This is a genomic window from Yoonia sp. D2-7, assembly GCF_055809435.1.
The window spans coordinates 1,612,344-1,721,790 of record NZ_CM147912.1; the positions used below are offsets into that span (position 1 = coordinate 1,612,344).

The 109,447-nt window shown below is 56.0% G+C and carries 121 protein-coding genes and 2 tRNA genes (1 of these 123 running past the window's edge); 62 read left to right on the forward strand and 61 right to left on the reverse strand.

Annotated features, from left to right (window positions below; translation table 11 throughout):
* Both glnA and AC0L7R_RS07755 read right to left on the reverse strand, forming a co-directional pair.
* Positions 1–246 carry the 5' end (the start) of a type I glutamate--ammonia ligase gene (glnA, locus tag AC0L7R_RS07750; protein WP_348394438.1) on the reverse strand. It extends 1,161 nt beyond the left edge of the window, so the window shows 246 of its 1,407 coding nt (coding positions 1–246); the start codon lies at positions 244–246; its stop codon lies off the left edge, out of view.
* Between the two features lie 72 nt (positions 247–318).
* The gene (locus AC0L7R_RS07755; protein WP_247128138.1) at positions 319–657 is read right to left on the reverse strand and encodes a P-II family nitrogen regulator; all 339 of its coding nucleotides are present in this window, start codon (positions 655–657) and stop codon (positions 319–321) included.
* Positions 658–830: 173 nt separating this feature from the next.
* Here AC0L7R_RS07755 and AC0L7R_RS07760 point away from each other — a divergent pair, with 173 nt between their 5' ends.
* The gene (locus tag AC0L7R_RS07760) at positions 831–2,540 is read left to right on the forward strand and encodes an NAD(P)H-hydrate dehydratase (protein ID WP_473660071.1); all 1,710 of its coding nucleotides are present in this window, start codon (positions 831–833) and stop codon (positions 2,538–2,540) included.
* A 72-nt stretch (positions 2,541–2,612) separates the two neighbouring features.
* On the opposite strand, the gene AC0L7R_RS07765 is transcribed toward AC0L7R_RS07760, so the two are convergent.
* Entirely contained in the window at positions 2,613–3,077 is a 465-nt protein-coding gene (locus AC0L7R_RS07765) for a Hint domain-containing protein (protein ID WP_247128136.1), read from the reverse strand.
* A gap of 180 nt (positions 3,078–3,257) precedes the next feature.
* Here AC0L7R_RS07765 and AC0L7R_RS07770 point away from each other — a divergent pair.
* From AC0L7R_RS07770 to AC0L7R_RS07780, 3 genes are all read left to right on the forward strand, one after another.
* Positions 3,258–3,342 (forward strand) — tRNA-Leu (locus AC0L7R_RS07770).
* Between the two features lie 25 nt (positions 3,343–3,367).
* Positions 3,368–4,699, forward strand: coding sequence for a trigger factor (gene tig / locus AC0L7R_RS07775; protein WP_348108945.1), 1,332 nt, complete (start codon positions 3,368–3,370; stop codon positions 4,697–4,699).
* Positions 4,700–4,863: 164 nt separating this feature from the next.
* The gene (locus tag AC0L7R_RS07780) at positions 4,864–5,340 is read left to right on the forward strand and encodes a hypothetical protein (protein WP_473660073.1); all 477 of its coding nucleotides are present in this window, start codon (positions 4,864–4,866) and stop codon (positions 5,338–5,340) included.
* A gap of 61 nt (positions 5,341–5,401) precedes the next feature.
* Here AC0L7R_RS07780 and AC0L7R_RS07785 read toward each other — a convergent pair whose 3' ends face one another.
* The 4 genes from AC0L7R_RS07785 to rpsF all read right to left on the reverse strand — a co-directional run bounded on the left by AC0L7R_RS07785 (position 5,402) and on the right by rpsF (position 8,801).
* Positions 5,402–7,360 (reverse strand): bifunctional 2',3'-cyclic-nucleotide 2'-phosphodiesterase/3'-nucleotidase, encoded by a 1,959-nt coding sequence (locus AC0L7R_RS07785; protein ID WP_473660075.1) that lies wholly within the window; start codon positions 7,358–7,360, stop codon positions 5,402–5,404.
* A 211-nt stretch (positions 7,361–7,571) separates the two neighbouring features.
* Complete coding sequence (gene rplI, locus AC0L7R_RS07790) at positions 7,572–8,180, reverse strand: 50S ribosomal protein L9 (RefSeq protein ID WP_473660077.1); 609 nt, start codon at positions 8,178–8,180, stop codon at positions 7,572–7,574.
* A gap of 12 nt (positions 8,181–8,192) precedes the next feature.
* Positions 8,193–8,420, reverse strand: a complete 228-nt coding sequence (gene rpsR / locus AC0L7R_RS07795) for a 30S ribosomal protein S18 (protein ID WP_055293050.1) — start codon at positions 8,418–8,420, stop codon at positions 8,193–8,195.
* A gap of 24 nt (positions 8,421–8,444) precedes the next feature.
* Positions 8,445–8,801 (reverse strand): 30S ribosomal protein S6, encoded by a 357-nt coding sequence (rpsF, locus tag AC0L7R_RS07800; RefSeq protein ID WP_247128997.1) that lies wholly within the window; start codon positions 8,799–8,801, stop codon positions 8,445–8,447.
* Between the two features lie 288 nt (positions 8,802–9,089).
* Between rpsF and AC0L7R_RS07805 the strand changes: the two genes are divergently transcribed.
* Positions 9,090–9,716, forward strand: a complete 627-nt coding sequence (locus AC0L7R_RS07805; RefSeq protein ID WP_348108949.1) for a hypothetical protein — start codon at positions 9,090–9,092, stop codon at positions 9,714–9,716.
* A 183-nt stretch (positions 9,717–9,899) separates the two neighbouring features.
* A complete protein-coding gene (locus AC0L7R_RS07810; protein ID WP_473660079.1) occupies positions 9,900–10,490 on the forward strand; it encodes a YceI family protein in 591 nt (196 codons plus the stop codon).
* A 74-nt stretch (positions 10,491–10,564) separates the two neighbouring features.
* On the opposite strand, the gene AC0L7R_RS07815 is transcribed toward AC0L7R_RS07810, so the two are convergent.
* The gene (locus AC0L7R_RS07815) at positions 10,565–11,752 is read right to left on the reverse strand and encodes a cytochrome b/b6 domain-containing protein (RefSeq protein ID WP_473660081.1); all 1,188 of its coding nucleotides are present in this window, start codon (positions 11,750–11,752) and stop codon (positions 10,565–10,567) included.
* Positions 11,753–11,944: 192 nt separating this feature from the next.
* On the opposite strand from AC0L7R_RS07815, the gene fabD reads away from it, so the two are divergent.
* The 3 genes from fabD to AC0L7R_RS07830 all read left to right on the forward strand — a co-directional run bounded on the left by fabD (position 11,945) and on the right by AC0L7R_RS07830 (position 14,016).
* Entirely contained in the window at positions 11,945–12,880 is a 936-nt protein-coding gene (gene fabD, locus AC0L7R_RS07820) for an ACP S-malonyltransferase (RefSeq protein WP_473660083.1), read from the forward strand.
* 23 nt (positions 12,881–12,903) lie between these two features.
* Complete coding sequence (fabG, locus tag AC0L7R_RS07825) at positions 12,904–13,638, forward strand: 3-oxoacyl-[acyl-carrier-protein] reductase (protein WP_473660085.1); 735 nt, start codon at positions 12,904–12,906, stop codon at positions 13,636–13,638.
* 144 nt (positions 13,639–13,782) lie between these two features.
* Positions 13,783–14,016 carry an acyl carrier protein gene (locus tag AC0L7R_RS07830; protein WP_183528003.1) on the forward strand — a complete coding sequence of 78 codons (234 nt, stop codon included), beginning with the start codon at positions 13,783–13,785 and terminating at the stop codon, positions 14,014–14,016.
* Positions 14,017–14,049: 33 nt separating this feature from the next.
* Here AC0L7R_RS07830 and AC0L7R_RS07835 read toward each other — a convergent pair whose 3' ends face one another.
* Positions 14,050–14,967: a hypothetical protein gene (locus AC0L7R_RS07835; RefSeq protein WP_473660087.1), complete on the reverse strand. Its 918-nt coding sequence runs from the start codon at positions 14,965–14,967 to the stop codon at positions 14,050–14,052.
* 151 nt (positions 14,968–15,118) lie between these two features.
* Here AC0L7R_RS07835 and fabF point away from each other — a divergent pair, with 151 nt between their 5' ends.
* From fabF to cysE, 21 genes are all read left to right on the forward strand, one after another.
* Positions 15,119–16,378, forward strand: coding sequence for a beta-ketoacyl-ACP synthase II (gene fabF, locus AC0L7R_RS07840; RefSeq protein WP_473660089.1), 1,260 nt, complete (start codon positions 15,119–15,121; stop codon positions 16,376–16,378).
* Positions 16,379–17,533: an endolytic transglycosylase MltG gene (gene mltG, locus AC0L7R_RS07845; RefSeq protein ID WP_473660091.1), complete on the forward strand. Its 1,155-nt coding sequence runs from the start codon at positions 16,379–16,381 to the stop codon at positions 17,531–17,533.
* A 259-nt stretch (positions 17,534–17,792) separates the two neighbouring features.
* Positions 17,793–18,152, forward strand: a complete 360-nt coding sequence (locus tag AC0L7R_RS07850) for a hypothetical protein (RefSeq protein ID WP_247128988.1) — start codon at positions 17,793–17,795, stop codon at positions 18,150–18,152.
* Complete coding sequence (locus tag AC0L7R_RS07855; protein WP_473660093.1) at positions 18,106–19,413, forward strand: terminase large subunit domain-containing protein; 1,308 nt, start codon at positions 18,106–18,108, stop codon at positions 19,411–19,413. Before AC0L7R_RS07850 ends, AC0L7R_RS07855 begins: the two co-directional genes overlap by 47 nt.
* Positions 19,414–19,528: 115 nt before the next feature.
* On the forward strand, positions 19,529–20,725 hold the full coding sequence (locus AC0L7R_RS07860; RefSeq protein ID WP_473660095.1) for a phage portal protein: 1,197 nt from the start codon (positions 19,529–19,531) through the stop codon (positions 20,723–20,725).
* Positions 20,715–20,924 carry a hypothetical protein gene (locus AC0L7R_RS07865; RefSeq protein WP_247128985.1) on the forward strand — a complete coding sequence of 70 codons (210 nt, stop codon included), beginning with the start codon at positions 20,715–20,717 and terminating at the stop codon, positions 20,922–20,924. The genes AC0L7R_RS07860 and AC0L7R_RS07865 overlap by 11 nt, the downstream gene beginning before the upstream one ends.
* A gap of 12 nt (positions 20,925–20,936) precedes the next feature.
* Complete coding sequence (locus AC0L7R_RS07870; RefSeq protein WP_473660097.1) at positions 20,937–21,479, forward strand: HK97 family phage prohead protease; 543 nt, start codon at positions 20,937–20,939, stop codon at positions 21,477–21,479.
* A 46-nt stretch (positions 21,480–21,525) separates the two neighbouring features.
* The gene (locus tag AC0L7R_RS07875; RefSeq protein ID WP_473660099.1) at positions 21,526–22,719 is read left to right on the forward strand and encodes a phage major capsid protein; all 1,194 of its coding nucleotides are present in this window, start codon (positions 21,526–21,528) and stop codon (positions 22,717–22,719) included.
* 162 nt (positions 22,720–22,881) lie between these two features.
* Entirely contained in the window at positions 22,882–23,475 is a 594-nt protein-coding gene (locus AC0L7R_RS07880) for a head-tail connector protein (protein WP_473660101.1), read from the forward strand.
* Positions 23,472–23,810 (forward strand): phage head completion protein, encoded by a 339-nt coding sequence (locus AC0L7R_RS07885; protein ID WP_473660103.1) that lies wholly within the window; start codon positions 23,472–23,474, stop codon positions 23,808–23,810. Before AC0L7R_RS07880 ends, AC0L7R_RS07885 begins: the two co-directional genes overlap by 4 nt.
* Positions 23,807–24,232 (forward strand): tail completion protein gp17, encoded by a 426-nt coding sequence (locus tag AC0L7R_RS07890; protein ID WP_473660105.1) that lies wholly within the window; start codon positions 23,807–23,809, stop codon positions 24,230–24,232. The genes AC0L7R_RS07885 and AC0L7R_RS07890 overlap by 4 nt, the downstream gene beginning before the upstream one ends.
* Positions 24,233–24,252: 20 nt before the next feature.
* The gene (locus tag AC0L7R_RS07895; protein ID WP_473660107.1) at positions 24,253–24,669 is read left to right on the forward strand and encodes a phage major tail protein, TP901-1 family; all 417 of its coding nucleotides are present in this window, start codon (positions 24,253–24,255) and stop codon (positions 24,667–24,669) included.
* Positions 24,669–24,983, forward strand: a complete 315-nt coding sequence (locus AC0L7R_RS07900) for a GTA-gp10 family protein (protein WP_473660109.1) — start codon at positions 24,669–24,671, stop codon at positions 24,981–24,983. The genes AC0L7R_RS07895 and AC0L7R_RS07900 overlap by 1 nt, the downstream gene beginning before the upstream one ends.
* Entirely contained in the window at positions 24,980–25,180 is a 201-nt protein-coding gene (locus AC0L7R_RS07905) for a rcc01693 family protein (RefSeq protein WP_473660111.1), read from the forward strand. The genes AC0L7R_RS07900 and AC0L7R_RS07905 overlap by 4 nt, the downstream gene beginning before the upstream one ends.
* Positions 25,173–25,796: a phage tail tape measure protein gene (locus AC0L7R_RS07910; RefSeq protein ID WP_473660113.1), complete on the forward strand. Its 624-nt coding sequence runs from the start codon at positions 25,173–25,175 to the stop codon at positions 25,794–25,796. The genes AC0L7R_RS07905 and AC0L7R_RS07910 overlap by 8 nt, the downstream gene beginning before the upstream one ends.
* Positions 25,797–25,807: 11 nt before the next feature.
* Entirely contained in the window at positions 25,808–26,440 is a 633-nt protein-coding gene (locus AC0L7R_RS07915) for a DUF2460 domain-containing protein (protein ID WP_348108967.1), read from the forward strand.
* Positions 26,437–27,321, forward strand: a complete 885-nt coding sequence (locus AC0L7R_RS07920) for a baseplate hub domain-containing protein (protein WP_473660115.1) — start codon at positions 26,437–26,439, stop codon at positions 27,319–27,321. The genes AC0L7R_RS07915 and AC0L7R_RS07920 overlap by 4 nt, the downstream gene beginning before the upstream one ends.
* A complete protein-coding gene (locus AC0L7R_RS07925; RefSeq protein WP_473660117.1) occupies positions 27,318–27,746 on the forward strand; it encodes an NlpC/P60 family protein in 429 nt (142 codons plus the stop codon). The genes AC0L7R_RS07920 and AC0L7R_RS07925 overlap by 4 nt, the downstream gene beginning before the upstream one ends.
* A 5-nt stretch (positions 27,747–27,751) precedes the next feature.
* Positions 27,752–31,639 carry a baseplate multidomain protein megatron gene (locus AC0L7R_RS07930; protein ID WP_473660119.1) on the forward strand — a complete coding sequence of 1,296 codons (3,888 nt, stop codon included), beginning with the start codon at positions 27,752–27,754 and terminating at the stop codon, positions 31,637–31,639.
* Positions 31,640–31,939, forward strand: coding sequence for a DUF7742 family protein (locus tag AC0L7R_RS07935; RefSeq protein WP_473660121.1), 300 nt, complete (start codon positions 31,640–31,642; stop codon positions 31,937–31,939). It abuts the gene before it with no gap.
* An 81-nt stretch (positions 31,940–32,020) separates the two neighbouring features.
* On the forward strand, positions 32,021–32,830 hold the full coding sequence (gene cysE, locus AC0L7R_RS07940; RefSeq protein WP_247128971.1) for a serine O-acetyltransferase: 810 nt from the start codon (positions 32,021–32,023) through the stop codon (positions 32,828–32,830).
* 155 nt (positions 32,831–32,985) lie between these two features.
* On the opposite strand, the gene AC0L7R_RS07945 is transcribed toward cysE, so the two are convergent.
* The 4 genes from AC0L7R_RS07945 to pdhA are packed head-to-tail and all read right to left on the reverse strand — an operon-like array spanning position 32,986 to position 37,000.
* Positions 32,986–34,302, reverse strand: coding sequence for a pyruvate dehydrogenase complex dihydrolipoamide acetyltransferase (locus AC0L7R_RS07945; protein ID WP_473660123.1), 1,317 nt, complete (start codon positions 34,300–34,302; stop codon positions 32,986–32,988).
* 12 nt (positions 34,303–34,314) lie between these two features.
* The gene (locus AC0L7R_RS07950; protein ID WP_473660125.1) at positions 34,315–34,629 is read right to left on the reverse strand and encodes a hypothetical protein; all 315 of its coding nucleotides are present in this window, start codon (positions 34,627–34,629) and stop codon (positions 34,315–34,317) included.
* Complete coding sequence (locus AC0L7R_RS07955) at positions 34,626–35,999, reverse strand: pyruvate dehydrogenase complex E1 component subunit beta (RefSeq protein ID WP_473660127.1); 1,374 nt, start codon at positions 35,997–35,999, stop codon at positions 34,626–34,628. The genes AC0L7R_RS07950 and AC0L7R_RS07955 overlap by 4 nt, the downstream gene beginning before the upstream one ends.
* Positions 35,999–37,000, reverse strand: coding sequence for a pyruvate dehydrogenase (acetyl-transferring) E1 component subunit alpha (gene pdhA, locus AC0L7R_RS07960; RefSeq protein ID WP_247128967.1), 1,002 nt, complete (start codon positions 36,998–37,000; stop codon positions 35,999–36,001). Before pdhA ends, AC0L7R_RS07955 begins: the two co-directional genes overlap by 1 nt.
* A gap of 315 nt (positions 37,001–37,315) precedes the next feature.
* Here pdhA and AC0L7R_RS07965 point away from each other — a divergent pair, with 315 nt between their 5' ends.
* Both AC0L7R_RS07965 and AC0L7R_RS07970 read left to right on the forward strand, forming a co-directional pair.
* Positions 37,316–37,681 carry a hypothetical protein gene (locus AC0L7R_RS07965; RefSeq protein ID WP_473660129.1) on the forward strand — a complete coding sequence of 122 codons (366 nt, stop codon included), beginning with the start codon at positions 37,316–37,318 and terminating at the stop codon, positions 37,679–37,681.
* Positions 37,682–37,683: 2 nt separating this feature from the next.
* Entirely contained in the window at positions 37,684–38,073 is a 390-nt protein-coding gene (locus AC0L7R_RS07970) for a hypothetical protein (RefSeq protein ID WP_348108977.1), read from the forward strand.
* Positions 38,074–38,129: 56 nt separating this feature from the next.
* Here AC0L7R_RS07970 and yghU read toward each other — a convergent pair whose 3' ends face one another.
* From yghU to AC0L7R_RS07990, 4 genes are all read right to left on the reverse strand, one after another.
* Positions 38,130–38,993: a glutathione-dependent disulfide-bond oxidoreductase gene (yghU, locus tag AC0L7R_RS07975; RefSeq protein ID WP_473660131.1), complete on the reverse strand. Its 864-nt coding sequence runs from the start codon at positions 38,991–38,993 to the stop codon at positions 38,130–38,132.
* Positions 38,994–39,118: 125 nt separating this feature from the next.
* Complete coding sequence (locus tag AC0L7R_RS07980) at positions 39,119–39,685, reverse strand: YdeI/OmpD-associated family protein (protein ID WP_473660133.1); 567 nt, start codon at positions 39,683–39,685, stop codon at positions 39,119–39,121.
* Positions 39,686–39,687: 2 nt separating this feature from the next.
* Positions 39,688–40,320 carry a response regulator transcription factor gene (locus AC0L7R_RS07985; protein ID WP_247128963.1) on the reverse strand — a complete coding sequence of 211 codons (633 nt, stop codon included), beginning with the start codon at positions 40,318–40,320 and terminating at the stop codon, positions 39,688–39,690.
* A complete protein-coding gene (locus tag AC0L7R_RS07990; protein ID WP_473660135.1) occupies positions 40,317–41,762 on the reverse strand; it encodes a cache domain-containing protein in 1,446 nt (481 codons plus the stop codon). Before AC0L7R_RS07990 ends, AC0L7R_RS07985 begins: the two co-directional genes overlap by 4 nt.
* Before the next feature lie 250 nt (positions 41,763–42,012).
* Between AC0L7R_RS07990 and AC0L7R_RS07995 the strand changes: the two genes are divergently transcribed.
* The 4 genes from AC0L7R_RS07995 (at position 42,013) to AC0L7R_RS08010 (ending at position 48,679) form a co-directional block, all read left to right on the forward strand.
* Positions 42,013–43,095, forward strand: coding sequence for a TRAP transporter substrate-binding protein (locus AC0L7R_RS07995; RefSeq protein ID WP_473660137.1), 1,083 nt, complete (start codon positions 42,013–42,015; stop codon positions 43,093–43,095).
* A gap of 119 nt (positions 43,096–43,214) precedes the next feature.
* Positions 43,215–44,186: a TRAP transporter small permease subunit gene (locus tag AC0L7R_RS08000; RefSeq protein ID WP_473660139.1), complete on the forward strand. Its 972-nt coding sequence runs from the start codon at positions 43,215–43,217 to the stop codon at positions 44,184–44,186.
* A gap of 12 nt (positions 44,187–44,198) precedes the next feature.
* Positions 44,199–46,553: a TRAP transporter large permease subunit gene (locus AC0L7R_RS08005; RefSeq protein ID WP_473660141.1), complete on the forward strand. Its 2,355-nt coding sequence runs from the start codon at positions 44,199–44,201 to the stop codon at positions 46,551–46,553.
* Between the two features lie 89 nt (positions 46,554–46,642).
* Complete coding sequence (locus AC0L7R_RS08010) at positions 46,643–48,679, forward strand: EAL domain-containing protein (protein ID WP_473660143.1); 2,037 nt, start codon at positions 46,643–46,645, stop codon at positions 48,677–48,679.
* Here AC0L7R_RS08010 and AC0L7R_RS08015 read toward each other — a convergent pair.
* The 4 genes from AC0L7R_RS08015 to AC0L7R_RS08030 form a co-directional block, all read right to left on the reverse strand.
* Positions 48,676–49,494 carry an arginyltransferase gene (locus tag AC0L7R_RS08015; RefSeq protein ID WP_473660145.1) on the reverse strand — a complete coding sequence of 273 codons (819 nt, stop codon included), beginning with the start codon at positions 49,492–49,494 and terminating at the stop codon, positions 48,676–48,678. The two genes, AC0L7R_RS08010 and AC0L7R_RS08015, sit on opposite strands and share 4 nt — an antisense overlap.
* Positions 49,495–49,676: 182 nt before the next feature.
* The gene (locus AC0L7R_RS08020; protein ID WP_348107166.1) at positions 49,677–50,093 is read right to left on the reverse strand and encodes a DUF2852 domain-containing protein; all 417 of its coding nucleotides are present in this window, start codon (positions 50,091–50,093) and stop codon (positions 49,677–49,679) included.
* Positions 50,094–50,142: 49 nt separating this feature from the next.
* Positions 50,143–50,580 (reverse strand): DUF2852 domain-containing protein, encoded by a 438-nt coding sequence (locus tag AC0L7R_RS08025; RefSeq protein WP_473660147.1) that lies wholly within the window; start codon positions 50,578–50,580, stop codon positions 50,143–50,145.
* Positions 50,581–50,701: 121 nt separating this feature from the next.
* Positions 50,702–51,172 carry a YbaK/EbsC family protein gene (locus tag AC0L7R_RS08030; protein ID WP_473660149.1) on the reverse strand — a complete coding sequence of 157 codons (471 nt, stop codon included), beginning with the start codon at positions 51,170–51,172 and terminating at the stop codon, positions 50,702–50,704.
* A gap of 68 nt (positions 51,173–51,240) precedes the next feature.
* On the opposite strand from AC0L7R_RS08030, the gene AC0L7R_RS08035 reads away from it, so the two are divergent.
* Together AC0L7R_RS08035 and AC0L7R_RS08040 are read left to right on the forward strand one after the other, a co-directional pair.
* Positions 51,241–54,012 (forward strand): [protein-PII] uridylyltransferase family protein, encoded by a 2,772-nt coding sequence (locus AC0L7R_RS08035; RefSeq protein ID WP_473660151.1) that lies wholly within the window; start codon positions 51,241–51,243, stop codon positions 54,010–54,012.
* Entirely contained in the window at positions 54,013–54,282 is a 270-nt protein-coding gene (locus AC0L7R_RS08040) for a hypothetical protein (protein WP_247128952.1), read from the forward strand.
* On the opposite strand, the gene eda is transcribed toward AC0L7R_RS08040, so the two are convergent.
* Both eda and edd read right to left on the reverse strand, forming a co-directional pair.
* Complete coding sequence (eda, locus tag AC0L7R_RS08045; protein ID WP_247128951.1) at positions 54,271–54,912, reverse strand: bifunctional 4-hydroxy-2-oxoglutarate aldolase/2-dehydro-3-deoxy-phosphogluconate aldolase; 642 nt, start codon at positions 54,910–54,912, stop codon at positions 54,271–54,273. The two genes, AC0L7R_RS08040 and eda, sit on opposite strands and share 12 nt — an antisense overlap.
* Positions 54,913–55,029: 117 nt before the next feature.
* Positions 55,030–56,835: a phosphogluconate dehydratase gene (gene edd / locus AC0L7R_RS08050; RefSeq protein ID WP_473660153.1), complete on the reverse strand. Its 1,806-nt coding sequence runs from the start codon at positions 56,833–56,835 to the stop codon at positions 55,030–55,032.
* A gap of 124 nt (positions 56,836–56,959) precedes the next feature.
* On the opposite strand from edd, the gene AC0L7R_RS08055 reads away from it, so the two are divergent.
* Together AC0L7R_RS08055 and AC0L7R_RS08060 are read left to right on the forward strand one after the other, a co-directional pair.
* Entirely contained in the window at positions 56,960–58,156 is a 1,197-nt protein-coding gene (locus AC0L7R_RS08055) for an RSP_2647 family RNA methyltransferase (RefSeq protein ID WP_473660156.1), read from the forward strand.
* Positions 58,153–58,695 carry an RSP_2648 family PIN domain-containing protein gene (locus AC0L7R_RS08060; protein ID WP_473660158.1) on the forward strand — a complete coding sequence of 181 codons (543 nt, stop codon included), beginning with the start codon at positions 58,153–58,155 and terminating at the stop codon, positions 58,693–58,695. Before AC0L7R_RS08055 ends, AC0L7R_RS08060 begins: the two co-directional genes overlap by 4 nt.
* Here the strand turns inward: AC0L7R_RS08060 and AC0L7R_RS08065 are convergent.
* The 10 genes from AC0L7R_RS08065 to AC0L7R_RS08110 all read right to left on the reverse strand — a co-directional run bounded on the left by AC0L7R_RS08065 (position 58,692) and on the right by AC0L7R_RS08110 (position 67,298).
* Positions 58,692–59,378 carry a M48 family metalloprotease gene (locus AC0L7R_RS08065; RefSeq protein ID WP_473660160.1) on the reverse strand — a complete coding sequence of 229 codons (687 nt, stop codon included), beginning with the start codon at positions 59,376–59,378 and terminating at the stop codon, positions 58,692–58,694. The two genes, AC0L7R_RS08060 and AC0L7R_RS08065, sit on opposite strands and share 4 nt — an antisense overlap.
* A gap of 78 nt (positions 59,379–59,456) precedes the next feature.
* Positions 59,457–60,641, reverse strand: a complete 1,185-nt coding sequence (locus AC0L7R_RS08070; protein ID WP_473660162.1) for a vWA domain-containing protein — start codon at positions 60,639–60,641, stop codon at positions 59,457–59,459.
* 3 nt (positions 60,642–60,644) lie between these two features.
* Positions 60,645–60,815 carry a hypothetical protein gene (locus AC0L7R_RS08075; protein WP_247128945.1) on the reverse strand — a complete coding sequence of 57 codons (171 nt, stop codon included), beginning with the start codon at positions 60,813–60,815 and terminating at the stop codon, positions 60,645–60,647.
* Positions 60,816–60,830: 15 nt separating this feature from the next.
* Positions 60,831–62,180 (reverse strand): DUF2927 domain-containing protein, encoded by a 1,350-nt coding sequence (locus AC0L7R_RS08080; RefSeq protein ID WP_473660164.1) that lies wholly within the window; start codon positions 62,178–62,180, stop codon positions 60,831–60,833.
* A complete protein-coding gene (locus AC0L7R_RS08085; protein ID WP_473660375.1) occupies positions 62,177–62,626 on the reverse strand; it encodes a GNAT family N-acetyltransferase in 450 nt (149 codons plus the stop codon). Before AC0L7R_RS08085 ends, AC0L7R_RS08080 begins: the two co-directional genes overlap by 4 nt.
* Positions 62,627–63,095: 469 nt before the next feature.
* Positions 63,096–63,794 (reverse strand): hypothetical protein, encoded by a 699-nt coding sequence (locus AC0L7R_RS08090; protein WP_473660166.1) that lies wholly within the window; start codon positions 63,792–63,794, stop codon positions 63,096–63,098.
* 245 nt (positions 63,795–64,039) lie between these two features.
* Positions 64,040–64,339, reverse strand: coding sequence for an FtsB family cell division protein (locus tag AC0L7R_RS08095; protein ID WP_247128941.1), 300 nt, complete (start codon positions 64,337–64,339; stop codon positions 64,040–64,042).
* 105 nt (positions 64,340–64,444) lie between these two features.
* Positions 64,445–65,047, reverse strand: coding sequence for a hypothetical protein (locus AC0L7R_RS08100; protein ID WP_473660169.1), 603 nt, complete (start codon positions 65,045–65,047; stop codon positions 64,445–64,447).
* 57 nt (positions 65,048–65,104) lie between these two features.
* Positions 65,105–65,998, reverse strand: a complete 894-nt coding sequence (locus tag AC0L7R_RS08105) for a fructose bisphosphate aldolase (protein WP_473660377.1) — start codon at positions 65,996–65,998, stop codon at positions 65,105–65,107.
* Between the two features lie 121 nt (positions 65,999–66,119).
* Complete coding sequence (locus AC0L7R_RS08110; protein ID WP_473660171.1) at positions 66,120–67,298, reverse strand: phosphoglycerate kinase; 1,179 nt, start codon at positions 67,296–67,298, stop codon at positions 66,120–66,122.
* Between the two features lie 128 nt (positions 67,299–67,426).
* On the opposite strand from AC0L7R_RS08110, the gene AC0L7R_RS08115 reads away from it, so the two are divergent.
* The 3 genes from AC0L7R_RS08115 to AC0L7R_RS08125 all read left to right on the forward strand — a co-directional run bounded on the left by AC0L7R_RS08115 (position 67,427) and on the right by AC0L7R_RS08125 (position 69,411).
* Positions 67,427–67,933 (forward strand): peptidylprolyl isomerase, encoded by a 507-nt coding sequence (locus tag AC0L7R_RS08115; protein WP_247128938.1) that lies wholly within the window; start codon positions 67,427–67,429, stop codon positions 67,931–67,933.
* Positions 67,926–68,471, forward strand: coding sequence for a peptidylprolyl isomerase (locus AC0L7R_RS08120; protein WP_473660173.1), 546 nt, complete (start codon positions 67,926–67,928; stop codon positions 68,469–68,471). The genes AC0L7R_RS08115 and AC0L7R_RS08120 overlap by 8 nt, the downstream gene beginning before the upstream one ends.
* A 166-nt stretch (positions 68,472–68,637) precedes the next feature.
* Positions 68,638–69,411, forward strand: coding sequence for a hypothetical protein (locus tag AC0L7R_RS08125; protein WP_473660175.1), 774 nt, complete (start codon positions 68,638–68,640; stop codon positions 69,409–69,411).
* Here AC0L7R_RS08125 and AC0L7R_RS08130 read toward each other — a convergent pair.
* The 3 genes from AC0L7R_RS08130 to AC0L7R_RS08140 are packed head-to-tail and all read right to left on the reverse strand — an operon-like array spanning position 69,408 to position 72,168.
* A complete protein-coding gene (locus tag AC0L7R_RS08130) occupies positions 69,408–70,784 on the reverse strand; it encodes a protein adenylyltransferase SelO family protein (RefSeq protein WP_473660177.1) in 1,377 nt (458 codons plus the stop codon). The genes AC0L7R_RS08125 and AC0L7R_RS08130 overlap by 4 nt on opposite strands.
* Positions 70,781–71,233: a GNAT family N-acetyltransferase gene (locus AC0L7R_RS08135; RefSeq protein WP_473660179.1), complete on the reverse strand. Its 453-nt coding sequence runs from the start codon at positions 71,231–71,233 to the stop codon at positions 70,781–70,783. Before AC0L7R_RS08135 ends, AC0L7R_RS08130 begins: the two co-directional genes overlap by 4 nt.
* Positions 71,230–72,168 carry a nucleoside hydrolase gene (locus tag AC0L7R_RS08140; protein ID WP_473660180.1) on the reverse strand — a complete coding sequence of 313 codons (939 nt, stop codon included), beginning with the start codon at positions 72,166–72,168 and terminating at the stop codon, positions 71,230–71,232. The genes AC0L7R_RS08135 and AC0L7R_RS08140 overlap by 4 nt, the downstream gene beginning before the upstream one ends.
* 307 nt (positions 72,169–72,475) lie before the next feature.
* On the opposite strand from AC0L7R_RS08140, the gene AC0L7R_RS08145 reads away from it, so the two are divergent.
* Entirely contained in the window at positions 72,476–72,727 is a 252-nt protein-coding gene (locus AC0L7R_RS08145) for an EF-hand domain-containing protein (protein WP_473660182.1), read from the forward strand.
* A gap of 43 nt (positions 72,728–72,770) precedes the next feature.
* Here AC0L7R_RS08145 and ilvN read toward each other — a convergent pair whose 3' ends face one another.
* From ilvN to AC0L7R_RS08160, 3 genes are all read right to left on the reverse strand, one after another.
* On the reverse strand, positions 72,771–73,343 hold the full coding sequence (gene ilvN / locus AC0L7R_RS08150) for an acetolactate synthase small subunit (RefSeq protein WP_348107183.1): 573 nt from the start codon (positions 73,341–73,343) through the stop codon (positions 72,771–72,773).
* A 78-nt stretch (positions 73,344–73,421) separates the two neighbouring features.
* Positions 73,422–75,173 carry an acetolactate synthase 3 large subunit gene (locus tag AC0L7R_RS08155; RefSeq protein ID WP_247128930.1) on the reverse strand — a complete coding sequence of 584 codons (1,752 nt, stop codon included), beginning with the start codon at positions 75,171–75,173 and terminating at the stop codon, positions 73,422–73,424.
* 405 nt (positions 75,174–75,578) lie between these two features.
* Positions 75,579–76,643 (reverse strand): HupA family protein, encoded by a 1,065-nt coding sequence (locus tag AC0L7R_RS08160; RefSeq protein ID WP_473660185.1) that lies wholly within the window; start codon positions 76,641–76,643, stop codon positions 75,579–75,581.
* A 340-nt stretch (positions 76,644–76,983) separates the two neighbouring features.
* Here AC0L7R_RS08160 and AC0L7R_RS08165 point away from each other — a divergent pair, with 340 nt between their 5' ends.
* Positions 76,984–77,613 (forward strand): CatA-like O-acetyltransferase, encoded by a 630-nt coding sequence (locus AC0L7R_RS08165; protein ID WP_473660187.1) that lies wholly within the window; start codon positions 76,984–76,986, stop codon positions 77,611–77,613.
* Positions 77,614–77,713: 100 nt separating this feature from the next.
* Positions 77,714–78,166: a ribose 5-phosphate isomerase B gene (gene rpiB, locus AC0L7R_RS08170; RefSeq protein WP_473660188.1), complete on the forward strand. Its 453-nt coding sequence runs from the start codon at positions 77,714–77,716 to the stop codon at positions 78,164–78,166.
* 104 nt (positions 78,167–78,270) lie between these two features.
* On the opposite strand, the gene AC0L7R_RS08175 is transcribed toward rpiB, so the two are convergent.
* The 7 genes from AC0L7R_RS08175 to AC0L7R_RS08205 all read right to left on the reverse strand — a co-directional run bounded on the left by AC0L7R_RS08175 (position 78,271) and on the right by AC0L7R_RS08205 (position 82,556).
* Entirely contained in the window at positions 78,271–78,867 is a 597-nt protein-coding gene (locus tag AC0L7R_RS08175; RefSeq protein ID WP_473660190.1) for a VTT domain-containing protein, read from the reverse strand.
* Positions 78,864–79,214 carry a hypothetical protein gene (locus AC0L7R_RS08180; RefSeq protein WP_473660192.1) on the reverse strand — a complete coding sequence of 117 codons (351 nt, stop codon included), beginning with the start codon at positions 79,212–79,214 and terminating at the stop codon, positions 78,864–78,866. The genes AC0L7R_RS08175 and AC0L7R_RS08180 overlap by 4 nt, the downstream gene beginning before the upstream one ends.
* 53 nt (positions 79,215–79,267) lie before the next feature.
* Positions 79,268–79,876: a ferric reductase-like transmembrane domain-containing protein gene (locus AC0L7R_RS08185; protein WP_473660194.1), complete on the reverse strand. Its 609-nt coding sequence runs from the start codon at positions 79,874–79,876 to the stop codon at positions 79,268–79,270.
* Positions 79,877–79,932: 56 nt separating this feature from the next.
* Positions 79,933–80,778, reverse strand: coding sequence for an NAD(P)H-binding protein (locus tag AC0L7R_RS08190; protein WP_473660196.1), 846 nt, complete (start codon positions 80,776–80,778; stop codon positions 79,933–79,935).
* 61 nt (positions 80,779–80,839) lie between these two features.
* Complete coding sequence (locus tag AC0L7R_RS08195) at positions 80,840–81,331, reverse strand: nuclear transport factor 2 family protein (protein ID WP_348107191.1); 492 nt, start codon at positions 81,329–81,331, stop codon at positions 80,840–80,842.
* Between the two features lie 50 nt (positions 81,332–81,381).
* Positions 81,382–82,224, reverse strand: coding sequence for a nuclear transport factor 2 family protein (locus AC0L7R_RS08200; protein WP_473660198.1), 843 nt, complete (start codon positions 82,222–82,224; stop codon positions 81,382–81,384).
* A gap of 56 nt (positions 82,225–82,280) precedes the next feature.
* Positions 82,281–82,556, reverse strand: coding sequence for a DUF2218 domain-containing protein (locus AC0L7R_RS08205; RefSeq protein ID WP_473660200.1), 276 nt, complete (start codon positions 82,554–82,556; stop codon positions 82,281–82,283).
* A 96-nt stretch (positions 82,557–82,652) separates the two neighbouring features.
* Here AC0L7R_RS08205 and AC0L7R_RS08210 point away from each other — a divergent pair, with 96 nt between their 5' ends.
* Positions 82,653–83,549: a LysR substrate-binding domain-containing protein gene (locus AC0L7R_RS08210; RefSeq protein WP_473660202.1), complete on the forward strand. Its 897-nt coding sequence runs from the start codon at positions 82,653–82,655 to the stop codon at positions 83,547–83,549.
* Positions 83,550–83,592: 43 nt separating this feature from the next.
* Here AC0L7R_RS08210 and AC0L7R_RS08215 read toward each other — a convergent pair whose 3' ends face one another.
* Positions 83,593–84,432, reverse strand: coding sequence for an AAA family ATPase (locus tag AC0L7R_RS08215; protein WP_348107195.1), 840 nt, complete (start codon positions 84,430–84,432; stop codon positions 83,593–83,595).
* A 186-nt stretch (positions 84,433–84,618) separates the two neighbouring features.
* Here AC0L7R_RS08215 and dksA point away from each other — a divergent pair, with 186 nt between their 5' ends.
* The 3 genes from dksA (at position 84,619) to AC0L7R_RS08230 (ending at position 86,827) form a co-directional block, all read left to right on the forward strand.
* Positions 84,619–85,041, forward strand: coding sequence for an RNA polymerase-binding protein DksA (gene dksA, locus AC0L7R_RS08220; protein WP_348107215.1), 423 nt, complete (start codon positions 84,619–84,621; stop codon positions 85,039–85,041).
* Positions 85,042–85,051: 10 nt separating this feature from the next.
* The gene (locus tag AC0L7R_RS08225) at positions 85,052–86,227 is read left to right on the forward strand and encodes an FAD-dependent monooxygenase (protein ID WP_473660204.1); all 1,176 of its coding nucleotides are present in this window, start codon (positions 85,052–85,054) and stop codon (positions 86,225–86,227) included.
* A 69-nt stretch (positions 86,228–86,296) separates the two neighbouring features.
* Positions 86,297–86,827 carry a hypothetical protein gene (locus AC0L7R_RS08230; protein WP_473660206.1) on the forward strand — a complete coding sequence of 177 codons (531 nt, stop codon included), beginning with the start codon at positions 86,297–86,299 and terminating at the stop codon, positions 86,825–86,827.
* Positions 86,828–86,833: 6 nt separating this feature from the next.
* On the opposite strand, the gene xth is transcribed toward AC0L7R_RS08230, so the two are convergent.
* The 4 genes from xth to AC0L7R_RS08250 all read right to left on the reverse strand — a co-directional run bounded on the left by xth (position 86,834) and on the right by AC0L7R_RS08250 (position 89,514).
* Positions 86,834–87,616, reverse strand: a complete 783-nt coding sequence (gene xth, locus AC0L7R_RS08235; protein ID WP_473660208.1) for an exodeoxyribonuclease III — start codon at positions 87,614–87,616, stop codon at positions 86,834–86,836.
* 76 nt (positions 87,617–87,692) lie between these two features.
* On the reverse strand, positions 87,693–88,607 hold the full coding sequence (locus AC0L7R_RS08240) for a hypothetical protein (RefSeq protein WP_473660209.1): 915 nt from the start codon (positions 88,605–88,607) through the stop codon (positions 87,693–87,695).
* An 87-nt stretch (positions 88,608–88,694) separates the two neighbouring features.
* Positions 88,695–89,030: a hotdog domain-containing protein gene (locus tag AC0L7R_RS08245; RefSeq protein ID WP_473660379.1), complete on the reverse strand. Its 336-nt coding sequence runs from the start codon at positions 89,028–89,030 to the stop codon at positions 88,695–88,697.
* A 157-nt stretch (positions 89,031–89,187) separates the two neighbouring features.
* Positions 89,188–89,514 (reverse strand): HesB/IscA family protein, encoded by a 327-nt coding sequence (locus AC0L7R_RS08250; RefSeq protein WP_348107200.1) that lies wholly within the window; start codon positions 89,512–89,514, stop codon positions 89,188–89,190.
* A gap of 112 nt (positions 89,515–89,626) precedes the next feature.
* Between AC0L7R_RS08250 and AC0L7R_RS08255 the strand changes: the two genes are divergently transcribed.
* The 10 genes from AC0L7R_RS08255 to AC0L7R_RS08300 all read left to right on the forward strand — a co-directional run bounded on the left by AC0L7R_RS08255 (position 89,627) and on the right by AC0L7R_RS08300 (position 101,455).
* Positions 89,627–90,787, forward strand: coding sequence for a deoxyguanosinetriphosphate triphosphohydrolase (locus AC0L7R_RS08255; RefSeq protein WP_473660211.1), 1,161 nt, complete (start codon positions 89,627–89,629; stop codon positions 90,785–90,787).
* A gap of 161 nt (positions 90,788–90,948) precedes the next feature.
* Entirely contained in the window at positions 90,949–91,560 is a 612-nt protein-coding gene (locus AC0L7R_RS08260) for a hypothetical protein (protein WP_473660213.1), read from the forward strand.
* Positions 91,561–91,628: 68 nt separating this feature from the next.
* The gene (locus AC0L7R_RS08265) at positions 91,629–93,467 is read left to right on the forward strand and encodes a cation:proton antiporter domain-containing protein (RefSeq protein ID WP_473660214.1); all 1,839 of its coding nucleotides are present in this window, start codon (positions 91,629–91,631) and stop codon (positions 93,465–93,467) included.
* A 64-nt stretch (positions 93,468–93,531) separates the two neighbouring features.
* Positions 93,532–95,226: a hypothetical protein gene (locus AC0L7R_RS08270; protein WP_473660216.1), complete on the forward strand. Its 1,695-nt coding sequence runs from the start codon at positions 93,532–93,534 to the stop codon at positions 95,224–95,226.
* Positions 95,227–95,327: 101 nt separating this feature from the next.
* On the forward strand, positions 95,328–97,064 hold the full coding sequence (gene argS / locus AC0L7R_RS08275; protein WP_473660218.1) for an arginine--tRNA ligase: 1,737 nt from the start codon (positions 95,328–95,330) through the stop codon (positions 97,062–97,064).
* A gap of 88 nt (positions 97,065–97,152) precedes the next feature.
* The gene (locus tag AC0L7R_RS08280) at positions 97,153–98,166 is read left to right on the forward strand and encodes an SPOR domain-containing protein (RefSeq protein WP_473660220.1); all 1,014 of its coding nucleotides are present in this window, start codon (positions 97,153–97,155) and stop codon (positions 98,164–98,166) included.
* On the forward strand, positions 98,166–99,152 hold the full coding sequence (locus tag AC0L7R_RS08285) for a glycoside hydrolase family 3 N-terminal domain-containing protein (RefSeq protein WP_473660222.1): 987 nt from the start codon (positions 98,166–98,168) through the stop codon (positions 99,150–99,152). The genes AC0L7R_RS08280 and AC0L7R_RS08285 overlap by 1 nt, the downstream gene beginning before the upstream one ends.
* Before the next feature lie 8 nt (positions 99,153–99,160).
* Entirely contained in the window at positions 99,161–99,955 is a 795-nt protein-coding gene (locus tag AC0L7R_RS08290; protein ID WP_348107208.1) for a segregation and condensation protein A, read from the forward strand.
* Between the two features lie 7 nt (positions 99,956–99,962).
* Positions 99,963–100,583: an SMC-Scp complex subunit ScpB gene (gene scpB, locus AC0L7R_RS08295; RefSeq protein ID WP_473660381.1), complete on the forward strand. Its 621-nt coding sequence runs from the start codon at positions 99,963–99,965 to the stop codon at positions 100,581–100,583.
* A 194-nt stretch (positions 100,584–100,777) separates the two neighbouring features.
* Positions 100,778–101,455 carry a hypothetical protein gene (locus AC0L7R_RS08300; protein WP_473660224.1) on the forward strand — a complete coding sequence of 226 codons (678 nt, stop codon included), beginning with the start codon at positions 100,778–100,780 and terminating at the stop codon, positions 101,453–101,455.
* Here the strand turns inward: AC0L7R_RS08300 and AC0L7R_RS08305 are convergent.
* The 8 genes from AC0L7R_RS08305 to AC0L7R_RS08340 form a co-directional block, all read right to left on the reverse strand.
* A complete protein-coding gene (locus AC0L7R_RS08305; protein WP_473660226.1) occupies positions 101,436–102,551 on the reverse strand; it encodes a 2'-deoxycytidine 5'-triphosphate deaminase in 1,116 nt (371 codons plus the stop codon). The two genes, AC0L7R_RS08300 and AC0L7R_RS08305, sit on opposite strands and share 20 nt — an antisense overlap.
* A gap of 70 nt (positions 102,552–102,621) precedes the next feature.
* Positions 102,622–102,698 (reverse strand) — tRNA-Pro (locus AC0L7R_RS08310).
* A gap of 67 nt (positions 102,699–102,765) precedes the next feature.
* Positions 102,766–103,554 carry a MerR family transcriptional regulator gene (locus AC0L7R_RS08315; protein WP_473660228.1) on the reverse strand — a complete coding sequence of 263 codons (789 nt, stop codon included), beginning with the start codon at positions 103,552–103,554 and terminating at the stop codon, positions 102,766–102,768.
* 35 nt (positions 103,555–103,589) lie between these two features.
* Entirely contained in the window at positions 103,590–103,892 is a 303-nt protein-coding gene (gene ihfA, locus AC0L7R_RS08320; protein ID WP_473660230.1) for an integration host factor subunit alpha, read from the reverse strand.
* 92 nt (positions 103,893–103,984) lie between these two features.
* Complete coding sequence (locus tag AC0L7R_RS08325; protein ID WP_247128895.1) at positions 103,985–104,956, reverse strand: beta-ketoacyl-ACP synthase III; 972 nt, start codon at positions 104,954–104,956, stop codon at positions 103,985–103,987.
* Positions 104,957–104,990: 34 nt separating this feature from the next.
* Positions 104,991–106,094, reverse strand: coding sequence for a phosphate acyltransferase PlsX (gene plsX / locus AC0L7R_RS08330; RefSeq protein WP_473660232.1), 1,104 nt, complete (start codon positions 106,092–106,094; stop codon positions 104,991–104,993).
* A 26-nt stretch (positions 106,095–106,120) separates the two neighbouring features.
* Positions 106,121–106,327 (reverse strand): 50S ribosomal protein L32, encoded by a 207-nt coding sequence (gene rpmF / locus AC0L7R_RS08335; protein WP_247128893.1) that lies wholly within the window; start codon positions 106,325–106,327, stop codon positions 106,121–106,123.
* Positions 106,328–106,644: 317 nt separating this feature from the next.
* Entirely contained in the window at positions 106,645–107,286 is a 642-nt protein-coding gene (locus AC0L7R_RS08340; RefSeq protein ID WP_247128892.1) for an NAD(P)H-dependent oxidoreductase, read from the reverse strand.
* 125 nt (positions 107,287–107,411) lie between these two features.
* Between AC0L7R_RS08340 and AC0L7R_RS08345 the strand changes: the two genes are divergently transcribed.
* On the forward strand, positions 107,412–107,777 hold the full coding sequence (locus AC0L7R_RS08345) for a winged helix-turn-helix transcriptional regulator (protein WP_473660235.1): 366 nt from the start codon (positions 107,412–107,414) through the stop codon (positions 107,775–107,777).
* 59 nt (positions 107,778–107,836) lie between these two features.
* Here the strand turns inward: AC0L7R_RS08345 and AC0L7R_RS08350 are convergent, their stop codons facing one another.
* Complete coding sequence (locus AC0L7R_RS08350) at positions 107,837–108,385, reverse strand: YceD family protein (protein WP_473660237.1); 549 nt, start codon at positions 108,383–108,385, stop codon at positions 107,837–107,839.
* A gap of 82 nt (positions 108,386–108,467) precedes the next feature.
* Here AC0L7R_RS08350 and AC0L7R_RS08355 point away from each other — a divergent pair, with 82 nt between their 5' ends.
* On the forward strand, positions 108,468–108,959 hold the full coding sequence (locus AC0L7R_RS08355) for an outer membrane protein assembly factor BamE domain-containing protein (protein WP_473660239.1): 492 nt from the start codon (positions 108,468–108,470) through the stop codon (positions 108,957–108,959).
* Between the two features lie 41 nt (positions 108,960–109,000).
* On the opposite strand, the gene msrB is transcribed toward AC0L7R_RS08355, so the two are convergent.
* Positions 109,001–109,396, reverse strand: coding sequence for a peptide-methionine (R)-S-oxide reductase MsrB (gene msrB, locus AC0L7R_RS08360; protein WP_473660241.1), 396 nt, complete (start codon positions 109,394–109,396; stop codon positions 109,001–109,003).
* Between the last annotated feature and the right edge of the window lie 51 nt (positions 109,397–109,447).

Consider the following 109,447-nt stretch of genomic DNA (forward strand, 5'->3'; position numbering starts at 1 on the left):
AGCGTAGAAAGGGTCAAGGTAGACGCTTTCAGCTTGTGGCATCAGTTTCATGTCGGACTGATCGATGGATTTCCAACCCGCGATGGAAGACCCGTCAAACATGAAGCCTTCTTCGAGGAAGTCTTCGTCAACCAGATCAGAGACCACAGTCACGTGCTGCAGTTTGCCGCGCGGGTCTGTGAAGCGCACGTCGACGTATTCAACGCCTTCGTCCTTGATCATTTTGAGAACAGCTTTGTTGTCCATCGATATGTCCTTTTGTTTCGTGTCGTGTGTTAGGTGTGTGTTGGTCGGTAGGGCGGCTCAGTGTGCCGCGCCTTAGAGTGCGTCGTCGCCGGATTCGCCAGTACGGATACGGATCGCTTGCTCAACAGGGGAGACAAAGATCTTACCGTCGCCGATTTTGTCTGTTTTCGCAGCACCGATGATAGCCTCAACAGCCGCATCGACTTGATCATCAGCCAAAACGATCTCGATTTTCACTTTCGGGAGGAAATCAACAACGTATTCCGCGCCACGGTACAATTCGGTGTGGCCTTTCTGACGGCCGAAACCTTTGACTTCGACGACGCTGAGACCTTGGACGCCTACGTCTTGCAAAGCTTCTTTCACTTCGTCGAGTTTGAATGGCTTAATAATGGCTTCGATCTTTTTCATAGGCCCGCGACTCCCCTTGATATATTCAGTGATGCTCAGATCATTTCTGTTGCGGAGGAACAATTGACGCGCCAAGTTTGCGTCATATCCACCCTCCAAAAAACTAGGTGTGCCTAATTTTTAATCACATAGACGCCATAATGTGCGGTTTGTAAACATAAGGTGCCAGATAAATGACCGAACTCTTAACTGCAGCCCAAATGCGCGCCATTGAACAAGCTGCGATCGACAGTGGTGAGGTCACAGGGCTGGAGCTGATGGAACGGGCCGGGCAGGGTGTTGTCGATGCGGTTTTTGCTGAATGGCCACAGCTTGCGCCTGCGGCGGGCACAGCGTGGGGGCCAGCCCCGTCGCCATTGTCACTCGGACCAATGGCGCAACAAAGGCGACCCCCGAGATATTTAGGACCAAAAGAAGAGGTAAAGCGACGTGCCGTAGTGCTATGTGGCCCAGGGAATAACGGCGGCGATGGGTTTGTTGTGGCTCGGTTATTGCATGGGCTTGGCTGGGAAGTGCAGGTATTTTTGTATGGCGATGCCGGAAATTTATCACCGGATGCGCGGGTGAATTATGAGCTGTGGTGTGTTCTGGGGGAGGTCTTGCCGCTGGATGATCAATTCACGGGTTTTCGGGAAGGTGAGCCTGACATTTATATCGATGCTTTGTTTGGGACCGGGCTCTCAAGGCCCATTGCTGGCTTGGGCAAAATATTGCGTCATCTGTGCGATTGTTCCGATGCTGGCGCTGCTCTTTCTCTGGACGAACGGCGTCCGTTTTATCCGCCTGTCGTCGCGGTTGATGTCCCGTCAGGGTTTTGTGCAGATAGCGGGCGAAGCATTGTTGCTGCGGATTTCGATCTTTGTGGTGGCGCGCGAGCTTGCTGCGTTGCAGCTGATCTTACGGTTACTTTTCACAAGCCGAAGGTGGGGCATTTTCTAGAATATTGTGCACAGCATAGCAGGAAAATAAGTGTTGTTGATCTTGGCCTCGATGATCGAACGTCCCTGTCATTAGATGATATCGTAAGCACCGATAATCGTACGTGGTCTGTGGGGAAATACATTGGTCACAAATTCTTACACGGTCACGCCCTGGTCCTCTCAGGGTCGATGGGCAGGGGCGGTGCTGCCCGTCTTGCTGCACGCGGTGCGATACGGATTGGTGCGGGTGTGGTCACGGTTGGCTGTCCACCGTCTGCATTGCTTGAACATGCCACACAATTGACCGCTGTGATGGTCCGAAAGGTGCCTGACGTCGCTGCGTTGACGGACATTTTGACCGATGATCGTTTGAACGCGATCTGTGTGGGCCCGGGCTTAGGTCTTGGCCCGCGTGAGGCAGATTTGGTTGCGGCGATACTGTCTGGAACGCGGACCGCGCGTAAGGCGGTCTTGGATGCGGACGCACTGACATTGATAAGTCGTGATCCCGATCTCATGGCTGCTTTGACCGAAAACTGTGTGATCACGCCGCATGCCGGTGAATTTGCGCGGCTGTTTCCTGATATCGCAGAACGGCTCGCCGCTCCGGTGACGACGGGGCCAGTATATTCAAAGGTGGACGCGACACGAGAGGCGGCAAAGCGCGCAGGCTGTGTCGTTCTGTTCAAAGGGCCGGACACGGTAATTGCGCATCCTGATGGACGCTGCAGCATCAATGCGGCGCTTTATGATCGGAACGCTCCGTGGTTGGCAACAGCGGGAGCTGGCGATGTGCTCGCAGGGTTTATCACGGGATTACTTGCCCGCGGGCTTGATCCAATGCAGGCGGCAGAATCAGGTGCTTGGTTGCATGTAGAATGTGCACTGTCGTTCGGACCGGGGTTGATTGCCGAGGATTTACCCGAAGAATTGCCGAAAGTTTTCCGCGAATTGGGCGTTTAGACACGAAAAAAGACGCGTTGGGGGACGCGCCTTTCTCTCGAGTAACCTGTTCGATGTCTTGTGGTCGTGGGGTTATGCGCCCGCGATCATCTCAACGCCGTCAGCGTAGATGATGTGTTCGCGGTCGAATTCGATGTGGTACACGGTCATTTCGCGTGCACCGGCTGCGGCCAGAAATTCACCGTCAACCAGACGCTCGGCGGCGACGCTTGCAGATGACGTCCCGAACAGGGCTTCTGCACGCCAGTCGCGGATATGAAGCTTGGCACCGGCCGTTACCATCATGTCGCGGTCAGGTCGCGTATGGCCCAAAGACCCTGCTTTGATGCGGATCGGCTGCATTTGGGCTTTCTTCATTGTGATGTTCTTCACAACGCTCATGCCGCTGTCACGGGTGATGACACGATCGCCGACTGAAAGATGCTCAACCGGCATTTCGCCGTCCAAAGTCATGATAGAAGTGCCTGCGCAAATACCGGTGTGAACGGCTGTTTTTGCGTCTTGGCGTTCTGTCTCAACTGTCATTTCAGTATGCATTATCGTGTCCCCGAGTTCGTTCGCTTTGTTGAAATCAGGTTTGTTGGCCAAATGTGGCGACATTGCGTTAAGTCAGGGTTCATTTTTAGATGATTTTTCTGCTCGCATCCCCCTGCGACCTTTGCTAGACAGCGCCCAACCTAGCGGGGCAGGCCCGAAAACCTGCCCCGTTTGATCATTGCGGGTGTGGCGGAATTGGTAGACGCACCAGATTTAGGTTCTGGCGCCGCGAGGCGTGGGGGTTCGAGTCCCTTCACCCGCACCAAAGTTTTGAAGATGAAGGACATTCCATGCAGGTCACAGAGACCCTGAACGAAGGACTGAAGCGCGGTTACGCGATCACGGTCACTGCCGCTGAACTTGACGCTAAAGTCGAAGAAAAGCTGAAAGAAGCCCAGCCTGAAGTTGAAATGAAGGGTTTCCGTAAAGGGAAAGTCCCTATGCCGATGCTGCGCAAGCAGTTTGGTCAGCGCGTTATGGGCGAAGCGATGCAAGAAGCCATCGACGGCGCAATGAACGAGCACATGGAAAAATCCGGTGACCGTCCTGCTGCACAGCCAGAAATGGTTATGGCCGACAAAGACTGGAAAGAAGGCGACGACGTCAACGTCAACGTTTCCTACGAAAAACTGCCGGACGTGCCTGAGACTGATTTCTCCAAGATCAAACTCGAGCGTATGGTTGTGAAAGCCGACGACGAATCTGTGAAAGAAGCATTGGATAACCTCGCGTCCAACGCGCAAAACTTCGAAGATCGCAAAAAAGGCTCTAAAGCCAAAGACGGCGACCAAGTTGTATTCGACTTCTTGGGTAAAGTAGACGGCGAAGCCTTTGAAGGTGGCGCTGCTGAAGATTACCCACTGGTTCTTGGGTCCAACTCTTTCATCCCGGGCTTCGAAGAAGGTCTGGTTGGCGTGAAAGCTGGCGAAGAGAAAGACGTCGAAGTGTCTTTCCCTGAAGATTACCAAGCCGCACACCTTGCTGGTAAAGCTGCTGTGTTCGAATGCAAAATCAAAGCAGTCAAAGAACCAAAAGCTGCTGAGATCAACGACGAGATGGCAAAGCAGTTCGGCGCAGAAGACCTTGATGGTCTGAAAGCGCAGATCACAGAGCGTCTTGAAGCTGAATACGCTGGTGCATCCCGCGCGGTTACAAAGCGTGCATTGCTCGACCAGTTGGACGGCGTTGTTGACTTTGAACTGCCAGAATCACTTGTAACGGCTGAAGCGAACCAAATCGCGCACCAGCTGTGGCACGAAGAAAACCCAGACGTTCAGGGCCACGATCACCCTGAAATCGAAGCAACTGACGAGCACAAAGCGCTTGCAGGTCGTCGCGTGAAGCTGGGTCTGCTGTTAGCTGAAATCGGTCAAAAAGCACAGGTTCAGGTATCTGATTCTGAAATGACACAAGCGATCATGAACCAGGCGCGTCAGTACCCGGGTCAGGAAAAGCAGTTCTTCGAATTCGTTCAGCAGAACGCACAGTTCCGTCAGCAGCTTCAGGCACCAATGTTTGAAGACAAAGTTGTTGATCACATCTTTGAAGCAGCGACAGTCACTGAAAAAGAAGTCAGCAAAGACGATTTGCAGGCTGCGGTTGAGAAGCTCGAAGAAGAGTAAATCCCAGCTTGAAATCAATTGGAAAAGGCGTCCCAGTCGGGGCGCCTTTTTTCGTTTCAGGCCCGTAAGGTATGGAAACCATGACTGTTTTCCGAAACGTAGGTGGTTCTCAGCTTCACTTTTGTCGTCTATCGTTTGATCATTGCTTTCGAGGAGACGAATTTATGAAGACAGTTATTCTGGCGGCGGTTGCTGCCCTTGGTTTTGGTTCAAGCGCGGTCGCGTGCCCCAACTTCAACATACAGGCCGCAGAGGCTTATTCCGCCTCTGGCGCGCAGTTGCGGTCGCCGAAGACATTCAGCGTTGTGGCTGGTGGCGAAAACTACGTTTGGAATTGTTCGAACGTGCGTCCGGGGACGGATCAAGGGGCAGGGTACTTCACATCCCAGCCAGATTTTTCGTTCACCCTGTCTGGTATGTCCGGTCTGCGTTTGGTGGTCAGCGCCGTCAGCGAATGCGATTCTGCTCTGCTGATCAACACGTCATCCGCCAACTGGTACTATGACGACGACGACAACGGCAATCTTGACCCGAAGATCGTCCTCACGCGTCCCGTTGATGGTCGCATCGACATTTGGATGGGCACCTACGACGGCGAGTATTGCAATGCCAACCTGCGTCTGGAAACTTTCGCGCGCTAAGCAAAGCTAGGGAATCTTAAGAAGGGCCGCAGATTCCCTGCGGCCCTTCGTCGTTTCTAGGTCAAAGCGTGATGCGGAACAGCGCGAATCCTGTGTCGCTTGTGCCAGCTTCTTCAATCGACACACCCGGAACGTCGGCCGCATAAGCCGCACCCGCAGGGCCCGTTTCAAACAGAACCGTCGTGTCGTCCATGCTTGCAAACGACCAGTTTGCGTCGGCGGCAGGGCTGACCGTGCCTTTGTCCACGATGTAACGCACGATGACGTCGCGGTTGGTGTCTGGACCTTCAAAGATCACCGTGCTGCCATCGGCACCAGGGAAGCTGCCGCCACCAGAAGCGCGGTAGTTGTTTGTCGCGATGATGAACTCCTGTGCCGGATCAACAGGTTGGCCTTCAAACGTCAGGTTCACGATGCGGTTCGCATCTGCGTTCACAACAGCCCCGTCACGGTCAAACTTAGATGGTTGGGACAGGTCGATTTGGTATTCGACGCCGTCCATCACATCAAAGTTGTAACTCGGGAAGTCCGGGTTCAGCAACGTCGCATCGGATGCGCCAGCTTCAACCTGATTGAACATACCCGCAGAGCGTTCCAGCCAATCTTTAACCTGCGCGCCCGTCACCTTCACCGCGCGTACGGTGTTCGGATAGAGGTACAGATCGGCCACGTTCTTGATCGCGACGTCGCCCACCGGCACGTCGGTGTAGTATTCTGGACCGCCACGGCCACCGGCTTTGAATGGTGCTGCCGCAGATAGGATAGGCAGGCCTTCGTAATCGGTGCCGACCATCTGGTCTTTGATGTACCAAAGCTGTGCGTTGGACACGATTTGCACGGACGGATCATCTGCCACCAAGGCAAAGTAGCTGTGCAATGCCGCGTCAGTTTTACCAACGGCGCGTCGCACATAGGCGAGCGTGTCGTCGTGGTCCTGCTGCACGGAAGCCAGCACAGTTTCGTCGCTTTCAACCAAGGCTGTCACGCTGCGATCTTCGTTGCGTTGTGAAATCGGACGGGCCTCGGATGTGTGCGACAGAATACGCCAGCCGTTGCCGTCGCGTTCCAGCAGCAGATCAACCAGACCCATGTGGCTGCCCCAGAACCCACCCATAACGCCGGGTTTGCCTGAAATCGTGCCTTTTTCAACGTCGAGACCATCAAGATCTGCGTATTTGGATGATGGGAAGACGAGGTGGCTGTGACCGGTCAGAATTGCGTCGATGCCATCAACAGCGGCCAAAGGAATCGCTGCGTTTTCCATGCCGTCTTCTGCGTTCGCAGACCCGATACCTGAATGGCAAAGCGCCACGATGATATCGCAACCTTCTTCGCGCATTTGCGGCACATAGGCTTTGGCTGTCGCCACGATGTCGCGGGTCTGCACGTTGCCTTCAAGATGCTTGCGGTCCCAGTTCATGATCTGTGGTGGAACAAAGCCGATCATGCCGATCTTGATCGGGTGGCTTTCGCCGTTCCCGTCGGTGATCATCTTGTCCATGATCACGTATGGCTTGATCAACGTGGTATCTTCGCGTGGGGTCGCGCCCATTTCTTTGACGACGTTCGCGCTGACGACGGGGAAGTCGGCACCGGCGAGCGCTTTCATCAAAAAGCTGATGCCATAGTTGAATTCGTGGTTGCCCAACGTGGACGCATCAAAGCCCAGCGTGTTCATCGCAGTGATGACGGGATGCATGTCGCCGTCTTTCATGCCGCGTTCATAGGCGATGTAGTCGCCCATCGGGTTACCCTGCAGGAAATCACCGTTGTCGATCAGCAGTGAATTCGTAGATTCGGCCCGGACTTCACCGATGATGGATGCGGTGCGCGCAAGACCAACCGTATCGACCGGCTTGTCTGCATAATAGTCATACGGAAAGACGTGGACGTGCAAATCTGTGGTTTCCATCAAGCGCAAATGGGCCTGATTGCTAGCTGCACTGGCAGAGAATGGATGCATGGCGATAAGACCAGCAGTCCCAGCCAAAAAGCCGCGACGATTCATTGTAAGTGTCATGGTTTCCCCTTTTTTTCCCACTAAAGAGGATGAACGTAACAGAAATTCCACGACAGGGTGAAAAATCTGCACCCAAATCTGATGACGTGACGGTAGGTTCAGGAAATGCCTTGTTTTTAAGAGGTGCAGTGCCGGTTTCGGTCACAATCACACCGCAACAAAAAAGGCCGCAGCTTGCGCTACGGCCTTTTCAAATTCATCGCAGTGCGACTTAGTCTTCGTCGGAACGCGGGGCAGGTGCCTCGTCGCCGTCGTCGTCCATTTGCGCGCCACCGATATCGTCGAACAGTTCGTTGATCTCGAACTCAGCTGCTGCTTCTTCTTCAGCTGCCAGTTCTTGGATCGACTTACCAGCCGCTTGCAGTTCTGCTTCTTCAGCGGAACGTGCAACGTTCAGCGTGACTTCAGCAGCAACTTCTGGGTGCAGGTTCACGGTTGCAGTGTGCAGACCAAGATCCTTGATGCCAGCGGCCAGAACAACCTGACGCTTGTCGATAGTGAAACCTTCAGCATCCGCAGCTTCGGAAATGTCACGTGGTGTAACAGAACCGTAAAGCGACCCTGCGTCAGACGCAGACCGGATGATGATGAAGGACTGACCATCAAGCTTTTCAGCCAATGATTCTGCTTCTTTTTTGGTTTCCAAGTTGCGTGCTTCGAGTTGTGCTTTTTCAGCTTCGAAACGTGCCATGTTGGCAGCATTCACGCGCAGTGCTTTGCCTTGTGGCAGCAGGTAGTTACGTGCGTAACCTTGCTTCACAGACACAACTTCGCCCATTTGGCCAAGCTTTGCGACGCGCTCAAGTAGGATAACATCCATTGTGTAGTCTCCTTACTTTACAGCGTATGGCAGCAGGGCAAGGAAACGCGCGCGTTTGATCGCACGAGCGAGCGCACGCTGGTTCTTGGCACCAACAGCTGTGATACGGGCTGGAACAATTTTACCGCGCTCAGAGATGTAGCGCTGCAAAAGGCGAGTGTCTTTATAGTCGATCTTAGGCGCGTTTTCGCCCTCAAACGGATCAGACTTACGACGACGGAAAAATGGTTTAGTAGCCATGATTAATGTCCTTTCCTGATCCGATTAGCGACGTTCACGTGGACCGCGGTCCCGCTCGTCACGTTTTTGCATTTGAACTGAAGGACCTTCAGCGTGCTGATCGACCTTGATGGTCAAAACGCGCATCACGTCTTCGTGCAGGCGCATCAGACGCTCCATTTCTTGTACAGCAGGTGCAGGTGCATCTGTGCGCAAGAAGGCGTAGTGGCCTTTACGGTTCTTGTTGATTTTGTACGCCATTGTTTTGACGCCCCAGTATTCGTTCTCCAACAGTTTACCACCGTTATCGGACAGAACAGTACCGAAGTGTTCAATCAGGCTTTCTGCTTGCGTGGCGGACAAATCCTGACGCGCAATCATAACATGCTCATATAGCGGCATGCGATCTCCATTCATGTTCAGCGCATTTCATAGAGAGGGGCATCTCAGGTCCACCGCACCCCAATCACGAGAGACTGCGCAGTTCATATACGTTGCAGCGGACGGTGCCTTATACAGCCGACGTATCGCATTGCAAGTAACGATGAGACCCATTTCAGCGATAAAAACCACGGGATTTGGACGCGTTAACGATTTTTTTACCCTTTTTCGTGTTTTGCCTCGGTGTTGCCCTGATCTTGCCCTGATCTGATCGTCACTTGGACCGGCAAGCTAGGGGAGAACGCAACAATGTCAGATGCAACAATAAGCACATCCAAGATGCACGCACCAACGCCGTGTGATTTGCCACGCGACGGATTTTGCACAGAAGAAACCCATTGGGGTTACATCGTTCGTTCGACGAACGACACGGGCCACAGCATGATCTTCACCCAGTCGCTTAGCTTGATTGCTGGTGCTGCCCTTTTGGCTGCGGCCCTTGGTATGTGGATCATTCCGGGCATGTTGTTCAGCGTGGACGCATTGATGATGCGCCTGTTCGCAACGATTGTGTTTGTAGCCGCATCCGCACTGCTGCTGTGGTACGCAAGCCGTGGTACAATCTCTGAAATTCAAATCGACAACGCACGCGGTGAAATCCGCGAAGTCATCCGTAATCACACGGGCCGTATGTCCTTGCTGGCTTGCTACAGCTTCGATTCCATTGGCAAAGTTGTGCTGGAACCAAGCGCCAAGAACGGCCCAGCCAGCCTTGTGCTGCTCTATCGCAATTCATCCGAAAGTGTTGAAGTCGCGACTGGCCGCGAAGGGGCGTTGTCGACCCTTCATGACCGCATCAGCCGAGACGTGATCGTAGGTGCCAACGCGATCGCAAAACGCAAAGCCGACATCGACGCTTTCAAAGATGCCGCTTAATTCCCCCTAAGTCGCTCAAATAACTGACATTCAGGCGCGATTCTTCCAACGGAAGGGTCGCGTTTTTTCTTTTATCCACACGTCATGTTCAAAAATGCAGAATTGAGTGGGCAGGGAAGCTTTGCAATTTACAGGTCATCAAATGCACCACGACCGGCATTGACCACACCTAGGAGCTACCCGATGAAAAATATTGTACTCGCCGCCGTATTGGCCGCCCCATTCGCAACTGCTGCTGCTGCTGCCCCAGAAGCTTACGCTTTGAACGAAAGCCACAGCCAGATCGTTTTCTCTTATAACCACGCTGGTTTCTCGACAACTTACGGCATGTTCTCCGGTTTCGGCGGCGAGATCATGTTTGACGCTGAAGACCCAGCCGCATCTACCGTTTCCGTCACATTCCCTGCCGAATCCATGATCACAGGCTGGGACGCGCGGTCAGGTCACTTCCTGCAGTCCGGTGACTTCTTCAAGCTTGGCGAATTCCCTGACGTGACATTCGAATCCACATCCATCGAAGTGACAGGCGACGCGACAGCGAACATCACAGGCGATCTGACGCTGAACGGCGTGACACAATCTGTCGTTCTTGAAACTGTTCTGAATGCGCAGACGGAAGAATATCCATTCCCACCGTACCAAGGCAGCAAGGCCATTGGTCTGGACGCGACAGTGACGCTGAACCGCTCGGATTATAACTTGGGCATGTTTGCACCATTCATTCCGAACGAAATCCCGCTGGCAATTTCTATCGAAGCGGTTGCTGCACAGTAATCTGCCACTTGGTTAAAAATAGAAAGGGCCGCGCAGTGATGCGCGGCCCTTTTGTGTGTCTGAGGGATGGCGCGTTAGTTGCGCGTGGCTGTCAGTGCGATGGCGACATCAACATCAAATCCCAAAGACGCGGCATCCGATTGGCTTTCGCCCACGTTGAAGACCTGCCGGTCTAACGTCAGCCCGCCTGTCATCGTAGCTGTCTCAACGTCAATCACCAGATCAAACGGCATTTGCACAGGAACTGTCGTGCCTTTGATCGTGACGCTACCGTCTGCGATATAGCTGTCGCCGTTAGGTTTGATATCAGCAGTGAAGGTCGCAGTGGGATGCGCCTCAACGTCGAAGTAATCTGGTTTCATCGCATCCGCCGTGACAGAGCCAAGCGTCAAAGACCCAATTGAGATCACCGTCGTGACATTGCCCATGACGTCCGCGGGCGCAGGGTCAAAGCTAATATCAGACGTCCAGTCAGCGAAATTGCCAGTCACGGCGCTGCCAAACTGCGATATTGTGATGGCGATCTCGCCTTCTTGCACAGCCCATTCGGATGCGACCGCTTCCAGCGCGGCAGATTCAACCGCTGGTCCGTCGTGCTTTTCAAGAAAGCCCAGCCCGTATGCGGCAAATCCTGCAGCGACAAACGCAATCACCGCGATCAACGGCGGTGCCGCTTTGGTTACATGTGGCGCGACTGTGGGTGCATCGCCTTTACCAAACCACATCCGACGTAGCGTGGCGTCTTTATCGACAACCTGATGTTTCAAAGCGCCCGCAATGTGCAGCAAGATGGATGCCACCATCAATTTACCAAACATCCAGTGCAGGCCCGCAAAGGTGTGGGACAGTGCTTCGGACTTTGGGACGAAGAACAGCGATTGACCGAATGGCCACCAGATCGGGGCAAAACCTGTTGTCGCGGCATGTTCGATCCAACCGGTCAGCGGAACAGCAACAAGAGAAATGTAGAGCACCCAATGGATGACTTCGGCCAGAAGCGTTTCGGCTTTGCGTTCCGGATGAAGCGGTCCGGGCTTGTCTTGGGTGACGGCCCATAAAATGCGGAGTAGGGCGACGAAAAAGACCGCGACCCCGAGCGTCTTGTGAAGTGAAAACACAAATGCCTTGGTGGCCAATTGATCGCTCGTTTCAAAAGGCAAGCCGTTTGCAATGACGCCAAGCGGGATGATCGCAAGGATCAAAAGTGCGGTTAGCCAGTGAAAAGACTTCGTGACGGTATGGTAGGTGGTGGGATGTGACATGGTTAAATCCTTGGTCGATACGCGCCCAATTTACGACGAACAGGGTGTCTGCGGCAGGCCGATAATCGCACAACGCCTGTGCACGCCTTGTGCACGGGTTGTGCACGCGTATCACAGGGCGGCTTTCCTTGTGTGCAGGGCGTCGTCAGGCTATTGCAAGGGAAAGAGTTTAACAAAGTGGGGACGCGCAAGATGCGGGCATTTGTATTTCCGGGACAAGGGGCGCAAGCCATTGGGATGGGTAAGGCTTTGGCCGATGCTTATCCAGCGGCGGCACAGGTTTTCGCCGAGGTGGATGACGCCTTGGGTGAAAAGCTGTCAGACCTGATCTGGACCGGCGATATTGCGGATTTGACCCTGACCAAGAATGCACAACCTGCATTGATGGCGACGTCGCTTGCAGCGATGAAAGCGCTGGAAACAGAAGGGGTTACGATCTCTGCGGCAGATTTCGTGGCAGGTCATTCGCTGGGCGAATATTCTGCTTTGGCCGCAGCCGGTGCGCTATCGATTTCCGACACTGCGAAACTGTTGCGCCTGCGCGGTGCCGCGATGCAAGAAGCCGTGCCTGTGGGTGTTGGCGCGATGGCCGCTTTGCTGGGTTTGGATTTCGCGACGGCACAGGCCGTGGCGGAAGAAGCGGCACAGGGCGAAGTCTGTCAGGCCGCAAATGACAATGATCCGAGCCAAGTCGTTGTTTCTGGACATAAAGCTGCCGTCGAACGCGCCGTTGAAATCGCAAAAGAGAAGGGCGCAAAACGCGCAATGCTCTTGCCAGTTTCCGCGCCATTCCACTGCGCATTGATGGGGCCAGCCGCCGATAAAATGGCCGCAGCTTTGGCAGACACAACGATCAACGCACCAGCGGTGCCGGTCGTGGCGAACGTCGTTGCAGAAGCGGTGACTGACCCTGATCAAATCCGCAAATTGCTTGTGGATCAGGTCACAGGATCCGTGCGCTGGCGCGAAAGCGTGTTGTGGATGGGCGATCAAGGTGTTGATCAGGCTTGGGAAATCGGGTCGGGCAAGGCCCTGTCCGGTATGATCCGCCGCATCAACAAAGAGATCGCGTCGCGCAATGTCGGCACGCCAGAAGACGTCGCAGCCGCTGCTGCCTCACTTTCATAAAATAGATTAAGAAGGGATCGAAGATGTTTGATCTGACTGGGAAAAATGTACTTTTGACAGGCGCGTCTGGCGGCATTGGCGGGGCGATTGCCCACGCGCTGCACGATGCTGGGGCGACCGTGGCGTTGTCAGGCACACGGGTTGAGCCGCTTGAAGCCTTGGCTGCTGAGCTGGAACGCGCGCATGTGCTGCCATGTAACCTGAGCGATGCGGACGCGGTAAATGCACTGCCGAAACAAGCAGTTGAGGCGATGGGGTCTGTCGATATTCTGGTGAATAACGCTGGCATCACACGCGACAACATCTTTATGCGGATGTCCGAAGAAGAATGGTCATCTGTCCTAGAGGTCAACCTGACTTCCACGATGCGTCTGTGTAAAGGCGCGATCCGCGGCATGATGAAATCCCGCTGGGGTAGAATCATCAACATCTCTAGCGTCGTTGGCGCGACCGGAAATCCGGGGCAGGCGAACTACGCCGCGTCCAAGGCCGGCATGGTTGGCATGTCCAAATCCATCGCTTACGAAGTCGCCAGCCGTGGCATCACCGTCAATTGTATCGCGCCAGGATTCATCACCACGCCGATGACTGAAAAGCTGACTGACGACCAAAAATCAGGTATTTTGAACAATGTACCAGCGGGTCGCATGGGCGATCCGGCGGAAATCGGCGCAGCTGTGCTGTATTTGGCCAGTAATGAGGCCGGTTATATGACGGGCACGACCTTGCATGTGAACGGTGGCATGGCCATGTTGTGATCCACGCCCCATCGTCCGGTGGGGTGTTGAAAATGTTTGCCTCGCAGAAATTCTCTGTTATAGGCCACGCAGATCAAGAAAGGACGTTGGGTAACTAACGTCCAAAACCGGGTCACAGACCCAACAGAACGTGAGGATTAGTCCATGAGCGACGTCGCAGACCGCGTACGCAAGATTGTTGTAGAGCATCTTGGTGTAGAAGAAGACAAAGTAGTTGAAGGTGCATCCTTCATCGACGATCTGGGCGCAGACAGCCTCGACACTGTTGAGCTGGTTATGGCTTTTGAAGAAGAATTCGGCATCGAAATTCCTGACGATGCTGCCGAGACTATCCAGTCATTCGGCGACGCTGTTAAGTTTATCTCTGCAGCACAGTAATTCGTCTTAAGTGACGTAAAGAGCGGCCCTGCTTCACGCAGAGGCCGCTTTTTCTTTTTTAAGGATGATGCGCCCGAGGCCGTCAGTTTCGCTGACGTCGGCAAGGTCGCGCACCAACGGGATCGGCAAGGGCGCGTCGAAACGAACGCCGCAATATAGTTTGTTTGACCAAGCGATCGCCCCCATCCGCCAAGCGCCTGCAAGGAAAATGCCTGCGTCTTGATCAATCGCGACGGTGGACGTGTGCCAATACCGGACTTTTGCACCATGGCAGTTAAGATCAAGCACTTCGGCTTCGTAGACGTTTTTATCTATGACCAGATGACTGTCGATCTGCGTGGCGAACCGTTTTGATCGGCGTTTTTTTAGACGCGCGCGCATGCGCATCCATGCAATGACTTGTCTGCCGGCAAAGACGATACCCACAATCATCAGGATCGACAGAAAGGCAGTTTGTACGGGTTTTTCGACAAGAGGTTCTTTGACGGTGATTTCTTTGCGGTCGACTGTTTTCCCGTCGATTTCGCGGCCTTCCGCATCACCGGGCAATTGTCCGTTGATCAGGCCACAAGGCATGTGACTAAGCGCGATGGTCGCTTCCCTGAGCACAGCCGACCACCGGTCTGTCCGGAATGACAGGGCAAACTGGCCGATTGATTTTTCTGAGATGCCTTCGACAGATCTTTGCGCCATGCTGACCAGTGCAATTAGGCGATTTGTGTCAGTCCGGTCGGTGTGATCCGCGAGCGCAAGCGTTGCGACACGAGTGCTGAGCGCCGCAAGGTCATTAATCAGAATGATTTGATTGTATGGCGCGCTTTCACTAACCGGATCCGTGCGAAGGTGCCCAATGGTGGTTTTGATCCGTGCGATGCGATTTACAGCACTGCAATCGACCGCCGCGTGTAACACGCATGGTGCTACCGACATGATCAGTATGAGTGCTAACAAGTGACGCACGTTTTCTACCTATACGCTTTTCAGGACCTTCATTGGCATAGATCGGTTAACGCCCCGTGAAATTGCCTGCTCCCCTTGCTCCTTTGGGCGGCTGTGGGGTAAGAGAGGCTTGAAAAACCACGCGAAGAGGTGAGGGCAGTTCATGCGTCGTGTTGTTGTGACTGGATTGGGGCTCGTCACCCCGTTGGCCGATGGCGTTGAAGCTACTTGGTCTCGGCTATTGGATGGTCAATCGGGCGCTGGTCCGATTACTGGTTTTGATGCGAGTGCATTGGCCACGACCTATGCATGTGAAGTGCCGTTGGGCGATGGGTCAGATGGCACATTCAATGCTGATACCTATATGGCGCCGAAGGATGCCCGTAAGGTTGATGAATTCATCCTGTTCGGGATTGCAGCAGCTCAACAAGCTGTCGAGGATTCAGGATGGGTGCCTGCTGACGATCAAGATCGCAACCGCACAGGTGTGCTGATCGGGTCCGGCATCGGTGGGTTGAAATCCATTTCTGATACCGCTGTGATGATCAAGGAAAAGGGACCGCGTCGCGTGTCACCTTTCTTTATTCCCGGTGCGCTGATCAACCTGATTTCTGGCCAAGTTTCTATCAAGTATGGCTTTAAAGGCCCGAACCATTCGGTTGTGACGGCCTGTTCAACTGGTGCCCACGCGATTGGCGATGCGGCCCGTTTGATCAAATACGGCAATGCTGACGTGATGGTTGCGGGTGGTGCTGAAGCTGCCATTTGCGAAGTTGGTATTGCTGGCTTCAACGCGTGTAAGGCGTTATCCACAAAACGCGCTGATGACCCGAAAGCCGCGTCCCGTCCTTACGATGCTGATCGTGATGGATTTGTGATGGGCGAAGGCGCTGGTGCTGTTGTTCTGGAAGAATACGAGCATGCTGTTGCACGTGGTGCCACGATCTATGCCGAAGTGCTGGGGTATGGTCTATCTGGTGACGCGTACCACATCACGGCCCCATCCGAGAGCGGAGAAGGCGGTGAACGGTCCATGCGTATGGCGCTGGAAGATGCTGGCCTGACGCCAGTTGATCTGGATTACATCAACGCGCATGGCACGTCGACAATGGCCGATACCATTGAGTTGGGCGCTGTTGAGCGGCTGTTGGAAGATCACGCATCCAAAGTGACCATGTCGTCGACAAAGTCAGCGACAGGTCACCTGTTGGGGGCTGCTGGCGCAATTGAAGCGATTTTCTCGATCCTTGCGATCCGTGATCAGGTCGCGCCGCCGACGATCAATTTGGATAACCCAGCCGTTGAAACTCCTGTTGATTTGGCACCAAACGCAAAACGCGAGCGCAAGATCGATATCGCTCTGTCCAACAGTTTTGGTTTCGGTGGCACAAACGCCAGCGTGATCTTTGGGAAGGTTTCCTAAATGTGGCGACACATTGCGTCTAACGCACTGACTTTGTTCATTGTTCTGTTGTTTCTTATTGGTGGTGCGATTGTTTGGGGATCGGGGCAGTATTCTGCCCCCGGTCCGCTGAGCCAAGCGATCTGCCTGCGCGTTGAAAGCGGGTCCAATATGCGTATCGTCAGCAATACGCTGGACGAACAGGGCGCTGTTTCGTCTCCGACCATCTTCCGCATCGGTGCGGATTATTCCGAGAAGGCGAGCCAGTTGAAGGCAGGATCGTTCTTGGTCGAAGCGGGTGCGTCGATGGAGCAGATCATTGATCAGATCACCCGTGGCGGTCAAAGCACCTGCGGTACAGAAGTTGTGTACCGTGTTGGTGTGACCCGCACGACCATTCAGGTCCGCGAGCTTGATCCGTCAACGAACCGCTACGCTGAAATTGTCCGTTTCAATCCAGCGGAAGACGAAACGCCTGTGGCTTATACCGAAGTGAAAGAAGAGGCCGATACACGCTATCGTGCCTTGATCGCGGAAGGTGTGACAAGCTGGCAGGTTGTTGATGCGCTGAACGGTCTTGATTTGCTCGGCGAAGATTACGCTGATTTGCCTACTGAAGGGTCACTGGCACCTGACAGCTATGAATTCAGCCCTGGTGATCCGGTCGCGTCCATCATCGACCGCATGACCGAAAGCCAGACCCGTATTCTTGCGGAAGCGTGGGCCAACCGTGCTGACGACTTGCCGCTGAACAGCCCCGAAGAGGCGCTGATCTTGGCCAGTATCGTGGAAAAAGAAACGGGTGTCGCGGAAGAACGCCGTCAGGTTGCCAGCGTCTTTACCAACCGCCTGAACCGCGGCATGCGCCTGCAAACTGACCCGACCGTGATCTACGGGATTACCGAAGGGCAGGGCGTATTGGGCCGTGGTTTGCGCCAAAGCGAATTGCGTCGTGAAACGCCATGGAACACCTACGTGATCCCTGCTTTGCCACCCACGCCAATTGCCAATCCGGGCCGTGCCAGCATCGAAGCGGCGCTGAATCCTGACACAACCGAGTTCATCTTTTTTGTTGCTGACGGCACCGGTGGCCACGCTTTTGCGACCAATTTGGATGACCACAATAGTAACGTTGCGCGGTGGCGTGAAATCGAGGCTGAGCGAGCAGCGAACTGACGCAACAACCCTAGGTTGAAATTTGATTTCTTGTCACGAGGGCCAAACGTTTAAAGGCGTTTGGCCCTTTTGCATGGGCGAAAGGATTTGTTAATTTGCCCGCTCGCTGCCCATGGCCGCAACATTGACCTGACGTGTCCGATTTCGCTACTTTGGATGCAGGCTAGTAGACCATCCCCAGAGTTTTCTCTCACAGTTTGGACGTTGTGTGTGGGGTGGTTTCTCGACTGTACGGAAGTCTCCGACAGGCATTAGCAGCATGAAAAAACAAGACAACCCAGACCCCGATAGGGAAGAGGCAGCGCGACTACGCATTTCTCAGATCGCTGATCTATTTTCGGAAATGCGCATTTTGTTGGCGAGGTGGTTAGACGAAGCCGGTCCGGCAGCGGACGCGTCGACCAAGCAAATGATGACCAAAATCAACGAACTCCAATCGACGCATCTGATGGTGCTGCGCGCAGAAGAGGTATTCCATGAAAAGTACGGATCACCAGACGCCGACACCGGCATCGATTACGACGACGCAAGGGATACCATCGGGCGCGAACTGGATCGCTTGCGGGCCTCAATTGGTCCAAAGGACGTTTCTGGAAAGCCTGACGCCGGATCAGATTGAAGCGCTTCCCTATCTGTTTGATTTCTGGGCCATGCCACATCAGCGCCCACCGGCTGGTGATTGGCGGACGTGGGTGATTATGGGCGGTCGCGGTGCGGGAAAGACCCGTGCCGGTGCTGAATGGGTCCGCGGTATTGCCGAAGGTCCGACACCTACGGCCACTGGCCGCGCCCGACGCATTGCCATTGTTGGCGAGACCGTGGATCAGACCCGTGAGGTTATGATCTTTGGTGAGAGTGGTATCCTCGCTGTATCTCCGCCAGATCGCAGGCCGAAGTGGATTGCCGGTCGCAAGATGCTGGAATGGCCCAATGGTGCCACCGCGCATGTGTTTTCCGCCCATGACCCTGATGCTTTGCGCGGTCCGCAGTTTGATGCGCTGTGGGCGGATGAGGTTGCGAAGTGGAAGAACGGCGAAGACGCGTGGGACATGCTTCAGTTTTCTTTACGGTTAGGGCATTGCCCGCAGGCCTGTGTCACGACGACCCCCCGCAATGTGCCTGTGTTGAAGGGGATATTGGAACGCCCCAGTACGGTGGTCACACATGCCCCTACCGAAGCGAATGCCGCGAACTTGGCTGAAGGATTTCTGGAAGAGGTCCAGTCCCGCTATGCAGGCACGCGTTTGGGTCGCCAAGAGCTGGAGGGCGTGCTGCTGGCCGATGCTGAGGGCGCGATGTGGACGACTGCGATGATGGCCGACGCGGTGGCGGATGATTTGCCTGAGATGGACCGGATTGTCGTCGCGGTTGACCCGCCTGTCACGCACAAGGGGAATTCGGACGCCTGCGGGATCATTGTGGCCGGTGCTGTGACGCAGGGGCCGGTGCATACATGGAAGGCCTACGTGCTGGCTGATCTGACGGTGCATACTGAATCCCCAACCGAATGGGCCAAGATGGCAATTGCCGCTGTGGATCGTTTCGACGCCCAACGGTTGGTGGCCGAGGTCAATCAAGGCGGGGACATGGTCAAGACGATCATTCAGGGCATTGACCCGTTGGTGCCGTATCACGCGGTCAGGGCGCATAAAGGCAAAGCTGCCCGCGCTGAGCCCGTCGCCGCTTTGTACGAACAGGGACGTGTGTCGCATGTGCGGGGGCTCGGCGCGTTAGAGGACCAGATGTGTTTGATGACTCATCAGGGCTTTGTCGGATCCGGATCGCCCGACCGTGTAGATGCGCTTGTCTGGGCTTTGCGTGATCTGGTGATTGATCCTGCATATGGCTGGCGCGCCCCGCGTGTCCGTACGTTGGGTTAGGGTGTTGCGCAGCCCAGCGAACGGGCCGTTTGATCCTTCTCAAGAACTGTACCGCATATTGTTTTCATAGCAGCGAACGACGGTTCAGTCCGACGCACACTTCAAGGAGACGCGAATGTTTGAACTTCTCAACCGGGCATCGGGCAGCAAAGAGGCTGCAGCGCAAGCGGCCCCAGCCGCGAAGGCGTCAGCTACCGGACCTGTCGTTGCGATGCAATCATCGGGCCGTGTGGCTTGGTCTCCGCGTGATACGGTATCGCTGACGCGCAATGGGTTTAACGCAAACCCGATCGGGTTTCGGGCGGTTAAGATTATTTCGGAAGCTGCGGCTGCATTGCCATTGGTCGTCCAAGACCGCCTGCGTCGTTATGATGTGCATCCGGTGCAGGAATTGCTGGGCCGTCCGAATATGTCGCAAGGCCGCGCCGAATTGTTTGAAGCATTGTTTGCCCAGATTTTGCTGACGGGCAACGGGTATCTTGAGGCCGTCGCGGATGAAGGGCTGCCTGCCGAGATGCATGTGCTGCGTTCCGACCGGATGAGCCTGATCCCTGGAAAGAACGGCTGGCCTGTCGCGTATGAGTATAACCTTGGCGGTCGGAAGGTTCGTTTTCCGGTGACCGAAGGTTTGTCCACGGTTTGTCATATCAAAAGCTTCCATCCGCAAGACGACCATTACGGGTTTTCCGCCATGCAGGCCGCGGCCAATGCTGTGGATGTGCATAATGCCGCGTCGCGGTGGTCGAAGGCATTGCTTGATAACGCCGCCCGTCCTTCAGGAGCGATCATCTACAAGGGTGCCGAAGGGCAGGCGCAGCTGACCAATGATCAATACACCCGTTTGGTTGATGAGATGGAAAGTCAGCATCAAGGTGCTCGCAATGCCGGTCGACCGATGTTGCTGGAAGGGGGGCTTGATTGGAAACCCATGGGGTTTTCTCCGTCCGATATGGAATTCCAAAAGACGAAAGAGGCCGCCGCCCGCGAGATATCAATTGCATATGGTGTGCCGCCGATGTTGCTGGGTATTCCTGGCGATGCCACCTATGCCAATTATCAGGAAGCGAACCGTGCATTTTACCGCCTGACGGTGCTGCCGTTGGCCACTCGTGTTACTAGTGCGATTGCCGATTGGTTGTCGGACTTCACAGGCGAACGGATTGATGTGCGGCCCGATCTTGATCAAATACCCGCCTTGTCTGCCGAACGTGATGCGCAATGGCGCCGTGTTGCTGATGCATCCTTCCTAAGTTCTTCTGAGAAGCGCAGTTTGCTTGGTCTTCCAGCGCTGGAGGTCAGCGATGACGGGTAAGATAGTTGATCTCGACGGGCGGTCCAAGAAAGCACCGCACCCGCCACCTGTTTCTGATTTCTGGTTTGCTCAGTTGGACGTCCGCCTTGGTCGGATCGAGTTCATGGTTGCCAGATTAGAGTGGCAAATTCTGCTGATTGCTTGCGGTGCCTTTGGGCTGCTGGTTCTTGAAATTGTTCAAGCCATTCGTGGCTTCTGAAAAGGACGAAACATGCATTTAGAACACAAATACTGTCAGCTTGGGCCTGAAGTGAAGGTCAAAGATGGCACCGAAATTTCTGGATACGCGTCGCTGTTTGGTTTGACGGATCAGGGAGGCGATGTCGTCGATTGCGGTGCCTATCAGCAATCGCTGGGGTTTTCGAAATCCAAAGGCCGCACCATCAAGATGCTTTGGCAGCATGATCCGACCCAGCCGATTGGTGTGTGGGATGAAGTGCGAGAGGATGCAAAGGGCCTGTGGGTCAAAGGCCGATTATTGCCGGATGTCGCCAAGGCCCGCGAAGCTGCAGCATTGCTTGGAGCTGGTGCGATTGACGGTCTGTCAATTGGATACCGCACAGTGAAATCAACCAAGGATGACACAGGCAAACGTCATCTGTCCCAACTTGAACTGTGGGAAGTGTCGCTTGTGACGTTTCCCATGCTTCCCGATGCCCGGGTGGGCGCAAAAGGGGATGATCCCGATGCGCCGGACCTGCGCGAACTGGCGGCTGTCCTAACCGATGCCCGCCTGACTATCGCCCGTGTCTAGGGCCGTTAGCGCAAGCTGCAACTGATCAACACGTAAGGAGTGGAAGATGACCACAACCGGGAACGCGTCCCGGGCCGGGAAAGGCATGTCTGATGACATGTCTCCGGCCCAAGAGTTGCGGGCTGCCTTGGGCGGCTTCGTGGCTGAATTCAAAGATTTCTCCAACGGCGTCAGCGCCAAACTTCAAAAACAGGAAGACCGCATGAACAAGCTTGATCGAAAGACCTTGATGGCTGCACGCCCGTCGTTGGCCGTATCCGCTGAAATGGATGCACCGCATCAAAAGGCATTCGCTGCCTATTTGCGATCTGGCGATGATGACGGGTTGCGTGGCCTCGACGTCGAAGGCAAGTCGCTGAACACGGCTGTTGCTGCTGACGGCGGATATCTGGTGGATCCGCAGACGTCTGACACGATCAAAGGCACGTTAAGTGCGACGGCGTCCATCCGTGCGATTGCACAGGTGGTGACGGTGGATGCGACATCGTTTGACGTCTTGGTCGACCATACAGATATGGGTGCTGGTTGGGCCACCGAGACGGGCGGGCTGACAGAAACAGATAGTCCGCAAATCGACCGGATCACGATCCCGCTGCACGAACTGTCAGCGCTGCCCAAAGCGTCACAACGTCTGCTGGACGATACAGCGTTCGACATCGAAGGTTGGCTTGCTGGCCGTATCGCGGACAAGTTTGCCCGGTCTGAGGCCAACGCGTTTATTGCTGGCGATGGCGTCGATAAGCCGAAGGGTCTGCTGACCTATCCAACCGTCGACAATGATGTTTGGGCTTGGGGCAACCTTGGCTATGTGCCGACTGGTTCCGTTGGTGGGATTGATAACGCTGATCCGATTGTGGATCTCGTCTATGCCGTCGGCGCCCAGTACCGTGCGAACGGCACCTTCGTGATGAACTCAAAAACAGCTGGCACGATCCGCAAGCTGAAAGACAATGATGGCCGATTCTTGTGGTCAGATGGTCTGGCTGCGGGCGAACCTGCGCGTTTGATGGGGTATCCAGTCCTGATCGCCGAAGACATGCCGGACATTTCCGGTGATGCATTTGCCATCGCGTTTGGTGACTTCGCGACAGGTTACACTGTCGCGGAACGCCCTGATCTGCGTGTGCTGCGTGATCCGTTCTCTGCCAAGCCACACGTGCTGTTCTACGCCACGAAGCGCGTCGGCGGTTCCGTGTCGGACTTTGCCGCGATCAAGCTGCTGAAGTTCGCGACCAGCTAAGGCTGATGTCGTGAAACGGGGCGGTCTGTCACGGCCCGTCCCACCCCGGATGCACGTCCGATCTATGCAGCGTCGTCTAGCTGCTCCCTTCCGTCCGAGCGGCGTTGTGGGTGTGCATCCGGTCAACCAAAGCCGAAACCGCAGGATTAGTCGGAGTTTCCCATGATGTTAGTCGAACAGACCACTGTGCCCGCCGAGGCCCTTCCGGTCGCCCAATTCAAAGACCACATGCGGCTGGGGTCCGGTTTTGCCGATGATGATTTACAGGACGGATTATTGGAAACCCATCTAAGGGCCGCCATTGCTGCGATTGAAGCGCGCACCGGGAAAATCCTGATATCGCGTGAATTTGCATGGACCATTTCGCAATGGCGCGATGTGTACCGCGAACCGCTGCCGATTGCGCCAGTTGCTGCCATTACAGAATTTGTCCTGATTGATCGTTACGGTGTCGAAACGACGGCCCCTGCATCGGGTTGGTCGCTTGCACCGGACACCCATCGTCCGCGTTTGATCGGTGTTGATGGTCCTTTGGCCGTTGTGCCGCAAGACGGGTCTGTCCGTATCGGGATGCTGGCTGGCTTTGGCGCGGAATGGTCAGACCTGCCTGAAGATCTGGCACAGGCCACATTTCTGTTGGCGGCCCATTTCTACGAATTCCGGCATGCGGGACAGGGGGGTGATATCCCCCTTGGCGTTGCTGCCTTGATTGCCCCGCACCGCAATGTTCGCTTGTTTATGGGAGGTCGGTCATGAGCTTACCACGTTTGACGCTCCAGATGATCCTCGAAGACCCCGTCCGCACGGATGATGGCGCGGGTGGTTATGTGACGACATGGCAGCCACTGGGTATGCTGTTTGCGGACGTCAAATCCGGCACCGGGCGTCAAAGCGGTGATTTGGTGGCGACGCTGTCGAAGAACACGGTGCGTGTGATTGTGCGCGCCGCTGTGGTCGGCGCACCGTCGCGTCCTAAAGCGGGCCAGCGGTTCCGCGAAGGCCAATCGACCTTTCGCATTGATGCGGTCGCGCCGTTTGATCGTGGTGCCCATTATCTGACGTGCTTTGCCGTCGAGGAGGCCGTCGTATGACCTATGCTGTCAGCGCGGCCTTGCAGACCGCGATATTCGAGACCTTGGCCACGGACCCTGCAGTGACAGCGCTTGTGGGCGACGCGGTTTACGACACGGTGCCTGCAGGGGCGCGGCCAGAGCTGTATTTGGCATTGGGACCAGAGCAGGTTCGCGATCAGTCCGATATGACCGGCGCAGGCGCTTTGCATGAATTTGTGATCCGCGTTGTGTCTGAAAAGTCCGGCTTTGCCCGTGCCAAACAGGTGGCGGCTGCCGTGTGTGACGCATTGCACAATGCCGATTTGACGCTGACCCGCGGCGCATTGGTCTATCTGCAATTCGCGAAAGCCCGCGCAACTCGTGCTCGCACGGGTGATGCCCGCCAAATTGATCTGACGTTCCGCGCTCGTGTTTGTGACGGCGCACCCGTAACTCCCTGATAAATATAGGAGGACACCCTATGGTGGCCCAAAATGGTAAAGACCTATTGGTCAAAATCGACATGACCGGTGACGGATCGTTTCAGACGGTGGCAGGGCTGCGGGCGACCCGTATCAGCTTTAACGCCGAAAGCGTGGATGTGACATCGCTGGAAAGCACCGGTGGCTGGCGTGAATTGCTCGCGGGGGCAGGCGTGAAGACCTGCGCGATCTCTGGCTCTGGCGTTTTCAAGGACGCCGATAGCGACGAACGCGCGCGCCAGATTTTCTTTGACGGTGAAACGCCGGATTTTCAGGTGATCATTCCGGATTTCGGCACTGTCGAAGGACCGTTCCAGATCACGTCCGTGGAATATTCCGGTGCTTACAATGGCGAGGCGACATATGAACTGGCAATGGCGTCCGCTGGCGCGATCACCTTCACGGCGTTGACCTGATGGCGAACCCTTGGGCTGGCGAGGTCACGATCACGGTGGATGGTATTCCGCATATCTGCAAGCTGACCCTTGGGGCTTTGGCGGAACTTGAGGACACGCTGGGCGAGGACACTTTGGTGGCTTTGGTCCAGCGGTTTGAAAACGGCGCTTTTGCCAGCCGTGATGTGATGGCGTTGATTGTGGCTGGTCTGCGCGGAGGCGGGTGGACAGGCTCCCGCGCGGATTTGCTGACAACCGAGATTGGCGATGGACCTGTGGGGGCGGCGAAGGTGGCTGCCCAATTGCTGGCCCGCGCTTTTGGCGGTGGATCATGAAGTTTGATTGGCCAGCGCTGTTGCGTGCGGGGGTGCGCGGTCTTGGGTTGCGGCCTGATCAGTTCTGGCGGCTCACCCCTGCCGAATTTCGCCTGATGCTGGGGATTGATGCAGGATCGGGGCCGATGGGACGGGCAGCACTTGATGCATTGTCCCAAGCTTATCCGGATACAAAAAGGACATCTGAGGATGGATGATTTTGATGACGATACGTTTGGTGGTGCTGCAGAAGATGCCGCCCGTCTGACGGCTGAAATCCGTGAAATGCGTGTCGCCTTTGCCGAGACGTTCAAGGAAGCAACGAACCTTGATAGCGGCCTATCGAATGGGTTGCGCAAAGCGTTCGACGGGTTGGCCTTTGACGGGCTGAAACTCAGCGATGCGCTGAACATGGTTGCCCGCAATATGATTGATACGGCCTATGCGGCTGCGATCAAACCTGTCGCCAATGGTTTTGGCAGCGCGATTGCCGACGGGATCAGCGGGATAGTCGCAAATGTGATGCCCTTCAAGGATGGCGCACCGTTTTCGCAAGGCCGCGTGATGCCCTTTGCCTTGGGTGGTGTCGTCAGTGGCGCGACCACGTTCCCGATGCGCGGTGGTACGGGCCTGATGGGCGAAGCGGGGCCAGAGGCGATTATGCCCTTGGCGCGCGGTGCCGATGGCCGCCTTGGTGTGCGTACTCAGGGGGGCGGGGGTGTGAACATCAACATGAATATCTCGACCCCTGATGTGGCGGGTTTTGCACGCTCGCAAGGTCAGATCGCCGCCCGCGTTGCCCGTGCGATCGGGCAAGGCAACCGAAACCGATAGGAGCAGCCACCATGTCATTTCACGAAACCCGTTTTCCTGCGTCGCTGTCGTTTGGCGCGATTGGTGGGCCAGAGCGGCGCACAGAGATTGTCACGCTCGCCAATGGCTTTGAAGAACGTAACACCCCGTGGGCCCATTCGCGTAGGCGCTATGACGCGGGGCTAGGCCTGCGGTCATTGGATGATGTGGCCTTGTTGGTTGCGTTCTTTGAGGCGCGACAGGGCCAGCTATACGGGTTTCGCTGGAAAGACTGGGCTGACTATAAGTCCTGTTCTGCAAATACCGATCCTACCCCGTTTGATCAGCGCATTGGTGAGGGCGACGAGGCCACAACCGCTTGGCAATTGGTGAAGGATTATCCGTCCGGTGACGCCTGTTATCAACGGCCAGTGACGAAACCTGTTGTCGGGTCGGTGCGTGTGGCTGTGGGCGGGGATGCGTTGCAGGACACGATTGATTTCACTGTGGATAGCACAACGGGTCTGATCCATTTCGCTGAAGCGCCGCCGATGGGCGCTTCGATACAGGCGGGCTTTGAATTCGACGTACCAGCGCGGTTCGACACGGATCGCATCCAGACGTCTGTTGCCAGCTTCCGTGCCGGCGATGTGCCGAATGTGCCTGTGGTCGAGGTGCGGGTATGACTGTTCAGGCGCTTCACGATCATCTGGCGACGGGTCTGACCCACGTTTGCCAGTGCTGGGCTATCAAGCGGCGCGACGGTGTGGTGCTGGGTTTTACCGATCATGACCGTGTCTTGGCCTTTGACGGGATCACCTTTGTCGCGGAAAGCGGGATGACGGCGCGTGCGCTCAGCAATACGACAGGGCTGTCCGTTGATAATACCGAAGCAGTGGGTGTGCTGACCGCTGACGCGGTGACCGAAACTGATATCGCCGCTGGGCGCTATGATCAGGCAGAAGTCACAGTGTGGCTTGTCTGTTGGGATGATGTCATTGCCCGTAAGGTGAAGTTTCGCGGCACAATGGGTGAAATTACCCGCAACGGTGGCCAGTTTCAGGTGGATCTACGCGGCTTGGCAGAGGCGCTGAACCAACCGCAGGGACGGTCCTATCTGAAAACCTGTTCAGCGGTGCTTGGGGATCGGTCTTGTGGGATTACTAACAAGACCGATGCCGCCTATGTGGCAGAGGTGACCGTGAACCGCGCCACCGATGGCCAGAACTTTGATCTGGCCACGCTGGTGCCGTTTAACGCGGAGTGGTTCAAGGACGGGTTTCTTGAGGTGCTGACGGGTGCGGCTAAGGGGCTGTCTGCCACGATCAAGGCCGATCAATTATACGGGACGCGGCGCGAGATATTGTTGTGGCAGCCGCTCGGGTTGCCGATTGCCGTCGGGGATGAGCTGCGGCTCGTTGCGGGCTGCGACAAGCACGCCAAGACCTGTCGCGAGAAATTCGCGAACCTCGCCAATTTCCAAGGTTTTCCGCATATTCCGGGGGATGACTGGCTGATGGCTGTCCCGCGCTCGGGTGACGCGAATGACGGTGGGAGCCTGCAGTGAACGATATCGTTGCAGAGGCGCGATCTTGGATCGGCACGCCCTATGTGCATCAAGCGGCTGTAAAAGGGATCGCAACCGATTGTCTTGGGATGATCCGAGGCTTGTGGCGCACGCGGTATGGCGAAGACCCGCAAGGCGTGCCTGCCTATTCCGCCGATTGGGGAGAACCGCAACGCGATGAACGCCTGTGGCAATCCGCGATTGATCATTTCGACGACGTCAGCGACCAGCCGATGCAAGCGGGGCAGGTGATCCTGTTCCGGATGCGTGACGGTTGGGTTGCGAAACATTTGGGTGTGGTGGCAGAGGTGGGCGCAAATCCAACCTTTATCCACGCCTACGCCGGACACGGGGTGACTGAAAGCCCGCTGTCCGCCCCGTGGCAACGTCGGATCGTTGCCCGTTTTGCTTTCATGGAAGGATAGCCACTATGGCCACGCTTGTTTTATCTGCTGTTGGTATGTCTCTTGGGGCAGGTGTGGGCGGGGCCGTGCTAGGTGTGTCTGCCGCGGCCATTGGTCAGGCTGCAGGGGCAACACTTGGCCGGATGATCGACCAACGTGTTCTTGGGGCTGGCAGTGCGGCGGTTGAAACAGGCCGCGTCGATCGGTTCCGGATTACGGGGGCTGGTGAGGGGAACACTGTAGGCCAAGTATATGGCCGTATGCGTGTACCGGGGCAGGTGATCTGGGCCACGCAATTTCAAGAAACTACTGAGACGACAGGTGGCAAAGGCGCAGGGACCCAGCCCAAGGTGACCGAATACAGCTATACGGTCAGTCTTGCCGTTGCCCTGTGTGAAGGCACGATCACCCGTGTTGGCCGTGTGTGGGCGGACGGGGTGGTCATGAGCCATGCCAAGCTGAATATGACCGTTTACGACGGGTCCGCGTTTCAATCACCTGATCCGAAGATTGTCGCTGTTGAGGGTGCGGACAACGCGCCAGCTTATCGCGGTGTTGCCTATGTGGTGTTCGAAGACCTGCCGCTTGCCCAATTTGGCAACCGCGTCCCGCAGTTCACCTTCGAGGTCATGCGCCCATCCGAGATCACAGAACCTGCCGCTACAGCCGATATCGCCCGCCAAGTGCGCGGTGTCGCTTTGATACCGGGAACTGGGGAATATGCGCTAGCGACGCAGCCTGTGCGCCTCTCACCGGATTTCAGTGACCAGATCGCGATCAATGTGAACTCTCCACTAGGGGGCACAGATTTTTATGTGGCGTCAGAGGCGCTGCGCGAAGAACTTCCGAATTGCCATTCTGCGCTGTTGGTCGTGTCGTGGTTTGGCAATGACTTGCGCTGTGGGGAGTGCGACGTTGCCCCTAAGGTCGAACAGATCGAGGTCGACGGGGATGAAATGCCGTGGTTTGTCTGCGGGCAACCACGTGCCACAGCAGGGGTGGTTCCGCAGAATGGGGATAGGCCCGTGTATGGAGGCACGCCATGTGATGCGTCTGTGGTTGAGGCGATCAAGGGGCTAAAGGCGCGTTTGCAGGCACCTGTCTTCTATCCGTTCATCCTGATGGAACAACAAGACGGCAATATGCTGTCCAATCCGTGGACCGGGCGCGCCGGGCAACCGCCTTTGCCGTGGCGGGGACGGATTACGACGTCTCTTGCGCCGACTGTGGATGGGACACCTGACCAGACCGTGGCAGCAGAGGCCGAAGTTGCGGCATTTTTGGGGACAGCACAGCCGAGCGATTTCAGCTTGGATGGAGAGACCGTCGTCTACACAGGCCCTAATGAATGGCGCTATCGCCGTTTCATTCTGCATTACGCGTATCTGTGTAAAGCGGCGGGTGGGGTGTCCGCCTTTTGTATTGGGTCCGAAATGCGGGGGCTTACGCAAATACGAGGGGCAGGTGGATCATTCCCTGCCGTAAATGCGCTGATCCAATTGGCGGCAGAGGTCCGTGCAATCCTAGGGGCAGAGACGAAGATCAGCTATGCGTCAGATTGGTCCGAATACCACGGGTATCAGCCTACGGGGACGGGGGATAAAATATTCCACCTTGATCCGCTCTGGGCAGATCCGAACATCGATTTCATCGGAATTGATAACTACATGCCACTGTCTGATTGGCGGGATGGAGTAGACCACGTCGATGCGGATGCGGGATCAATCTATAACCTTGATTACCTGTCTACGAATTTGACGGCGGGTGAAGGCTACGATTGGTATTACAAGAGCGAAACGGCTCGCGACGCGCAACGGCGCACGCCGATTACGGACGGGCTTGCGGATGAGCCATGGGTGTATCGCTATAAGGATCTGCCGAATTGGTGGGGGAACGCCCACCATGACCGGATAGACGGGGTCCGGTCTGCGATGCCAACAGCGTGGGAGCCTGCAAGCAAGCCAATCTGGTTCACCGAACTGGGGTGTGCTGCAATTGATAAGGGGACGAACCAACCCAACAAGTTCCTCGACCCCAAGTCGTCTGAATCCTTCATGCCGCATTATTCAAACGGCAGGCGCGATGACTTTATGCAGATGCAATATCTGCGGGCGATCTACGGGCATTACGCAAACCCTGCGAACAACCCGACGTCCACACTTTATGGTGGCCCGATGGTGGACATGTACCGTGCGCACGTCTGGGCATGGGACGCGCGGCCTTACCCGTACTTTCCCGGCAATCAGGACCTTTGGTCGGATGGTGATAACTACACACGGGGCCATTGGCTCAACGGGCGGAGTTCGAGCCGGACATTGGCGTCGGTCGTCGCAGACATATGTGAAAGGTCAGGGGTCACGGCCTATGACGTCTCGAAGCTTTACGGTCTCGTACGGGGCTATCACATCGCGGATGCGGGATCAGCGCGCGCAGCCTTGCAACCGTTAATGACCACCTACGGGTTTGAAGCCGCAGAGCGGGATGGCATGCTTGTGTTCACCAATCGCACGGGGCAGCCGACACAGGAGATGGCGCAAGACACATTGGCCTTCGATCCAGACAGGCCAACCGCGATCAGCCAAGTCCGGGGACCACTGTCCGAAATCGCAGCGCGTGTGCAATTTGAATACCTCGATTCCGAAGCCGACTACGAAGGCACAGTAACCGAAACCTCTGACCCAGAGCAGAAGACATTGGGATTGTCGCGCACGTCCGTGCCGTTGGCCCTGACACAGGCAGAAGCGCAAGGCACCGTCGGGCGCTGGCTGGCGGAGACCCGTGTCGGGCAAGACGGGGTTAGCTTTGCATTGCCACCATCGCAGCAGGCGCTGGGCGCAGGCGATGTGGTTGATCTACGCGTCGACGGGGACGCGGGGACGTTCCGTATCGACCGCGTCGAAGAAGCAGGTTTGCGATTGGTCGAAGCGACGCGCGTCGATCCCGAAGTCTACCTGCCGCAAAACATCCCCGAAATTTCTCCGAAACTGAAACCCTACGCAGGCCCGGTGCCGGTCCAGCTGCAATTTTTGGATATTCCGCTGATTACAGGCGACGAAATCCCCCATGCGCCGCACATGGTGGCAACAGGGCGACCTTGGCCGGGGCAAGTCGCCGTCTACCGGTCTGGCATTGACAGTGACTATACGCTCGACAGCATTATCCGGCGCGAAGGCAGTATCGGACAACTGACGACGCCACTGTTGCGGGGGCCTGTCGGAACATGGGATCGTCAAAGCGGTGTAAATGTGAAGCTGATGCACGGGACGCTCAGCGGCGCTGAAGTGGGGGCGGTGCTGTCCGGCGCGGGCGCTATCGCAGTAGGCGATGGCACGGCAGACAATTGGGAAATCCTCCAGTTCACCAAGGCCGACCCAATTGGTGGGCAGGAATACGCGCTGTCAGGATTTCTGCGGGGGCAGGCGGGGTCCAGCGGGCTTATGCCTGACATCTGGCCGGTCGGATCAAAGGTCGTGGTGCTGAACCAGGCCGTGACACAACCCAATCTGGCGGCCACAACGCGCGGTACAGATCGCCATTTCCGGTTTGGTCCTGCATCGGAACCCTTGGGGGATGAAACCTACCGCTACACCACGCAAAGCTTTGCGGGCAACGGGTTGCGGCCTTACCCCGTAGCGCATCTTAGGGCGACGGCGCTGGGCGAGAACTGGGTCCTCAACTGGATCAGACAGACACGCATTGACGGGGATGATTGGTCTGGCGTGGATGTGCCGTTGGGCGAAGATCGGGAAAGCTACCTTTTGCAATTCTATGAAGGCGGCGGTTTGGCTGGGACCACAATTGTGAATTCCTCCACATGGTCGGGCACATTGGCCGCTGGCACCAAAGTAGCTGTCGCGCAGATTTCGGATCGCTACGGTCCGGGGCCAGCGCAGACGATCACGGTCGCAAGCTAGATGCGTCCTGTCCATTTGTCAGATCTGCACACGGCGGCATTGATCCTGCGGGATCATCCGCCGGATCAACGTGTCGCGCTGATGATTCAAGCGCTACAGGCAGCAGATACAGCGGACCGCTACCGAAAAAAACTGCGGCGGGGACATCCTGACTTTGGGACCGGCACGCTGTCGAGCGCAATCAGGGGATTTCAGGTGGACAGGGCACAGGCCCCCTGCGAGACGGCTTATTTGGAAGCACTACAGGTGGTGGTGGCCGCACTGCTCGCCAAACGTCAAAACCATCCGAAAACAGCGTAAATTCCGATCACGGGGTTTTTTCTTGTCGCGCCGAACCTAACTAGATTAGAACGACATGACACAGCGCAAGGATGCGATACCATGGCCCAAAATAACGCAGCCCTGAGTACGGTTGACCCCGTGTGGCATCGCATCCGCGAAGAAGCTGAAGCCGCGATTATGTCCGAACCCTTGATGGGTGGCTTGGTGCATGCTGGCATCCTGCACCACGGCAGCTTCGAACAAGCACTGGCCTACCGGATTTCCATGAAGCTCGCATCGCGCGAAATGTCAGAACAAATCCTGCGGGAAATCTTGGACGAAGCATATGCGGCGGACACCAATCTGACGGCATCTGCGCGGGCTGACCTCGTGGCGATCTTTGATCGTGATCCGGCGTGCCACCGTTTGATGCAACCCTTGTTGTTCTTCAAAGGTTTCCAAGCGGTGCAGGCTTACCGTCTTGGGCATTGGCTGTGGAACACCGGCCGTAAAGACCTGTCATATTACGTGCAGATGCGTGTGTCCGAATTGTTCGGGGTGGACATCCACCCGGCAGCGCGGATCGGTAAAGGTATCATGATCGACCACGCGCATTCGATTGTCGTTGGTGAAACAGCCGTTGTTGGCGATAACGTGTCGATGCTGCATTCGGTGACACTTGGCGGGACCGGAAAAGAAGACGACGATCGTCATCCGAAAATCGCGGACGGTGTGCTGATCGGGGCAGGGGCCAAGGTGCTGGGAAACATTACCGTTGGCCATTGCAGCCGGATTGCGGCAGGCTCTGTCGTGCTGGAACCTGTGCCGCCGATGAAAACCGTGGCGGGTGTGCCCGCACGGATCGTGGGCGAAAGCGGCTGTTCACAACCGTCGCTGACAATGGACCACCTGTTCGACGCGATCAGCTAGATCGCACGGCAACGATGGTACGCATTAATAGCTTCTTTGACGTCGTCTAAATCCCCGCCGGAGGCTCCCGTCCTTTCCACGCGCGCTCAAGCTAGTCAAAACGCAAAACGCCGGACCAAATGGCCCGACGTTTTCTGTATCGGAATGACGTCGCTTTAGGCGAGCATTGTCATCGGGTTCTCAAGATTGTCCTTGATGGCATTCAGCAGGTTTGCACCCAACGCGCCATCAATCACACGGTGATCCACGCTCAGCGTTGTGGACATCACGGTGCCCACAGTCAGTTCACCGTCAGCGCCGACAATTGGCTTCTTCGTGCCTGCACCGACGGCCAGAATGGCTGCGTGCGGCGGGTTGATGATTGCATCAAAGTTGTCGATGCCGAACATGCCGAGGTTGGAAATCGCGAATGATCCACCGCTATATTCGTGCGGGGCCAGCTTGCGGTCGCGCGCACGGGTGGCGAAGTCCTTCATTTCAGCGGACAAAGCCGACAGGGACTTCATTTCGGCGTCCTTCAGGACCGGTGTGAACAGCCCGCCTTCAATCGCGACAGCAACCGCAACGTCAGATTTTTCGAACTGCAGTGTGCGATCACCAGCCCAAACGGCGTTGGCTTCAGGAACTTGCTGCAACGCCAAAGCACAGGCCTTGATGATGAAATCGTTCACGGACAGCTTCACGCCGCGTGGTTCTAGCTGTTTGTTCAACTGGCTGCGGAACTTGAGCAAGGCGTCCAAGTTGATATCGCGACGCAGGTAGAAGTGCGGCACGGATTGCTTTGCCTCTGTCAGGCGGGCAGCAATCGTTTTGCGCATCCCGTCGAGCGAAATTTCCTCGTAAGGGCGATCTGCATAGGTCTTGAGAACGGCATCGGTGCTTGGACCTGTGGCAACGGAAGCAGCAGCAGGGGCCGCTTTCGCTGGCGCGCTTGCCGCAGCTGCAGCAGGTTTGGTACCCGGTTGCGCGTTTTCCACGTCTGCCTTCACAATACGGCCACGCGGGCCGGAACCTGCGATGTCGGCCAGATCCAGACCTTTGTCAGCGGCGATGCGGCGGGCAAGCGGCGTCGCAAAAACACGTTCCCCATCTTTCACAGGTGCGGCTGGCGCAGGCGTGGCGGCATTATCGGAGCCCCCTGCGGGGGCCGCCTCTGCAGCCGCGGCAGCAGTTGGCGCTGCCGGTTCCGCTTTGGCCGCAGGTGCTGACCCAATGTCATCCGCGCTTTCGCCATCTTCGAGCAGAACGGCGATCACTTCGTTGACCTTCACGCCTTCGGACCCTTCAGCGATCACGATCTTACCGATCACACCTTCGTCGACGGCTTCGAATTCCATCGTGGCTTTGTCTGTTTCAATTTCGGCCATCACGTCGCCAGACGACACAGTGTCACCTTCTTTGACGAGCCATTTGGCAAGCGTCCCTTCTTCCATCGTAGGCGACAGGGCGGGCATCAGGATTTCAATAGGCATGGAATGGCTCCGTTATTGACCGGGCGCAGGAACGCTGGGTTCAAGAATTTCAGAGACGTAGGATTCAACCAACACCTCTTCGACTGCGACGTAGGATTGTCTTAGGTTTTGTTCGATATGCAGGTAGGCGACTTCGCGGGTCATCAGTGCCATCGCGATCCCAAGATCTTCGGGATCGGAAAGGCAGCCAATGATGATCTCAACCGTGTGGGAATGATCACCGCGTTCAATCAGTAGACCGTTGGGCGGGCAATCTGCGGGCATCTGGGCGCTGGCAGCCGATGCCACCAGTCCCAAGCCCGCGATCATGCCCGCCAAACGCATCACCGGTACGTTACCTTTTTGCACGCATCCACCACTTCGTCTGTGGTCAAAAGCGCATGCTTTTCAAGGTTCGCCGCATATGGCATCGGCACGTCTTTACCTGTGCATGTGATCACTGGCGCATCGAGGTAATCAAACGCTTCTTGCATGATCACACCAGAAATGTAGCCGCCGACGCTGCCTTGCGGCCAGCCTTCTTCAACAGTCACACAACGGTTTGTCTTGCGCACAGACGCGAGGATCGTTTCGGTATCCATTGGACGCAATGTCCGCAGGTTGATCACCTCTGCATTGATGCCTTCGGCCGCCAATTTCTCAGCCGCCTCAAGCGCGTAGGTCATGCCAATCCCGAAGGATACGATTGTGACGTCGTCGCCAGCGCGCTCAATTTTCGCTTTGCCGAACGGGATAGTGAAGTCATCCATGACAGGCACGTCAAACGACTTGCCGTACATGATTTCGTTCTCGAGGAAGATCACTGGGTTGTTGTCGCGGATCGCTGTTTTCAGCAGACCCTTGGCATCAGCCGCGGAGTAAGGCATCGCCACTTTGAGACCTGGCACCTGCATATACCACGCAGCGTAACACTGGGAATGCTGGGCACCCACACGCGCCGCTGCACCATTGGCCCCACGGAACACCATCGGTGCGCCCATCTGACCGCCTGACATATACAATGTCTTGGCCGCAGAGTTGATCAAGTGGTCAATCGCTTGCATAGCGAAGTTAAATGTCATGAATTCCACAATCGGGCGCAAACCACCGAAGGATGCACCCGTGGCGATACCGGCAAAACCATGCTCGGTGATCGGTGTATCAATCACGCGTTTCGCGCCGAATTCGTCCAACAGGCCTTGGGAGATTTTATAAGCGCCTTGGTATTCGGCAACTTCTTCACCCATCAGGAACACGTCTTCGTCGTTCCGCATTTCTTCGGCCATCGCATCGCGCAAGGCTTCGCGGACGGTGGTCTTCTTCATTTCGGTGCCTTCGGGCCAATCAGGCGACTGGTCGGGGGCAGGGGCGGCAGGTGCTGCCGCCTCGGCTGGGGCTTTGGCGGTCTCTTCCGTTGCGGGTGCGGCGGCTGCTTGCGGCGCTGCGGGTGCTGCACCAGCTTCTGGTACGTCTTCGCCTTCTTCCACGAGGATTGCGATGACGTCGTTCACCTTCACAGCTTCGGTGCCTTCGGCCACAACGATCTTGCCAACGATACCTTCGTCAACAGCTTCGAATTCCATCGTCGCCTTATCGGTTTCGATTTCGGCCATAATGTCACCGCTTGATACGGTGTCGCCTTCTTTCACCAGCCACTTGGCCAATGTACCTTCTTCCATCGTCGGAGACAGGGCGGGCATGAGAATTTCGATAGCCATTATGCTGTCTCCTCGTTGTAGATATCTGTCCAAAGCTCTTCGAGCGCGGGCTCCGGGCTTTCTTTAGAGAATTCAGCAGCTTCGTTCACGACAGCTTTGATTTCTTTGTCGATGGCCTTCAAGTCATCCTCGGAGGCGTGTTTGCCTTTCAGCAGCGCGTCACGGACCTGTTCGATCGGGTCACGTTCGTCCCGCATTTTTTGGACTTCTTCGCGGGTACGGTATTTCGCAGGGTCGGACATGGAATGGCCGCGGTAGCGGTATGTCTTGACCTCTAGGATGTACGGACCTTTTCCAGCGCGGCAGTGGGCGACAGCGCGTTCGCCAGCTTCTTTGACCTTGATGACGTCCATGCCGTCAACTTCTTCGCCTTCGATGCCGTAAGCCGCACCGCGTTCCCACAAGGACGGGGATTTAGTCGAGCGTTGAACAGATGTACCCATCGCATATTGGTTGTTTTCAATGACGAACACGACGGGAAGTTCCCACAGTTCAGCCATGTTGTAGGTCTCATAAACCTGACCTTGGTTCGCAGCACCATCACCGAAGTAGGTAAAGGTCACATTGTCATTGCCTTTGTATTTGTCAGAGAACGCTAGGCCGGCACCGAGCGGCACCTGTGCTGCAACAATCCCGTGGCCGCCGTAGAAATGCTTCTCTTTCGAGAACATGTGCATCGACCCGCCTTTACCCTTTGAAAAACCACCTTCGCGGCCCGTCAATTCGGCCATGATGCCTTTGGGGTCCATGCCGCAGGCCAGCATGTGGCCATGGTCACGGTAAGATGTGATGCGCTTGTCGCCTTCTTTCGCTGCGGCCTCTAGGCCCACAACAACGGCTTCCTGACCGATATAAAGGTGACAAAAGCCACCAATCAGACCCATGCCATAAAGCTGGCCCGCCTTTTCCTCAAACCGCCGGATCAGCAGCATTTCCCGGTAATGTCCCAGCAATTCTTCAGCTGAGACGTTCGACTTCGCGGCGGCCTTCTTTGGCGGCATGGGCGGTCCTCCATCCAATTCGTAAATTAGTTTAGTGTTAAACTATCCCCTAAAGCAAAACACATGACGTTACGAGATGCAAACGACATATGAGGTATTCGGTGGGGGAATACGTGTGTTCAAGTTTTGGAATAGGTGAGATGGGTACTGCGTCGCTGGTCAATGGTACCTTATCGGGGTGGGGGCAGTGCTGACGCGCACTGATGAAAAGACCTGTACGTGCAGGTTAGCCTCACAATTAGGTATTGTTCTAGCCATACTCCGGCCCAAGTCGCTGCATATTTGTTGGCCGATATTTAGTTGAAGGCTTACCCAATGATATACATCGCCCGTCTTTTCTTTCTCGTAGGTTCGACCCTGATGGCGGGAGGTGTCGCAGCATTTGTCTTCATGCTCCTGTTTGAGCGTGACCTGCCCGAAATGTACCAGGGTTACTGGTTCGAAATCGTCGCAGTCATCTTTACTGCCTTCGTGATCACCGCAACGGGGCAATTGTTAGGTAATGACATTTGCGGCTCAAACCGGAAGTTCGTAGATCGTGCGGTGGAAAGTGAACTCCGGCACTTCCATCGCTCCGATGTTGTTGAACGCTACTGGATCCTTCGAGGCTACCAGTGGGTGTTTGTGAACATCCGTGCGGCTTTGACCATCTTTACGGCGATGCTTGGGAAAGGCGACTGATCATGCAACCCAAGCAGACAGCCACTCAGGCTGATATCCTCGCGCAATTGGCCGAGCAGCGACGCCTGCTCCAGATCAGCGAATGGGAATATGAGACCAAAAAGCAGCAGCTTACCGACCCGCAAGTGCCCGTGCGTCCTAGCTTAAAGCGCGACTTCATCGCGGCACTTGTTTTTTTAGGCGTTGTTTTCGTAGGCGTGGCGGGATTTATTGTCGCCTTCCCAAAGGAAGCCAACATGACGGCGACCTTCGTGAAGGGCGTTTTCCTATCGAAACCCAAATCGGTCTTCGAGCAATATCAGGGGCTTGAAGACACAACCGACTCCGTGGTGGATGGATGGTTCAATCCAGATCAGACCACCGTAGGGCCAGCTCCTAAAACTACTGAATAACGATTTCATCCGCGCGGAACGTGCCAAGAACCCGTAAGTGCTTGGCACCGATTCTTTTACTCAGCGTCTACTGGTTTGATTTTATCCCATGTTTGGGTGTCGAAATCGCTGGCGTCATGGCGTTCACGCAGTTGTTGGTCTTCGTCGCCCCATGCTTTGTTCACCATCTTCCCGCGTACCACCGCCGGACGTGCTGCGATGTCGTCCACCCAGCGGTTTACGTTTTTGTAGGATGCAACGTCGAGGAATTCGGCGGCTTCGTAGACCAGATTTTGCACAAGCGCGCCGTACCATGGGAAGGTTGCCATATCGGCGATGGAATAGTCGTTTCCGCCCAGATATTTGGCCTCGGCCAAACGCCGGTCCAAGACGTCTAGCTGGCGCTTGGTTTCCATTGCAAAGCGGTTGATTGGGTATTCGAACTTTTCGGGCGCATAGGCATAGAAATGGCCAAAGCCGCCGCCGAGATAGGGCGCGGAACCTTGTAGCCAGAACAGCCAGTTCAGGGTCTCAACCCGTGCCTTTGGATCGGCCGGCAGGAACGCCCCGAATTTTTCCGCCAGATACAGCAGGATCGCGCCGGATTCGAAGATACGCACGCCGTTGGTTTCATCGAACAGGGCAGGGATCTTGGAGTTCGGGTTCACCTCAACAAAGCCGGACGAGAATTGGTCGCCTTCTTGGATGTTGATCAACCACGCATCGTATTCGGCGTCTGTGTGACCTGCCGCCAGCAGTTCTTCGAACATGATCGTGACTTTGACGCCGTTGGGCGTTGCTAGCGAATAAAGCTGATGCGGGTGTTTGCCGATTTGGCGGTCTTTGTCGTGGGTCGCACCTGCGATGGGGCGGTTGATATTGGCGAACTTGCCGCCGCTCTCGGCGTCCCATGTCCAGACTTTGGGGGGCGTATATATCATGTTGTGTCCTTTGAGCGCGTTGTTCAAGTTGTGTTCAGTGACATAGGGGTGGCCGAGCGGATGTAAAACCACCACCTTAAAAATAGCAGGGGCACATCACAGTTTAGCGATCTCGTGGCGGGTGTTTATGTCTTGCGCATGCTCGGGATTTTCTTCCCCGCCTGGCAAGATTTAATCAGAATACCGAGCCGTCTTAGTCGTGTATCTTCGCGTTTGGCGCTCATGACCCACCAGATGGAATCCCGTCGGTAGGATGGTGCGAGCGCATTGAGGAAATCCCATGCTGCCTGGTTGGCTTTGATTTGTGCCTCAAAATCCGGCGATAGCGGGACGTTACGGTCCGCAGATGTGTAGCCTTTGGTGTCTCTACGGTTGTTGTAGACGTGCAGCCCCGCTGGTTTCATCAGCCCAAGCGGGATGAATTCCTGCACCTTTTTGACGTTCACGGCACTCCATACGCTATTGATTTTGCGAGGCGTAAATCGAATTTTGTAGCTTTGATCGTCGATGGATTTGCGCACCCCGTCGATCCAGCCGTAGCATAGTGCGACGTCTACGGATTCAGACCATGTGATGCTGGGCCGATTAGTTCTTTTGCGGTAGTAACCAACGGAAAGTTCTGTTGCTGCGGGATTTTCTGCGAACCAAGCCGCAAAGTCGTTCTTGGATGTAAAGAAGACAGGGTCGTCCACACTTAACGTCCTGTGCCTTGGAGTACGCCGTGTTCCATTGCGTAGCGGGTCAGCCCAGCTGTACTGGAAATCCCGAGTTTGCGTTTGATGTTGTTGCGGTGTGTTTCGACCGTGCGCACAGAGATATTCAGCGTCGCGGCCACGTCTTTGTTGGACTTGCCTTGCGCCAGTTCCAGCAGGATCGTTTGTTCGCGCCCTGTCAGTGGTTCGCGCCCGTCTGCGATACGCGGCGATAGCGATGTTTTCGCCCCCGTACACAGGTATTGCTGCCCCGCCATCACAGTTTCAATTGCCGTCTTGATCTCGTCGGTCGGCACGTCTTTCAGGACATACCCTTTGGCGCCGTGTGAAAGGGCAGTGTTGATGTATTCGGGGCTGTTGTGCATCGACAGGATCAAGATGCGCGTGTCTGGGCATTTCTCTAGGATCATTTCGGTGGCGTTCAGCCCGCTGACGTCCGGCATGTTGAGGTCCATCAAGATCACGTCAGGCGCAAGATCACCGACCTGTTCAACCGCCTCGCGCCCGTTGTTCAGTGCACCGACGACCGTGATGTCGTCATAGCTTTCAAGGATCGCTTGGATGCCTTCGGTGACCATGGGGTGATCGTCTACAATCAGAACACGGACGTTCATGCGGATTTCCTTTGGTTGTCGTCGTCATTGCTGCCTGCCTCTGGGCGGAGCATATGTGTCAGAGGGACTTGGGCTTCAATCATTGTGCCCTGTGTCGAAGAGCGGATGCGCAATGTCCCTCCGATCTGTTCTAGACGTTCTTGCATGTTGCGCAGGCCAAGACCACCGCTGGTGCGGGCTTGGGATTTCTGGGCTGGCATGCCTTTTCCGTCGTCGGTGATGATTAGGTGGGCACCGCTGCGTTTCCCCTTGAGCGATATCGTCACGTTTTGCGCGGCGGCGTGGCGTTCGATGTTGGTCAGCGCCTCTTGGGCGATCCGGTACAGCGCGATGCGGGCTTCTTGATCGAGCCGGTTGCGGAAGACCACAGTTTCCACGCTACAGGTCACGTCGGTCCGTTGGGCAAAATCATCCGCCAGCGATTGCAGGGCAGGGCCGAGACCGAGATCATCCAAGACACCGGGGCGCAGGTCGCGACTAATGCGGCGGACTTCTTGGATCGCACCACCCAACCCGTCGATGCCTTTATCAAGACTGTCACCCACACGATCATCGTTGATCTGGAAACGTCGCTTGGTCAACTCTAGCGCATATCGGACCCCAACGAGCATCTGACTGATCCCGTCATGGAGTTCACGCGCCACGCGTCCGCGTTCTTCTTCTTGGGTGTCGATGATCCGTTGGGTCAGCGCCTTGAGTTTCACGTCGGCCAAACGCCGCTCACGGATATTGATCACCAATCCGCTCAGAAACACGCCAAGCAGGGCCACAATGACAATCGCCACGATGTAAACGGAAGTCTGCGCGATTCGCGATTCAACTTCGGCGCGTGCGGATGCAACCGTCTGTTGCACGTCATCGATAAAGATGCCGGTACCAACGACCCATCGCCAGTCTTGCAAGCCGTTCACATAGACGATCATCCGACCTGTTTCGCCCGTCGACGGCTTTGGCCAATCGAAGCTGTGATAGCCCCCGCCAGTTCGCGCAATCCGGATCAATTCGTCTGTAATCGGAATGCCGCTGGCGTCTTCAAGGCCGGTCCAGTTGCGGTTGATCAGATAGGTCTGACGCGGGGCGACGAGATTATTACCGTCGTAATCGAACACGAAGAAGTAGCCGTCTTGACCATAAAGAATGGCTGAAAGTAATTGAGAAACCTCAAGTTTTGCCGCTTCGTCATCTGGGGCTGCCCGTCCGTATGTATTCACAAACGCGGTGCGTGCGATGGAGAGATAGTTCTTCAGTTCTTCGCGTTTGGTGGCGATCAGCTGCGCCTCAAGCGCCGCAATTTCGCGTTCGGCCAAATCGCGCGATTGGTTGGTCACGACAATCGAAATCACGGACACCGCAAGGATCAACGGGACCGTTGCCAGCAAAAAAAGCTTTTGCCCGTAACTGAAACTGAGTGCGCCGCGCAGGCGGTGAAAGATGTCTTTCATGGGGGGCGGGGATAGTCCCGAATCCCCGACGAATCAAATCCGAATCGCAGGGCGTTTTGCTGGACCATTGGCTGTTAGCGCCCAAACTTTGTTCAGAAAAATCGCAATTTCTGCAAATTCGACCGCAAACTACGCAGAACTACGTATTTTACCTTCCGGACGACTAGGCTAGCTTTTGCCTACGAAATGATCCGCAGTGCGCCACTGGGAGGTGCGCGTTCTGTGAGGAATACCAATGGGAGGAAACCAAATGGATCGTCGTTCTTTTCTTAAAAATTCCGCGCTTGGCGGGACAGCTGCAGCAGCAACTACGCTGGCAGCACCTGCTTACGCGCAGGGCAAGCGTACACTGACGCTTGTCACAACATGGGGCCGTGGCCTTGCTGGTGTGCATGACGCAGCTCAGCGTGCCGCTGACACAATCACTGCAATGACAGATGGTGACCTGACCATCGACCTGAAAGCGGCTGGCGAACTCGTCGGTGCGTTCGAAGTGTTTGACGCTGTGACATCTGGTCAGGCTGACATGTACCACGGTGCTGACTACTACTTCGTCAACCAGCACCCTGGTTACGCGTATTTCACATCCGTGCCTTTCGGCATGACGCCACAGGAAATCTCTAACTGGTATTACCAAGGTGAAGGCCGCGCATTCCACGACGAGCTGGGTTCCATCTTTGGTCTGAAATCCTTCCTCGCAGGTAACACTGGTCCACAGGCTGGTGGCTGGTTCTCGAAAGAGATCAACGGTCCAGAAGATTTCCAAGGTCTCAAGTTCCGTATGCCGGGTCTTGGTGGTCAAGCGCTGGGTAAAATGGGCGCATCCGTTCAGAACCTTCCAGGTGCTGAAGTTTACCAAGCTCTCGCATCTGGCGCCATCGACGGCACAGAGTGGATCGGCCCATGGGCAGATGAAAAAGCTGGTTTCCAAGAGATCACAAAGTTCTACTACACAGCTGGTATGCACGAGCCGGGCGCTGCCCTGTCACTCGCGACAAACCTCGACGTGTTTGAGAGCCTTTCACCTGCACACCAGAAGGTCATCGAGATCGCATCTGGCGAAGCACACCAGTGGAACCTTGCCCAGTTCATGGACAACAACGGTGCAGCACTGCAGCGCCTGCAAGCTGGCGGCGTAAAAGTTCTGGAATTCCCTGACTCTGTTTGGGATGCAATGGGCGACGCAGCACGCGAAACGCTTGACCAGTACGCTGGTGATGACCTGTATGACCGCCTGCGCGCGTCTTACAACGCATCCATGGCTGCGTCTTCTGGTTGGATCCAGAAGTCCGAAGGTGCGTACCGCGCCCAGCGTGACCGTGTAATGGGGTAATTCCCCAGGGAATTTTAGCCAATAAGGTTCGGCCCGACGTCATATTGGCGTCGGGCCACCATTGAAAATTTAGCGTGGTGCGGGCCCGGGGAGGGACCCCACGCATTTTGGGGGACATCATGGAAGACGATATCGCCTGCACGGGATTTTTCCGTGCATCTGCAGAAGACACGATCAGTTGTCTTGATAAGTTTGAGATGGGCGGCCCCATCCAATACTTCTTCGGCAACCTTCTCGAAGCACCGTTCAACTTGGTCTACGCCTTTGCCCATCCGGGTCAGTGGCTGGATTGGTCGAACAAAGAATCCGTGATGCGGTTCATTTACTACGGTGCCTCGGCTGAGCTGTTCTTTGTGTTGTTCGCCATCTTCTTGGCGATCACAATCGTCGGTTTCTTCCGCAATCAGTTCATGTGGGCTTGCGTGCGCGTGTTGGAAGGTTTTGCCAACGGCGTGGGTCGGTTCTTTGCGTGGGCGGGCCTGTTGATGGTTCTCCAGCAGATCATGATCATTTTTATGCAGCGTATTTTTGCGGTGTCCGAAATATCGCTCGGGTTCGGGTCAGCCTTTACCAAAGACGTCAGCTGGTGGTCAGAAGAACTGAAGCTTTACAACGCTATGATCGTTTGTTTGTGCGCCACATACACATTCGTCCAAGGCGGCCACGTGCGTGTTGACCTTGTATATTCCGCGATTTCGTACCGTGCCAAGCGCACGATCGATATGATCGGGGCCATGCTGTTCATGGTGCCTGCCGCATTGCTGACATGGCTTTACGGCTGGTTCTTCCTGTGGCGTCACCTTGTGGTGCCGAACCCATCCGCGTCTGATAGTCTTGAACGTTTGCTGGGTAAATCCCGTGCACTACGCTGGAATATTGAGACCATCGGGTTTTCACCAAACGGGTTCAACGCCTACTTCCTGTTCAAAATTCTGCTCGTGGTCTTCACCTTGATGGTGATCTTGCAAGCCATCGCGTTCTTCTACCGTTCATACCTTGAGCGCAAAGAAGGCGAGGATAGCGAAGGCAAATACCTCGACAAAGACAAGCTGGGTGACGCGCAAGCTGAACTCGTCGCTGAAATTCATTAAGGACCAAAGACCATGCTTTTTGGATTAGACGGCGTAGAAGTCGGTATTATCATTGTTTTCCTGACGCTCTTTGCGGGCATCCTGTCAGGGTTTCCCGTGGCCTTTGCGATTGGTGGCTCTGCGGTCATTTCATTCGCTGTGATTGCAGCACTCGATAGCTCGGGTCTTTTGATCCATGAGGCCATCGACACTGGATCGGACGCCTATGCGGCCTTGATCGCAGAAGGGGTCAGACCTGACGCCATATCGGTGTTCCGAAACCCCGATTTGCCGATTTATGAAACGGCGTTGTTCCCGCAAGGCTGGGAAATGGCGTTGGATCGGAACGTTGGCTTCTTGGTGAACCGGATGAACGAACGTGTTCTGGCAGGTCAGTCGATCGAGACGCTGTTGGCTGTGCTAATGTTCGTCATGATGGGCATCGTTTTGGAACGGTCCCGTATTGCGGATGAATTGCTGACAACAATGGCGAAGGTCTTTGGCCCGCTGCCGGGTGGTTTGGCTGTGTCCATTGTGATCGTGGGGGCGTTCCTTGCGGCGTCCACAGGGATCGTTGGTGCGACTGTTGTGACCATGGGTCTGCTGGCGCTGCCGACAATGTTGAAGAACGGCTATTCGCCGGAACTGTCTACTGGTGTGATTGCCGCATCCGGTACGCTGGGTCAGATTATTCCGCCATCCATCGTGATCGTTCTTCTCGGGACGCTCGCGGGCGACCTGTATTCCGCTGCACAAGAAGACCGCGCCCAATTGGCTGGCTGTTCAGACGCGCTGACGTTTCTTGGTGAGCCCGCGGTTGTGTCTGTGGGGACGTTGTTCCAGGCCGCTTTGTTGCCGGGTATCTTGTTGGCATTCCTTTACGCCGCATATGCATTTGGTTTCGCATTGCTGAACCCATCGAAGGCCCCACCCGTGGAAATGGGCGAAGCGTCTAGCGGTGAAGTCATCACACGTAACGAAGCGCTGTTGTGGTTCCTTGGTGCACCTATCGCATTGATCGCGGTGTTCATCGCCTTCGGTGCATTCGACATCCGCGGGTCCCAGACAGTTATCGTCGATAGCTACACAGATGCGGGCCAAACGGCGTCCTTGCGGACCAATGTTGGTGAAGAATGCGCAGCCTCTATGCAGGAATTGCACGGTGCGGAAGCTTGGGCTGCGGCCCTGGCCGAACAAGCCGCGATTGATGATGCGGGCGGCGTTGCCGAAGCACGTGAATTGTCGCCAGAAGAACGTGCGGCAGCTGTGGACGCGAAAGTAGCGGCAGCGGCACCGATCGGTACCGGTATCGGTCTGATCGCATTGCTGGCAGGTCTGACGCTGGTACTGGCACGCGGTGTTGCACCGTCTGCAAACGCGGCACCGCTGATCGCGGGTGCGGCTGGCGTGCTGGCCTTGTTGTTGGTCGATATCCTGTTGATCGGGCCATTGACGACACCGGGAACGACCGTTGTCCTGATCGCATTGCCAATGATCGCGGTGTTCTACGGCATGAAACATGCATCTGCACGTTTGTTTGCCAATGAGATCGTCAAAGTGGTCTTCCCACCGTTGGTGCTGATCATCGCCGTGCTTGGGTCAATCCTTGGCGGGATTACAAACCCGACACCGGCGGCGGCACTTGGGGCAGGCGGGGCCATTCTGTTGGCCACCTTCCGCAAGCTGCAAGAGCAGGGCAAGTCCGGCAACATGGTGCTTTATACCACTGCTGCAATCATGATCATGCTGCTGGTCGGCACGAACTTTGATATGCGCCTCGGCCAAGAAGTCGTGTTGTTCGAAAACTACGTGGCCTACTTGGTTGCTTTCGCAGCCTTCCTGTTCTCGATGTTCGGTCTGATCTGGTCATGTGGCGTGTTGTTCACGGGCGGGGTTCTGTCCCCAGTGGTCCGCGAAACAGCGAAGGTCACGTCGATGGTCTTTACCATTCTGATCGGGTCGCAGTTGTTGAACCTTGTGCTGATTTCGTTTGGTGGTGAGCACTACATTCAGCAGTTCCTGCGGTCATTCGACAGTGAATGGCAGGTCTTCATCATCGTGATGCTGGTGCTGTTTGTGCTGGGCTTCGTGCTTGATTTCCTTGAAATCATCTACATCGTGATCCCGATTGTTGGTCCTGTTATTTACGGCGGTACATTCGATCCGAAGTGGGTCACGATCATGATTGCGGTGAACCTGCAGACATCGTTCCTGACGCCACCGTTCGGTTTTGCCTTGTTCTACTTGCGGGGTGTTGCCCCAAAGGAAATCACGACGGGTCAAATCTATCGCGGTGTGATGCCATTCATCGGAATCCAAGTTGCGGGTCTCGCGTTGCTTGCGGCCTTCCCGGCGGTGGTGACAATTGTTCCAAATTTGCTGAACTAACGGATGCGGTTTAGGTCCGCGTCAACGAAACCTTAGGAAGCCCCGGTTATGCAGAGCGCAGAACCGGGGCTTTCTTTATGAACCACGCGATGTCCGATCTTGTCCACGCCCACCACGGTGGCTTTGTCATCGTGGCGGCGTTCGTATGTACGATTGGTGCGGCTTTGACGGTCGTGCTTCTGATGCGGTCCAAGGCGTTGCGTAGAAGGCGACGTCAACTGCATCTGGGTCTTGCCGCAATGATTGCAGGGACCACTGTTTGGGCGACCCATTTTATCGGGATGCTGGGGTATAGCCCTGCGGAAACGACCGCCTATGAACCCGTTCTCACGGGGCTATCACTGCTCATTGCTATCGGCGGCTGTACTGCGGCTGTCGCACTTGCCGGAATGCCGCAGATGCGATGGCGAAGCGTTGTGGGCGGCACGTTGTTCGGCCTGACCGTGACCGCAATGCATTACATTGGGATGGCAGCACTACAAGTCCCGGGGCGGTTTGAATGGGATGCAGACCTCGTCATTCTGTCTATCATTTTCGGCAGCGTATTTGGCATGATCATGGTGCACCGCGTGATGCATCCTGTGACACGGTTTTGCTGGGCGGGTGCCACGGTCGCGATGGTTTTGTCGGTTTGCACCATGCATTTCACAGGGATGGCTGCAGCGACATTTGTCCCTGACCCCAGCTATATTGTGCCGGCGCGCCTGATTTCAAACTTCGTATTGGGGTTTATCGTTTTGACGGTGGTGAGCCTGATCCTGTTGATCGGCTTCACCACATTTGTCATTGAAACTGAAATGAGCGCGGATACGCAACGCAAGTTAAGCGATGCGGTGCGCCGCGATTTGCTGACGACGTTGCCAAATCGATTGGGCTTTGCAGAACGTGCCGCGCGTCTGCAAAAACGGGTTGATCGGGGGTACCAAATCCGGATTGCAGTTCTGACGATTGATTTGGATCTATTTAAACAGATCAATGACACGATGGGGCATGCGACGGGTGACATCGTGCTGCGACATGTCGCCGATCAAATGAATGCCGTGCTGCAAGATCATGAATTCATTGCACGTATTGGGGGTGATGAATTCGCGGCGTTGAAGTCGGATTTGACCGACCGAGATGACGCGCGCGAATTTGCCATGCGCCTGCAAACCGCTATTGGCGAACCGCTATATTTAGGTATGTCTGATCTGAAACTTGGGGTCAGCATCGGGATCGCGACGTACCCGGACGATGGGGATCAACTGGAAACGCTGCAACAATATTCGGATCTGGCAATGTATCAGGCTAAGGGCCAGTCGCGCAGCAAGATCGAGTTTTATGACAATGAAATCGAGCAACGCAGGCGTGAAAAACAGGCCTTAATGGGTGATCTTAGCAAGGCGATTGACCGTGAAGAGTTATTTTTACACTACCAATTTCAAAACAGCATCGTCAGTCACGCCATCATTGGCTTTGAGGTGCTGTTGCGCTGGCGGCATCCTGAAAGAGGGCTGATCGGCCCGAATGTCTTTATTCCACTGGCCGAAGAAACCGGCTTGATAAAGGATATCGGAATGTGGGTGATGCGGACGGCATGTCAGGAAGCTGCGACATGGAATCAACCTTATCCGATTGCCGTCAACGTATCACCGCAGCAATTGATAGAGCCGGATTTTGTGACGCAGGTTCTTGCGATTTTGGACGACTGCCAGCTCGCGCCTGAACGCCTAGAGGTCGAAATCACCGAAGCCACGATCATTCAGGATCAAGACAACGCGCTTGCCGTGATGCATAAACTGAAATCGATGGGGATACGCATTGCGATGGACGATTTTGGCACCGGATATTCGTCGTTGTCGACCCTGCAGGCCTTTCCGTTTGATAAAATCAAAATTGACCGCAGCTTTGTACACAACGTCCATCAAAGTCGACAAAACGCTGCAATTGTGCGCGCCACACTTTTGTTGGGTGGGGCGTTGGATGTGCCGGTTCTTGCGGAAGGGGCAGAGGTTGCAGAAGAAATCGCATTTCTAGCCGGAGAAAGTTGTGACGCGGTGCAAGGGTATTTCTTTGGCAAACCAATGCCAGTCGGCGATGTTCGCAATGTCACGATGAAACAGGCCCGCGGACCGAAGATCGCTTAACCCGTTGGGCGGCTGTCTGGCAGGCTGATCCGTGCCACTTGTTCAGCGATGGGATCGGTGCTGAGGGGATGTAGTGCGCTATCGTAGTCCGATGGTTCGCGAATTGGGGCCCATTCACGGTTGTGATAAACCTCTAACCCGCTGAACTTGGACTTATAATCCATCTTCGGCGATCCTGGCACCCAGTAGCCTAAATAGACATAGGGCAGGCCAAGGTCGATCGCGATGGCGATGTGGTCGAGTATGACAAACGTACCCAGCGACGATCGGTCGAAATCCGGATCGAAGAACGAATACACAAGGCTCAACCCGTCATCGAGAATATCTGTCAGGCATACGGCCCGCAAATCTTCTGTTTCCTTGTCGGTATATTCGATCAATCGGGACCGGATCGGGGTTTCTTCGACCATGGCTGCGAATTCGAACATGTCCATGTCGGCCATGCCACCGGACGCATGACGGCTATCCAGATAACGCCGGAACAGGTCGTATTGCGCTTCAGTCGCCCAAGGCGACGTCGCGCGGCGTGACAGGTTCGTATTGCGGTTCCTAACGCGTTTTTGGGATTTTGTTGGTACAAAATCCGCCACACGGATGCGCGCAGACATACAGGCCGAACATTCCGAACATGACGGGCGGTAAAGCACGTTCTGCGACCGCCGAAATCCCTGTTTGGACAGGCTATCATTCAGACGGGTTGCGGTGTCACCTTGCAAAGCAGTGAACAACTTCCGTTCCATCCGGCCCTCAAGGTAAGGGCAGGGTTGCGGGGCCGTGACATAAAACTGCGGCGCGATGGGAAGCGTGTGGCGCATGGTACTCTGGCGAAATGAACTAGGGTGACGTTAGCAAGCAATATTGCACAAACCAAGCCCCCCGAAAATAGCGAGGTTCTTACAAAGCAATCTTATGCCGTTCTTTCGTGCAACCGCTCAAAAAAGGGGCGCCTTGCCCGGGGACACAGGCAAGGCGCGACGGGGATGGGGGGACACCCGTCTTAGGACGATGCAGACAATCTGCCTGCACGGTCATCCATAAACTGATCAAACTCAGTCGAGTCTTTCGCAGCGCGGAGGCGGTCCAAGAAATCTTCAAAGTTTTCTTGCTCATGCTCGAGCCGTTCCAGCATTTCGTCGCGGTACCGGTCAAAGCTGGCGTTGCCGCTGCGCCGTTGCGCGGCTTCGGGGGAAACGGTTTTTACGGCTTCACCAAGGGCTGCCATGTCAATGCTGTTCCCCATTCCCGGTGCAAATCCACCGCGCCATGCAAGGATGGCTGCGATTGCGATACCTGCCGGCCAAAAGACATTCAGCGCGACAATGGTGACCGGAATAGCAAACCCTGCAAACAACACGGTTGAAACAATTTGGACAGCGACCGGCATCTGTTGTGCGGGGGGCGGTGTGTGGGTCATCGAAAAAATCCTAAATCAAATGGGGCCCCCGAAGGGACCCGTTGAACCATTAGTGAGAGGTATCAGCAGAGTCGTCAGATTTGTTCTGATGACCACGTTCGTCCATAAATTGGTCGAATTCTGCTTTGTCTTTCGCTTCGCGCAGACGTTCGAGGAATTCCTCAAAGTTCGTCTGTTCTTCTTCCAGGCGGCGCAGCGTTTCGTCTTTGTACGTGTCAAAGGCTGCGTTGCCGGTGGAACGGTTCATGTGAACAGAATGTGACCCACGGTGACAGCGTTTCCGGCTGTGCGTGCCCGAAAATTTGTTATTGATGACCATATAAGCCGTCATCGCCAGACCAATCGGCCAGAAAACAATATAGCTGCCGACCATCGCCGTGATCCATGCAGCCCGACCGCGTGCGTCCAACCACGCTTCGGTCCGGGCAAAAAAGCCAGGGGCCTGTGTGCCCATGGAAGACGTGGAGTTCAGGGTTGCGGTGTTCATCTCAAAATCCTTTGTGTGTAAGGTAGAGGGTCTTATGTTTATGCCCTTTACATTACTCAAGATGGGAGGTGTGGCGCATCCTTGCAAGGGGTAATGTAAATGTTCTTTACATTAATCGAGATTAGCTCGTAAAATCAGCTGTTTGCGCGTTTGAAATTCGTAGCAGTTCGTCCGGATTGATTGGAAAAATGTGTCTTGGCGTGCCCGCTGCCGCATAAATAACGTCGAATTCCGCCAATCTGGGGTCCGCGAACGCCCGTATCGGGTTCAGGTGCCCGACAGGGGACACGCCACCAATGGCAAAGCCGGTTTGCTTACGGATCAGCGCCGCGTCCGCTTTGCCGAGCGGTTCGCCTGCGACGTGGCTGGCTTTTTTTGCGTTGACCGTATTGCCGCCCGCTGTCAGGAACAGGACCGCGTCACCGCTGTCCAAGCGTTGGAAGATCACAGATTTCGCGATCTGGTCCAAATGACACCCAGCCGCGTCTGCCGCTTGTTGCGCGGTTTTGGTCAGTTCTCCCATTTCCATCACGTCTGCTGTGATGCCTGCGGCCTCGAGGGCTGCTTTCACTCGTTTCAAGCTCTTGCTCATGGGACCGTCCTTGCCTAGCGTGGACGTCCAACACATCATCGCGTTTCCCTAAAGACAAGAGCTTCCCCATGAGTATTGCCGACCGGATGACCCGTTGCCCGCATCCGTTTAATGCCGAACGGGGCGCGGATGCTTTGGCTGCGTTTGACGCGTTGCCGGATGGTTTGGCGGATCTGATCAGGGGCACCGCGGGGTCTAGTCCGTACCTGGCAGGATTGCTGAAAAGCGAAGCGGATTGGGTTATCGCAGCAATGGATGATCCGGAGACGGCGGTCGCGGATATTCTGGCAGGTGTGCGCGGTTGTCAGGCCGCTGATCTGGCAGATCACTTGCGCCAAGCCAAACGCCGGATTGCGTTGATCACGGCACTGGCGGACCTGTCGGGCGTGTGGCCTTTGGCGACCGTCACGGGGACCATCACCGATTTTTCCTATGCCGCGGTTCATCAGTGCATCACACAATTGGTTGCCGCAGAAATCAAACGCGGCAAGTTGCCGGGGATGGTTGATGCGGATGCCGCGACCGGGGCAGGGATGGTGGCGCTTGCGATGGGCAAGATGGGCGCGGGGGAGCTGAACTATTCATCCGATATCGACCTGATTTGTCTGTTTGATGAAACGCGGTTTGACCCTGATGACTACCACGACGCCCGTGCCGCATTTATCCGCGTGACCCGCAAGATGACCGCGATCATGCAGGATGTGACAAAAGGCGGCTATGTGTTTCGAACCGATCTACGGCTGCGCCCCGATGCGTCGTCCACGCCTGTTTGCATCTCGATGGAAACGGCCGAACGGTATTACGAAAGCCTTGGCCGCACGTGGGAACGCGCGGCCTACATCAAGGCAAACCCCTGCGGCGGTGATCTCGCGGCGGGCCTGCGGTTTTTGGATACGTTGCGCCCGTTTGTCTGGCGTAAACACTTGGACTTTGCCGCGATCCAAGACGCCCATGATATGCGTTTGCTGATCAAGGATTATAAGGGGCTGGGCGGTACGCAATCGCTTGAAGGCCACAACATGAAGCTGGGGCAGGGTGGTATTCGCGAGATCGAATTTTTCACGCAGACCCGACAGTTGATTTCGGGCGGGCGTGATCCGTCATTGCGGACCCGCGAAACGGTGGAAGGGTTGCAGCGTTTGGCGGCCGCGGGCTGGATCAGCGAGGATAATGCGGCAGAGCTGACCGACCATTATGAATTCCATCGCGAAGTCGAGCATCGGTTGCAGATGATCAATGACGCGCAGACCCATACATTGCCGACGACCGATGACGGGTTTGCCCGCTTGGCAGCGTTGATGGGGCGCGATGTGGCAGGGCTGCGGGCGGACATTCAGACGCGGTTGGATGTAGTGCATGAACTGACGGAAAGCTTCTTTGCGCCGGATGAAGTCGCAGCGGAAGACGATAGCGATTGGGGCAAAGACACTACAGACCGTTGGCCCACGTACCCTGCGTTACGATCGGACCGCGGGCAGGCGATTTTTGATCGGTTACGGCCTGATATTATGCGCCGTTTGGCGGCGTCTGCAAAACCGGACGAGGCGCTGGTGCAGTTTGACGGTTTTCTGGCGGGACTGCCAGCAGGCGTGCAGCTGTTTTCGTTGTTTGAAGCGAACCCGCAATTGACCCAATTGATCGTGGATATTGCAGCGACAGCACCTGCCTTGGCGCAGTACCTCTCGCGCAATTCAGGTGTGTTTGACGCCGTGCTCGGGGGATCGTTCTTTGGTGATTGGCCCGGTGCGGATGAGTTGACTGTTGAGGCGGGCAAGGTCCTGAAGGCCGCACCCGATTACGAGGCGCAACTGATCGCGTTGCGGCGTTGGGCAAAGGAATGGCATTTCCGAATTGGCGTGCATTTGTTGCGCGGTTTGACCGATACGCCCACAGCGGGGCAGCAATATGCAGACCTTGCTGCGGCCTCGATTGCGGCTGTGATGCCTGTGGTCGAAGTTGAATTTGCTCGGAAACACGGGGCCGCCCCTGGACGTGGGGCTGCCGTTGTGGGGATGGGGTCGCTGGGTGCGCATCGTCTGACGGCGATGTCGGATTTGGACCTGATCGTGATTTACGATGCAGGCGAGGCCGAAATGTCCGACGGGCCGCGCCCGCTGGCCGTGCGACCGTATTTTGCGCGTTTGACGCAGGCCTTGGTGACCGCACTTTCTGCGCCAATGTCCGAAGGTCGGTTGTATGAAGTGGACATGCGGTTACGTCCATCGGGACGGCAAGGGCCAGTGGCGACATCGCTGCCTGCTTTCAAGAGCTACCAATTGAACGAAGCTTGGACTTGGGAACATCTTGCGCTTACGCGGGCGCAACCGATTGTTGGTGACGCAGGGCTACGTGCTGAAATCACCGAATTTCTGGGCGTCGTCGTGGCCAAGCACCGCGACAAAGCGGGGATCATGACAGACCTGCGGGATATGCGGCGCCGGATCGCGGATGCACGTGGGGACGGGGCCGCGTGGGATGCCAAGAACGGTGCGGGACGTCTGCAGGATTGCGAACTGTTGGCGCAAGCGGCTGCTTTGCGTGCAGGTCAGGCTGTTATCGCAACGGAAGACCAGATTGCGGCGGGTGTCGCGGACGGGTGGCTCGATGCCGCGCAGGCCGATGCGATCCTGCGGGCGTATCGTCTATTCTCAGCGGTGCAGGGCGCTGCGCGTTTGTTGACAGGCGGAGTACTGGACCCTGAACAGATCGGTGTGGGCGGGTGCGCTGTGGTGCTACGTGAAACGGGGGCAGAGGACATGCAATCTCTCTTGACCCAGATGGATGATGCCGCGACACAAGCGGATGCGGCGATAACGGCGCTATTGGCAGGAGAGACTTAAATGGCTGAAAGAGATCCGCTCGACCCCAAAGGTCTGATCCGCGAAGCCTATAATATTGACGGTATTTCGTCCTATGAATGCCGGTCAATTTTTCTGGATTGGGCGTTGAGCCACAATAGCGACGACCACACGCCTGCCATTGAAAAGCTGCTGACCGCTTACGGGCCGGGGCGGTTGGATCATCCGATGACACAAACGCTGACGGCCGCATTGGCCGATGCCAGCCCCGCCAAACGACGGGGCGGGCGAGCTGCGAGATTAGCGCGTTAGTTTTGCGGCCTCGGCTGCGATAGCGGTGATGCCAGCCCAGTCGCCCGCATCAATCAAGTTCTTTGGGGCAACCCAGCTACCGCCGACACAAAGCGTGTTCGACAGGCTCAGGTAATCCGGTGCGTTCTTCAATGAAACACCGCCTGTTGGGCAGAACTTCACCTGTGGGATCGGGCCGCCGATACCTTTCAGGGCTGCGGCACCGCCATTTGCTTCGGCCGGGAAAAACTTCTGAACCCAATAGCCGCGTTCCAGCAGGCGCATCGCCTCGGAGGACGTCGCGATACCCGGCAGCAATGGCAGGTCGTTGGCTTCACATGCGTCGAGCAGTTTGTCAGTTGCACCCGGAGATACGCCAAATGTGGCACCCGCGGCCTTCGCGTTTTCTACGTCTTTCGGCGTCAACAATGTGCCTGCACCGACAACGCCGCCCTCAACTTTTGCCATCTCGCGGATCACGTCCAACGCTGCTGGCGTGCGCAATGTGACTTCCAACGCAGGCAAACCGCCAGCAACAAGTGCTTTTGCGAGTTCTTCGGCAGTGTCGGCTTTTTCCACAACCAGCACAGGCACAACAGGGGCGAGGGCGCAAATGTCGGCGGCGGCTTGAGAGGCGTCTTGCGGTGTCATTGGTATCTCTTTCGTCTGCGTTACGTATTATGCGGCGGCAGTATCAGGCGCTGATGTCGCGGAAATTTTTGTTCCCGTTTCTTTTGGCGCCAAATATCCCCGCCGGAGGCATAAAAGTTAAACCACAACGCCTGCGCCTTCAGAGGCACGTCCGACGTTCTGGCGGAAGACCTCGAACAATTCGCGGCCAACCCCGTTTCCATTGCCAGTCAGGTCCGCAACCGCAAGGTCGCGTGTGTCCAGATCGACGCCGACTACATCAATGGTCCCGGACGTGGCGTCAAGGCGGATGATGTCTCCGTCTTGGATTTTCGCAAGCGGCCCGCCATCTGCAGCCTCTGGGCTGACGTGGATTGCGGATGGGACTTTACCGGATGCGCCGGACATGCGGCCGTCCGTGACGAGTGCGACCTTGAGGCCCCGATCCTGCATGATCGATAGGGTCGGCGTCAGGCCGTGCAGTTCTGGCATGCCGTTGGATCGCGGTCCTTGGAAACGCACAACGATGATTGTGTCTTGGGCCAATTCGCCCGCCTTAAACGCTGCTTTAACAGCGTCTTGGGTATGGAAGACCTTTGCCGGTGCTTCGACGATGTGCCGTTCCGGTGCCACGGCGGATGCTTTCATCACGCCGCGCCCGAGGTTGCCTGCCAGTTGCACAAGCCCGCCGGTGGTCGCAAACGGATCGGACACAGGGCGCACGATTTTTTCGTTCAAGCTCTTTTTCGCGCCTGCGCGGTAGCTGACGCGCCCGTCTTTCAGTTCGGCCTCATTGCGGTAATGCGACAGCCCGTCGCCCGCGACGGTCTTCACGTCGTCGTGCAGCAGACCTGCATCGAGCAGGTCGTTGATCAGGTACTGAAGCCCGCCCGCTGCGTGGAAATGGTTTACGTCGGCCAGACCGTTTGGATAGACTTTCGCCATCAATGGCACAGCTTTGGAGATGTCATCGAAATCTTCGAGGTCGAGGATCACGCCAGCGGCGCGCGCCATGGCTGGCAGATGCAGCACGAGGTTGGTAGACCCGCCCGTTGCCATCAGGCCCACAAGCCCGTTCACAAATGTTTTCTCGTCGAGAATATCGCAGACCGGCCGGAATTCGTTGCCTAGGCTTGTGATTGCCGCCGCCCGTTCAGTGCCTGCGACGGTCAACGCGTCGCGCAGCGGTGTATTCGGGTTCACGAAAGACGCGCCCGGTAGGTGCAGCCCCATGAATTCCATCAGCATTTGGTTGGTGTTGGCCGTGCCGTAGAAGGTACAAGTGCCCGGACCATGGTAAGCGGCCATTTCGGCGGCCATCAGTTCTTCACGTGTCGCTTCGCCGATGGCGAATTTCTGACGCACTTTGGCCTTTTCATCGTTGGGCAGGCCGCTGACCATTGGACCTGCGGGCAAGAACACGGACGGGATGTAGCCAAACGTTGCAGCTGCAATCACCAGACCCGGAATGATCTTGTCGCAGACGCCAAGGTAAACTGCCGCGTCAAAGACGTTGTGAGACAGGCCGACGCCCGCCGCCAATGCGATCACGTCACGCGAAAACAGGGACAATTCCATGCCTGTTTCGCCTTGGGTCACGCCGTCACACATCGCAGGCACGCCACCTGCAACTTGGGCCGTGGCCCCAACCGCGCGCGCGGCTGATTTGATCAGGTTCGGATATGTTTCAAACGGTTGGTGCGCGGACAGCATGTCGTTATATGCGGTGATGATCCCGATGTTGGGCGCTTTGCCTGCCGCCAGATCACCCTTTTGTTCGCCCATTGCCGCAAACGCGTGGGCTTGACCGCTACACGAAATATGCCCGCGACGCGGTCCGTCAGAGGCGGCCTTTGCCATCAAATCCAGATAGGCCCCGCGTGTGGCTTCGCTCCGTTTGCGAATACGGTCTGTGACTGCGGCGATTTGGGGGTTCAATGTCATGACGCACCTCTACGTTTGATTTGGTGCTCTCGTAGCAGGGTTTGTTAGCGCTAACAACAGTGTTCTTTGTCGCAGTCTGGCTGGGCTCTTTCCAAGGGACGGTGTTTCGCTGTAGGAGGCAGGTATGACAGATACAGCTTCCCCCACAGTGCGCCTGAACCCAAAGGGTGATGCCCGCGCAATTCGGCATGGTTTTCCATGGGTTTACGCAAACGAGGTGGTCATGGACCGCCGCACCAAAGGCATAAAGGCGGGCACAATCGCGCGGCTGGAAGATGCAGAACGCCGTCCGTTGGGGATGGTTGCGGTGAACCCGCAGTCGAAAATCATCTGCCGGATGTTGGACCGCGATGAAAATGCGGTGATTGATCAGGCGTGGTTTGCGGCGAAACTACAGCGTGCGTTGACGCACCGCGAACGGATGTTTGCGGAGCCGTTTTATCGCCTAGTACATGCCGAGGCCGACGGGCTGCCGGGGGTTGTAATTGACCGCTTTGGCGATACGGCTGTTGTGCAGCCCAACGCCGCCTATGCGGATGCAAATATTGAGGCGCTTGTTGCGGCACTGGTCGATGTGACGGGTGTTACGACCGTGGTGATGAACGGAACGGGGCGTGCGCGGACCTTGGAAGGTCTGGACGAACGCACCGATGTGATGGTGGGCGCGACGCCCACAGCGGCAATTCCGGTACAGATGAACGGCGCGACCTATATGGCGGATGTCATTGGTGGCCAGAAAACAGGTTTGTTCTTTGACCAGCGTCCGAACCATGCCTTTGCGGCGTCGCTGTCCAAAGGCGCGCGGGTCTTGGATGTGTTTTCACACGTTGGCGGGTTTGGTCTGGCAGCTTTGGCTGGTGGTGCGACGTCTGCATTGGCCGTTGACGGATCGCAACCAGCATTGGATCTCGCTGCACAAGGTGCAGAGGCAATGGGCGTGTCTGATAAGTTTACAACGCGTAAGGGCGATGCCTTTGACGTACTGACGAAATTGGCGGAAGAGGGCGAGACGTTCGACGTGGTGATTTGTGATCCACCCGCGTTTGCGCCGTCGAAAAAAGCGATGGAAGCAGGCCTGCGCGCCTATGAACGTGTCGCGCGCCTTGCGGCACCTTTGGTTGCTGAAGGTGGCTATTTGGGGCTGTGTTCGTGTTCACACGCGGCGGACCTGACTAAATTCCGTAATGCATCGGCACGCGGGATTGGCCGTGCAGGGCGTCGCGGTCAAATCATTTACACAGGCTTTGCCGGTCCTGATCACCCGTTGATGCCGCATCTGGCGGAAACAGGTTATCTGAAGTCGGTGTTCTTCCGCCTGTGAGGATATTGGTCGACACCTGCGTTCTTTACCCAACAGTCATGCGCGAAGTCGTGCTTGGCTGTGCGCAGGCGGGCCTATTCGAAGTTCGCTGGTCTGCGCGTATTTTGGAAGAATGGGCGCGGGCGGCACGCAAGATCGGACCGGAAGGGGAAACCTTAGCGCGTGGCGAAATCGCAGGCGTTTCTGCCCGTTTTCCGAACGCTGTGGTGGCTTATCCCGAAGACAAGCTGCGTCAATTCTGGTTGCCCGACAAGGACGACATCCACGTGCTGACGGCCGCCGTAGTTGGGTCTTGCGACGCGATTATGACGGTGAACGTCAAGGATTTTCCGAAGGATGTGTTGGCCGAAAACGATCTGGATCGGCTCAGCCCTGACGTTTATCTCGTCGAGATGTTCCATCAAAACCCGGATGTGGTGCGCGGTGTCGGCGACGCGGTGCTGGCTGAGGCGCGACGGTTGTCAGGCGACGATTGGCAGATGCGGCCATTGATGAAAAAGGCACGCCTGCCGCGTTTGGGTAAAGCCCTAACGGCTTAAGCCTGCCATTTCGCAGCGTTTGCTTCAATCGCCGCGATCCGTTGGTCGGTCTTTGGGTGGCTCATGATCCACGCGGGAATTTTTGCGCCACGTGCGCCTGTCAGCGTTTCGAGTTTATGGAATAGCGAAATCTGCGGCGCGGTGCCGATGCCGGATTTCACGAGCAGGGCAGAGGCGTAAGCATCAGCTTCGAATTCGTCCTTACGGGACAAACCTGCCGCCAAAAGCCGCATTGCATGCCTTGCGATCCAGTTGCCAATACCAAAAGGCAGAAACCGGCCTAGTACCATCGCAATCGCGGTGCGCGCAGCGTTCTGGCCGGAAAAGTCGATCATACGACGGCGAGCATGGCCCAGTGCTACGTGCCCCAGTTCATGGGCAATCACGCTGGCCATTTCATCAGCAGACACCTTGCCTGCGCGGTACTTGTTAAAGAAACCACGCGTGATGAAGATGCGACCGTCAGGGGACGCGAGGCCGTTCACAGGTTCAATTTCGTAGATGTTGACCTTGATCTGCTTCAAATCCAAGGCACCGGCCATCTGATCACAGAGCTGACGCAGCATTGGGTCAGTTAGCGGCGTTGATTTCTGATCAAGCTCGCGCTGCGTCCGCCAAACGGAAAAACGGTACATGGCGAGGCCGTACAGAACGGCGAGCAGAATGGGGGCAAGGCGCAACATGCCCTAGATATGGGGCGCAGGAGCGTGCGGGGCAAGCGCTGGATGCGTTGTTTTGGCAGATGGTCGGCGTGGTGATTGTCAGCCTAGCGACTTCATACCTTTTGTCAGCCCTGCGATGGTCATTGGCACCATGCGATCGGCTCCGAAAATCTGTTGGATCATCTGAGTGGACTGTGTGTGGCGCCAGTAGGCTTCGTTGAGGGGATTGATCCAGATGTGGTTGGGCCATTGATCGCGGACGCGGGTCAGCCAGAGCTCGCCGGATTCGGGGTTGTAATGTTCATTTGCGCCGCCCGGATAGGCGATTTCATAGGGGGACATGGATGCGTCGCCCACGATGATGCATTTGTAGTCGGACCCGTAAGTGCGCAGAATTTCATGCGTATCAGTCTGGTCGTTCCAGCGGCGGGCATTATCGCGCCAAACGCCTTCGTATATGCAATTGTGGAAATAGAAATGTTGCAGTGTTTTGAATTCGGATTTGGCCGCCGAAAACAGTTCTTCGACCATTTTGATATGCGGATCCATTGATCCCCCGATATCAAGAAACAACAAGACCTTGACCGCATTGCGCCGTTCGGGCCGGGTTTTCACGTCGATATAGCCGTTCTCGGCAGTCGCGCGGATGGTGCCGTTCAGGTCGAGTTCTTCAGCAGCCCCGTCACGCGCCCAAGACCGGAGGCGTTTCAGGGCGACCTTGATATTGCGGGTTTGCAGTTCAACCGTGTCGTCGAGATTGCGGAATTCGCGCTTGTCCCAGACTTTGACGGCGCGTTGATGGCGCGACTTGTCTTGGCCGATGCGGATGCCTTCGGGATTGTAGCCGTAGGCGCCGAACGGGGACGTGCCTGCCGTGCCAACCCATTTAGATCCGCCTTGGTGGCGACCCTTTTGTTCTTCGAGCCGTTTCTTCAGCGTTTCCATCAGTTTATCAAAGCCGCCTAGTGCTTCGATCTCAGCTTTTTCTTCCGCACTCAGGTGCTTTTCAGCGAGCTTTTCCAGCCAATCTGCGGGCAGGTCGACTGCGTTCAGAACCTGATCTGTGGTGATGTTTTCCAACCCTGCGAAGGTTGCCCCGAATGCACGGTCAAACCGATCGAGGTGCCGTTCGTCTTTGACCATCACAGTGCGCGCCAGAAAGTAGAACGCGTCCACATCATAGGTCGCCAGTCCCGCCTGCATCCCTTCGAGAAAGGCCAGAAATTCGCGCAGGGTCACGGGGACCTTTGCCGCGCGGAGGTTTTCGAAGAAGGGCAGGAACATCGTTTAGATGCTGGCGCGTTCGATCAGCACAAGTGCGAACATGCCGATGATGCCGCCCATGATTGCCAGTACGCCGCCCCATTGCAAAAGATCAAGCATCTTGCCGCCGCGCCGTTTGGCGCTGAGCGCCCCAAGAATGGCACCAATCAGAAGGCCGGAAAGGGGGTAAATCATTGCGCAAATCGTCCTTTAGAGCGGGCGCAGCGCCCTGATCTCGTTCAGACGGGCCTGCACAAATACATCCTGACCAAAGCCGTATCGCGCCCAACCCAGACTGTCCAGACGCACCGCTTCGGCCTCTGTGGTGTTGCCTTGCAGCATGAGTGCTTCGGCCTTGAACATCATCAACGTAGCAAGCAGGGCGGCGTTTTGGTGGTCACGGGCAAGGGGAATTGCACCGTTTGTCAGTGTGATAACGGCTTCCGCATCCCCCGCAGTGAGCGCAAATGCCGCACGTTGTACGGCAATGTGTGCTGCGTGAATTTGTGTTGCGGGATTGGACCGGTAGATGCGGTCGGCAGCGTTGAAGGAGGCCAGCGCAAGTTCGGAATTGTTCCCGACTTGCAAACGTCCATGGGCGTAATGTGCAAATGCTTCGCGTGTGCCGCCCCAGCCAAAGGCGTTGCCGATTTGGATTGCGTTTTGGGCAGCTGCGCGGCGGCGCGATGGCGTTGCTGCACCCGACAGCGCCGTTTGGACGGCGTCAATCCAGTCGCGATTGGTGTCATCTTCTGGGAACCGTGACCCGCGATTTCCAGCAGGGTTCAGTCGGGCAAGAAGGGCGGGGAGCTTTTCAGCCACTTGACCGCGTGTCATGCCGTTTGCCAATTCAGGGGCGTAATAGGCTTTCAAAACCAGCATATCAAAGCTGGTCAGCACGTTGTGGATATTGTCGTCGTTGAACACCGAATCCGGCAAGCGGTACAGATCGTTGAGCGGTCCAAGCGCCTGCGCCAGTTCTTCATGCAGACAGTCGCGGATTTCCTGCGGGGCCACATCGGACGGCACGAACATGATCGCGCGGTCGCGGCGTGTCAGCGTGGTCCAGTCGACCGTGTCGGTCCGGCGGACGCGCAGGAATTCATCCCAGCTGGACACGCGCGGCACAACAAAACAGGCCGCTCGCGGCACCGCGTCGTTCAGCACGCGACGAGGAATGGCCTGCACGATGATCTGCGGCTGCGCGGCTTCTGACATGTCGATGTTGATGTTCGCTTCGCGCCGCAGGCGGCTAAGCAATTGATCAAGGTCATTCAGCAATGTGTCAGAGATTTCGCCCTGCACACGGACATTAATTGGTCCTTCGAAGCGGGTCATGAACGGGATTTGTTTGCCGCTTTCCATGCGGAACGACAGGTCGAGAAAGTCCTGCGAAATCTCAGTGTTTGATCGCGATGGGGTGCGGACGGGCACGGCCGCAAAGGTCTTGACCGGTGGCAGCACGGATGCAATCGGGGCCGCGCGGGTTGCGGCGACGTCTTGCGGGACAGGCGCGCAGGCCGTGAGGACGGCGAGACTGAGGGCTGCGAGGCGGCTCATGCGGCGGGCCGTTGGTATTTGATGAAATTGGTCAGATGACCTACGCGGTCGTACAGCTGGCGACCAGCGGTGTTGTCGTCTTGGGTCAGCCAGTACACGTTCGGCGCACCATGGGTGTCGGCAGCGGCATAAACCGCTTCGATCAATTTCCGACCGCAGCCAGTGCCACGCGCGACGGGACTGACGAAGAGATCTTGCAGATAACAGACGTTTTCGATTTTCCAGCCGTGACGGTGGAAAAGGTAATGGGCGAGGCCAATCAGTTCGCCGTCCACTTCAGCAACAAGAGCGGAAAAGTCCTGCGGATCGTCGCCCAAGAGGCGGTCAAAGGTGGACGCAAAGATGTCAGACGGCAAAGCGGTGCCGTAGAATTCCAGATAGGCGGTCCACAGCCCTGCCCACGCCGCCTGATCAGCTGCGTGAAGTGGGCGAATGATGACCGGCATTTTTGCCTTGGTCACGTCTGCTCTCCTCAAGTGCGTCAATCTTGCCTGCCACAAGACTGCGTCCCCTCGTGTGTGTGGCTACGGCAAATGCGCGGCCATCATGGTGGGGGCAGGTTGATTAAAGGTGAACAGAGGGAGGCACGCACCTGATATTCGGGATAGTACCCGCTTTCTCGGTACTGCGTTGCACAGAAGACTCAGACGTTTGTGGTGGCGGAGGTGCTGTAGGCTAGATGTTGATGCAGATTGCTCAGGGGAACATGTTAAGAGCTCGCTCTTTTAGATTTTGCAGATCAACCGCTAGGAAAGATCAACTGTTAGGAAAGCGTATGTCTCTTTAGAGCGCGGGCCGATCAATGCTGCAAACCGAATGAATGGCGGCTTGGTCAAATCTGTTGTTTGGGTTCGAGGCGACCATCAGATTTTTTGCTTCCACACATCTGAACAACTTGGTTGAATTTTGCGGGGACTACTTGCGCCCAAAGTCAATGAGAAACCACGTTTCAAAATGCAGATGCGGCCTGACGCTGTTATGCCAACACGTAGCTTCAATGAGTGTGCCATGTGAAGTTTCAACAGGTTGGGCCGATTTTACTTCGAAAGCACCTTCATTCCAACTTTTGGTTTCGATCGGACCGGGCAATTTGGTTTGGATGGCGTCTTGGCATCGCTGAACAAGCGTTGAGAAACTACTATCCTGCCCGTTAATCGGTCCTATTTGGATCTCACATCTCCGCATATATGTTTCGCCAACTTTGTCTTGTCTGGCAAGGTCGACGAGGCGGTCTGGAGGCCAGCCAACCCGACCGGGCAGCGAGCCGTGTTCGTCAGCCTCCGCAAATGCGACCTGTGCACAGCGCACGGTCAAATTGTCGTCGAAACCACCATAGATTCCAGATTCTATTGGTAGATTTGTTTCCAAATTTACAGATTCTTTGCCCCAATCGACGTTGGTCATAATGTCGAATACAGCTGGCGCCGTATATTCAACGACGTGCCCTGGCACGGCACTGCGTGCGAAATTCTTTGCGGTAACAACAGTAAACGCGTTTTCAAACGGATCGTCGCTATGTACCTCTTGCATATTTAGCCAGAGGGCGCCGCCCGCAACAACAAAGGACGTGACGGTCGTCGTCATCCATTTCATCATCGTTGGTTTGTCTCTCATGGATCAAAGCACAGACAGATGTTGAACGGATGTGGTGCGAAAGGTCTGTTTTTGATGCGTTCAACAAATGTGAGGATCATATGGCGTAATCACGTTTGCTGTCCACGACAATGGTGCGACAAAGCACGAGCGGTTGGTGGTCTGAATGTATCTTTTTAGATTTGTCGCAGAGCGTCAAACCTGCCATCGGTGCAGATGCGCGAATGTCAGAAGAGGCCGCACAGCTACCTCACGACCAGCCAGATCTACTGAATAACAATCTCATCCGCGCGGATCATGCCCAGCACGTCGCGCGCTTGTTCGTCCAGCAGGTCCAGGTCAAGGTAGTTATCCGACAACCGTCGTGTCAGGTTTTCCATGCGCGCCACTTCGGCGTGTAGGGTCGCGAGCTCTTGGGATAGCGCGCGACCCTCTGCTGTGACTTCCGCACGTTTGAACACCCCGTAATCACCCTGCACGGCGGCAAAGGTGAAATACAGACCCATGGCCAATAGACCCAGGAAAGAAAGGAGTGTGCCCATCGCTGGGCGGCTACGTTTTCGCATCGGTGCCTCAAAATGCCGTCTTCTTTGGACGATCTATCGCTAGAATCGCACATCCGAATCACTTTGTGAATCCTAAAAATGCACCGCGAGACAATTAATGTCGGATTAATCCGGCATCCAAGCCTGCGTCGCAAAACTGCCGGTGATATAGTGGCATTCGGGGGCGCTTGGCGGTTCGCCACACAGGTGGCCTGCGATGGTTCCCGCGACATATCCGATGTCGTCGACCGGATACGGTGTCAACTCTGTCAGGGTCACGCGCAGATCGCTTTGCGTGCGTGCGACGACGTCTTCCGCGAATTGTCCTGCAGTGAACAGCGTGGCGCTTGTGCTTGCGCTGGGGGCGGCTTGCGCGAATGTGGCGGTGATATTGATCAGGCCTGCGCCTTCAAGCAGGCGGTCGCCGCTGTCATAGCCGACAAGATACAGCGTATTGGGCATCGGACCGCCTTCGACGAGAAACTCGGCGCTCAGGTCGATGACGTCGGTCGAAAAATCAACCGTTTCCCAATCGTAGAGATCACCTGCGATGGACAGGTGAATTGTACCAAGCTTTGGAATATCCCGCAGGGGATCATCGCTTCGCTGCCAATTTGAGCTGCCATCCGCTGCGACTTGCGTCCATGCGGGCGGGATGCCGTCGAGCACTGGCTGTTCAACAGGTGTGCAGGCCACCAGTCCGAAAAGAACAAAACTATATCGTAGCATCACCACGCCCCCTTGCTTCGGCACAACTTAGCCGTGCAAGCGGGCGTGGTCTAGCATTTAGCCAGCCACAGAGGCCGCGTAGATCGCATCGATTGTTTTGGACAATTCGCTGTTAAAATCGGCGTCGTCCTGCTGGGCAGATAGGCCTTCGGTCAACGCCCGAGAAAAGCTCGCGATGATACCCTTGTTCTGGGCCAGACGCGTATTGGCTTCTTCGCGGTTATAGCCACCGGACAGTGCCACAATGCGCAGCACCTTCGGATGGTCGACCAATGATTGATATTGGTTTGCGACTTCCGGCAGCGTCAGTTTCAGCATGACTTGCTGATCGTCGGGCAGGGCGTCCAATTGCTTTGTGATCGCGGCCAGCAGCAGGTCTTCGGCTTCTGCTTTGTCAGCGATAGAAATTGTGACCTCAGGCTCCAGGATTGGCATCAAGCCGTGCGCCAAGATTTGTTTGCCCACTTCGAACTGCTGGGCGACGATCGCATCGATGCCGTCAGCATTGGCCGCTGAAATAACAGAACGCATCTTGGTTCCGAAAATACCGGCGTCAGCCGCCTTTTTCAAAAGTGCGTCCAGACCGTCGATCGGTTTCATCAACTGAACGCCACCCTCTGCATCGCACAGGCCTTTGTCGACTTTCAGGAATGGGACAACGTGGTGATCTTCCCACAGTGCCGTTGCCGCAGGCTTGCCGTCGATCTGGCGGTCCATCGTCATTTCAAAAAGGATCGCACCGACGACCTTGTCGCCCGTAAAGGCGGGCGCGTTCACGATCCGGGACCGCATCCCGTGGATCAATGAAAACATCTCGTCTTCGGTTTGGTAGGCGTCTTCTGTGACACCGTACAATTTGAGTGCCTTTGGGGTTGAACCGCCACTTTGATCCAAAGCTGCGATAAAGCCTTTGCCGGCCCGAACCTGTTCCCACTGCGCTTGATTAGACATGTCTAGCATCACCAATTTCCTTGCAAATGACTGGGTCACCCCCCGTTACCCGTTGTCATAAGGTGCGGGGGGAGAGCCTTGCAATTATGGTTACGCTAACAGTTAGCGCTAAACATTCGGTTTAATTGGATAAAGCGGCGACGCCCGGCAATTCCTTGCCTTCCATCCACTCCAAAAAGGCCCCGCCAGCAGTCGAAATATAGGTGAAATTATCTGCCACGCCCGCCTGATTCAGCGCCGCAACCGTATCACCGCCCCCCGCGACAGACGTCAGGTTACCCGAGTCGGTCAATGCACCAGCCACGCCCGCAGCCGCATTTGTGGCCCGATCAAACGGTTCGATTTCAAACGCACCCAACGGGCCGTTCCAGACCAAAGTTTTGGCACCCGCCAGAACTTCGCTAATGTATGTCACCGTGTCAGGACCTGCGTCCAAGATCATCGCATCCGCGGGGCAGGAGTCAGGCGCGACTACTTCGTTCGCAGCGCCCGCTTTGAATTCGCGGGCGACGACAATATCGCGCGGTAGAATGATTTCGCAGCCTGCTTTTTCGGCTTTGCCCAAGATTTCGCGGGCTGTATCTGCCAGATCGTGCTCGCACAGCGATTTGCCGACATCGATGCCTTGGGCTGCAAGGAACGTATTCGCCATGCCACCACCGATCACCAGATGATCAACTTTGCCAACAAGATTGCCCAATAGATCTAGCTTCGTGGACACTTTCGCGCCGCCAACCACGGCCACAACCGGACGTTTTGGCGTGCCAAGGGCCGCTTCCAGCGCACCAAGCTCTGCCGCCATCAGACGACCTGCACAGGCGGGCAACAATTTCGCAATGGCTTCGGTCGACGCATGCGCGCGGTGAGCTGCAGAAAAGGCGTCGTTCACGTAGATATCGCCGAGTGACGCCAAACGCTTTGCAAAGCCTTCGTCGTTCTTTTCTTCGCCAGGATTAAACCGCAAGTTTTCCAGCAGCAGTACCTCGCCGTCTTCCATTTCAGCGATGGCATCCGCGTAGTCACCATCCACAAAGGTTACAGGCAGGCCAAGCGTGTCGGACACAGCACTTGCGATGTGTTCTAGCGACATTTCAGGGACGACCTGACCCTTCGGACGACCAAAGTGAGCCATTAGGATGACTTTACCGCCTGCGGCCTGAATATCGTCAACAGTCGCGGCAATCCGCTCAATGCGAGTTGTATCCGTTACGCGCCCGTCTTCCATCGGCACGTTTATGTCTACGCGGACCAATGCGCGCTTGCCCGCAAAGTCCATATCATCAAGGGTTTTCCACGCCATTTGCCGTCTCCTAAGTCTGGGTTGTGTCTTACCTGAGGGAAGGACCCGAAAACGTCAACTAGCCGTCCCTTGGCAATTGCCGCTTTGGGCCATATGTCTAGGCCAACCTAAAAACACGGGAGCGCCCAATGGCCGATATTAAAGATCCAGAAAACACGATCATCATGACACTGAAAAACGGTGACGTTGTGATCCAGCTTTTGCCTGATGTGGCACCACAACACTGCGAGCGGATGAAGACACTCGTGCGCAATGGCGACTACGACAACGTGGCGTTTCACCGCGTGATCGACGGCTTCATGGCGCAGACAGGCGACGTGGCAAACGCGAACATGGAAAAAGACTACAACCCGGGCCGCGCAGGCACAGGTGGGTCGAACATGCCCGACCTGCCAGCAGAATTCTCCAAGATCCCACACGCACGCGGGTCTATCGGTGCGGCGCGGTCTGCGAACCCGAACTCTGCGAACTCCCAGTTCTTTATTAACTTCAAAGACAATGACTTCCTGAACGGTCAGTACACTGTTTACGGTCAGGTCATCGAAGGCATGGAGCACGTTGACGCAATCGTAAAAGGCGAACCACCTGCGAACCCTGATCGTATGGTGAAAGTTGTGGTGGCTGCTGATGCTTAAGCTTGCTGCCGTTCTTGCACTTGTCGCTGGTCCAGCGGTGGCGACAGGTCTTGAAATCGACGTGACAGGTGAGGCCAATGGCACCATCAGGATCGACCTTTTCGAAGATGTCGCACCAAACCACGTGGCCCAGATCACTGCGATTGCAGAAGCGGGTGACTACAACAATGTCGTATTCCACCGCGTGATTGAGGGCTTCATGGCGCAAACTGGCGATGTCAAAAATGGCGTCGCGGGTGGCAACCTGTCCCGTGCGGGTACAGGTGGGTCTGACCTCGGCAACATCAACGCGGAATTCTCTGATCTTCCGTTTGATCGTGGCGTCGTCGGCATGGCGCGGTCGCAAAACCCGAACTCTGCGAATTCGCAGTTCTTCATCATGTTTGCACCGGGACACTTCCTGAATGGTCAATACACAGTCGTTGGTGAAGTTACCGAAGGCATGGATGTCGTTGACGCGATCAAGCGGGGCCAAGGCCAAAGCGGATCTGTTGCGGGCACGCCAGACGTCATGAGCGCCGTACGCGTGACGGAATAACGCATCGCACTTGATGTGCAAAAGGCGGGTCCAATAGGGCCCGCCTTTTTTATTGGGCAACTGCGTTTCCTTTTGGGAAACACTGCTGTGACGCTACGACCGATGGTTGTGTCAGGTCGCAAGGCTGTTAGTGTCGCGACTTGTCGAGTTCAGTGGTGATAAAGATATGCGACCAGTTTTTCTATCTTACGGTTTGATAGCAGTGCTACTGGCTGGCTGCGGCGGCGGCGCGTCGAATACGGCCGAGGTCATGGCATCTGTTCCCACGCCAAACCAACCCGCAACCCCGACACCAGATACGCAAACGCCCGCCGTGACGCCGCCGGCTGTATCCGACACCTCAATTACGCTTTCACAGGTGAACGCGAACGCTGCTGGGTTCGCGGCTTTGTTGACGGATATCGGGGCACGCGAAGACCTGAGCGAACTTGCCCCACTGGATTCCGTTGCAGATCTGCAGGCACGGGGCGGTGCGACCTATGACGGCGTCTTCTACGTCTATGGCAACGCGTCGCGCGTCGATGGATTTGTCGGCAACAGCGTTATTGAAATCGGCTTTGATGATCCTTCGAACCCAAGCGTTGCTGGCGGTGCGGACGGTTTCATCTATGTGGATGGGCCGGAATTAGCGGCTGTCGTGGAAACGGATTCTTTTGCGGCGATCGCGAGCGATACGCCGACCTTCGATGCCGAAGGGTCGATCACTTTCACAAACGGCGAATTGGCCAATACGTCCGGTGTCGCAGCCGCCGGATTTGAAATCGCGGGGACGCTTAGCGCTGATACCGGTGGTGGGACCACGCAAACGGTAGATGTAACAGGCGCAATGGCCGTCTTGTTCGACGGGGATCAGGCGTTTGGGGTCGGGGGCGATATTAGCGATCCGTCCTTTGACCTGAGCACCCCAGAAGTCTTCTTTTTTGGTAATGCAGACCGTTAGGTCCCGCAAAATGTGCGGGTGACCTGTTCTTCCTCGGTCGGAGCCTTGGCAAATCCCTTGGTCGCGTCTGTGAGCGGGGCAAAAGGATCCGTGACAGCTGCCAAAAACGCGTGAAACGGTGCGAAGTCCCCAGCTACAGCAGCTGTAATCATCGCTTCGACATTATGGTTGCGGGGAATGATCAAAGGGTTCACCGGTTCAGCATCACGACGTTTGGTCCAGCGGTCATGCCATGCGTCAAATGCAGCGCGGTCCAAAAATTGATCCCGCGCATCGTCAAGATTGGCAAAAACGTTCGTGAAATCGGCACCGTCTGCCGCCATCAGGTCCAGTAGATCGCTGGCAAGGGCATCATCGGCCTCTGTCATCACCGTCAGGCCCAACTTTCGCCCAAACACACGGCGACGCTCTACTTGAAAGATATCGTTGAAGCTGTTGACTGCAATCGTAAATTCTTCAATCGCAGCGTCCCGATCATCCATCAGCGGAATAAGGGACGTGGCAAATTGGGCCATATTCCACGTCGCGATTTGTGGCTGGTTTTGATAGGCGTAGCGACCAAATTGATCAATCGCGCTGAACACGCGTTCGGGGTGATAGCTGTCCATGAAGGCGCAGGGCCCGTAGTCAATCGTTTCGCCTGCAATTGATGCGTTATCGGTGTTCATCACGCCGTGGATAAACCCAAGCCCCATCCACTCCGCGATCAGTCTGGCCTGCCGCGCAATCACGGCATTCAAAAGGTCGCTTGGACCTGTGGCATCAGGATAATGCCGCGCAATTGTGTAGTCGGTCAGGGCCTTCGACGCATCCATATCGCCGCGTGCTGCGTAAATCTGGAAGGTGCCGACGCGGATGTGGCTGCTGGCAACGCGGGTCAGCACAGCACCGGGCAGGACGGTTTCACGCACCACAGGTTCACCCGTCGATACAGCGGCTAAGGCGCGCGTTGTGGGGACGCCAAGCGCGTGCATGGCTTCGGACACGAGATATTCACGCAACACAGGACCAAGCCACGCACGACCGTCGCCACCACGTGAAAACGGCGTACGACCAGACCCTTTCAGCTGGATGTCGAAGCGTTGATTGTTCTGAACAACTTCACCCAACAACACCGCGCGTCCGTCGCCCAGTTGCGGGTTCCAGTTCCCGAATTGATGACCCGCGTAAAGCTGCGCAAGGGGGGCGGCACCGTCTGGAATGGTATTGCCCGCAAACACGGCCGTGTCGTCATCTTCAAACGTGATCCCGAGGTCTTTGGCCAGTGCATCGTTGCGGATAATCAAATGCGGGTTCCCGACGGGTGTCGGTGTAACCTCGGCGAACATATTGGCCGGTAAGCGACTGTAAGAATTATCGAAATGCGCCTTCATGACAGAATATCAGTCACCACTGACCGCGTGTTATCTGTCCGAAAACCAACGCGTTTCCAAAAATGTAACAACGGATTGTCCGCAGCGCCCAGTTCCGCATGCAAAGCTTTCACACCGCCCGCTCGCAAGGCCACCGCAACTGCGTGCAAGGTTTCGGTGCCGATGCCGCGTTTACGGACGGACGGGCGCATGTAGATTTCTGAAATCCAGCCGACCATACCGCCAGCCTCAACGCTCCATGCGAAGGTGACTAGCACGTAACCCAACGGGGCGCGGGCAGGGCCGATCAACCAGATCGCACCCAGCGGGTTTCCTTCAAGCAAAGGTGCAGCAACGGCGGCACGGTGCGCATCGTCGTATGGAAGCCCTTGTTCGGTATGATGTTTTTCCATCAACGCGAGGCACAGATCGGCGCTATCCGGCGTCGCAAGGTTCACCGCGGCGCTCATAGTCTGGCCAGCCGTGTGGCAAGCAAATCAAAGAAACCGTCGGCGTCGATATCTTTCATGAAGGTCGCGTTAGCCGGTCGATCCGACACGCGCCACCAATCCGCGACAGTGGCCCCAAGCGTCAATTCCGACGTCGTTTCGATCTCGACGTTGATGTGGCGGCCTGCGAACAGGTCAGGTTGGATGAGATAGGCGATCACGGTGGGGTCATGCAGCGGCGCGCCCTCTGATCCGTATTTTTCCATGTCGAACCTTTCGAAAAAATCGGTCCATGCGGCGACCATGTCGCCGATCTTGGTCCCCATGGCGCGGAACTTGTCGACGCGGGCTTTGGTGGTCAGCGCCTTGTGGGTTACGTCAAGTGGCATCATCGTGATCTTCACGCCAGATTTCATTACGATATCAGCGGCTTCTGGATCGACGTAAATGTTGAATTCAGCGCTTGGTGTGATGTTGCCTCCTTCAAAATAGCCACCGCCCATCAATACAATTTCTTGCACCTTTTCAACGACATCCGGTGCGCGATTAAAGGCCGTGGCAATATTCGTCAAAGGGCCAAGCGGGCACAGCGTGACGGTGCCTGCGTCTTCGCGGCGCAGCGTTTCGATGATGAAATCGACGCCGTGCTGGTCCTGAAGCGGCATGGTCGGATCATCCATTTGCGGCCCGTCCAGACCGGTGGACCCGTGAACATGTTCGGCTGTGATCAGTTTGCGATTTATGGGGGCATCGCAGCCCGCGAAGACCTTGGTTTCGGGGAACCCGGCCAATTCACAAACGATGCGTGCATTCTTTTCGGTCAGGGGCAGTGGCACGTTACCGGCGACGGCCACGACGCCCAAGACATCAAGGTCTTCGGGTGACGCGAGCGCCAACAAAATGGCGACCGCGTCGTCTTGGCCGGGGTCCGTGTCGATGATGATTTTGCGGGGCATGAAACGTCCTTTTGATTCCGCGTCACTGTGTCGGTTTGGGGCAAAAGGGGCAAGGGCTGGCGGCGCGATAACGTGGCGCGCTAAGGCTGATTTGCGCCGATGATAGGGTTGGTTTTGGCGCGCCGTCCGCCGAATTTGGGCTGATTTTTAGGCGATCCTTTTTACGCTGTATCGCAAGGATGATTTCAGCAACTCATGGCCGAAATTGGACATCAACGCACAACCCCATGGTGGGTCTAAGGCGTTGTGGTCAAAAGGGTTTCGGGAAGCATCAGCTTCTCAAGATCCGAAAAATGGAGACATGACCATGACAACGCAAATGAAGCTCACAACGCCTGCAATCGCATTGATTATGACAGCCGGGGCTGCGTCCGCACAGGCCGCAAGTATCGATGTGAATGGGGATGGAATGTATAGTTTTCCGGAACTGCAGGCCGCAATGCCTGAGATCACCGAAGACGCTTATGTCGTACTGGATGTGAACGGGGATGGCTTACTGGAAGCTGACGAAATTACGGCCGCAATCGAAGCGGGTCTGATCGTCAATCCGGAAGAATAACAGATAGATGCGCACGGCGGGGACGCCTGCCGTGCGCATGATTTTAGACGTGTGCGTCTGGTCCGCGCGACAAGGCGGCAACGCCCGTGCGTGCGACTTCCTGAAGGCCCAGCGGGCGCATCAGGTCCGCAAAGGCGTCAATCTTTTCAGGCGTGCCTGTGATTTCAAACACAAATGATTCCAACGTGCTATCGACCACATTGGCGCGGAAAATATCGGCCAAGCGGATTGCTTCAATGCGGTGATCGCCTTTGCCAGCGACTTTCAGCAGCGCCAATTCACGTTCCACAGATGGGCCTTCGACGGTCAGATCGTTGACTGTGTGCACGGTGACAATCCGGCCCAGCTGCGACTTGATTTGCTGGATCACTTGCGGCGTCCCAGACGTCACAATCGTGATCCGTGACTGATGACCTGTGTGGTCAATTTCAGCCACTGTCAGGCTTTCGATGTTGTAGCCGCGTCCTGAGAAAAGGCCGATGACACGGGCCAGAACACCCGGCTCGTTTTCGACGATGACCGCCAAAGTGTGCTGTTCGACCGTATCGCCAAACGGCGTTTTCAGGTCATAGGCAGAGTGGCTGGAGGCGCCTTTTTTGAGTTTGAGTGGTGACATGGTGATGTCCCTTTTTCGCATTTTTTGCATTGTGACTGACGTGCACAATGCGTGCACAACCCGTGCACTGGTGTGTCATTAAACGAGGACTGCGCCGCCCGCCTTGATTGCCCCTTGCGTGTCCGCGTCGCCCAGCAGCATTTCATTGTGCGGCTTGCCTGACGGGATCATCGGGAAGCAGTTTTCGTGCTTTTCGACCAGACAATCGAACAGGACCGGACCGTCGTGCGTGATCATTTCCATGATCGCATCGTCCAGCGTGTCGGGGTCGTGGCACTGGATGCCTTTTGCACCAAACGCTTCGGCCAGTTTCACGAAATCGGGCAGGGATTCAGACCAGCTGGATGAATAGCGTTCTCCGTGCAGCAATTCCTGCCACTGACGCACCATGCCCAGACGTTCGTTGTTCAAGATAAACTGTTTGACGGGCAGGCGGTATTGCATCGCGGTGCCCAGTTCCTGCATGTTCATTAGCCATGACGCTTCGCCTGCCACGTTGATGACCAGCGCGTCAGGATGCGCCATTTGCGTGCCAATCGACGCAGGGAAGCCATAGCCCATCGTGCCAAGACCACCGGAGGTCATCCAGCGGTTCGGGTCTTCAAAGCCAAGGTATTGCGCGGCCCACATCTGGTGCTGGCCCACTTCGGTTGTGATGTAGCGGTCGTGTTTCTTGGTCAGTTCCTCAAGGCGCTGCAACGCGTACTGCGGCTTGATGATCTTGCCTTCTTGTTTGAAGCTCAAACAATCGACTTTTTTCCATTCGTTGATCTGGTCCCACCATTTTGCCAGACCTTCTTTGTTGGTCTTGCGTCCGTTGGCCTTCCAAACTTTCAGCAGGTCCTCAAGAACATGGGCCACGTCGCCCAAGATTGGCATATCAACGTGGATCACCTTGTTGATGGATGATGCGTCGATGTCGATGTGTGCTTTCTTCGATCCCGGTGAGAACGCATCAAGACGTCCTGTGATCCGGTCGTCGAAACGCGCCCCGATGTTGATCATGAGATCGCAGTCGTGCATCGCCATGTTGGCTTCGTACAGCCCGTGCATACCCAACATGCCCAGCCAGTTGTCGCCAGACGCGGGGTAGGCGCCCAGACCCATCAGCGTGGATGTGATTGGGAAACCTGTGGCCGCAACCAATTCGCGCAGCAGCTGGGACGCTGCTGTGCCAGAGTTGATGACGCCGCCGCCTGTATAGAAGATCGGGCGTTTTGCTGTTTCCATCGCTTTGGCGAGTTCGGTGATCATTTCCAGATCGCCCTTGACCTGCGGCTGGTAGTGCGTTTCCATCTGCTTTTTCTGGGAATAGGCCCCCGTTGCAAATTGCACGTCTTTCGGAATGTCGATCAGCACCGGACCCGGACGGCCCGATGTTGCGACATGGAATGCTTCGTGCAGTGTTTGCGCCAGTTGATCCGTTTCCTTGACCAGCCAGTTATGTTTCGTACATGGCCGCGTGATGCCAACGGTGTCGGCTTCTTGGAACGCGTCGGACCCGATCATGAATGTCGGCACCTGACCGGTCAGAACCAGCAATGGGATGCTGTCCATCAACGCATCCGTCAGGCCCGTGACGGCGTTTGTCGCTCCCGGGCCGGATGTGACCAAGGCCACGCCAACCTTACCAGTGGATCGCGCATACCCTTCGGCTGCGTGAACCGCACCTTGTTCGTGGCGGACCAGAACGTGTTTAATGTGGTTTTGCTGGAAAATCTCGTCGTAGATCGGAAGGACGGCACCACCGGGATATCCAAAGACGACTTCCACGCCCTGATCTATCAGAGCCTGTACTACCATTTTTGCGCCGGTCATGGCTTTTGTCATATCACTCGCGTCCTTCGCGTCAGTTTTCAAGTCGATTGGCAACGTGGGTTACCGGTCGTGTTCTCACAAAAAAGCCCCCGATGTTATCGAGGGCGCATGGGAAGCTGTTATGGCTTTACCGTTACCGGCCCATGCGCGTTATATTCACCACTAGAATGACGATGTTCATCTCAGGCTCCTTCGTGTGGGGACACACTATGCAGATGAAAAAGGGGGGTCAACGCCTGAGTTGGAGAAAATGTCGTCAGAAGGCGATTTTTCGCAACTTTGTTAAAGGTGGCGTTTTTGGGTGCGGCGTTCATGGGAAAGCAAAAGGCCCGCCACATTGGTGACGGACCGTTTCAATCAGGTGTTGGTGCATCCAAGCCTAGCAATCGCGGGGCCCGTCGATGTGAGCACCGATAATTAGTTCGCGTCAAAGCAACCGGCGTTACCAGCCTGACACCGCTCATTGAGGAAAAGTCCGAACTCGGCTTCGCCCTCTACATCGTCGAAAAGCGTTGTTGCAACGCCACCAACAGTTGCGTCTTCAAGGAAGCCGTCGCCAAGAGTGATCGCACCTGCGATGGCTGATGCTTCATCGCCACCTAATGCTCCTTCGTAAGTGCCGACGGTTTCGAGGTCCTGAAATTCGACAGTACCAGCGAATTGGCCGTCAAGATCGAATTCAGTTGCCGTCAGGATAATGGTCTGCAGGTCGATGGCTAGCCCGTCGGGATCATATACGCGATCGTAGATAGACCCGTTTACCTGACGGTCGCCAAAATCGACATTGACGAAGACATCGCCAGTAATCATCGTAGCAGCTTCTGGTACAAGTGATGGATCCGCGCCGTTGCCGGTCGTCAGAAGTGACCCGATGTTGGACAGGCCAACATAATCACCTGCAAAGCTTGCGAGTCCCGCTGGCGCCGCTGTGTACGCGACCTGCTGAACGACCCCACCGCCGAAGTAACGGTTGAATTGTCCGCCATCCATCACAAGAACAGCATTGAGACCAGCGTCATCAGATTCGGCAGCAAAACCTGTGAATGCGCGATCAAGTGGGTCATCTTGCTTCACAAATCGCGCATAGCCATCCACTGTTCCTGCTGCGATGTATTCTTGCAGAATGTCATTGCCGTCCAATGCAATTTGTACGGTCAAGGTGCCAGCTTCTGGATCGAACGAGGCGGTGCCAACATCACCTGATGTGACTGCCCTTGTTGTCACTAATTCAGCGGAAGGGTCGGTGGGGGCCGCAACAACTGGTGGCTGCGCACGCGGCAGGTTTTTGGGATCGGCCGCTTCGCCTGGCGATGGTGGCACGACTGTGCCGTCTGTTGGTGTGTCAACGACTTCGGTCGGCGTTTCCGGGGTTTCCGGCTCCACGACAGGAATGTCCGGCGTTGTAATGACTTCGTTGCCTGAGCTGTTGCCGCAGGCAGACAAGGTTGCTGCAGCGACGGCTAATCCAAACAACTTATTCATTTGTACATTCCTTTTTTGACCACTCATATGTTGTAAAAGCGGCGGTTGGCTGAAAGTCAATCTGTAACCGCAAGTTGAGCGTAGTTTTCAATATCTCACACATTGAATACACTTCTAAGGCGTTAAGATGGCAAAGTTCGTTCCTAATCAAGGACAAGCAGCGATGCCGGATCATATTCGAAATCAACCTCGCGGTACGGCGTCTCAAGCATCATATTAGCGGACCTGAATCCGTCGGCACGTCAGGCTGATGCGATTGGATGCGACTTTTTCCCCGTAGATTTTCAGGCCTGTCGGGTCCATGACAATACGGCCTGCATTCTGGGCTAAAAGGCACGTTATGACCGAGACAATTGTAGATTTAGAGACATGGCCCCGTGCTGCCCAGTTTCGCTGGTTTCGCACCTATGATCGCCCGCATTATGCAACCACGTCTCGTTTGGATGTCTCGCGCTTAATCGCGCGGCGTGGCGCGTCGGACTTTTCTGTGTACCGCGCGAGCCTGTTTGCGATTGGCTGTGGCCTGCATGCGGTGCCCGAGCTGCTGATGCGGTTTCGAAGTGACACGGTTGTGCGCCACGCGACGACGCATTTGTCGATGCCAGTGCCGACTCCGCAGGGGAGTTTTAACTACGCCTATGTTCCGTTTATCTCAGACTTCGCGGAGTTTGATCCCCAGACTAAAGCAATTTTGCACGAGGCCGCCGCCGCTGACGAATTGAATGCTGTGGGGGCGGGGACCGACGATGTGGCCTTCCTGTCCTGTATGCCGTGGCTGGATTATACGTCGATCAACAACGCGATGCCCCATAAAGATGACAGCATTCCGCGGGTCACTTGGGGTAAGTATGTGTCTGAATCGCACGAATGGAAAATGGCCATGACGCTCGAAGTCCATCACGCGTTGGTCGATGGCGCGCATGTCGGTGCGTTTTTTCAGGCGGTTCAAGAGACGCTCGATCAGTTTTAACGCTAACAGGCGACGGGTTGGTCCTAGACCACCGTCCCGCATCCGCGTATCAGGCCCGCGCAACATGACCCGATAGACTGGGCGGCGGGAGGCCACGACCATGACTGACAAGACACGTATCGTTATTTCAAGCGACCATGCCGATATCGCGATGCGCCAAGCCATTGCGGCGCGCGTGGCTGAATTGGGCTATGAGGCGGTTGATATCGGCCCGACCACTTCGGAAAGCACCCATTACCCCAAGCACGGCGAAGCGGCCGCGCGGATGGTCGCGTCAGGTGATTGTGCGCTTGGCATTTTGCTGTGCGGCACAGGGCAGGGGATCATGATGGCAGCCAACAAAGTGAAGGGTATCCGCTGCGGCGTCTGCTCTGACACGTTTTCGGCTAGGATGATCCGTGAACACAACGACGCGAATATGTTGTCGATGGGCGCGCGGGTGATCGGCGAAGGCCTTGCGCTGGACATCGTCGATGCGTTTCTTGGAGCAGCCTTTGAAGGCGGCCGCCACGGCACGCGGGTCGACATGATCACAGCGATTGAAGGCGCTTAGGCGGTTTTTGGCAACGAGCGCGAATGGATCAATGATCACTTCGCGTTCAAAGTTGTGACTGTACGCTTAGCGCGTAACGTCTGCCCGTAATCTCGAAGTTGGATTTAGAACCAACCGATGATCGCGTCGTAGGCATACAATCCAAGGTAAGCCAGAGCGATATTGTAGAACGTATTCCCAATGGCCAACGGCACGATGATCCGCCAGTAGTTGTAGCCGATAATGCTGAGCGAGCCGACGACGAAATCGTTGGAGAACGGTGACACGGTTCCGTAAACGAAAAGCGCAGGTGTCACTAATCTTGGGTGACGCGCGAGGCGTTCGGACAAGTGCTCCATCGTTGCCTCGACTCTTGGCGGCAGACTGGATTTGACCGTGCGGCCGACCAGATACATCGTGCTGTCGCCGAGCATGACGCCCATGGCAGTGCTGATCCCAAGCACAACAGGATTCAACCCGCCGGCTGCCAGACTCATCAAGACCAGATGATAAGGAATGCCGGTGAAGGTCGTGAAGCCGCCGATCATGCCGAGGGCGAACATTACCACATAGGCATTGGTGGCACCGACCGCGTCAATCAGGTCGTCTGCCGGAAAGCTTGCCACAGCGATCGAGATCGCCAGGTACGCACCGACCACCATAACCACTTTGGCGACGTTCTTGCCGCGTCTAGGGGGCGGATTGATTTCGGCGGCGGTCACTCTGCTGGCCCATCGGTTAGGGGCCGCATGCGGTCGACCGCGAAGGTCCCATCGTCCACAAAGCTGCCGCGCATCATGACATGCTGTCCAATTTCCATTTCCCAGAACGACGCGATATCGCGCAGCTCCGCGTCAGCGGATACGACAAGGACGGTGATCTCGCCGTGTGCGTCCTGAATGCGCGCGCTGTCTGTGGTGACGCTGACGACCTCACCCGCAAGACGGTGTTGAGTCTCTTGCGCCTGCATGTAGAGGAAAAACAGCGAGAGCAGCGCGAATGCGACCGCTGTCGCCAGACCGACCAGGAGTGTCCGGCCCAGCGAATAAGGGTGGGTTTTGCGGGTCATCTTGTGCCTTTATCCATCAGGCTTTGATACCACGGTCGCATTCGATGAACACCCTACGCCGTAACACGCTGGCGGCGGCGCGCCCTTATCGACGACACGCGGTAGATTTCCAAAAGGACGAGTGGCATGAAGTGCACCAAGGCCGGTCCTATCCCGCCCCAATCATGCAACGCTGCCCAGTGGACAAGCGTCAGCACAGCAGCGCCGTATACGAACTGCTGAAGCGTTTTCCAATTGCGGCCCAATTTGCGGACCCAACCGTCTGTTGATGTGATGGCCAGTGGCACGAAGATCAGAAACGCCAGCCAGCCCGTCCAGATATAGAGTTTGGAGATTTCGCCACCGGTGAAGGCCACGGCCCCTTCGTCAATGAGGTAAAGCACCGTATGTGCCAGTGCGTAAAAGAACGCAGCGACGCCAAGGTGACGGCGGCGCTTCATCATCCAGCGTGGCCAGCTTGAATTGCGAAACAACATCATCAGCGGCGTAATCATCATCGTGATAATCATAAACCGCGCGGCGAATTCGCCGGATGGGTGAAGGACGTTCTTCACCGCATCGGGATCGCCAGAGGTCAGCCCGAGGATCATGGGAATTGCGGGCAGGCTGAGCAGCGCCCAGAAGGTGTAGGGATGGTCCCAAATGGATTTGAGTGTGGACATGGGGTTTCTCCGAAAGATCGAGAGTTGTACGATGCGCGGCTGCAGTTCCGTCGCGGTTATTCTGCAAGAGACGAAAAATAATCGTCCCAGCTTTGATGGGGGCGGCCAGTCACGGTCTCGAAACTGCCCATACGGTCATAGCTGCCTTTGCTGATGCCTTCGTAGATGCCGCCGATGATCGGGCCGAAAAAATCGCCCAATTCTGCCGAGCGATCCGCGACAAAGTCTGCCGATGACATTGCGCGATAGGTCAGTTCGGTGTCGAAAGCAGCGTTCAGGTGTTCGGCCAGTTGGTTTTGCGTGATGGGCGTGCCGTTCAGGTTGAAGGTCTCACCGTTCAGGTCATCCCGTGTCAGCAAAGCTGTGTAGGCATGGGCTAATTCCGACCGCGTGGTGTAACCGCATTTGCCGTCGCCCGCGCTGTTGGCGATCTCGCCTTGGGTACGGTAGCTGTCGATATATTCAACATCCGGTTCGATATAGATCCCGTTGCGCCCGATTGCCCAGTCTAGGCCACTGGCGCGGATGTCCGCCTCGGTCTGGCGATTGCTTTGGACAACAGGGGAAAAGGCGGTGCCTTCAATGGGGCCTTGAATGCTGGTGTAGACGATTTTGCGCACCCCTGCGGATTTTGCGGCATCGATTATATTGCGATGCTGCTGAATGCGATCTTCCGGCGGGGCTATGCCGGAGACGAGGATTAGGGCGTCGATGCCTTTGAGGGATGCGCGCAGATCGTTTTGTTTATCATAATCGCCGGGGCGAACGTCGATACCTAGACCTTCCACGCGGGCGGGAGTGCGGGCCAGACCTATGACGTTGTCTGTACCAAATCTGTCGATGAGTTTGAGCGCGATTTCGCGGCCCAATTGTCCGGAAACGGCGGTGACGGCGTAAATCATAAGTTTCTCCTACGGGCGGGGGGAATGGCCCGAAGATCAGGCCATTCTGTTTTGTCTCGTATCAGCCGTGATACGCTTGGCTAATTGCGAAGCTGTCTTCGAACCAGTGCCAAAGAACGACCTGTCCATCACGGACCTTGGCGCGCAGGGCGAATGTGAATTCACCCGTTTCTTTGCCTGAATGCGTTGTGATGCCGTTCATCACACCGAAAACGGCCACGGTATCGCCCGATGCGAAGGCGTCGGTGTTTTCCCATTTGGTCGTTTGCAAGTTTTCGGAAAAAACGCCGAGGAAGGTAAAGATGTTTTCCTTGCCACGGGTCTCGCCGATCCACGGCAGGCTTTCGTCGCCTTCATTGTGCCAAACCATGTCATCGGCCATCAGGCTGTTCATTTTTTCCATGTCACCCGATCCCATCGCGCCCATAAAGGCCATGACTGTGTCGAATGATGCTTGTGTTTCTTCGTCCATTTCTTGTGCTCCTGCTTGTGTTCCAAGGATGATCGCCAGCGATGCGCCGAGCGACGTTGTGAGTAATGTTCTACGGTTCATTTTATGCTCCTATTTGGTGCGCCGCGGGCGAGCCGCGGCGCTACGGTGGATTAGAATTTGCCGGCTTCGTTGTGTGCCGCGTCTGCGGCTGGCATCGGCGCGATGACATCCCAATGTTCGACGATCAGCCCGTCTTCGACGCGGAACAGGTCGTAAAATGCGGTGGGGTCTTCACCGAGCGTGCCTTCGGACATTGTCAGTACGAAGTTGCCTTCGCCGATGACCTTATGGACCTCGGTGTAGTCCATGCTGACGCCTTGCTGGGCCATCTCAGCCATGAATGCACCGAAGCCTTCCAATCCATCTGCAACCATCGGGTTGTGCTGGATGTATGTGACGGGGCTGATGTAATCGGTGATGTTGACCTCAGCATGTTCGATCAATGATTTGGTCAGAAAATCTTCAACCAGCGCCTTGTTCGCTTCGGTTTGATCAAGATCGGTGATCTCGGTCGCGCCATCGATCTGGCTGCGGCCTGACGGGTTCAGGGGCTGTTCGCTGATCAGGTTGTCCCAGTGTTCAGCGATCTTGCCGTCCTCGACACGGAAGACGTCGAAACCAATGACAGGATCGGGACCGAAGCCTTCGTAACGGGCATGGACGGCGACGATATCATCATCGGCGATCACACGGACATATTCAGCGCTAAAGTCACCATTGCCGGATAGAAAGCCGACAACGCCTTTTTGGGCTTCGATGCCGTTTGCGAACATGTCGTTATGCTGGATAATGTCGGTCGCGAAATATTGATCAACAGCGTCGACATCGCCTGCCAAGAGCGTGTTTTCCAGCGCCTCAAGAACAAATGCCTTGTTTTCTGCGCTGTCAGCAATCGCGGTGATTGGTAATGCAACCGCGATAGCGGCGGTGGCCATAAGTGTTTTCATAGTCATGTTTATCTCCAGGTTTCAGGGGTGATTTATTCAGGTTGATGGGTGGAACGCGTGGCTTATTGCCATTCGATTTGCGGGTTCTCGCGGAAGGCGAAACGTTCGAGGTGACTGGCAATGACCTGTGCTGTCTTGTCGAGATCGGCCTTGTTTTTCGCGGACACTTTCATGTCGAGCGCGCCGTCGTTCGCGGCCAATTCGCACTGTCCAAACGGGAGGTCGATCCGTCCAGTATTTCCGTCCAGTTCTACCGGAACCTTATGGCCGAAGTGCTTGCACAGCGTGCCGAGGTAGCGTTGCGCCTGTTCTGTTTTGAATGTTGTTTCTGCGTTCATCGGGGTGTTCCTTCAGTGTTGAAAACACATCTAGCCCCGTTGATCTGTTTCGAATACGGTATGAATATTGACTTCATAGTTCCGAAAAAGAGATCAATGATTAACCACCTGAAACACATGGCCGTTTTTGCCCGCGTCGTTGATAAGGGGTCCTTTCGCGCCGCCGCACAGGATCTTGGCGTGGCCCCGTCGCGCGTCAGTCAGACGATTACTGATCTTGAAAGTTATCTCGGCACGACCCTGCTTTATCGCACGACACGCAAGCTTGCGCTGACGGGTGAGGGCAGAACGCTTTATCGACGCGTCACGGAAATGTTGCGCAGTGCCGAAGCCGGGTTCAATGAAATTAACGCCAATACGAATGATCCAGTCGGCGCGCTGCGCGTGTCTGTTCCGGCGTTTCTGGCTATGTCCGATCTTTCAACCGCCATGGCCAATTTTATCAAACGGTATCCGAACGTGGCGCTTTCACTGTACTATAATGATCGCAAGGTCGAGATCATCGAAAACGGGTTTGATCTTGCTATCAAAGCGGGTTCGCTTGCGGACAGCGCGATGATGTCCCGCAAGCTAGGCGCCATCCCGCGCGCGTTGGTCGCCGGTGTCGAATACGCAGCCGCCCGTCCGGTCCCCCAGCGGCCTCGCGACCTCGAAAATTGGGACTGGATCCAGTACCAGCAGCGTTCAGACACGGTCGACCTGTTGTCCGAAAAGGGCAAAATGGAAAAGGTCGGTGGGCAATCGCAGATTGAGGTTGATAGCGTCAACGCGCTCTATCATTTCGCCCAGCAAAATGTGGGCACAACAGTGCTGACGGAAAATCTGGCGGCGCAAGGGGTCGCGTCTGGCGCACTTGTTCGCTTGTTGCCCAAGTGGCGGCCGCCCGACATTGATCTGCACGCTGTGTGGCCGGATTCGTCACGGCGGGAAAATCTGACACTACTGTTCGTGAGGTTCCTTGCTGATGAACTTGGCCGCGAAGCGAAATCCTAAGCTGGGCGGTAGATGGCACGAGAGCGCCAAGGCTGAGGATCGATTACCGCCCACCACGCGCCATGAATGCCAGCCGTTCGAATAGGTGAACGTCTTGTTCGTTTTTCAGCAGCGCGCCGTGCAGTTTGGGCAATGCATTTGCACCGTCGCGTTTCAGGTCTTCGGGCGTGAGATCTTCGGCCAGCAGCAGTTTCAGCCAATCGATGACCTCCGATGTCGACGGCTTCTTCTTCAAACCCTGCGTTTCGCGGATTTCGTAGAATTGCGTCAGCGCTGCCGTCAGCAGGGCGTCTTTGATCCCCGGATGGTGGACTTCGACGATTTTGCGCAGCGTCTCCATGTCCGGGAACCGGATGTAGTGAAAGAAGCAGCGGCGTAGAAACGCGTCTGGCAATTCTTTCTCGTTATTTGACGTGATAATAACGACAGGCCTGTTAACCGCTTTGACAGTTTCTCCGGTCTCGTAAACGTGAAACTCCATCTTATCGAGTTCTTGCAGCAGATCGTTCGGGAACTCGATATCGGCCTTGTCGATCTCATCAATCAGCAAAACGGACCGGCGTTCAGCCGTGAAAGCCTGCCACAGTTTACCGCGCCGGATGTAATTCGACACGTCGTTGACCTTTTCATCCCCAAGTTGACTGTCCCGCAGGCGGCTGACGGCATCATATTCGTACAGACCTTGTTGTGCTTTCGTCGTAGATTTGACGTGCCATTCAATCATGGGCATGTCTAACGCCGCGCTGACCTGACGTGCTAGTTCTGTTTTGCCTGTGCCCGGCTCGCCTTTAACGAGCAGGGGGCGTTCCAGCGTGACGGCCGCATTTACCGCCATCTTAAGGTCGTCAGTCGCGATGTAGTCGTCGGTGCCGGTAAATTGCATAAGTCATGTCCTTGGTTTCGCTGGATACATTATCAGCAATGCGCCTGGCTTCAACACCTCGCGATAAACAGGAAAAGGGGGTGACAATTCAAAGGTTAGGGCGTAAACGACCCACAGTTCAGTGGGGGTCCGGACATGTCTGATAATTTAGCTGATGCGTCCTTGGACCAAGTGAGGGAAATTGACATGAAAGCCGAAGTTTTCTTGCCAGAGGATTATAGCCCAGCTGAAGACGAGCCGTTCATGAACGACCGTCAGACAGAATACTTCCGCCGCAAATTGCTGGCTTGGAAGTCTGACATCGTTGAAAACAGCTCTGATACAGTGGCAAGTATGAAAGACCAGACACGCAACATCCCTGATGTTGCCGATCGTGCGTCCGAAGAAACTGACCGTGCGCTGGAATTGCGTACACGGGATCGCGAACGCAAATTGGTGTCCAAAATTGATGCAGCGCTGCGCCGGATTGAAGAAGACGAATACGGGTACTGTTCTATCACAGGCGAACCGATCAGTCTGAAACGTCTGGACGCACGTCCAATCGCCACGATGAGCCTTGAGGCGCAAGAGCGTCACGAGCGTCGTGAAAAAGTTCACCGCGACGACTAAGGTCAGATTGGTGCAAGCAAACAAGGGTCGCCGTGTTGCCGTTATCGGGGCAGGGATCGGCGGCCTGACCACCGCATTGGCGTTTGCCCTGACAGGTGCAGAGGTCACGGTTTACGAACAGGCAGACGCACTGACCGAAGTCGGTGCAGGTCTGCAAATTACCTCAAATGGTGCGCGGGTTTTGGACGCGCTTGGTCTTGAAGATGCATTGACTGCTGTCGGCATTGCTGCACAGGCCGTGTGTCCAATGGATGCGATGACGGGCCGCCAGATCGCGCGGTTTGATCTGACCACGCAAGATCCGGTCTACCGCTTTTATCACCGCGCAGATTTGCTGGCCGTCTTGGTGGACGGGTGTCGCAAAGCGGGTGTTACGATAAAGCTGGGGTGCCGGATTGATACCGTGTCATCGGATGGCCGGTTCGTCGCGGATGGCGAGACGATTGAGCCGCTTTTGACGATTGGCGCGGATGGTCTGCATTCCAGTACGCGACCATTGCTGAATGGGCCAGAAAAGCCATTCTTTACCGGACAAGTTGCGTGGCGTGCATTGGTCCGTCGCGAAGATGCCGCGCCGTGTGCGCAAATCTGGATGGCACCGGGGCGACATGTCGTGACTTATCCGCTCCGCGACGGGATGCTGAATGTTGTTGCTGTGCAAGAGCGTTGCGATTGGGCCGCGGAAGGCTGGCACCACGAAGATAACCCTGCGAACATGCAAGCCGTGTTTGCGGATATGGGCGATGACCTGCGGGATATTCTGGCAGATGTGACGGACCTGCGGTTATGGGGCTTGTTCCGCCATCCAGTTGCTGACCACTGGCAGCAGGACGGTATCTTGGCCTTGGTCGGGGATGCCGCACATCCTACGCTGCCATTTCTGGCACAAGGCGCGAACCTCGCGATTGAAGACGGGTTAGCGCTGGCCGCCTGTTGCCAGCATGATGCGTCGTTGGAGCGGGCATTGGAGAATTACCAAGCGCTCCGCCGCCCGCGTGTCTCTAAGGCCATCAAGGCGGCTAATGCGAACGCGCGCAATTATCATTTGGATGGTGTGCAGCGCAGGATTGCGCATGCGGGTCTAGGCGTGTTGGGGGCCATTGCGCCTAATGCGTTTCTTAGTCGTTTGGCGTGGCTTTATGATCATGATGCGCCTGTGGTCCATGGATTCACCAAGCTGATTTAATTGGCGGGGTCTAAGCTATGCAGGACCGATGCAAACTGTATCATGACCCTATTTTAGAAAGGTCATTTCATGTTCAAGACAGCACTTTCCCTGCTTTGCTTTTCAGCCACGACCGCCATGGCTGCGGACTGTGCAATTGACCAAGATCCCTATAGTTCCTGTCATATCCAAGACCGCGATCGCAATGTTTCGGTGTGCTTTAATGATGATTTTGCGACCTATCGCTACGGTCCCGTGAACGGCCCTGACGAATTGGCGCTGACCGAGACGATTGATGCGCTGGTTTATGAGCCGTGGTCTGGTGTTGGCCGTGATGTTGCTGAAAGCGTTACGTTTTATAATGGACGGTATCACTATGAAGTGGTGATTGGCTATTCGCAGGGCGTGGCTGAAGCGCTGGATGAAAATGGTGATCCGCAGCCCGAGAATACCGGATACGGCTGGATTTCCATCGGCTATGACGGTGCAGAGATCGCGCGTCTGACCTGCGACCCTGAGACCGCGTTCTTTGGGTTCGGCGGCGGAATCTACGATCTGAAAGTTGCGTTGGGCTACCGTTGGGACGTCAGGGCCCGCGCGTGGGTCGCTGATCCAGACTAGTGCGTCTTAGGCTTTGAGGTCTACCCAGACCGGCACGTGGTCGGATGGTTTTTCACGGCCACGGACCTCTTTTTCGATCCAGCAGTCTTGCAGCATGTCCGCGCATTGTGGTGTCAGCAGGAAGTGATCGATACGGATGCCATCGTCTTTGTTCCACGCGCCTGCTTGGTAATCCCAGAAGCTGTAGTGGCCGGGACCGAAGGTGCGGGACCTGAACGCTTCGGTAAAGCCGAGGTTCAGGATTTTGCGGAAGGCCGCGCGGCTTTCGGGGCGGAAAAGCGCGTCGTCGGTCCAGACTTCGGGGCGTTTGGCGTCCTCGGGTTGCGGGATGATGTTGTAATCGCCCGCCATCAGCGCGGGCATTTCATCCGCAAGCAACTGTTGGCCGCGGGCGTATAGTCGTTCCATCCACGCTAGTTTGTAATCGTATTTCGGGCCGGGGGCAGGGTTGCCGTTGGGCAGGTATAGACCGCAGACGCGCACGGCGTCGGTTTCGCCAATCACAGTAGCCTCGATCCAGCGGGCCTGTTCGTCTTCGTCGTCACCGGGTAGGCCCCGTGTGACATCCTCTAGCGGAAGTTTCGACAGGATGGCGACGCCGTTGAAGCCCTTTTGGCCGTGGGTCTCGACTGTGTAGCCGAGGTCTTCGATCACTTCGCGGGGGAAACCTTCATCGACGGATTTGATTTCTTGCAGAAGGGCCACGTCAGGCGCGCTTTCCTTAAGCCAATCGGTCAACGCATTGATCCGGGCTTTGACACCGTTGATGTTGAAAGTCGCGATTTTCATGGATTGGCCCCCGATTGCTTGGGGAGTGATCTATCACAATGAAATGGATTGGCCACTGGTGGGCTGCATAATGGAGTTAGATTGATGTTTGCTTATTTGCATCAACTAGCTGCTCGGCTTCGAGCAGGGTGGACATGATACTAAGCGGAACATGCAAATTCGATAAGGCTGCGCCTATGCTTTTTTCCGTGCGTTGCTTGCCGGCAATCAAGCCTCCAATCCGATACAAATCACGCTTGCTACTTAAGGCTATGTGCATTTCTTCGCCATTACTGGTTATTGAAAATAACTGCACATCCTGGCCAATCTGAGCGTCTATATCAATCAGTCTATCGACGACTGCTTTAAGTGACGGATCTTGGAGCGCCAGACCTCTTTTAGAAAGCCAGAGGCCGAAAATGGCGCCACTCTTAGCCTTCATGGTGCGAATTTCAGTTAATCCTTTGTGGTTAACCTCGCAGAGACGTCCCGCTTTGGTTTGTCTTAGCGCCAGGTAAAATGCAGGCATCGGCGTTGCATTTGGCATGCTTAGAACGATCCCCTGAAACAAAGTTCGTGTAGTTCGACCGTAATTTTGCGCTGTTACCTCCGCCATTTGGATGTGACGACCACCAAACATGCCACTTAAACGGTCTTTCGCAAACTTGCGGTCAGACCTTGGCAAAAGTCGTGCAGGAAGGTTGTCCACAAAGCTACTGGATTCCTGTTGGTAACTCAAATCAACGGTCTTGGCCAAATGCGGTATGACCATGCGTTGCTGTGTGCGGATCAAGCGCTGGTTCACGCCGATCAAACCAATTGCCCCGAAGAGAGGAGGCAGTATCTTTATTCTCGGGTTCGCTTGATCAAATTGCGTGAAGCTGATGAATGTAACCACAATTGTGGCGATCACAACGAAACTTGCTGCTATCCACGCCATCCGTCGCTTTGCTGTGAGGGCGGAGCTCAAACTTTGCAGCGTCGTTTGTAAGTTGTGGTCGGTTTCAAACATGTTGCATTCACTTCACGCGTGGGCTTGCACTGTTAATAGACACGGTGCGGATAGGTCGACAACAGAGCGAAAGGGCGAATAGTTCGTTTACGTATCAAACACGGGCCGCGCTTTTCCATCATCGTCGAGTGCGACGAAAACAAAGTCTGCATCAGTCACTTTCGCGGCTTTGTCGGAATAGCGCGGGCGGCCCCATGCGTCGACGTGGATGCGCATGGATGTGCGGCCGACTTTGCGCAGGGTGGCGTAGAGGGTGACTTCATCCCCGACTTTGACGGGCCGCAGGAATTGCAGCGCCTCGACCGATACCGTGGCACAGCGTCCTTGTGATACACGGCCTGCCATATTGCCCGCTGCGAGGTCCATCTGGGACATCAGCCAGCCGCCAAAGATATCGCCGGACGGGTTCGTGTCCGCAGGCATCGCGATGGTGCGAATGACAAGCACACCTTCGTCCTGCTGACGGCCATGCGATCCGCGTTGTTGGCCCAGTTCAAGCGTCTTGTCAGTGTCGTCAGTCATTTGCGCAGTGTCCTTTAGCCAATCTAACCCTATTTGTGGGGCAGATCAGCCGGAAAGGCTACATCGAAAAGGATGTGCCGCAGCCGCAGGATGATGTCGCGTTGGGGTTTTCGATGACGAACCGTGCGCCGATCAGTTCCTCGGAGAACGTGATCACGGCGTCTGTCAAAAACGGCAGTGAGACGCTGTCGATCAGGACCTTTTCGCCTTGGCCTTCGAGGATCAGATCGTCTTCTTTGGGTTCGTCCAGATCAATCTCGTATTGGAAGCCGGAACAGCCGCCGCCTTCAACGGCGACGCGCAATGCTTTGCCTTGCGCCGCTGCACCAATTTCAGCGAGACGTTCAAACGCGCGTTCTGTGACTTTTGGGGGCAGGGTTAGCATCTTGGCACCTTACGATCTGGTTACGTTTGCAATATAGAGACGGCAGGCAAACACAACAAGACCGTCGCAGGGCAATGCGATGACTTGTGAAGATAAAAGGGCAGGGACACCAATGGCAGCCCCCTATGCAACCGACCCCGCAAATCCGCGCGGGCGGCTTTATCCTGAGGTGGAAAGCACCTTTCGGTCTCCGTTTCAGCGCGACCGCGACCGGATTATCCACGCGAGCGCCTTTCGGCGACTAAAACATAAGACCCAAGTGTTCGTGGAACATGAGGGCGATTATTTCCGCACACGCCTGACCCATTCGATTGAGGTCGCACAGGTAGCGCGGACAGTGGCCGCGGCGCTGGATTTGAACGTCGAACTGACCGAGGCCGTCGCGTTGGCCCATGATCTTGGGCACACGCCTTTTGGTCATACTGGCGAAGAGGCGTTGGATGCATTGATGGCCCCGTATGGTGGTTTTGATCATAACGCGCAGGCGCTGCGGATCGTGACTGATCTGGAACGGCATTACGCCGAATGGGACGGGCTGAACCTGACGTGGGAAACGCTGGAAGGTATCGCAAAGCACAACGGGCCTGTGACGGGTGACGTTCCTTATGCGCTGTCTGCGTACAACGACCGTCATGATCTGGAACTGCACACGCATGCCAGCGCCGAAGCGCAGGTTGCCGCTTTGGCGGACGATATTGCGTATAATAACCATGACTTACACGACGGTCTTCGTGCGGAATTGTTCAGCACGGATGACCTTGCGGAGCTGCCGATCTTGCACGATTGCTTTAAGCGCGTGGATCACAAATATCCGGGGTTGAATTACTACCGCCGCCGGCATGAGGCCTTGCGACGCTTCTTTGGTATTCTTGTGGAAGATGTGATTGTTCTGGCCCGCCGTAATCTGGCGGAGCTTGATCCGCATTCTGTGCATGATGTCCGTCATGCGGGGCGTATGGTGATCCAGTTTACGCCCGAGATTTGGAATGACCTGAAGGTTATTCGCCAGTTCCTGTTCGAACGGATGTACCGCGCCCCTGCGGTCGTCGAAATGCGGGTAGAGGTCACGGCCATGGTCGACTCGCTGTTCCCGTTTTTCATGGAAAACCCGCAAGAATTGCCCAAGCAATGGCGCAAGGACGTGGATGCGGCCCCTGATCAGATCACGCTGGCGCGCATCGTGGCGGATTACATTGCGGGCATGACAGACCGGTTTGCGATCCAAGAACACGGGCGTCTTTTGGGTGGGGTATCCGGTCTCAAGGGAACGTGACGTTTGGTCATTTATCAAATGGTTAACAAAAGGTTAATTTCCGCAGATTTGACATATTCTCGTCACCCAAAAGACGTGCGCGGCTAGTCTTTTGCGCTCAACAAAGGGTTCCGCGCTTTCATGCGCAGGCGCCACGCGATTGAGATGAGAAGGGTAGTTCTGTGAAGCCAACGCATATCTTATGCGGCGTTTTGTGTGCGCTGTGCATTGATGCAAGCGCCACAATTGCGGCCACCACGATTTATACGGATCGCGCTGCTTTTGACATTGCGACGGGTGGTAGTCTCAATTTCGAAGACTTCAGTGATACGACTTTTGAGAACGTTTCGATCAATTCGGATGCCGGTTTTGTCACCAGTGGCTTTTTCCGCGATAGGCCGACGCCGGGGAGTTTCTTTCAGTCGAGGGACACGACAACTTACACATTCAATTCGCCGACTACTGCGTTTGGCGGTGATTTTGACCTGTCACCGGGCGGAAATGGAAACGGGCTGCGGTTCGTTTTGAGCAACGGCGAGATCGTCTCGGAAGAAATCGGTGCGCCATATGACGGGTTTTGGGGGTTCGTTTCGGATTTGTCCTTTACGTCCGTCACTGTTCAGGCTGGATCCGGCTCGGGTCGTGCTGAAACCCATAATTTCGACAACTTTTCTTTCGGATTGGCGCAGCCTGTGGCGCCAGTTCCGGTGCCGGCAGGATTGCCGCTTTTGCTGACGGGATTGCTGGCTTTTGTGGGCTGGCAGCGCTGGATAGGACGCAAAGCTGCGGCTTAACTGGTTTCTCTCCCCTTGTGATCTAGGTTTTGCATGATAGGCAATACGCCTGCGACAGGAGAATACCCATGGCCACTGAAACCACGACGGGCCTTAGCCCCGTTGAAGCAATCGCCCTTGTTGGCGCTTTAGGTGTTGGATCACAGTGGCTTGCGTGGCGTTTAAGGATGCCTGCGATTGTCTTGATGTTGGTGGCTGGCATCATCGTTGGGCCTGTCTTGGGGATATTTGATCCGATCCGTGACATCGGCCCGTTGACGGCGCCAATGATTTCGATTGCCGTGGCGATAATCCTGTTTGAAGGCGGGATGACCCTGAATTTCCACCACCTGCGGGATGCGGCTGTTGGTGTGCGTAGGCTTGTCTTTATTGGTGCGCCGTTGGGGTGGCTAACGTCGGTGCTGGCGCTGCATTATGGCGCAGGGATCGGCTGGGAAAGTGCGGCTGTCTTTGGCGGGATCATGATCGTGACGGGCCCCACGGTGATCGCGCCGCTTTTGCGCACAGCGCGTTTGTCGCGCAGGCCAGCTGCATTGCTGCAGTGGGAAGCCATCGTAAACGATCCCATCGGGGCGTTGGCGGCTGTATTCGCGTTCTCTGTCGTTTTGGTTTTGAACACCGAAGGCGCGACCCCCATGGACGCCGCAATCGAGCTGCTCTTGGGCATTGTTGTCGCGTCGGTTCTAGGGTGGCTCGCGGGCTACGGTTTGTCACGTGCATTCAAGCAAGCGCTTGTGCCGGAGTATATGAAGGTCCCTGTGCTGTTCACGCTGCTGTTGGCGACCTTCGCCGTATCGGACACGGTGCTGCATGAAAGCGGTCTATTGGCCGTGACCGTTATGGGCGTCGTGATCGCGAACGCGAACCTGCCCAGCTATACCGAATTGCTGCGCTTCAAAGAACACGCGACCGTTCTGTTGGTATCGGGTGTTTTCATTTTGCTGGCAGCCAACCTTGATTTTGCAGCGTTGGCCAAGTTGGACATGCGTGCGGTGATCTTTGTGCTGGCCGTCGTATTTGTGGCGCGTCCCGTGACTGTATTTGTGTCGTTGATCGGGTCAAAGCTGCCATTCAAGGAACAGGTTTTGGTGGCCTTTACCGGCCCGCGCGGTGTCGTGTTGATCGCCGTTGCAGGGTTGTTCGGGGAACGCTTGCAGGAACTGGGTATTCCCGACGCAGACCTGATCGGGCCATTGGCATTTGTTCTGGTGGCCGTGACCGTTGTGATCCACGGCTTCACCTTGGCCCCGTTTGCACGGCTCTTGGGCCTGACAGGTGCAAGCACGCCGGGGGTTATCTTGATCGGTGGATCGCGCTTTACGACTGGCTTGGCCGAAGCGTTGCAGAAAGCGGAGATTCCGGTGCTGATGACAGATCCCAACTTTGGCCATTTGCGCCGTGCGCGGAGTGCCGGGATCGCGACGTTCTCTGGTGATATCCTTTCGGAAGCTGCAGAGAACCGGCTTGAGTTTATCAACTACGCAACCTTGGTCGCCGCGACTGATAACGATGCCTACAACACCTTGGTCGCAACAGATTTGTCCCCTGAATATGGTCGTGACAATGTCTTCCAGATCATGCGCGAAAAATCCGACAGTGCGCGGCATCAATTGCCCCGCACGTTGGGTGGGCAACGATTTGGCCCCGATCAGTCGTATCACGATCTTGAAGCGATGGTGGAAGATGGTTGGACGTTCCGCGTGACACGTCTGACGGAAGAGTTCGATTTTGACGCTTGGCGCGCCGAACATGCAGACAGTATTTTGTTGGGCTGGTGGCCTGATGGCGGTGCGATCAAGCTGGTGCGGTACGACACTGAAATCAAAAGTGGGGCCAACGTGCGCTTGATCGCGTTGCGGCCTGCCGAAGACAGGGCAGGGACGCAACCGCCGTCGGAGGCGAAATAGTTCAGGGGGCGTTCGTGGGTGATTACGGATGAGTGACAACCAGCTAATAAAAAGACGCCGCCTTATGCGTATTGCGATCATCGCGGCGCTGATTATTGGTGGCTGTTATCTTATCGCGCAGGCCGTCAAAGTCGGACTGGTCGCATATTTTTTATTCTGGATGCCTGTCTTTAACGATGAAACAATCGCATCGCAATTTGACAGATCAAAGACGGGTTATGTGATCGAAGACGGGCAGATGGCGTGGCGTCCCATGACGGGGGCCGACAAATTGTTCGTAAATATTATGTCATTCGGGCAAGCGGCGAATTCGGAAATGGTGAACGGGCGGACATTGTCCGATGCTGATATCGATAGTTTTCGCGTGATCGCGGGGCGCTATGGGGCGGATCGCACCCGCGTGTGGCGCGAGGGGCGTCAGTTGGTGGGAGCCGATCCAGCGACCTTTGCTGTTTTAAAGCGCGGCTATGCCTATGATGCCTTTCAAGTGTGGCAAGGCGAAACCCCAATCATGGCGCTTTCAGCGGGCACGGCCCCCGCAATTGACGTCCATTCAGACTATATTCTGTCGGTTGGCGATGCGACGTGGTATGTTAGCGATCCTGCGTTTGAATTGCCCGAACGGCCTGTAACAGAGCCGCGCCACCATTGTCGCAGTTGGTTCGAGATGAACGACGCGATTTGGAATGGGGCGACGCGGCTATATGAATTCAGCGCTGCTGATCCGATTGAGGTGCTTGACTGTGACGCGAGTGTTCGGACGCGTTACAACGATGGTTTCGGGACTGAAGACCTTTCCGCAAACGACGGGTTACTGATCAGGGATGGAGCTGCTATCAAGCGGCTCACGCTGTTGGGTGAAATAGTGCCGATGGTCACGCTACCTGAACCGATCACCCAAGCAGCCTTTGTCGGGTCTAGTTTTGGCAGGGATAACACCTTTCTGGCGCAAGGTGCATCGGGGCAGGTCTATGCCGCGCGGCTGAACGGGTCGCCGGTGGTTCAAAATCTTGGCGTATTCGATGCTTTGCCGACCGAAGATGACGTGCGTTTCAGCCGTGCTTTCTGGATGGGTGAATCGTATTTCACAGTTGTGCCCGTTGATGCTGTGACCGATCGGCACGTGATGGACCAAGGGCAGGCGACCCGACTTGGTAATTACGCGCAGGTTGGCGATACGCTGTTTGACGTTGAAAACATTCTAGCGCGTCCGGGTGATTTGCCTGTGCGGGTGGTCGATGAAAATATTGTGCTGATTGGTACGGCGTGTTTTGACTACGGGCAGTATGTCACTGACGTTATTGATCCGCTCGCTGAAGATCGGGTGATCATCGACGCCTGTGATACGCAGCGTCGCCCCGACATAATCGACTATGATGGCCTGCGTATTGGTTTTTCGTCACGTCTTGTGCCCGCGGGTTTCAGCGATACTGATCCGGTCATGGACGTCTTGGAGGTTGGCGTGTTGACGATCACAAACCAGACGGATGCGCCGGTCCATTTGACGCCTGAATTCCTTTCGGGGTTCGAGCTCAATATCAATGGAACCTACATCAACCAGCCAGATAATGCGTGGCCTGATGGTGGCGTTCAATTGGCGGCGAACGCGCATCATAGGTGGATTTACAGGGTGAATACTAACGCCGATCCGACCTATTGGGCATGGACGTTAAAGATGACCCACAACGCCAAACGGTCCGCGATCTTTGGCATCGACCCGTTTTATATCGCAACAGGCCAGTTTGTTGGCGGGAATTAGGCTGTTGCGGTCGCTTCGCACCAGAAGCACCGTCCCAGCAATTGACCTAGACGCCAAGAGTGTTAGACGGACGACTTACCTTTGAGAGATGTGAAAACGCTATGAACCTTTTTGCTGATATCCGGACTGTTGTGATGGACAGTCTTGACGCGCTTGTTGCTGACGGCACTTTGCCGGACGGTTTGTCCTCGACCAATGTGTCTGTGGAACCGCCACGAGACGCAGCACATGGTGATATGGCGACGAACGCCGCGATGGTTCTGGCGAAACCTGCCAAGATGAACCCGCGGGCGATTGCCGAAGCACTGGCTGGCAAACTGACGGCTGATGCGCGGATTGCGTCGGCAGAGGTTGCAGGTCCCGGTTTCTTGAACATGCGGTTGAACGCGGATGTGTGGCAGGGCGTGGTGAAGGCCGCGTTGACTGATCCGTCCTACGGCAAGTCCGATCTGGGTCAGGGCAAAAAGATGATGGTGGAATATGTGTCCGCCAATCCGACAGGGCCTTTGCACGTTGGTCATACGCGGGGCGCTGTGTTTGGCGATGCGCTGGCGACGCTCTTGTCCTACGCGGGCTACGACGTCACCAAAGAATACTACATCAACGATGGCGGCGGTCAGGTCGACGTGCTCGCGCGGTCTGTGTTCCTGCGGTATCAAGAGGCGCACGGCCAAGAGGTTGCGTTCGAGGACGGCACTTATCCGGGTGATTATCTGATCCCGGTGGGTGAGGCGTTGAAAGAAAAAGTTGGCGACGCGTACCTCGGGAAGTCAGAGGATATTTGGCTGCAAGACGTTCGCGAATTCTCCACCGAGAAAATGATGGACCTGATCCGTGACGATCTGGCGTCTTTAAACGTCGAGATGGACAACTTCTTTTCCGAAAAATCGCTTTACGGCACGGGCCTGATTGAATCCGCGATTGCGGAGCTCAAGGACAAGGGCCTGATCTACCAAGGCACGCTTGAACCACCAAAGGGCAAAATGCCTGATGACTGGGAAGCACGTGAGCAGACCTTGTTCAAATCCACCGACTTTGGCGATGACCAAGACCGGGCTGTTCAGAAATCTGACGGGGCGTGGACCTATTTCGCGCCTGATATTGCGTACCACTATGACAAGGTGAAGCGCGGCTATGACGCGCTGATCAACGTTTTCGGGGCGGATCACGGCGGCTATGTGAAGCGGATGAAAGCGGCTGTGTCTGCGCTGTCCGATAACAAGGTGCCGTTGGATATCAAGCTGACGCAGCTTGTGAAGCTCTACAAAAACGGTGAGCCGTTCAAAATGTCGAAACGGGCAGGGACGTTTGTGACCTTGCGCGATGTTGTGGATCAGGTGGGCGCAAGCGTCACACGGTTCCACATGCTGACCCGTAAAAACGACGCGCCGCTGGACTTCGATTTCGCGAAAGTGCTGGAGCAGTCCAAAGACAACCCTGTGTTCTACGTGAACTACGCCTATGCACGGGTTAATTCAGCCAAGGCGAAGGCAACTGCGTTTGCGGACGTGTCAGACGCCACTTTGGCGGATACCGACCTGTCCGGTCTCACGAATGAGGCCGAACTGACTGTTGCGAAGAAACTGGCCGAATGGCCGCGTTTGGTGGAAATTGCCGCCAAGGGACACGAGCCGCATAAGATTGCGTTCTACCTCTATGAGCTCGCGTCAGACTTCCATGCGCTCTACAACAAAGGCAACGACGATGTGTCGTTGCGCTTTGTCCAAGAGGGTGACGTTTCGACAACACAGGCGAAAATTGCGCTGATCAGCGCCGTTTCTGTTGTGATCGTGGCTGGGTTGGGTATTCTTGGGGTTACTCCTGCGGAAGAGATGTAGATCAACTGCACCGTCGCGGGGGCGAGCAAACTCTAGATGATCAGTCCCCGCCTGACTTGGCTTGGCGGTAAGCTGGCGCGAGGCAGGTATGGCGATTTACGACGAGCGGGATCAGTCCCAGTCTTTTGTGCAATCCGGTTCACTGGTGAACTACGCAGGTGCGGCGGTATCGCTGGCCTTGGTCGTAGGCGTGAGCGTTTGGGGCTACCAATTGATCATGCGCGACGTGTCCGGCATCCCCGTCGTCCGCGCGATGGAAGGGGCGATGCGTGTCGCCCCGCAAGCACCGGGCGGCGAGATCGCATCTCACGCTGGTTTGTCCGTGAATGACGTAGCAGGAATAGGCGAGGCCGCAGGGCCGTCCGATAGCCTGCTGCTGGCACCTGCCACACCGGGACTGGCCGAAGAAGATTTACGGGTTGAGCCGTTGGCCGAAGCGGGCGAAGTTCTGCCCGCAGCGGACGAGGCCCCATCCGAGACACAAATTCCGACAGCGCTTGAAACCGCCGTGACAACTGACACGGAAGAGCCGCTGACGACCGAAGGCATTCTTGCGCTGGCCGATCAGATCGCAGGCACCGCCGCGCCGCTGACCGCTTTAGCTGACGGCGAAGACGTGGCACCAACCGTCACGGTTGATGGTACCGAGGTTGCGTCCGCACCTGCCGTTGATCCATCTGTGCCGGGTGTTTCGACATCCTTGCGCCCAACTGTACGACCGCGCCGTGCCACACCTGCTGCGGTGACGACAACAGCGCCAGCCGCTGCTGCACCACAGGTTGCAGATACCAGCACAGCTGTTGCTGCCGCACTGGCCGAGGCCGCTATTGCAACTGATGGCGCATTGCCTGTTGGCACGAACCTCGTGCAGCTTGGCGCGTTCCCGTCCGCCGATACAGCCGCCGCGGAATGGACACGTATGTCGTCGCTTTTTTCTGACTACATGGGCGACAAAACCCGCGTGATCCAAGAGGCATCAAGTGGCGGCAGCACGTTCTACCGTCTGCGCGCCAGTGGCTTTACTGAGGCTGCGGATGCCCGCCGTTTCTGTGCCACGCTGCAGGCTGCAAACACGGATTGTATTCCGGTCGTCGTACGCTGATGCGCAACGGTGCCACGATCCTCGCGCCCGCGGGGCTGCGCCTGTCGGCGTGGGAAAAGACGTTCTTTCGCGATGCGGACCCTTGGGGATTTATCCTGTTCGCCCGCAATGTGGATACGCCGGATCAACTGCGGTCACTGACAGCCGAATTGCGCGACAGCGTGGGCCGCGACGCTTCGATTATGATCGACCAAGAAGGCGGTCGTGTGCAGCGTTTGCGCGAACCCCATTGGGCCGAATACTGGCCGCCGTTAGACCAAGCGGATCGGGCGCAGGACCCTGCCAAAAGCTTTTACATGCGGGCCCGCTTGATTGCCGCTGAATTGCGTGACGTGGGTATTGATACAAACTGCGGGCCGACCTGCGACATTGCATCAGACGAAACGCATCCGTTTCTGCAAAACCGCTGCATGGGCCGCAACCCAGAGACGGTAACGGAAAACGCGCGTGCGGTGGCGGATGGGTATCTTGCCGGTGGTGTCCTGCCGATTATCAAACACATGCCGGGGCATGGGCGCACGACGGTGGACAGCCACCTGAACCTGCCGACCGCCAACGCGGAACTGCTGGAAGCCAGCGCATGGGATTTCGCACCGTTCCGCGCGTTGAACGATCTGCCGATGGGCATGTCCGCGCATATGGTGTTTCCCGAAGCTGGTGAACTGCCTGCCACCCAGAACCCAGCATTGATCGAAATGATCCGTGTGGATATCGGGTTTGACGGGCTTTTGATGACTGACGATATCTCGATGGAGGCTTTGTCGGGCAGCATCGCTGAACGGGCCGAAGTGTCGATTGTAGCGGGCTGTGACGTGGCTTTGCACTGCAACGGCGACGAGAACGAAATGATCGCTGTCGCAGCGGCCGCAGGCAAAATGACCGATGCCGCGCAAACCCGCGCAGATCGCGCGCTGACATGGCGAAAAGACCCTGATCACATTGACATTTCAGCGCTCAAAGCGGACCTTGCAGCCCAACTTGGCTGAAGGCACAGATGAGCGATACAGATACCTCTGAACCCGACCTGATGAGCGTCAGCGAACGTGTGGCCGCTGAAGCGCTGATCGTGGATGTGGGTGCGTATGAAGGGCCGCTGGACCTGCTGTTGACGCTGTCGCGGACGCAGAAGGTAGATCTGCGCCAAATCTCAATCCTTGCTTTGGCCGAACAATATCTGGCGTTTGTCGAGAAAGCCAAAGAACTGCGGCTGGAATTGGCTGCTGATTATCTGGTGATGGCGGCGTGGCTCGCGTTTCTGAAATCGCGGTTGTTGCTCCCCCCTGATCCAACCGAAGACGGACCATCGGGCGAAGAGCTTGCCGCGCATCTGGCGTTCCAGTTGGAACGGTTGGCTGCCATGCGTGAAGTTGCCGCAAAGCTGATGGGCCGCGACCAATTGGGCCGTGACTTCTTTGCGCGTGGCATTACCGAAGATGTGCAGCGCGTGCGCAAAGTCACCTATACCGCAACGCTGCTTGATCTGATGCAAGGCTACGCACGGATCAGAACGAAGGACGATTTCCGGCCCTTTGTGCTGGACCGCGCCCATGTGATGACGATGGAACAGGCGCTGGAACGGATGCGCGGTATGATCGGCTTTGCGGGCGACTGGACTGATTTGCAAAGCTATTTTCCCGACGGCTGGGACGCGGACGCGGTGCGCACGCGATCATCCACTGCGGCGACCTTTGCGGCATCGCTGGAACTGGCCAAAGAGGGCAAAATTGAAATCCGGCAGGGCGAGATTTTCGCGCCGATCCAAATCCGAAAAAGGCTACCCCGTGACTGACGACACAATGAACGAAAGCCTGTTCGAGGCGCCCCCCATGGCCGAACAGACCCGCATGGTCGAAGCGATCCTGTTTGCGACCGCCGACCCCGTGTCGATCAAGGAACTGACGGGGCGGATGCCGCACGGTTGCAATCCGGCAGAGGCGCTGGTGCATGTGGGCAAACGGTACGAAGGGCGGGGCGTGCATCTGGTCAAGATCGAAGACGCCTATGCGTTCCGGACGGCACCTGACCTTGGCTATCTGATGCAGAAAGAAACGGTCGAGGTGCGCAAGCTAAGTCGCGCTGCGATCGAGACCCTCGCGATCATCGCCTACCACCAACCCGCGACACGGGCGGAGATCGAAGAAATTCGGGGGGTTAGCGTTTCACGTGGGACGATTGACCAGTTGATTGAACTGGAATGGGTGCGGCTTGGCCGCCGCCGGATGACACCGGGCAGACCGGTGACGTTTGTGGTGACGGCAGGTTTCCTCGACCACTTCGGGCTAAAAAACGCGCGTGACCTGCCGGGGCTGAAAGAGCTGCGGTCCGCTGGGTTGCTGGAGAACCGACCACCACCGGGGACGGGGGATGTTGACGGTGATGACGAAGATGACGGGCAGGAAGAGCTGTTTGAGGAGTGAAGACAGATAAAGATACTCGGGGCGGGAATTCCGTACTTGGTGCAGCCAACGGAACCCAGTAGCTCTTCACTCAGTCGCTTTCCTTTGAAGGGTTTCCAAATTCCTGCGTAGAGGCAGCGATATGGTTCTGACGTTTAGGTTTCTATGCTGCTAATGCTGTCAAACGCGACCAGTAATTTATTAGGAATGCTTGCATGAGATTTCCGTCGCGGATTCGTTTTTATTCATTCTTATACATTTTTGTACCGCTGCTCATGTTGTCTGGCTGCGTTGCGCTAGACGACCCTTTGCCAAGATTTAAACTTTTCATAAGTGATATTTTTCGTCTGCAATTGGATGGAGAAGAGGTTCTTAGTAGGCGTTGGGATTTTGACTACGGAAACGAACCGCCTGCGGAAAGAAGTGCTCAGCGCGCTGTAAGGCTGAGCGAAAAATTCCTCCCTGGTGGTCAAGGCCTTACTTGTGATGAGGTCGAGCTTGGCGGCTATGATGACTGGCTTGTTGGAGCTCGTCATGCGGCAGAGGCACGTAGAAATGCCCGAAACAACACGGTCACGTCCGATATGAATTGGCCGAATTTCTGGGTATGGTATTCGCCGGTCCTAGTCGTCGAAAGGAACCGCAGGTCATTCTTTCAAATTTTGCGATCCGCTACCTTTGATGTTGCGATCTTCGGAACGGAAGATAATATTCTTCAACTTGTCGATAGTGTAAGCAATCAGGTCTCAGGGGAAACACTGGCAGATGTACTTGCATTTAATGAAGGGACTTATCGCCGACTTTACGATTTACAACTCGCGGACAAGTCATTTGTTATTTCTGACTTAAGAAACTGCGGCAATATTCAGACGTTTACACTGACTGTGCAGTAACCTGTCGACCTGACCCAAAATGCTTCGACAGCTTCAGCCCTTGCCCCTGATAGTTCGACTTGATCTCGCGCCCGTACAACGCGTCGGGCATTGCTGCCATGTGCTCGTATACCAACCGCCCTACGATCTGGCCGTGTTCCAGCACGAACGGGGCCTCGTGGCAGCGTACCTCTAGCACGCCGCGCGACCCTGATCCGCCTGCCTCTGCGTACCCGAACCCCGGATCGAAGAAGCCTGCGTAGTGGACCCGAAATTCGCCCACCATCGCGATATAGGGCGCCATTTCGGCGGCGGCCATGGGCGGGATCACGATGGCCTCGTTACTGACCAGAATGTAGAATGCGCCCGGATCAAGGATGATCCAGCCTTTGTCGGTGCGCACTTCCTCCCAATACTCGGCAGGGTCGTAGTGCGCCAGTTTGCCCAGATCGATGACGCCTGTGTGCGGTTTGGCGCGGTAGCCGACCAGATCGGTGCCGTCGGGGCGCAGATCGACCGAGAACCCGAGCCCGTCCGAGATGACCGCGTCACCATCGACAATCGGGGTTTTGGCATGCAGCGCCCGCAGCGCGTCGTCGTCCATGATCGTTTTGCCGTTGCGAAAAATGATCTGGTTCAACATCTGGCCCGTTTGGGCGACGACAGAAAATGAACGCGGGCAGATTTCAACGTAAAGCGGGCCAACGTAGCCTTCGGGCACACGGTCAAATTCGATCCCGTGGTCGGTGATCACCCGGGTCAACAGGTCTAAACGTCCGATGGAAGATTTGGCCGATGCGGCGGCGGTCATACCAGCCGGCAGGGCGAGGGATTCGATCAGCGGGACGACGTAGACGCAGCCTTTTTCCAGTACAGCACCGCCTGTCAGGTCGATTTCATGCATCTGGAACAGGTTCAGGCGATCCGCAACCGTATGGTCGTGGCCTGCAAGAAACGACGCGCGGACACGGTAAGCCATATTGCCAAGACGCAGATCAAGCGACGCTGGCTGGATTTGGCCATCAGCCACTTCCGCAGAGGCCGCGATTTGTCCCGCATCCAGCATCGCGCGGATTTGGTGATCGGCTAGAACGCCCGGCTGTGGTGTCTGTGTCATATCGTGCCTCCCAAGCGGCGTATTATATCAAAACGCCCGCCACGCAAAAAGCGGGACGGGCGGTTATGATTGGTCGGGCTAGCAGGACTCGAACCTGCGACCTTCCGTCCCCCAGACGGACGCGCTACCAGGCTGCGCTATAGCCCGACTGCGTGTGTATTTACCGCAATTCCCACGCGGGGCAAGCGCGAAATCGGGCTGCTGCATCGGTTGCTTACCAAGGATGGCGCATCTCGTCGCGCAGTTTGGTCAGCTGATCTAGCAAAGGTGCAATCTTCGCCGCATTCGCCACCACCCGCTGTGGTTTGGCATGGACTACAGACGCCAAACACCGCGCTGGCAGGTCGGACCGTGGCATTGGATTTGCTGGCAGATCTACCTTGGGTTTGGCTAAGGACGACAAAGCGGTGATAGGGTCTGCTGTCTGCGTATCGGTATTCGCTGATGGATTAGGGGCAGGGGATGCGGATGGAATTTCAAGCTCTTCGAAGTCATCAGCCGGTTGTTCGTTTGATGCGACAGGTTCGGCTGGTGTATCCGGTGCCCGCTTTGCACTGATGATCTGCAACTTGGGTTTGGATTGCTCTTCAGGCGTCGCCGCGGCGACCGGTGCCGTAAACATTTCAGTTTGCGATTCATCTTCGGCTTTGAGTATCTCGGAGACCGCTTTTGCAGCAGCCTCTGGAGGTACTTCGACGTGAGACTGTGGCATGGTTTCTAATGGGCCATCGAGGCCTTGGCCGATACCCACGACGTGTTTCACGCCCTTTTCGCGCAGCAGTTTTTGTGCGCCTTTGATGGTCATGCCCTGATCGTGCAGCAAATGCTTGATCCCCGCGAGCAAGGATACGTCGTCGGGACGGTAATACCGCCGACCACCAGCCCGCTTGACGGGCTTGATTTGGCTGAATTTGCTTTCCCAAAACCGCAGCACGTGGGCAGGGGTTTCAAGCACGTCTGAAACTTCCGAAATGGTCCGGAAGGCATCGCGTGATTTGGCCATGGCAGTAGCCTCTTGTTAAGGTGTCGTGGTCGCGTTTAGCGTTTGTTGCCGGACGCGACGCGATCTTTCATCAGATGTGATGGACGGAATGTCAGAACGCGGCGTGGGTGGATCGGGACTTCTTCGCCGGTTTTTGGATTACGACCGACGCGGGCCGCCTTGTCGCGGATCGAAAATGTACCGAAAGACGAGATTTTGACTGACTTACCGGACACCAAGGCATCGGAGACATGTGACAAAACGCTTTCAACCAAATCCGCACTATCGTTACGGGACAAACCCACTTCACTGTGCACGGCCTCAGCAAGGTCCATGCGCGTTAATGTCTTATCAGCCATCGTATCCCCCTGTTATTTCGAGGACGATAGGCGGGTTCCGTTTTCAAAGTCAATAACCACGACGCCTAGGTCGCTGATTGCGCGGGATTTTTCTACCAGCGTAGAACAACCGCGCCCCATGCCAGACCGCCACCAATTGCCTCGGACACGATCATATCACCTTGTTTGATTTGACCATTTTCGACGCCAACTGATAGCGCCAACGGGATGGATGCAGCGGATGTATTGCCGTGATCTTGGACGGTTACGATGACACGGTCCATGCCAACGCCCAACTTTTTAGCCGTGGATTGGATGATCCGAATGTTGGCTTGGTGTGGGACAACCCAATCCACATCGTCTGCGCCTAGACCTACTTTTTCAAGCGCTGTATCCGCAGTTTTCGCAAGCTTTTCAACGGCATGGCGGAATACTTCTTTGCCCTGCATCTTGAGCACGCCAGTGTTCTGGGTGGACACACCACCATCGACATACAACAGGTCGCGGTAGCTTCCGTCGGAATTCAGGTCGGTGGCAAGGATACCCCGATCAGCGGTGGTTCCGTCGCCTTCTTGGGCCTCAAGAACCAATGCACCCGCACCATCGCCGAACAACACGCAGGTGGACCTGTCTGTCCAATCCATAATGCGGCTGAAAGTTTCAGCGCCGATGACCAGCACCCGATCTGCTTGGCCCGATAAGATCAACGCATTTGCATTTGTCAGTGCATAAATGAAGCCCGCGCAGACCGCCTGAATGTCAAAGGCGAATCCCTTTGTGTTGCCGATCTTATGCTGGACCATTGTAGCCGCTGACGGGAACGTCTGATCTGCCGTCGACGTCGCGACAATAATTGCGTCGATGTCGTTTGGTTCAAAGCCCGCCATTTTCAACGCGTTGTTCGCGGCCTCAGTGGCAAGATCGGATGTGCCTTGCTCTGGGAGGGCAAAGTGCCGACGTTCAATCCCGGACCGGGATTTGATCCACTCGCTTGTTGTTTCGAGTGTCTTTTCAAATTCAGAATTTGGTACGATCCGTTCGGGCAGGTAGTGACCAACCCCCCGAACCACTGCACGTCGTGTCATTGTATTGCCTGTTGCCCGTTAAGTCCGACACGTCTTATGACGTTACGTCGGTTTCATCCCGGACATCTTGGGCTAGGCTGACAGCAGAGGCAACCCGCGCCGCGAGTTTGTCTGAAAAACCTGAGCGGGCGAGGCGATATGCCAACGAAATTGCCGCAGAAACGCCGGCCGCATCCGCTGAACCGTGGCTCTTAATCACCGTATGGTTGAGCCCCAGAAAAACGCCGCCGTTCACGCCGCTTGGATCGACTTTTTTTCGCAATGCTTTCAATGCGCCGCGCGCAAGCAGCGCGCCCAGCATCGCCATTGGATTCGCTTTGAGGTTCGTGCGCAGCAGGCCTGAAATCAGTTTGGCTGTGCCTTCGCCTGTCTTCAGCGCGACGTTGCCGGTGAACCCGTCTGTGACGATCACGTCGATGCGGTCTGACGGAATATCGCCACCTTCGACGAAACCTACGTATTCAAAGTCGCCGGCATCTGCCGCACTTGCGATTAGTTCGTGCGCGACTTTCAGTTCGGCACGCCCTTTGTGTTCTTCAACACCAACGTTCAGTAGGCCAACGCGGGGGCGCGGGATGTCCATACCGTTACGCGCATAAGACGCGCCCATTAGCGCGTAGGCCAACAGATCGTCTTGGTCAGCGCGGATATCGGCACCGGCGTCCAGCAAAACGTTGAAACCTGACGGATTGTGGGATGGCCATAAACAGGCGATGGCGGGGCGGTTCACGCCCTCGGCCTTGCGCAGCCGCAACATAGACATCGCCATTAGGCCACCAGTGTTGCCACAGCTGACACACACTTGCGCTTGGCCCGCACGGACCGCTTCGATGGCGGACCACATGGATGTGTTTTTACCGCTACGCAGCACCTTGCTCGGCTTGTCGGTCATTTTCACGACGTCAGTCGCGTTATGTACCGTGACGTTGTCGGTCAGGCCTTTTGCTGCCAGCAGGGCGCTGAGTTCGTCTTCTGGACCATGCAGGATGATCTTGGCGTCAGGTTGCTTCTTTAGAAACAACGAAAGGCCCGCAACAACAGTTGCAGGCCCGGAATCGCCACCCATCGCATCAACAGAAAGCACGGTTTCAGTCGCAGTAGCCTTGGTCGGATCGGTGTCCGTTACGGCGTTCATCATGACTGAGCGGCCCCTGTCTTGGGTAATTATGCGGCGTCGTCGTCCAGATCGATTTCGTTGGCTTGCGCCACAACTTCGCGCTGTGCGTAGTGACCGCAGGACGGGCAAACGTGGTGTGGGCGCTTCAGCTCACCACAGTTGTCACATTCGTTTGGGTTCGCAGCGGAGAGTGAGTCGTGGGAACGACGGTTGTTCCGGCGGGATTTGGAAACTTTATTCTGCTGTACAGCCATTGTCTCGGCCCTTAGTTTATGGGGCTCAATGCCCGGATGTATCTGTCTTTCGGGGCAACTACGCCATTCCGGCAGCCCTGTCGAGACGCAATGTTCAAGAGCCGCGGAACATACTGCGATTCTTTTATGGTGCAAGGGGTTTGTTTGGATATTTCCAGACGGTGTTTTGCGCTGTTTTCAAAGGCCCGCAAAGCGGTGCGACACTGCGCTAGAATCGTCTGTCTTCACAAGGCGCGTCTACCTGTGCGACGCGCCTTGCTGGGTTTTTAATCCGGATCGCAGGCCGTTTGATCAACCTGCCATAGCGAACTGTTCTTTTAGTCGATGACGCTGACCATCGTGTCGCGCGATTTGCGGACTTTGCCCATCGGCAGCAGCCAGTCACCGTCTTGGTCGCGATAGCCCAGCGGCATCAGAACGACAGAGCGCAGACCGCGTTCTTTGAGCCCAAGGATTTCATCGACAGCTTCGGGCGAAAAACCTTCCATTGGTGTGCTATCAACTTCTTGTTCGGCGGCAGCGACCAGCGCGACGCCAAGCGCGATATAGGCTTGGCGCGCTGCGTGTTCATAGTTCACGTCTGCGTCGCGCGGCAGGTAGTTGGCTTTCAGATTGTCATAATATGCCCGCAACATTGGCAGATCGCCGCGCACGTCTACGTTCAGATCGACGACGGCGTCGATGCGGTCAGCGGTGTAATTGTCCCACGCCGCGAACACCAAAAGGTGTGATCCATCAGTGATTTGTGCTTGATCGCCAGATGCTTTGGCAATTTGCGCGCGCAGGTCGGGGTTGGTCACGACAAGCAGCTCGAACGGTTGCGTGCCGCTGGATGTTGGCGTCATGCGGATCGCCTCAACGATCGCGTCAACCTTTTCTTGCGGTACTGATTTGGTGGCATCCATTTTCTTGGTGGCGTAGCGCCAGTTTAGATGCTCGTTCAACGTCTTGGTCGTCATGTCGGTCTTCCCGTTGCTTGCGCCCGAAATGGGCGGTATACATTTGTAACCGGCGACCTAATAAGTACTGGGTGTTGGTGCAAGAAGGCACATTCTTTAACCTCGGTTACACAAAGGGAACCGCTATGCCCGACGAAGCGCAATGTCCCGAATGCCAACGTATCAATGAAGTGTTGTCGCGTGTCGGTGATCGGTGGAGCGTGCTGGTTGTTATTTCACTCGCGCAATATGGAACGTTGCGGTTTAACGAACTGAAACGGAACCTCGGGATTTCCCAGCGTATGTTGAGCCTGACGTTAAAACAGCTGGAAAGGGACGGTCTTGTGAACCGGACCTATCACCCGACGATCCCGCCGAAGGTGGAATACAATCTGACAGAAATGGGCGAATCTTTCCGTGAACCTGTCACCGTCTTGGGTGAATGGGCTTTGCAGAACCTGGCGACAATCGACGCCTCACGCGAAGCATATGACAATAATGTGAGCAGCTGAGGGTAGTTGTGCCGCGGCGATTCACCCTTGTTCGGATGGTTATCCGCTGCCAGTTCACATTACTCGTCGCCCTTCGCCTCTAACGCTGCTTTCAACGCTCCGAGACCTGCAAACGGCTTTGCGTCATCGTCTGTCATCGGTGTCGCGCCATCCTGTGCATAGACCGCTTCGCCCAGTTCTGCGCCTTCGGCACGTGGGAAGGGTGGTAGGGCGAGTGATAGGACCTCTGCCAAGAGCACTTCGAGATCGAGCACCGCTGGGATCGGTTCAACCGTGTCATCTTCGGGCATTTCGGCCTCGGATGCTTCGATTTCTTCGTAATCGCCGACATAGGTACGGGTCACAGGTTCGTCGATCCGCGTGACCACAGGTTCAAGCGTCACACCGCATTCTTGCACAACCGTCGCCCCCAGCGTGCCCGACAAATGCCAGTCGCGTCCGCCTTGCGGTGCGATTTCCCCATCAAGCCGAAGTTTGCGGATTTCGATGATCTGCAATTCATCCGCCAGCGCCGCGCGGGCTGGCCCATCCGGCACAATGCTGAATGTCGTCGCTTTGCGGGTAGCCAAATCAGCCATACGAAACTGTGTCGGCGCTTTATTGGTCACGGGCGTATCCATTCTTGAACAAGGAGGGGTGCATGTTGTAGGTGGAATAAAAGCCAAGAGCACCCAAAGCAAGAGGTCAGTCATGAGCAGGAACGACAGCACATCGGGTGCCTTGATGCGCCGCGTGGTCATGATGACAGGTTTGGGGCTGGCGGTGGCCTGTACGCCGATCACCCGCAATCATGGTTTTGTGCCTTTGTCTGAAGATCTGGCGCAGTTGACGGTTGGCGTTGATACGCGCGAATCTGTCATGGCTTTGGTGGGGCCTGCGACCGCTGGCGGTGTCATTGGCGAGAACACGATGTATTACGTGGCCAGCAAATTCGAACACTACGGACCTTTTGAACCGACCGAAGTCGACCGCCAAGTTGTGGCGATCAGCTTCACTGGGGCAGGGACGTTGTCCAACATCGAACGGTTTACGTTACAAGACGGTCGCGTTGTTGCGTTATCACGGCGTGTAACAGACGATGGGATCACCGATCTGACAGCGATTTCACAGCTGTTGGGGTCTATTGGCCAGATTGATGCAGGCCAGTTCTTGGGTGGGCCGTTGGGCGACGACGACATCTAGGCCTAAGCTTAAGCCTAGATGCCTTTTGTAGGGCCGACTACTTAATCGTTTTCAGGTTCGAACGTCAAAGCCACGCCATTGATGCAGTACCGCAGGCCTGTCGGGGCTGGACCGTCTGGGAAAACGTGCCCCAGATGCGCTTCGCAGCGGTTGCAATGCACCTCTGTGCGTTTCATGAAAAACTTGCGATCTTCGCTTTCGCCGACCTGTTGGGCATCGATTGGCGCATAGAATGACGGCCAGCCCGTACCGCTTTCGAACTTCGTATCCTGTTCGAACAAAGGTGCGCCGCAGCAGACACACATGTAGGTCCCTGCATCTTTTGGGAAATCTTCGTGCGTCCCTGCGCGTTCCGTGCCATGTTTACGTGTGACCTTGTAAGCAAGGTCAGAAAGTTGCGCACGCCATTCGGCGTCTGTTTTGACGATTTTATCCATGGGTTCACGATGTCCTCTTTGGTGCTGACACAAGATGTAGGGCTTAGTTCC

Excerpts from the sequence above, each read along its gene's own strand:
- AC0L7R_RS07915 (WP_348108967.1), top strand. The coding sequence starts at position 25,808 with ATGTCATTTCACGAAACCCGTTTTCCTGCGTCGCTGTCGTTTGGCGCG.
- AC0L7R_RS07890 (WP_473660105.1), top strand. The coding sequence starts at position 23,807 with ATGACCTATGCTGTCAGCGCGGCCTTGCAGACCGCGATATTCGAGACC.
- AC0L7R_RS08185 (WP_473660194.1), bottom strand. The coding sequence starts at position 79,876 with ATGTCCACACTCAAATCCATTTGGGACCATCCCTACACCTTCTGGGCG.
- scpB (WP_473660381.1), top strand. The coding sequence starts at position 99,963 with ATGAACGAAAGCCTGTTCGAGGCGCCCCCCATGGCCGAACAGACCCGC.
- AC0L7R_RS07885 (WP_473660103.1), top strand. The coding sequence starts at position 23,472 with ATGAGCTTACCACGTTTGACGCTCCAGATGATCCTCGAAGACCCCGTC.
- AC0L7R_RS07765 (WP_247128136.1), bottom strand. The coding sequence starts at position 3,077 with ATGCATACTGAAATGACAGTTGAGACAGAACGCCAAGACGCAAAAACA.
- cysE (WP_247128971.1), top strand. The coding sequence starts at position 32,021 with ATGGCCCAAAATAACGCAGCCCTGAGTACGGTTGACCCCGTGTGGCAT.
- AC0L7R_RS08355 (WP_473660239.1), top strand. The coding sequence starts at position 108,468 with ATGAGCAGGAACGACAGCACATCGGGTGCCTTGATGCGCCGCGTGGTC.
- AC0L7R_RS08040 (WP_247128952.1), top strand. The coding sequence starts at position 54,013 with ATGGCTGAAAGAGATCCGCTCGACCCCAAAGGTCTGATCCGCGAAGCC.
- AC0L7R_RS07910 (WP_473660113.1), top strand. The coding sequence starts at position 25,173 with ATGGATGATTTTGATGACGATACGTTTGGTGGTGCTGCAGAAGATGCC.
- AC0L7R_RS08055 (WP_473660156.1), top strand. The coding sequence starts at position 56,960 with ATGACAGATACAGCTTCCCCCACAGTGCGCCTGAACCCAAAGGGTGAT.
- plsX (WP_473660232.1), bottom strand. The coding sequence starts at position 106,094 with ATGATGAACGCCGTAACGGACACCGATCCGACCAAGGCTACTGCGACT.
- AC0L7R_RS08110 (WP_473660171.1), bottom strand. The coding sequence starts at position 67,298 with ATGGCGTGGAAAACCCTTGATGATATGGACTTTGCGGGCAAGCGCGCA.
- AC0L7R_RS08165 (WP_473660187.1), top strand. The coding sequence starts at position 76,984 with ATGACCGAGACAATTGTAGATTTAGAGACATGGCCCCGTGCTGCCCAG.
- AC0L7R_RS07920 (WP_473660115.1), top strand. The coding sequence starts at position 26,437 with ATGACTGTTCAGGCGCTTCACGATCATCTGGCGACGGGTCTGACCCAC.
- msrB (WP_473660241.1), bottom strand. The coding sequence starts at position 109,396 with ATGGATAAAATCGTCAAAACAGACGCCGAATGGCGTGCGCAACTTTCT.
- pdhA (WP_247128967.1), bottom strand. The coding sequence starts at position 37,000 with ATGCCGCCAAAGAAGGCCGCCGCGAAGTCGAACGTCTCAGCTGAAGAA.
- AC0L7R_RS07990 (WP_473660135.1), bottom strand. The coding sequence starts at position 41,762 with ATGAAAGACATCTTTCACCGCCTGCGCGGCGCACTCAGTTTCAGTTAC.
- AC0L7R_RS08125 (WP_473660175.1), top strand. The coding sequence starts at position 68,638 with ATGCGACCAGTTTTTCTATCTTACGGTTTGATAGCAGTGCTACTGGCT.
- AC0L7R_RS08160 (WP_473660185.1), bottom strand. The coding sequence starts at position 76,643 with ATGAATAAGTTGTTTGGATTAGCCGTCGCTGCAGCAACCTTGTCTGCC.
- AC0L7R_RS08080 (WP_473660164.1), bottom strand. The coding sequence starts at position 62,180 with ATGAGCCGCCTCGCAGCCCTCAGTCTCGCCGTCCTCACGGCCTGCGCG.
- AC0L7R_RS07870 (WP_473660097.1), top strand. The coding sequence starts at position 20,937 with ATGCATTTAGAACACAAATACTGTCAGCTTGGGCCTGAAGTGAAGGTC.
- AC0L7R_RS07945 (WP_473660123.1), bottom strand. The coding sequence starts at position 34,302 with ATGCCTATTGAAATCCTGATGCCCGCCCTGTCGCCTACGATGGAAGAA.
- AC0L7R_RS07760 (WP_473660071.1), top strand. The coding sequence starts at position 831 with ATGACCGAACTCTTAACTGCAGCCCAAATGCGCGCCATTGAACAAGCT.
- AC0L7R_RS07895 (WP_473660107.1), top strand. The coding sequence starts at position 24,253 with ATGGTGGCCCAAAATGGTAAAGACCTATTGGTCAAAATCGACATGACC.
- AC0L7R_RS08315 (WP_473660228.1), bottom strand. The coding sequence starts at position 103,554 with ATGGCCAAATCACGCGATGCCTTCCGGACCATTTCGGAAGTTTCAGAC.
- AC0L7R_RS08240 (WP_473660209.1), bottom strand. The coding sequence starts at position 88,607 with ATGTTTGAAACCGACCACAACTTACAAACGACGCTGCAAAGTTTGAGC.
- AC0L7R_RS08030 (WP_473660149.1), bottom strand. The coding sequence starts at position 51,172 with ATGAGCAAGAGCTTGAAACGAGTGAAAGCAGCCCTCGAGGCCGCAGGC.
- AC0L7R_RS08215 (WP_348107195.1), bottom strand. The coding sequence starts at position 84,432 with ATGCAATTTACCGGCACCGACGACTACATCGCGACTGACGACCTTAAG.
- AC0L7R_RS08130 (WP_473660177.1), bottom strand. The coding sequence starts at position 70,784 with ATGAAGGCGCATTTCGATAATTCTTACAGTCGCTTACCGGCCAATATG.
- AC0L7R_RS08250 (WP_348107200.1), bottom strand. The coding sequence starts at position 89,514 with ATGCTAACCCTGCCCCCAAAAGTCACAGAACGCGCGTTTGAACGTCTC.
- AC0L7R_RS08065 (WP_473660160.1), bottom strand. The coding sequence starts at position 59,378 with ATGTTGCGCCTTGCCCCCATTCTGCTCGCCGTTCTGTACGGCCTCGCC.
- AC0L7R_RS07815 (WP_473660081.1), bottom strand. The coding sequence starts at position 11,752 with ATGTCACATCCCACCACCTACCATACCGTCACGAAGTCTTTTCACTGG.
- AC0L7R_RS08205 (WP_473660200.1), bottom strand. The coding sequence starts at position 82,556 with ATGAACGCAGAAACAACATTCAAAACAGAACAGGCGCAACGCTACCTC.
- AC0L7R_RS07785 (WP_473660075.1), bottom strand. The coding sequence starts at position 7,360 with ATGACACTTACAATGAATCGTCGCGGCTTTTTGGCTGGGACTGCTGGT.
- yghU (WP_473660131.1), bottom strand. The coding sequence starts at position 38,993 with ATGATATATACGCCCCCCAAAGTCTGGACATGGGACGCCGAGAGCGGC.
- ilvN (WP_348107183.1), bottom strand. The coding sequence starts at position 73,343 with ATGTCACCACTCAAACTCAAAAAAGGCGCCTCCAGCCACTCTGCCTAT.
- AC0L7R_RS07955 (WP_473660127.1), bottom strand. The coding sequence starts at position 35,999 with ATGGCTATCGAAATTCTCATGCCCGCCCTGTCTCCGACGATGGAAGAA.
- AC0L7R_RS08010 (WP_473660143.1), top strand. The coding sequence starts at position 46,643 with ATGTCCGATCTTGTCCACGCCCACCACGGTGGCTTTGTCATCGTGGCG.
- AC0L7R_RS07985 (WP_247128963.1), bottom strand. The coding sequence starts at position 40,320 with ATGAACGTCCGTGTTCTGATTGTAGACGATCACCCCATGGTCACCGAA.
- AC0L7R_RS08155 (WP_247128930.1), bottom strand. The coding sequence starts at position 75,173 with ATGACAAAAGCCATGACCGGCGCAAAAATGGTAGTACAGGCTCTGATA.
- AC0L7R_RS08290 (WP_348107208.1), top strand. The coding sequence starts at position 99,161 with ATGAGCGATACAGATACCTCTGAACCCGACCTGATGAGCGTCAGCGAA.
- AC0L7R_RS08340 (WP_247128892.1), bottom strand. The coding sequence starts at position 107,286 with ATGACGACCAAGACGTTGAACGAGCATCTAAACTGGCGCTACGCCACC.
- rpmF (WP_247128893.1), bottom strand. The coding sequence starts at position 106,327 with ATGGCTGTACAGCAGAATAAAGTTTCCAAATCCCGCCGGAACAACCGT.
- AC0L7R_RS08120 (WP_473660173.1), top strand. The coding sequence starts at position 67,926 with ATGCTTAAGCTTGCTGCCGTTCTTGCACTTGTCGCTGGTCCAGCGGTG.
- AC0L7R_RS08140 (WP_473660180.1), bottom strand. The coding sequence starts at position 72,168 with ATGCCCCGCAAAATCATCATCGACACGGACCCCGGCCAAGACGACGCG.
- AC0L7R_RS08090 (WP_473660166.1), bottom strand. The coding sequence starts at position 63,794 with ATGAGAGACAAACCAACGATGATGAAATGGATGACGACGACCGTCACG.
- AC0L7R_RS08115 (WP_247128938.1), top strand. The coding sequence starts at position 67,427 with ATGGCCGATATTAAAGATCCAGAAAACACGATCATCATGACACTGAAA.
- AC0L7R_RS08270 (WP_473660216.1), top strand. The coding sequence starts at position 93,532 with ATGCGTATTGCGATCATCGCGGCGCTGATTATTGGTGGCTGTTATCTT.
- AC0L7R_RS08135 (WP_473660179.1), bottom strand. The coding sequence starts at position 71,233 with ATGAGCGCCGCGGTGAACCTTGCGACGCCGGATAGCGCCGATCTGTGC.
- AC0L7R_RS07995 (WP_473660137.1), top strand. The coding sequence starts at position 42,013 with ATGGATCGTCGTTCTTTTCTTAAAAATTCCGCGCTTGGCGGGACAGCT.
- AC0L7R_RS07875 (WP_473660099.1), top strand. The coding sequence starts at position 21,526 with ATGACCACAACCGGGAACGCGTCCCGGGCCGGGAAAGGCATGTCTGAT.
- AC0L7R_RS07850 (WP_247128988.1), top strand. The coding sequence starts at position 17,793 with ATGAAAAAACAAGACAACCCAGACCCCGATAGGGAAGAGGCAGCGCGA.
- AC0L7R_RS07900 (WP_473660109.1), top strand. The coding sequence starts at position 24,669 with ATGGCGAACCCTTGGGCTGGCGAGGTCACGATCACGGTGGATGGTATT.
- AC0L7R_RS08285 (WP_473660222.1), top strand. The coding sequence starts at position 98,166 with ATGCGCAACGGTGCCACGATCCTCGCGCCCGCGGGGCTGCGCCTGTCG.
- AC0L7R_RS07810 (WP_473660079.1), top strand. The coding sequence starts at position 9,900 with ATGAAAAATATTGTACTCGCCGCCGTATTGGCCGCCCCATTCGCAACT.
- AC0L7R_RS07865 (WP_247128985.1), top strand. The coding sequence starts at position 20,715 with ATGACGGGTAAGATAGTTGATCTCGACGGGCGGTCCAAGAAAGCACCG.
- AC0L7R_RS08000 (WP_473660139.1), top strand. The coding sequence starts at position 43,215 with ATGGAAGACGATATCGCCTGCACGGGATTTTTCCGTGCATCTGCAGAA.
- AC0L7R_RS08305 (WP_473660226.1), bottom strand. The coding sequence starts at position 102,551 with ATGACACAGACACCACAGCCGGGCGTTCTAGCCGATCACCAAATCCGC.
- rpsF (WP_247128997.1), bottom strand. The coding sequence starts at position 8,801 with ATGCCGCTATATGAGCATGTTATGATTGCGCGTCAGGATTTGTCCGCC.
- argS (WP_473660218.1), top strand. The coding sequence starts at position 95,328 with ATGAACCTTTTTGCTGATATCCGGACTGTTGTGATGGACAGTCTTGAC.
- fabF (WP_473660089.1), top strand. The coding sequence starts at position 15,119 with ATGCGTCGTGTTGTTGTGACTGGATTGGGGCTCGTCACCCCGTTGGCC.
- xth (WP_473660208.1), bottom strand. The coding sequence starts at position 87,616 with ATGAAAATCGCGACTTTCAACATCAACGGTGTCAAAGCCCGGATCAAT.
- AC0L7R_RS08195 (WP_348107191.1), bottom strand. The coding sequence starts at position 81,331 with ATGAACCGTAGAACATTACTCACAACGTCGCTCGGCGCATCGCTGGCG.
- AC0L7R_RS08075 (WP_247128945.1), bottom strand. The coding sequence starts at position 60,815 with ATGATTTACCCCCTTTCCGGCCTTCTGATTGGTGCCATTCTTGGGGCG.
- AC0L7R_RS07780 (WP_473660073.1), top strand. The coding sequence starts at position 4,864 with ATGAAGACAGTTATTCTGGCGGCGGTTGCTGCCCTTGGTTTTGGTTCA.
- AC0L7R_RS08255 (WP_473660211.1), top strand. The coding sequence starts at position 89,627 with ATGGCAGCCCCCTATGCAACCGACCCCGCAAATCCGCGCGGGCGGCTT.
- AC0L7R_RS07970 (WP_348108977.1), top strand. The coding sequence starts at position 37,684 with ATGCAACCCAAGCAGACAGCCACTCAGGCTGATATCCTCGCGCAATTG.
- AC0L7R_RS08085 (WP_473660375.1), bottom strand. The coding sequence starts at position 62,626 with ATGCCGGTCATCATTCGCCCACTTCACGCAGCTGATCAGGCGGCGTGG.
- edd (WP_473660153.1), bottom strand. The coding sequence starts at position 56,835 with ATGACATTGAACCCCCAAATCGCCGCAGTCACAGACCGTATTCGCAAA.
- AC0L7R_RS08005 (WP_473660141.1), top strand. The coding sequence starts at position 44,199 with ATGCTTTTTGGATTAGACGGCGTAGAAGTCGGTATTATCATTGTTTTC.
- AC0L7R_RS08180 (WP_473660192.1), bottom strand. The coding sequence starts at position 79,214 with ATGACCCGCAAAACCCACCCTTATTCGCTGGGCCGGACACTCCTGGTC.
- AC0L7R_RS08105 (WP_473660377.1), bottom strand. The coding sequence starts at position 65,998 with ATGTCTAATCAAGCGCAGTGGGAACAGGTTCGGGCCGGCAAAGGCTTT.
- AC0L7R_RS07860 (WP_473660095.1), top strand. The coding sequence starts at position 19,529 with ATGTTTGAACTTCTCAACCGGGCATCGGGCAGCAAAGAGGCTGCAGCG.
- AC0L7R_RS08210 (WP_473660202.1), top strand. The coding sequence starts at position 82,653 with ATGATTAACCACCTGAAACACATGGCCGTTTTTGCCCGCGTCGTTGAT.
- AC0L7R_RS08020 (WP_348107166.1), bottom strand. The coding sequence starts at position 50,093 with ATGACCCACACACCGCCCCCCGCACAACAGATGCCGGTCGCTGTCCAA.
- mltG (WP_473660091.1), top strand. The coding sequence starts at position 16,379 with ATGTGGCGACACATTGCGTCTAACGCACTGACTTTGTTCATTGTTCTG.
- AC0L7R_RS08265 (WP_473660214.1), top strand. The coding sequence starts at position 91,629 with ATGGCCACTGAAACCACGACGGGCCTTAGCCCCGTTGAAGCAATCGCC.
- AC0L7R_RS08345 (WP_473660235.1), top strand. The coding sequence starts at position 107,412 with ATGCCCGACGAAGCGCAATGTCCCGAATGCCAACGTATCAATGAAGTG.
- fabG (WP_473660085.1), top strand. The coding sequence starts at position 12,904 with ATGTTTGATCTGACTGGGAAAAATGTACTTTTGACAGGCGCGTCTGGC.
- AC0L7R_RS08300 (WP_473660224.1), top strand. The coding sequence starts at position 100,778 with ATGAGATTTCCGTCGCGGATTCGTTTTTATTCATTCTTATACATTTTT.
- AC0L7R_RS08095 (WP_247128941.1), bottom strand. The coding sequence starts at position 64,339 with ATGCGAAAACGTAGCCGCCCAGCGATGGGCACACTCCTTTCTTTCCTG.
- AC0L7R_RS08325 (WP_247128895.1), bottom strand. The coding sequence starts at position 104,956 with ATGACACGACGTGCAGTGGTTCGGGGGGTTGGTCACTACCTGCCCGAA.
- eda (WP_247128951.1), bottom strand. The coding sequence starts at position 54,912 with ATGACACCGCAAGACGCCTCTCAAGCCGCCGCCGACATTTGCGCCCTC.
- rpsR (WP_055293050.1), bottom strand. The coding sequence starts at position 8,420 with ATGGCTACTAAACCATTTTTCCGTCGTCGTAAGTCTGATCCGTTTGAG.
- AC0L7R_RS07805 (WP_348108949.1), top strand. The coding sequence starts at position 9,090 with ATGTCAGATGCAACAATAAGCACATCCAAGATGCACGCACCAACGCCG.
- rplI (WP_473660077.1), bottom strand. The coding sequence starts at position 8,180 with ATGGATGTTATCCTACTTGAGCGCGTCGCAAAGCTTGGCCAAATGGGC.
- AC0L7R_RS08025 (WP_473660147.1), bottom strand. The coding sequence starts at position 50,580 with ATGAACACCGCAACCCTGAACTCCACGTCTTCCATGGGCACACAGGCC.
- AC0L7R_RS07905 (WP_473660111.1), top strand. The coding sequence starts at position 24,980 with ATGAAGTTTGATTGGCCAGCGCTGTTGCGTGCGGGGGTGCGCGGTCTT.
- AC0L7R_RS07965 (WP_473660129.1), top strand. The coding sequence starts at position 37,316 with ATGATATACATCGCCCGTCTTTTCTTTCTCGTAGGTTCGACCCTGATG.
- AC0L7R_RS07935 (WP_473660121.1), top strand. The coding sequence starts at position 31,640 with ATGCGTCCTGTCCATTTGTCAGATCTGCACACGGCGGCATTGATCCTG.
- tig (WP_348108945.1), top strand. The coding sequence starts at position 3,368 with ATGCAGGTCACAGAGACCCTGAACGAAGGACTGAAGCGCGGTTACGCG.
- AC0L7R_RS08145 (WP_473660182.1), top strand. The coding sequence starts at position 72,476 with ATGACAACGCAAATGAAGCTCACAACGCCTGCAATCGCATTGATTATG.
- AC0L7R_RS08245 (WP_473660379.1), bottom strand. The coding sequence starts at position 89,030 with ATGCCTGCGGACACGAACCCGTCCGGCGATATCTTTGGCGGCTGGCTG.
- AC0L7R_RS08035 (WP_473660151.1), top strand. The coding sequence starts at position 51,241 with ATGAGTATTGCCGACCGGATGACCCGTTGCCCGCATCCGTTTAATGCC.
- ihfA (WP_473660230.1), bottom strand. The coding sequence starts at position 103,892 with ATGGCTGATAAGACATTAACGCGCATGGACCTTGCTGAGGCCGTGCAC.
- AC0L7R_RS08200 (WP_473660198.1), bottom strand. The coding sequence starts at position 82,224 with ATGACTATGAAAACACTTATGGCCACCGCCGCTATCGCGGTTGCATTA.
- AC0L7R_RS08280 (WP_473660220.1), top strand. The coding sequence starts at position 97,153 with ATGGCGATTTACGACGAGCGGGATCAGTCCCAGTCTTTTGTGCAATCC.
- AC0L7R_RS08015 (WP_473660145.1), bottom strand. The coding sequence starts at position 49,494 with ATGCGCCACACGCTTCCCATCGCGCCGCAGTTTTATGTCACGGCCCCG.
- AC0L7R_RS07755 (WP_247128138.1), bottom strand. The coding sequence starts at position 657 with ATGAAAAAGATCGAAGCCATTATTAAGCCATTCAAACTCGACGAAGTG.
- AC0L7R_RS08070 (WP_473660162.1), bottom strand. The coding sequence starts at position 60,641 with ATGTTCCTGCCCTTCTTCGAAAACCTCCGCGCGGCAAAGGTCCCCGTG.
- AC0L7R_RS07930 (WP_473660119.1), top strand. The coding sequence starts at position 27,752 with ATGGCCACGCTTGTTTTATCTGCTGTTGGTATGTCTCTTGGGGCAGGT.
- fabD (WP_473660083.1), top strand. The coding sequence starts at position 11,945 with ATGCGGGCATTTGTATTTCCGGGACAAGGGGCGCAAGCCATTGGGATG.
- AC0L7R_RS07830 (WP_183528003.1), top strand. The coding sequence starts at position 13,783 with ATGAGCGACGTCGCAGACCGCGTACGCAAGATTGTTGTAGAGCATCTT.
- dksA (WP_348107215.1), top strand. The coding sequence starts at position 84,619 with ATGAAAGCCGAAGTTTTCTTGCCAGAGGATTATAGCCCAGCTGAAGAC.
- AC0L7R_RS08100 (WP_473660169.1), bottom strand. The coding sequence starts at position 65,047 with ATGCTACGATATAGTTTTGTTCTTTTCGGACTGGTGGCCTGCACACCT.
- rpiB (WP_473660188.1), top strand. The coding sequence starts at position 77,714 with ATGACTGACAAGACACGTATCGTTATTTCAAGCGACCATGCCGATATC.
- AC0L7R_RS08190 (WP_473660196.1), bottom strand. The coding sequence starts at position 80,778 with ATGATTTACGCCGTCACCGCCGTTTCCGGACAATTGGGCCGCGAAATC.
- AC0L7R_RS08230 (WP_473660206.1), top strand. The coding sequence starts at position 86,297 with ATGTTCAAGACAGCACTTTCCCTGCTTTGCTTTTCAGCCACGACCGCC.
- AC0L7R_RS07880 (WP_473660101.1), top strand. The coding sequence starts at position 22,882 with ATGATGTTAGTCGAACAGACCACTGTGCCCGCCGAGGCCCTTCCGGTC.